A 113134-nucleotide genomic window follows, 5' to 3' on the forward strand; every position below is an offset into this window, starting at 1 on the left:
AGTGACGCCGTTTCGACGCCGCCGCGGGTGGACCGCCACGAGGACGGCACCGACGTGCGGATCGACGGCACGGACGTCGTGCCGGTCGGCGGCCGGATCTGCCGGTCCGGCATCACCACCCACTGGCAGTGCGGCCGCGTCATCGCGCTCGACCAGGCCGTGAACTACGGCGACGGCAACCTCGTGTACGGGCTCACGCACACCGACGCCTGCGCCGAACCCGGCGACTCGGGCGGCTCGTTCGTCAGCCGTCCCGCCGCGGGGTCCGGCACCAAGCTGGTGCAGGCCCAGGGCATGACGTCCGGCGGGTCCGGTGACTGCGAGACCGGCGGCGACACGTTCTTCCAGCCCGTGCGGGAGGTGCTGGACCGCTACGGCCTCACTCTCGAAACCAACTGACACCCGCTGACGGCTCGGCGGTCTCCCGGAGGCCGCCGATGCCGAGCGAGTCGTCGGGTGCCGGGGCTGTTCCGGGTTCCGCTTCCGGTTCTTCCGCTTCGGTTTCCGGCTCGGGCGGGTCCTCCAGGAAGTCCGCCGTCGGCACGTACAGCAACGCGCCGGTGTGCGGGGTCGAGAAGTCGAGGATGCGATCGTGGTTCCCGGGCGGCGACCCGACGAACATGTTCTCCAGCATCCGCTCGATCACCACGGGCGACTTCGCGTAGCCGATGAAGTAGGTGCCGAACTCGCCGTACGCCGGGCGGCCGAACGGCATGTTGTCGCGCAGGATGTCCAGCTCGTTGCCGTCGTCGTCGGTGATCACGTTGAGCGCGATGTGGGAGTCGCTCGGCTTCTCCGCGTCCGAAAGCTCCACATCGGACAGTTTGCGCCGACCGATCACCCGCTCCTGCTCTTCGGTGGACAGCGCGTTCCACGCCGTCATGTCGTGCAGGTATTTCTGGACGACGACGTAGCTGCCGCCGTTGAACCCGCCGTCGTCGTCGACGTACACGGCCGCGCGGGCGGCGCGGCCGGTCGGGTTCTCGGTGCCGTCGACGAAGCCGAGCACGTCACGCGCGTCGAAGTAGCGGAAGCCCTGCACCTCGTCGACGACGGTGACCGCGCCGGCGAGCCGCGCCATGATCAGCGTCTCCAGCTCGAAGCACAGGTCCATCCGGTCCGCGCGGAAGTGGAACAGGAGGTCGGCGTCACTCGTCACGCTTTCGTGGCGCTCGCCCTTGAACACGGGCAGCTCGTGCAGCTCGGCCGGGCGCGGGCCGCCGTAGACCCGGTCCCAGGCGGCGGAGCCGATCCCGGCCAGGCAGGAGAGGCCGCCGGTCAGCGACCGGAACCCGACGGACCGCCGCAACCCTGGCAGGTCGGCCAGCAGGTCCTTGACGACGTCCTCGCCGCCGAAGTCGATCCGCAGCAGCAGGAAGATGGCGGCGCGGGTGAGGGGTCCGGCGATCTCCTCGGCGTCACCCGGCGAGGCCTCTTTCGAAAGCATCCGCGACGATAGCATTCGCCGCCGTCGCTCCCTCCTCCTACATTGGGGGACATGACTTCCACCGCCGACAAGGCCAAGCGCTTGCAGGAGCTGCACGCGGCTCCGGAACTGCTGCTCGTCGTCAACGTCTGGGACGCGATCACGGCGAAGGTCGTCGCCGAGACGCCGGGCACGCAGGCCCTCGCCACCCCGAGCCACGGCATCGCCGCCTCCCGCGGCTACCCGGACGGCGAAAAGATCCCACGCGACGAGATGATCGCCGAAGTCGCCCTGATCGTGCGCACGGCGGGTGACCTGCCCGTCTCCGCCGACCTCGAAGCCGGCTACGGCGACCCGGGCGGCACCATCGCCCGGGCCATCGAGGCCGGCGCCGTCGGGGCGAACCTCGAAGACCAGATGAAGCCGCTCGCCGAGTCCGTCAAGGCGGTCGAGGCGGCCGTCGCCGCGGCGCAGTCGGCCGGTGTCGACTTCGTGCTCAACGCCCGCACCGACGCGTTCCTCAAGATCGGCGATCAGGAGGAGGCGCTGACCGAGGCGATCACCCGCGGCCGCGCCTACCTCGACGCGGGCGCGTCGAACTTCTTCGCCCCCGGCAAGCTCGACGAGACCCAGGTCGGCCGCCTGGTCGAGGCGCTCGGTGAGCGCAAGGTCAACCTGATCGGCATCCCGGGCTCGATCCCCCTGGCCGTCGCGCAGAAGCTCGGCGTCTCCCGGGTCTCGTACGGGCCGTGGAGCCAGAACGTCGCACTGACGGCCCTGGCCAAGCTGGCCGAAGACGTCTACGGCGGCGGTGGCCTGCCCGCCGACACGCGCAAGCTGAACTGACGGCGGATCCCTCGTTGTTTACAGTCACTGAAGTGATACGGTGACTGTAAACAACGAGAGGACGCCGCCGTGAGCGAGTTCGAGATCGTCACCGAGTACCCGCACCCCCGCGACCGCGTGTGGCGGGCGCTGACCGACCCGGCCCTGGTCCCCCGGTGGACGTCCACCGGCCAGGGCGGCCGCCCCGAGGGGTTCGTCCCCGAGGTCGGCACGCGGTTCCGGTTCGTCGGCAAGCCCATGCCCGGCTGGGACGGCGTCGTCCGCTGCGAGGTCCTCGCCGCCGACGCGCCGGCCTTGCTGCGCTTCACCTGGCGCAACAAGGAAACCGACGAGCCGAGCTTCGTCACCTACCGCCTCGAGGACACCGCCGCGGGCACCCGCTTCACCTACTCGCACACCGGTTTCCGCGGCGTCGGCGGGCTCGTCATGTCCCGCCTGCTGCAGCGGGTCCGCCGCCGGATGCTGGCCGAGGGCCTGCCGCCGGTGCTCGACGACCTCGGCGCCGCCGCCTGAAGCTCAGGGCGGCTCAGGCGAGGTCCGGGATCAGCTCGCCGATCAGGCGGATGCTCTTGAGCACCTTGTCGTGCGGGATGCCGCCGATCTGCTGCAGGCACATCAGCCGGTCGATGCCGAGATCGGCGTAGGCCTGCAGCTTCTTGCGGCAGGTGTCCGGGCTGCCGACGATCAGCGAGTCCTGCGCGCTCAGCACCTCGAAGATCTCGTCGTCCGGCACCGATTCCCCTTGCAGGATCCGGGCGATCAGCAGGTTCGCGTCCGTCGGGCCGTTCTGCGCCTCGCCGCGCAGGAACTCACCCGTCAGGCCACCGCCGTCCGGCGCCGCCACCAGCTCCTGCTGGCGGGCGTTGAGGCGGACGAACTCGTTCGCCGCCTCGAAGAACGTCAACGCCGTCACGGTGTACCAGGCCGCGGCCGCGGCGGCGCCGTTGCGCATCGCCTCCTCGTCGGTGTCCGCGCAGTGCACGAACGTGAAGAAGCCGACCTGGTTGTTGACGAACGCGCCGACCGGGTCGGTGCACTGCGCGGCCGCCGCCCGGTACAGGCCGATCAGCCGGCCGGCGCGCTCCAGCGACTCCCACATCGTCGTGCCCAGCACGCCGACGCCGCGGCGCCCGGCCTCCTCGAAGGAGGACGCGCTCGCCGCCGCCTGCCACAGCGGCGGATGGGGCCGCTGCAAGGGTTTCGGCCCGATCGCGACGTCGTCGACGCGGTAGGCGTCGCTCTCGTGGGAGAACCGTTCGGAGGTCCACATCCGCGGCACCATCTCGAAGGCTTCCTGCGTCTGGGCGCGAGCGTCGTCCGGCTCGATGCCGAACAGGCGCCACTCCGGGATCGTCGAGCGGGTCAGGCCGAGCTCGACCCGGCCGCCGCTGAGGTGGTCGAGCGTCGCGGCGCGCTCGGCGACGCGGATCGGGTGGTTGAACCGGCCCGGCGCGAGCACCGCGGAGTGCCCGAGCCGGATCCGGCTGGTGCGCTGGGAAAGCGCCGCCAGCATCAGCTCCGGCGCCGACGACAGGCTGAACTCCCCCGCGCCGTGGTGCTCGACCTGCCACCAGCACCCGTAGCCCAGTTCGTCCGCGAGAACGGCCTGTTCGATCGCCTGGCCGAACCTGAGCTGCTCGTGGCCTTCGGGCCACGGCCGGGGGTTCTGGATCTCGTTGAACAGGTCGATCTGCATCCACGGCCTCCGGCTGCTCGGGTCTGCTCCTCGATGGCACTGAGAAGTCAGTCCCCGAGAGCGACGGCTCCGTTACTCATGTCGCACGTTCGGCGCAGTACTTCCGGCGGGCTACGGGTTCCGCGGCCAGAAGCCGCAGTGGTGGTCGGATCCGCTGTCGACGACGTTCTCACCGGCGGCCGTCAGGCTCAGCACGCTCGTCGAGGTGGCGGTCCCCGGGACGATGTCCGCCGCCCCGGGCGCGGCCGGGGTCCCGGTGCGGGCGAAGCCGCTCCAGTAGCCGACCATCCGCTCCCCGAGCCGGGCCTGGGCGGGATCGGTGAGCAGGTTCTTGCCGCCGAGGTCGAACAGGTACGGCGTGTCGGTGGCGTGCGCCGCGCCCTGGGCCATGCCGGGCACGTTGACCTGGTTGACGTTCGGTGCGTGCGACTCGGCGAACTCGTACGGGAACACCTTTGTCGTGCGCGCCAAGGCCTGGTTGCCGGCCAGTGTGGGACAGCTCCACGCCGCGTCGGTGATCACCGTCGAGAACGCCTCGACCGGCGTCGGGAACCGCTGCAGCGGGTACTCGCGCAGGACGTCCGCGGCGCGGACGCCGAACGCCGCCCGCACGAGCTGCGGGTAGGTCGCCTCGGTGATCGAGGACGGGTCGGCCATCGCCGCGCCGCCCATGAACGAGCGGGCTTCGTCGTGGTTGCCGCCCGAGAGGACCGGGATGCGGGCGATCCGGCCGGCGCGGACCGCGTCCGGCGGGTTCTCCGGCAGCAGGTCGGTGCCGTAGGCGAGGTGGTCGGAGAACGCCGTGCTCACCGGCAGCAGCTTGTCGGCGGGCAGGCGGCGAAGGCACTGCAGCGCACCGGCACCTGTGCAGCCCAGCTGGTTCGCGGTCACGACGCCGTCGGCCTGGTCGGTGGCCAGCGAGGTGTAGGGCGTCTGCGCCGGGACGCCGGGGAACAGGCCGCCGGCGGGCCAGTTCAGGAAGCAGGAGCCGGACGAGATCGCGACGCGCTGGACGAGCCCGGCGGCCTGCGGCGAGGTGAGCAGCGCGCACGCCGACATCCCGCCCGCGGACTCGCCGAAGACGGTCAGGTTGCCCGGGTCGCCGCCGAAGGCCGCGGCGTTGTCCTTCGCCCAGTGGGTGGCGGCGAGCTGGTCGGCGAAGCCGAAGTTCCCCGAGCCGGCCAGGCCGGGCAGCCCGAGGTAGCCGAAGACGCCGAGGCGGTAGTTGACCGTGACCACGACGACGTGCCCGCGCGAGGCCAGCCGCTGGGCGTCGTAGTCGGCGCCGGAGCCGCTGGTGTAACCCCCGCCGTGCCACCACACCATGACCGGCAGCCGCTCGCCGGGCGCTTGGTCGCGCGGGGTCGTCACGTTGAGGAACAGGCAGTCTTCGGACGTCCCGGCGGCCTGCGTCCCCTGGGAGCAGCGGGCGCCGGGGCGGGTCGCGTCGACGACGCCGGCCGGGGCCGGCGCGGGCTGCGGCGCGGTCCAGCGGCGCTCCCCCGTCGGCGCGAGCGCGTAGCGGACGCCGAGGAACTCCCGCGCCGACGCGGTGGCCAGGCCGTGCACCTGACCGCTGGTGGTGCCGACGGTCAGCTGCGGCCCTTCGGGTGGCGGGCTCGAGCACGCGGCCGCGGTCAGGGCCAGCGCCACGGTCAGCGCGTCGGCGATCCGGGCTCGGACGGTCATGGGGTTTCCTTTCGGGTCGCCAGGTCGAACGTGCGGACCAGTTCGTCGCGCACCCGCGCCGCCGTGGCGGGCGTGCGGTCGGCGGTGACGCGGACCAGGGCGGCGTCGAGGGCGGCGCGGATCGTGCCGGCCATGATCGCGACGTCGAAGGCCCGGAACTCGCCGGCCTCGACCCCGGCGCGCAGCAGCGCGCCGACGTCGTCCAGCTCGGTCTGGTGGTGCCGCGTGCCGTCCCGCTCCTGCGCGGTGAAGACGGCGCTGAGCGCGGCCAGGTGCCGGGGATAAGCGGCGTAGAACTCGACGCTGCCGCCGATGAAGGCGAGCAGGCTCGCCCGCGGCGACCCGGCCCGGACGACCCGCGGCCCCAGCTCCGCTCCGGCGAGCGCGTACACCGTCCGGACGACCTCGGCGACCAGGTCGGCGCGGTCCCGGAAGTGGTAGGTGAGCACGCCGCGGCTGACCCCGGCCGCCCGCGCGATCCGCACGGTGGACGCGGCGGCGTACCCGTCGCGGGCGAGCACGTCGACGGCCGCGTCCACCAGCTGCGCCCGGCGCGCGGCGTGGACGGCCGTCTCGCTGCTCCGTTCGGGGGCCACCCTTGGTGATAGCCCGTGGCGGCCGCGGTTAAACAGTCCTGTTCAGAGTGACGACGTTTCGGCGCGGAATCCGTAGACCATCACCCGATCCGGTGAACTATTCCGACACGCACCTCACCTGATTGCGCATTCAGCCCGATCATGTACGGCCTACCGGGCGATGGGGGACAGTCTTTCGGGTACACCACGTCCTGGACTGATCATCCGAACGCCCTCGTCTGCGACACTTTGGAGCTAATGGCGGGAACGCAGCGTAGCGACCCGCCGGAGCGCAGGGGTGGAGGACGGATGACCACGCACCACCGACAGGCGGGCTTGCGTGCATGGACGCACCGCCCGCGCCACGCCCGCCGCTCGACCACCGGGCTGTCCCCGATCCTGGTCCTGGCGGCGACGATCCTGCTCCTCGCCGACACGGCTCTCGGCGTCACGGTGGTGATCCTGGTGTTCGCCACGCTGACCGTGCTGTGGACGGTCCGCCGGCCGCTGCGCAGGGCCGCGCGAGACCTGGACACGATCCTGGCGGAGGAGCTGGGCCCCCGCCACCGCCGCGACGGCCTCCACTTCGCCGACCCGGCCCCCGCACAGAGCTAAGCCACCCGAAACTCGCGCCGGCCGCTCGTCGGCCACTCCGGGCAGGGTGTTGGCCGCTGCGGGCAGTGTTGGCCGGTCGAGGCAGAGTGTTGGCCACTCCGGACGCCATGCTGGCCACTCCTGGCACCGTGTTGACTGCTTCGAGCGCTGAGTCGGCCACTCCAGCCGCGCGTTGGCCGATCCGGCCGCCGAGTTGACCGCTGCGGGCGACGTGTTCGGCCCGTCCGGGCACCGTCTCGGCTGCTCCAGGCAGGGTGTTGGCCGCCGCGGGCAGTGTGTCGGCCGCTTCGGCAGCCGTGTTGGCAGATCCGGCCAGTGTGCTGGCCACTCCGGGCACAGTGTCGGCCGCTCTCGGCAGCGTGTTGGCGGCCGCCGGCCGCCGCGTTTGGCAATCCCGGGCACTGTGCAGCACCGTTGGGCCCGGGATTCGGCCCTCTCGCCGCCGCACGTGGCTGCTCCGGGCGGTGTTTTGGCCGCCACGGCCGCGGTGTTGGCGCACCACCGGCCATGTTGGCCACTCCGAGCGCCGTGCCCCCACTCCAGCAGCCGCGTTGGCTGTGCCCAGGCCCGCGCGTTGGCCGTCGCGGGCGCAGTAACTGGCGCCCCGGGTAGCGTTGTCAGCCACTCCGGCCTCCGTGTTGGCCGCTCCAACCGCCGCACTGACTGGCCGCCGAGGCACGCGCTCCGGCTGTCCTACTCCTGGCGGCCGTTCCAGTGCACCACGTCCGGCCACTCCAGGAACTTCCGCAGGTGCTGCTCCTCCGAACGCCCGTGCAGCGGGAAGCGGAACACCGAACCATCCGGCCAGGTCAGCTCCTGCTTGCGGAAGCCGACCGCCGGAGCCTCGGGTTTCCGGGCCTCCCAGACGATCCGCGGCGCCGGTGCGTCGGCCGGGTCGACGTACGTCGAGCCCGTGTCCACCACGGCTACCGCCGTCGGGGAGAACGCCAGCCATGGGCCGCTCGCCGAGCCCAGGCGGTCGGTCAGGTCCAGCGCCTGGGCGTCCGCCGGGCCCGACACGCGGATCTCCCGCTGGAACGGACGGCCCCCGCCGCCGCCGTTGGCCAGGACGAAGACGGACACGACCGCGCCGCCGATGCCGCGGGCGATGTTCCAGAAGAACCTGCGGATCAGCCGCTTTCCCGCCACCGTCCCGTCGTGGCGGCGGCCGGGGACGTCGAAACCCAGGTCCGTGTCCCCCAGGCGCAGCACGATCACCGGCTCGTGCCACTGGTCCCGGAGGACACCCTCGACGCGTTCCCGGAAGCCCGGACGGACCTGGGCGTCGGCCGACCAGCGTTCCGCGCGGTCCTGGAGTTCGGCCGCCCGGGTTTCTAGATGTCCAGGTCCTTCCGGGTGTCCTCCGGACTCCGGTCCCCGCCGATCTCGCTCTTGTCGAACCACGGTTCGTCCCCCTCGGGCGTGACAGCTTCCTTGCCTTCGGCGAAGGCGCCCTTCGCCGCGCCGATGCCCGCCTTGACGCCCGCGCCGGCTAGTAGCGGTCCGGCGCCCGCCGAGGTGCCGAACATCGTCGTGAGCACCCGGTTGCTCGGCTGGAAGCCCTGGGCGACCGCGCCGAAGCCGAACTTGGTCTGGCCGGGCATCACGCCGACCCGCAGCTTGGTGGTGAACTCGACCAGCTTCGTCGAGTACTTCGCCATGAACTCGATGAAGGTGTCGAGCAGCTTGCCGAACTTGCCCAGGTACCCGGTCACCTTCTTCAGCACGCTGGCGGCCTTGGCGATCGACGCGGTCATCGCGGCGGCCACCGAGCTGCCGAAGCTGATCACCGACGCCGCCAGCGCGGGCAGCCAGAGCGTGATCAGCCAGGACACCAGCTCGGTGATGATCCCCTTGATCACCTCTTCGATGACGACCATGACCATCGACCACATCTGCAGCACCTCGGCCACCGAACCGGCGGCCGAGCCGACGCCGCGGATGCCCGAGGAGAAGTCGCCGAGCGCTTCCTTCGCCGCGTTGCCGGCGTCGTCCACCCACTCGGCCAGCGCGGTGTCGCCGGTCTTCTCGAAGTCCTCGGCGAGTGCGACGAAGCCCTGGGCGATCGTCACGAAGTTCTCCGACGCGTGCCCGATGGCCGGGCCGTCGCCGGTGACCTGGTGCAGCGCGTCCTGCAGCGGCTGGACCAGCTCGAGCAGCATGTTCAGGCCGTGGCTGACGAGCCAGCCGATCGGGTCCATGGCGAAGGTGACCATGTCGCCGGCGGCCGCGCCGACGAACTTCGCGCCGTCACCGACCAGCGCGCCGCCCGCGGAGGCCAGCTCGCCGAAGTTGCCCGCCTGGGCCGCCTGCTGGGCGTGCTCCCCGATGGACTTGCCCGCCTTGTAGGCCGTGCCCGCCACCGGCACGTAACCCGCCGCGCGGTCGAGGTTCGCGCCCGTGCTCTCGTCGTAGGGCTGGACGTCCAGCGCGTCGGCGATGCTCTTGTGCTCGCTCACTTGCCCTCCCCGACCGCGTCGATCTGCGCCTCGTACCGGCCGAACGTGATCACGCCGGCGTCCTCCATGCCCTGGTACATCTCCGCGGCCTTGGTCAGCTTCGTGGTGAAGCCGTCGACGCCGTCCTTCAGGTCGGTCAGCAGCGACCGCAGTTCGCCGAGCCGGTCGGTGTAGCCCTGCTTCGCGAACAGGCCGATGAGCCCCCACGCCTCGTCCGTGACGTCGGCGGCGTCGATCTTGGCGCCGAACTTGTCGGCTTCCTGCTCGTAGAACGGCAGCTGCCGGGCGTACGCGGAGATCGCGCCGATGTTGGTCTGGATTCCTTCTGGCATCGCGGGAGCTCTCTCGGTCGGGGTCAGTCGCGGCGGAGGATCGTGTTCTCTTCGAAGTAGTCGTCGTCCCGCGGGGCGGGCCGGCGTCGCGGTGCGGCTTGGGGCTGCTGCGGCCCCTGGGGCTCCGACGCAGGGGGTTCCGCCGTGGTTCCGAAGGCTTCGGCCTGGGCCTCGCGCACCTGCTCCTGCGTGGTGACGCCGAGCGTGTCGCCGAAGGCGTCGTCCACGATCCCGGCCTGCTGCTGGACGGCCCCGGCCACGGCCTGGCGCAGGGTGGTCATGATGATCGCCGCCAGCCGGCCCGCTTCGAGGTGCGTGGCCCCCGTGGCGAGCCGCAGGTCGGTGACGGTCCCGCCGGCCCCGGCCACGACCGTGACGTTGCCGTCCGGCGAGGTCACGGTGGTCGCCACCTGGGCGATCCGCTCCTGCATGTCGCCGACCCCGGCGAACCGGGTCTCGGCCTGGCGAACCTTCGCCTGGAAGTTCTGGAACTGGGCGATCAGCTCGTCCATGTGCGCGGACATCGTGGCTCCCTTGCGCGGTCTGGTGACATCCGCCCGCATGATGTCAGATCCGCGGGGGGTTTCGGTCCGTTTTCGGAGTTTCGCCCCGGGGTGGGCGACGGCCGTGCCCCCGCACCCGGCCCGATGTGTATCCGCCGCGGCACCGGGTAGCCGTACCGCACCCCAGGAAAGGTGGACGATGAACGACAAGGCGGAACACAAGGCCGAAGAGCTCAAGGGCCAGGCCAAGGAAAAGGTCGGCGACGCCACCGGGAACGAGCAGTGGCAGGCCGAAGGCAAGGCCGAGCAGGGCAAGGGTGCCCTCAAGCAGGCCGCCGACAAGGTCAAGGACGCCGTGAAGGGTCACAAGGACTGATCTCACCGGGCCCCGGCCCGGGACGGCCGCCGCACTCCGGAGTGCGGCGGCCGTTTCACGTCCCGGTTATTCCCGGGCCGCCGGGAAACTTCCTGCTTTCCCACCCCCTGGCCACTCCGGCCCGGCCACCGGGAACCGGCGCACACTGAGGTCACGGGACGAGGGAAGGAAAGCCGGGATGGCAGCAGGGAACGGACCACGGATCGCCGTCGCGCTGGACGGTGCCGGGTGGCACCCCGCCGCGTGGCGGGAGCCGGGGGCGCGGCCGGGTGAGCTGCTCACCGCGGGGTACTGGGCCGACGTGGTCCGCGAGGCCGAGGCGGCCAAGCTGGACTTCGTCACCCTCGAGGACTCGCTGGCCCTGCAGACCGAGCAGTACCTCGACCGGCCGGGCGAACGCACCGACCTCGTCCAGGGCCGCCTCGACGCGGTGCTGATCGCCGCGCGCGTCGCGCCACTGACCTCGCACATCGGGCTCGTGCCGACCGCGATCGTCACCCACACCGAGCCGTTCCACCTGTCGAAGGCGATCGCGACGCTCGACTACGTCAGCGCCGGCCGGGCCGGCGTCCGCGTCCAGGTCGCCGGGCGGCCCGCGGACAACCGGCACTTCGGCCGACGGGAGTTCGGCGAGTTCCGGCTCGAGGACTCCACCACCCCGGACGTCGTGAGCCCGCTGTCGGAGCTGTTCGACGAGGCCGCGGACTACGTCGAGGTGCTGCGCCGGCTGTGGGACAGCTGGGAGGACGACGCCGAGATCCGCGACGTCGCGACCGGCCGGTTCGTCGACCGGGAGAAGCTGCACTACATCGACTTCGAAGGCCGCTGGTTCAAGGTCAAGGGCCCGTCGATCACCCCGCGCCCGCCGCAGGGCCAGCCACCGGTCACCGCGCTGGCGCACGCCGCGGTCCCCTACCGGCTCGCCGCCCGCTCGGCCGACGTCGTCTACGTGACGCCGTTCGACCGCGCGCAGGCCGGCGAGATCGTCACCGCGGTGCGCGACGAGCAGGACCGGGCCGGCCGCACGGCCGAGACGCTGCACGTGTTCGGCGACGTCGTCGTGTTCCTCGACGAGACCGAGCGGGCCGCGGCCGACCGCTTGGCCCGGCTCGACGACCTCTCCGGCGCGAAGTACACCTCGGACGCCCACGTCTTCACCGGCACGCCCGCCGCGCTCGCCGACCTGCTGCTCGACTGGCAGGCGGCCGGGCTCTCCGGTTTCCGGCTGCGGCCGGGCGCGGTGCCGCACGACCTGACCGCGATCACCCGGGGCCTGGTCCCCGAGCTGCGTGCCCGCGGCGCCTTCCGCACCGAGTACGAGGCGGACACCCTGCGCGGCCTGCTCGGCCTCGCCAAGCCCGCCAACCGCTACGCCGCCTGAGGAGGCCCGCGATGACCCAGCCCCGCAAGCAGATCCACCTCGCGGCGCACTTCCCCGGCGTGAACAACACGACCGTGTGGAGCGACCCCGAGGCCGGCAGCCACATCGAGTTCAGCTCGTTCGTCAGGCTCGCGCAGACGGCCGAACGCGCCAAGTTCGACTTCTTCTTCCTCGCCGAGGGCCTGCGCCTGCGCGAGCAGAACGGCGAGATCTACGACCTCGACGTCGTCGGCCGCCCCGACACCTTCACCGTGCTCTCGGCGCTGGCCGCGGTCACCGAACGGCTCGGCCTGGCCGGCACCATCAACTCGACGTTCAACGAGCCGTTCGAGGTGGCCCGCCAGTTCGCCTCGCTCGACCACCTCTCCGCCGGGCGCGCGGCCTGGAACGTCGTCACGTCGTGGGACGCCTTCACCGGCGAGAACTTCCGGCGTGCCGGGTACCTCCCGCAGGACCAGCGCTACGACCGCGCCGAGACGTTCCTGCGCACCGCCTGGGAGCTGTTCGACTCCTGGCGCGGCGACGAGATCGCCGCCGACGCCGGCAGCGGCGTCTTCCTCCGGGATCCCGCCGCGGGCGCCTTTGCCCACCACGACAAGCACTTCGACATCGAAGGCCGGTTCCCGGTACCGCGCAGCCCGCAGGGCCGCCCGGTGATCATCCAGGCCGGCGACTCCGACGAGGGCCGCGAGTTCGCCGCGGCCACCGCGGACGCGATCTTCAGCCGCTACGGCACCCTGGAGGCCGGGCAGGCGTTCTACACCGACGTCAAGGGCCGGCTGGCGAAGTACGGCCGGACGTCCGAGCAGCTGGTGATCCTGCCCGCGGCGACGTTCGTCCTCGGCGACACCGACGCCGACGCCCACGAACGCGCCCACGTCGTCCGGCTGCAGCAGGTCAGCGGGCAGACCGCGATCAAGTTCCTCGAGCAGCTGTGGAACGCCGACCTGTCCGGCTACGACCCGGACGGCCCGCTGCCCGACATCGACCCGGTGCTCGGGGAGCACACGATCGCGCGCGGCCGGGCCAGCGTCCGGATGTACCGCGACCCGCAGGCCACCGCGAAGGAGTGGCGGCAGCTCGCCGAGGCGAAGAACCTGTCCATCCGCGAGCTGATCATCGAGGTCACCGGCCGGCAGACGTTCATCGGCTCCCCCGCGACCGTCGCCGCCACGATCGACGACCTGGTCCAGGCGGACGCCAGCGACGGCTTCATCCTCGTCCCGCACGTCACGCCGGGCGGGCTCGACGAGTTCGCGGACAAGGTCGTGCCGCTGCTGCAGGAACGCGGCTCGTTCCGGACCGAGTACACCGGCACGACCCTGCGCGAGCACCTCGGCCTGGACGCCTGAACACGACGACGGCCCGGGTTTCGCTCCCGGGCCGTCGTCGTCGTTGCCGCCGGATCAGCCGATGTGCGTGCTGATGTCCGCGTAGTCGTTGCCCACCTTGGTGTACACGCCCGGGAAGTCCTTGCGCGCGCAGCCCTGGCCCCACGACACGATGCCGGCGAGCTTGCCCTCGACGTAGGCCGGGCCGCCGGAGTCGCCCTGGCAGGAGTCCTTGCCGCCCTCGGGCACGCCGGCGCAGAACATCGACGCCTTGTCGTAGCTGTTGCCGCCCGTGCTGTAGGCCGTGGCGCAGGAATCGTTGTCCACCACCGGAACCGAGACCTTCAGCAGGGTGTCGGAGACGTCGCCGCCCTCGGACGTCGCGCCCCAGCCGACCACGGTGACGTCGGCGCCCGCCTGGTACGCGGCGTCGTCGGCCGACTGCACCAGCGTCGCCGGCTTGTAGGACAGCTCCTTGTCCAGCGTCAGCACGGAGTTGTCGTGCTGCATGCCGGTCATGTCGAAGCCCGGGTTCTGCCAGACGTCGCTCACGCCGGCCTTCTCGCCGGAGGTGTCACTGAACTTGGTCTGGCCACCGATGATCTCCATCTGCGACGCCTCGACGCCGTCGGTGCAGTGCGCGGCGGTCAGCACCTTGTCCGGCGCGACCAGGGTGCCCGCGCAGTGCTGCGCACCGTTGACGTTGAAGATGACGGTGGCCGGGAACTCGTCGATGGTGGTCGCCGTCCCGCCCACGATCCGCGGGCCGGCACCGGCGGCGCCCGGTGCGGTCACGACGGCGAGCGCCCCGGTCGCGATGAGCGCCACTGCGGCCCGCCGGACCACCGAACGTCCGTCTACCTGCATGAACATCTCCCTTCAGGGGACCTGGAAGGTGGTGATCACGAGCAGACCAGACGGGCTCGGGTCTCGGTTAGCTACGAAAGTAGCATTCTGAAAGTTTGCGAAGATGGTTGGTTTTTGTCCGACACTTCTCCGCTCACACCGCTGATGGACGAGCCTCCCCTTCGCGCGCGAAGGTCGGTTCCGCCGCTTCCAGGCGGGGTACCGCGACGCCCAGCCGCCGCGCTTCCGCCAGGGTGTCGCGGCAGATCTCGCGCGGTTCCTCGGTCCCGGGGTCGGACTGCGCCTCGAAGTTCACGCGCAGCGGCGCGAAGTGCGCGGTCAGCCAGGCGAGCAGGGGGGCCGTCAGCCAGGCGGGCGCCCGTAACCCCACCACCCCGCCCCGGTGGCGTCGCAGGTCGACGCCGCGTGCTTCGAGGAGCGGCAGCAGTTCGCGGCCGGTCAGCAGCGCTTCGCGAAAGGCGCGCGTCGACCCGGCCAGCTCGGCCAGCGAACCCAGTTTCAGGCCTTGCGTGTGCACGCCCGCGTTGAACGCGAAGTGGACCCACAGCCAGCCGCGGAAGTCGGGCTTCTCCCGCGGCCGGAACCCGGCCTCGCGAAACACCCGGCGCACGGCCTGCTCCCGGTCGGTCGGCGGCCGGTCGAGGGTGCCGAAGACGGCCTGCGGCAGCAGCGCCCCGCGGAGCACGCCGTCCGCGCCGAAACCGCCGCCGGCTTGGGGAAAGCCCCACGCGACGCGGTCGAGGGGCAGCGCGCCGATCGCGGCCGTCGGCTCGGCCCAGAGGTTGCCGAAGACCAGCACGGTGGCCGCGCCGACGCGCGGGGCCAGGAACGCCGCGGCCTCCGCGAGGCGGTGGTGCTGCACGCTCAGCACGATCAGGTCGAAGTCGTGGTCCGGCGCCAGCTCTTCGCGGTAGCGCACCGGCCACTTCTCGACGACCCGCTGCCCCCACGGCCGCCGCCGCGTGTCGAGCAGGTCGAGGTCCACCGCTCCCCCGTAGGCCGCCGCGCGGCCCGGCCGGACGTAGAACTCGACCTCGTGCCCGGCCCGTTCGAGGGCCCAGCCGTACACCGTGGCGATCACGCCGCGGCCGAACATCAGGATCCGCAAGGCACACCTCATGGGATAGGATGGAAATGGAGGTCATCTCCACTTCTCAAGCTAGGGAGGCCGGGTCCGGTTGTCAACGCGAGGTTCCGACAAGCCGTTGCGCGCCGACGCCCGGCGCAACCGCGACGCCCTGGTGGCCAAGGCCCGGGAGGTCTTCGACGCCGGGGGCTTCTTCGACCTGCGCTTCGACGACTTCGCGCGCCTGGCCGGCGTGGGCACCGGCACGCTGTACCGCCACTTCCCCACCCGGGAGGCGCTGGCCGAGGCGGTCTACCACGAGGAGGTCGCCGCGTTGTGCGACCGCGCCCGCCGGTTGCGGGCCACCCTGCCCGCGCAGGAGGCGTTGGCGGCCTTCCTGCGCGGCATGGTCGACCACATGGACGCCCACCAGGGCCTCGCCCGGACCCTGGCCACGCTCATGACCACCGGCTCGAGTGCGCTCGCCGACGGCAGCCTGGCGCTGGAGCAGGCCGTCACCGAACTGGTGGCCGCCGCGGTGGAAGGCGGCTCCGTCCGCGACGACGTGGGCGCCGGCACCGTCATGATGGCCCTGCACGGCATCGGCGCGGCCCACGACCGCCCCGACTGGCGGGCCGAGGCCGACGGCGTCATCACCCTGGTGCTGGACGGGCTGACCAGGCCGAAGTAGCCCGTACCGGACTGCTCGTCCTGGAAGTCGGCCCTTGCCGGAATAGCTGTTCCGGTACGCTGACGGAGCCGAGCACGAGGAGCCGCACATGCCAGCACCGTCGACCACCGGCCTCATCGCCCGCGCGGCCGGGGCCGTCCACACCCGGGCGTTCTCGCTGCCGCCGGCGCGCACGGCGTACACGATCACACGCGGGCTGCGGGTGCCTGCCCGTCACGGCGCCGACCTGGTGACCGACCACTACGAGCCGCGGGCCGGGGCGCGCGGCACCGTGCTGATCCGGTCGCCGTACGGCCGCGGGCTGCCGGTCAGCCTGCTGCACGGCCGGATGCTCGCCGCGCGCGGTTTCCACGTCCTCGTGCAGAGCGTCCGCGGCACCGGCGGCTCGTCGGGCGTGCTCCGGCCGATGACGCAGGAGGCCGCCGACGGCCAGGACACCGTCGCCTGGCTGCGCGAGCAGCCGTGGTTCGACGGCCGGCTGGCCACCCTGGGCGGTTCCTACCTCGGCTGGAGCCAGTGGTCCCTGCTGCGCGACCCGCCGCCCGAGCTGAAGGCCGCCGTGGTGGTCGTCGGCCCGCACGACATGGCCCGCGCGATGTACGGCACCGGCGCGTTCGCCCTGGCCGACTTCCTCGGCTGGAGCGCCACCGTGCTCGCCCAGAGCGACGGCGGGCTGCGCCAGGCGATGGCGTCCGGCCGCCGGGCGCGCAAAGCCACGCACGAGACGCCCCTCGGCGCGGCCGCGGAGACCGCGCTCGACGGCGCCGCGCCGTGGTTCGCCGGGTGGCTGTCCCACGCGGATCGGGCCGATCCGTTCTGGAACGCCTACGACGCAAGCGAAAGCCTCGCCGAGGTCGAGGCCCCGGTCCTGCTCGTCGGCGGCTGGCACGACGTCTTCCTCGACCAGACCCTCGAGCAGTACCGGGCGTTGTCCACAAGGGACGTCGACGTCGCGCTCACGATCGGGCCGTGGAAGCACCTGGACACCCTCGCCGCCGCCGCGCGCGTGATCGACCGGGAGACCCTGGCCTGGTTCGAGCAGCACCTCGACGGCGGTCCCGCACGCTCACAGCCGGTCCGCGTGCACGTCACCGGCGCGGGCGAGTGGCGGACGCTGCCGTCGTGGCCGCCCGCGACCACCGACCGCGTGCTGCACCCGCGGGCCGACGGGCGGCTCGGCGACACCGCCGATGTCGATGGCGCGTCCACCGGGTTCCGGTACGACCCGGCCGATCCGACGCCCGCCGTGGGCGGCCGGCACATGTCGGCCGGCGCCGGGGCGCGGGACAACCGCGCGCTCGAGGCCCGGCCGGACGTGCTGACGTTCACCTCCGAACCACTCGGCTCGGCGCTGGAGGTCATCGGGGCGCCGCGGGTGGAACTGGCGCTGGAAACCGACAACCCGCACGCGGACGTGTTCGTCCGGCTCTGCGACGTCGACCCGCGCGGCCGCTCGCGCAACGTCACCGAGGTCTTCCGGCGGCTCGATCCCGGCCGCGCCACGACGGTGTCGCTCGAACTGGGCGCCTGCGCGCACCGGTTCGCCGCCGGGCACCGGCTGCGGCTGCAGGTCAGCGGCGGCGCCCATCCCCGCTACGCGCGCAACCCCGGCACCGGGGAACCGATCGCGACGGCGACGGCGTTCACGGCCACGCGCTACACCGTCCACTGTGCCCGGTCGACGCTCACCATGCCGATCGCGTAAGGGAACTACGTCGCCTCGGGTGGCGCGATCCGCCGGCGCCGCTGCCGTTCCAGTGCCGCGATCTGCCGGTTGGTCAGCCCCGGCTCCGGCAACGGCGTCGGCGCCTCGCGGGCGGGCTGCAGGCTGTCCAGCACGAGCCCGATCACCCGCCGGTACAGCCGCGGGTGGCGCGGGCCGCCGAAGTCGACCGACGTCTGCACGGCCATCGACAGCAGCAGCAGGTCACCCGCGACGAGGTCGTCCCGCACGAGCCCGGCCTCGCGGGCGCGCCGGACGAGCCGCTCGAGGTGCGCCCCGGTCCGGTTGTGGCTGTCCTCGACGAGCTTCGCCAGCCGGTGCGGCGTGCGCGGGCGGGACCAGCCGAGCGTTTCGCTGTAGGACCCGTTCAGGAGCTCGCGGAAGCCGCGGTCGGGTGCCAGCGTCGTGACGCAGGTTTCGAGGAACCCGGCGATCCCGTGCCACGGGTCCGCGTCCGTGCTCGCGTCGAGCGCTTGCTGTTCCGCCGCCTCGAACCGGGGCTCGTAGACCTCGTGGATCAGGTCGTCCTTCGTCGCGAAGGTCCGGTAGACCGTCCCGACACCCACGCCGGCCGCCTTGGCGACGTCGGCGAGCGTGACGGTGAGGCCCCGTTCCGCGAACAGGCCGGCCGCGGTGGCCAGGATCCGCGCGAGGTTCTCCTGCGCGTCCCGCCGGCGCGGCCCGGTGCGGGTCGCCTCTGGTGTTCGAGGGGGCGCCATTTCCCGGATGCTACCGGCCTTCGCGGTGCCGCTCGTCCCGGCGGCTCGTGCTCACGAAAAGTTCAGGATCGATTCAGTAACTTCTGCTAGTCTCCCGATGTTTCGCGGCTCACCGTGGCGCCGCGCCTGCAGCCGTTGCGCCGTAACCGGTGCGCGGCGCGAACTCATCGAGGAGTCACATGACAGCCATCGTCCGGGTCCACGGCCGCCAGGTCCTCGACAGCCGGGGCAACCCGACCGTCGAGGTCGACGTCGAGCTGGCGGACGGTTCGCTCGGCCGGGCCGCCGTGCCGTCGGGCGCCTCCACCGGCACGAAGGAAGCGGTCGAACTGCGCGACGGGGACAAGTCGCGGTTCCACGGCAAGGGCGTGCGCAAGGCCGTCGACGCGGTCAACGGCGAGATCGCCGAGGCGGTCGTCGGGCTCGACGCCGAGGCGCAGACCGAGGTCGACCACGCGCTGATCGCCCTCGACGGCACCCCGAACAAGGCCCGCCTCGGCGCGAACGCCACGCTCGGCGTCTCGCTCGCGGTGGTCAAGGCCGCCGCGGCCGCCAGCGGGCTGCCGCTCTACCGCTACGTCGGCGGCGTGTTCGCGCACCTGCTGCCGATGCCGATGATGAACATCATCAACGGCGGCGCGCACGCGGACAACCCGATCGACTTCCAGGAGTTCATGATCGGCCCGATCGGCGCGGAGACCTTCGCCGACGCCGTCCGGATGGGCTCCGAGGTCTTCCACACGCTGCGCAAGTCGCTGCACGACGCCGGGCACGGCACCAACGTCGGCGACGAAGGCGGCTTCGCGCCGAACCTCAGCTCCGCCGACGAAGCGCTCGAGTTCGTCCTGCGCGCGATCGAGCAGTCCGGCTACAAGCCCGGCGAGGACATCGCGCTGCTGCTCGACCCGGCCGCGTCCGAGTTCTACACCGGCGAGGTCTACGACTACACCGGTGAGGGCCGCAAGCGCAGCGTCGAGGAGCACGTCGCCTACCTCGCCGAGCTGACCGCGAAGTACCCGATCATCTCCATCGAGGACGGCCTGGCGCAGGACGACTTCGAGGGCTGGAAGCAGCTGACCGACCGGATCGGCGACCGCGTGCAGCTCGTCGGCGACGACCTGTTCTGCACCAACGTGAACCTGCTCAAGGACGGCATCGAGCGCGGCATCGGCAACTCGATCCTGATCAAGGTCAACCAGATCGGCACGCTCACCGAGACGCTCGACGCCGTCGAGACCGCGCACAAGGCGGGCTACTCGGCCGTCATGTCGCACCGGTCCGGCGAAACCGAGGACACCACGATCGCCGACCTCGCCGTGGCCACCAACTGCGGCCAGATCAAGACCGGCTCGCTGTCGCGTTCCGACCGCACGGCCAAGTACAACCAGCTCATCCGCATCGAGGAGGAGCTCGGCGCCGAGGCGCGGTACGCCGGCGCGTCCACCATCAGCGGCCGCCGCTGACCCGATCCGGTCCGGAACCGCGCACGCCGTTCCGGACCGGGTCGCCGCCGACGCACATCAGCTGCAGCCGGGCCAGTCCGCGGACGTACCGGCTGGCCCGCTGGTCGCTCGGCATCACCAGCGTCGGGCGGGCGAGCAGCTCGCCGTTGTAGCGGGTCGCCAGCAACGCGGCGCAGGCACCGAACTCCGGGTCCAGCTCCGCCAGCGACAGCGCGACCTGGAACCCGTCCTCGGCCACCGCCAGCACGACGACCGTCAGGCTGGCCATCTTGTGCCGCGTGTCCACCGGCAGCGGGCCTTCGCGCAGGACGTCGTACAGGTGCACGCCGTGCACCTCGTGCCGCTCGTGCCGGCGGCGGGTCACGTACTCGACGTCGAGCCGGATCCGCGACCGCTCCCGCAGCTCGCCGATCCCGATCACCCGCGACGCGCACCCGGTCCCGGTGACCAGGAGCCCGACTGCTGACGGTTCCATCCCTCCACGCTAAGTCACCGTGGCCGCGGCGTACAGCCACGATACGGCCGCAGATACGGAACTTTACGACCCGGGAAGCCGCGTCAGCGGATGCGAGGGCCGGCCGAGGTGGTGAAGCGGAACTCGATCGCGACCGGGACCGCGTCGAGGTCGAGCGCCTGCCGGAGCCGCGGCAGGCCCTCGGTCTCCAGGCGTTCGCGGATCTCCGTGGGGTCGCCGTCCTGCTCCACCGAGACGACCAGCGCCAGCGTCGGGTCCTCCCGGGTCCCGGCCAGCGTGGCCCGGGCCTGGTGCACGCCGGGATACGTCCGGAGCTCCTCGGTGAACGGCGCCACCGCGGCGTCGGCGGCCAGTTCGGTCCGGCCGCGGTCCGGGTCGTCCTCGAAGCGCCACGTCTGCGTCCGCGGGCGGCGCGCCAGCTGGGCGAGCAGCCAGCGCAGCACCAGCAGCCCGAGCACCACGGCCACCGCGGCGGCGACGTAGAGCACCCACGTCGGCGGCGACGCCGTGCCCGGGACCAGCGGCGACCCCGGGTCGACGACGGTCAGCCGGCGGAAGTGCGTCGCGACCGCGAACCCGCCCGCGGCCAGCAGCACCAGCCCGACCAGGCCGAGCAGGACGCGGTTGAGCCGGGCGGGACGGTTCAGGTTCGTCATGACTTCCTCCGGGGAGCGCGGACCCGCACCGAGACGGCCGGCCGGGTGGCCGGGCCGACCTGGTCGAGCCGGTGACCGACCGCCTCGCGGACGGCGTCGGCGAGGCCGTCGGTCCGGGTCCGGGCCGTCTCGACCCGGACCTTCACCCGCCGGGTGCCGAGCTTGACCGCGGCGCCGGACACGCCGTCGACGCCCGCCGCGGCGGCGCGCAGCGTCGAGCGGTAGCCGCCGCGAGCGGCGCCGGCGTCGAACGATCCGCCCAGCGGCAGCACGGTCATGGTCCCCGGCAGGATCGCGCCGAGCACCAAGACGAGCCCGATCAGCGCGACGACGCTGCCGGCCACGGCCGGCAGCACGTCCGTCCACCGCAGGTCGTGCAGCCGGGACGCGACCGAGTCCGGGCTGACCCACGGACGTTCGCCGAGGATCAGCTGGACCGCCACGACGGCGACGAGCACGCACGCGGCCAGCACCACCACCGCGGTCAGGACAGCCGGGACGCTCCGGCGGGGACGGCGTTTCATTCGACCCTCCGTACTTGGCCCGCGGTGGTGTGCAGGGCGGTGACCACGAGGTCGACGCGCGTAACCGTGAGCCCGGTCAGCGCCTCCACCCGCTCCACGAGGTGTTCACGCGCCCGTTCGGTGGTGCGCGCGACCGAGGCGGGGTAGACGATCGAGATCCGGACGTCGAGCGTCACGGTCCCGTCGCCGACGTGGGCGCTCACCTTCGCGGAGTGGTCGAGGTCCTCGCCGCTCAGGCTGACGCCGAGGACCCGGCCGGCCGCGCCGCCGACGTCGTCGACCTCGAGCACGGCACAGGCGGCCAGCCGTTCGACCGCCTGCGCCGAGATGGTCAGCACGCCGCGCTCGGCGACCGGCGCGGTCAGGGTGGTGGTCACGCTCAGCCCCGATCGCGGCCGGAGAGCTGCGACAGGTCGAGCTTGCCGTCGAGGTAGCGCCCGACCAGGAAGCCGATCGCCCCCAGCACGGCGACCGCGGCGAACGCGCCGAAGCCGCCGAACGCGACGGCCAGCCCCAGGACGAGGCCGGTGAGCAGACCCAGCTGCGTGGACTTCACGAGACCCTCTCCTTCTCTTGTGCGGCAACCACTTGTCCGGGGATCTCCGGTACAGGGATGTCCGGTCCGGTGACCTCCGGTGCGGCGCCGGCCGGTTCGGCCAGGTCCGCGATCACGACGTGCACCGGCCGCCCCGCGACGGCGGCGGCGGTGCGCACGGCCGCGGCGACGTCCGCGGCCACCAGCGGGTAGCGCGTGGTGACCGCGATCGTGACGTCTTCGTCGCGGACGCGCACGCCCGCGATCCGCCGGGGCGGGTCGAGCGTGGCGATCTCGCCGAACCGGCCGCCGTGCAGCCCGGTCACGCCGGGCGCGATCCGCACCGCGGCCGCGATCCGGGCGGCGTCGGGTTCGGGATTCACTGCACCCGGCCGGTTTCGGTGGTCTCGCCCTCGTCCTCGGACGGCAGGTGCAGGTCGCCGACGTTGATGTTCACCTCGACCACCTCCAGGCCGGTCATCTGCTCGACGGCGGTGATCACGTTGCGGCGCACCGAACGCGACAGGTCCGCGATGGACACGCCGTATTCGACGACGATCTGCAGGTCGACGGCCGCCTGCTTCTCGCCGACCTCGACCGACACACCCTGCCCGGCCGAGGCGGTCGCGCCCGGGATCCGCTCGCGGATCGCGGAGAAGGCCCGCGCGGCGCCGCCGCCGAGGGCGTGCACGCCGGGGATCTCGCGCGTGGCCAGGCCGGCGATCTTCTGGACGACGACGTCGGCGATCGACGTTGCGCCCTCGGTCGTCACCAGCGCGCCGTCGCCGCCCTTCTTGGCCTGGTCGGACGGTGCCTGCTGGGCGGGCACCTTGGTGGCGGTGGCGTTCGTCATGACGTCTCCTTCGCACATCGGGAATGCGTTGTGTTCTCGCGGAAGCCCCTTGATTGTTCTTCCACACAGGACAGACAACGCGGTGGGAAGATCGTCACGACCCGATCGTGTGACACCCATCTCCCGTGTACGGCTGACCGCCGGCGCTACCCGGCGACCGGAACCCCGGCGCGTTTCGCCGCCGCGCCCAGGGCGGCGATGACCGCCGCGCCGGCCACCGACAGCGCGATTCCCACCAGTACGGCCACATTCCAGCCCGCGACCAGGTCCGTCGCCGGGGTCGCCGACGGGTGAACCGCCAGCACCGTCACCACGGTGACGCCCAGCGCCGCGCCGACGTACCGGCTGGTGTTGTTGATGCCGCTGCCCATCCCGGCCCGGTGCGGCGGCACGCTCGCCACCGCTTCCCGGCCCAGCGACGCGTTCACCACGCCGGTGCCGAGCCCCGCCAGCAGCAGCCCGCCGAGCAGCGGGCCCGCGCCGGAGCCTGGGGTGACGAATGCGAGCGGCACCAAGCCGGCGGCCACCACCAGCAGGCCGGCGCTCAGCCGCGCCCCGCCGGAGAACGCCGCGGGCAGGCGCCGGGTCAGCAGTGCCGAGACCACGCTGGTCGCCGACCAGGTCAGCACCACGAGCGACGCCGTCAGCGGGGTGAACGCCAGGCCGTTCTCCAGCATCGTGCACAGGAAGGCCATCAACGCCGTGACGCCGCCGCCCGCCACGAACGCGCCGGTCGTCGCCGAGAGCAGCGCCGGGCGCCGGAACAACGTGAGGTCGAGCATCCCGCCCTCGGCCCGGCGCTGGTGCGCGAAGAACACGGCGAGCAGGACGACCGCGGCGACGAGGAGCGTCACCTCCAGGGGGCTCGTCCAGCCCTGGCGGCCTTCGGTGAGCGCGGCGAGCAGGGCCGCGAGGCCGCCGCCGAGCAGCAGCGAGCCGGCGACGTCGACCTTGCGCGCCCGGCCCGAGACGGACTCGTCGAGCAGGACCCGGCCCAGCACGGCGACGCCGAGGGACAGCACGGTGGTGACGAGGTAGAGCACGCGCCAGCCGGCGGCGAGGTCGAGGACCGCGCCGGCCACCGGGCCGATCGCGATGCCGGCGCCGAGGCACGCGCCCCACACCCCGGTGGCGCGGGCGCGGCCGGCGGCGTCCGGGAAGGCGTGGCCGAGCACGGCGAGACCGCAGGCGATCAGCGCGGCCGCCCCGAGCCCTTCGACGACCCGGCCGACGATGAAGGTCAACGGGCCGGGCGCGACCGCGCACAGCAGCGACCCGGCGGCCAGCACCGCCCCGCCGGCCGCGAACACGCGCCGCCGGCCGAAGTCGTCGCCGATCGCGCCGGCCGAGAGGAGGGCGACCGCCAGGCCGAGGCTCATCGAGCTGAGGATCCACGACGTCGCGATCGCGCCGGCGCCGAGCCCGCGGGCCACCGACGGGACGATCGAGAGCGGCGCGGTGAACACGAACATGGCGAGCAGGGTGCCGCCGCCGGAGGCGACGAGCACAGCGGCCGGGCGGCGGTCCATGCGGGCTCCAGTTGATTCGGTGACCGAACTCTTCGCCCGGAGGCTAGCACGGTTTGTTCGTTCACCGAACCTTTCTGTGGCACACTGGGGCGCATGGCACTCCCCCGCGAGTACACCGGCCAGGCCTGCTCGATCGTGCGCGCCCTCGAGATCGTCGGCGAGCGCTGGACGCTGCTGATCGTGCGGGACGCGGTGTTCGGCGTCCGGCGGTTCAGCGACTTCCTGGAGCACCTGGGCACCCCCCGCGCGGTGCTGACCGAACGGCTGGAGTTCCTGGTCCGCGAAGAGGTCATGACCCGCGTCCCGGGGCCGGGCAAGCGAAGCGAGTACGAGCTGACCGCGAAGGGCCTCGCGCTGTGGCCGGTCGTCCGCTCGCTGTCGGCCTGGGGCGACGAGTTCTACGCCCCCGAAGGCCGCCGGCGCGTCTTCGTGCACGCCTCCTGCGGCGGCGAGGTGACCCCGGCGGGCGCGTGCGTCACGTGCGGCGCGCAGGTGCCGGTCGCCGAGACGGTGATGACCCCGGGCCCGGGGCTGCCGCCGCCGTCGCCACAGGACAGCCCGATCACGGCGGCCTTGGCCGAGCCGCGGCCGCTACTGCTGCCGGTGCACTGAGGGCACCGCGGTGAAGTGCCGCGCCACGGCGTCGGCGGCGGTCTTCACCGGACCCGGCCGGTCGTAGAAGTCGTACTGGGTGACGCCCTCGAGCCAGCGCTGCTCAACGGGCCCCGGCACCGAGGCGACGAACTCGCGGACACTCTCCGGGCTCGCCGCGGCGTCGCTGTGCACCACGAGCAACGGCACGGTAAGCCGGGACGCCGACGCCTGCGCGTCGTAGTCGAGCCACTGGTCCCACGAGGCGGGGTTGAACGTGTTGTCCCACGCGGGAATCGCGCCGCGCGCGGGGTCGGCGAAGTAGTCGTCCGTGCTCGGCACCGCCGGTTCGAGCCGCTCCTCCCCCGTCCGCTCGTAGTGCTCCCGCGCTTCCCGGCCCGCGTCGCGGAGAGCGGCGACCCCCTGCGGGCCACCGAGGTTGGCCACCACCGTCTCGCGGCTGGGCAGGGCGGGCGCCACGAGGGCGAGTGACGAGAAGAGCGACGTCTTCGCCGCCGCCGAGGCCAGGTACGCGCCGCTCGCGCAGATGCCCAGGCCGGCGACGCGGTCGACGTCGGACCGCGCGGCCAGGTACCCGGCGGCCGCGACCAGGTCGTCGGCCTTGGCCAGGGATCCTCCATGGACCGCGGGCGGCCGCCGCTCGCGCCCCACGAGCGGAAGTCGAACGCCAGCGCGGAAAACCCGCGGGCGGCCAGCTCCCGGGCGTACCGCGCAGGCATCTGTTCCTTGACCGTGCGCCACGCGCCGGCCACGACCACGGCCGTCCGAGGACCGTCCACTTCGGACGCCGGGTGGAAGAGGTCGCCGGCCAGGTCCACTCCGGATGACGCGAACCGGACGTGCTCGACCGTCACTTGACTGTTCATGACTTGAACCGTACCAGCGCTCAACCGTTGAGTTCAAGCGCTGTACCGTGCCAGCGTTGTAGGATCAGCGGATGCGACTCCCCCACCGGTCACCGCTCGAGGCGCTCTACGAGATCGTCACGACGACGACCCGCGGCGCGGAGCCGGCGCTGGACGCACTCGGCCTGACCATGCCGACGGTCTACGTCCTGTGGGCCATCGACCCCGACGAGCCGCCGCCGACCATGAAGGCGATCTCGGAACGGATCGACAGCACCAAGTCCAACCTCACGTTCACCACCGAACGCCTGGTGGAGCTGCGTTATCTCACCAGAACCGAAGACCCGATGAACCGCCGCTTCCGGGTCCTCGCCCTCACCCCCGAGGGCCGCAAGGCGCGGGAGGCCGCGCTCGCGGCGCTGGACGCCGCCTGCCCGCTGCGCAAGCTCGGCCGCAAGCAGCTCGACCAGCTCTTCGTCCTGCTCGACCACACCCTCGACGACTGAGCCGGCCGAGGGTCACAGCTCGATCCGGCGTCGCCGGACGAGGATCAGCACCGTGAGCACCACCAGGGCGAGCACACTCGCGCCGGGACCCACGTACGCGCGACCGGGGACGACCGCGGACGAGATGAGCGAGAAGTCCCAGAGCCCGTGGAGCAGGCCGGGCAGCAGCAACCCGCCGGTGCGCCGCCGGACGAGGTAGAAGAAGTAACCCGCCACGGCGACCACCAGCACCTGGACGAGCGCTTTCGGGCCGGTGGAGAACAGGTTCGCGGCGTGCGCGACGCCGAAGACGACCGACGACCACAGCGCGACCTTGCCCTCGGAGAAGCCGTGGGCGCGGAAGACCGTCACGCCGATCCCGCGGAAGAGCGCCTCTTCGGCGTAGCCGACGAACAACGCGCTCAGCAGGAGCAGCAGCGTGAAGCCGAGGCCGCGGTCGGCGAGCCCGGCATAGTCGGTCGCGAGCAGGATCGCCACGACCATGATCACCGGGACGGCGACCACCCAGCGCTGGACCGGCCGATCGTCGGTCAGCACCGGCCGCCACCACCGCAGCGCCGTGATCGCCACGGCGACCAGCACCAGCCCGATGCCGACCGGGAGCGTGAGGCTGCGCCAGACCTCGTCGAGCGAGGTCGGGCTGGCGTACGCGACGTCGATCCCGATCGTCGCCGCCCAGCCGATCAGCCCGGTCACCACCACGTACCCGACGACCAGGGCGAGGTACGCCCACACCGGCAGCGCGCGGCTCCCGGCCTTGACAGGCTGCGACGACATACGACTCCACTCCGCCGGGAGCCCCGCGGGCTCGGGTCCCGATCATGACCCGGCGGCGCGGGTCTCGCGAACTCTTGACAAGCAACCCCGTCACCCTGTCATGCTTACTCATGCGCGAATGGACGTGGTAACGAGCAGTTTCTCGCACTTTTCGGAGGCTCGAGTGCATCGACGGCTAAGCGGAACCCCTCGACGGCTGCTGTGCGGCGCCGTCGCCCTGGCGCTCACGGGAGCCCTCGCGGCGCCCGCGGCGGCGGACCGGCTCACGGCGGGGACCTTCTCGGTGCCACGCAGCGGCGACGCCCCGGGCTACCAGGTGCGCGTCGACCCCGCCCACCTCGGCGTCAGCGTTTCGCGAGGTGGGGAGACCCTGCTGCGCACCGCGCCGGACGCGTTCACCTTCGGCACCGCGGTGGCGACGCGCGTGCGGTCCGTCTCGAAGCAGGGCGCGACCGTGGTCGTCGAAGCCGACAGCACCGCGGGCAGGACCGTGACCCTGCGGCTGACGCCGCACGCGGACCGGTTCGACCTGAGCTGGTCGGTGGCCGGCGAGCCGGCCGGGGACCGGGCGACGCACTTCGACCTGGCGGCGTCCGGGCACTGGTACGGCGGCGGGGAGACGAGCGAGGGCACGCCCCAGCCGTACCCGCTCTCCGCGGGCGTGGTGAACGAGCCGGAGTTCTCCCCCGCCAGCTACATGATGCAGGAGCCGTACTTCTACACCTCGAAGTCGATCGGGGTGTACGTCCGCACCGCGCAGCCGATGAAGGTCGCGCTGGCGAACGGGCGCGCCGACCTCACGGTGACCGGGTCGGCGGAGTACGCGAGCACGGTGTTCGTCGAGTCGAGCCGCCGCGCGGTCTACGACGACTACGTCGGCGAAGTCGGCAAGCCGGAGAAGAGCGACGCGACCGACGCCGAGTACGCCAGTCCACTGTGGAACTCGTGGGCGCAGTACTACCGGAACATCGACCAGGACAAGGTCGTGGCGTGGGCGCGCGACCTGAAGGCCGCGAACGTCGCCGGCCACACCGTGCAGCTCGACGACAAGTGGGAGTCGAACTACGGCAACCTGACCTTCGACGCGAAGACGTTCCCGGACCCGAAGAAGCTCGTCGACGACATCCACGGCATGGGCCAGGAGTTCGGGCTGTGGACGACGTTCTGGATCAACCTCGACTCGGCGAACTACGGGTACGCCCGCGACCACGGCTACCTGCTGCACGCGAAGGCGAACCCCGCCGAGCCGTGCACCGTGACGTGGTGGAACGGCACGGCGGGGATCATCGACCTCGGCAACCCGCAGGCCCGCGACTGGTACACCGGCAACCTGCGCACGCTGATGGCGGACTACGGCGTCGACGGCTTCAAGTTCGACACCCGCTTCTTCGACGACAGCTGCGCGACGTCGAACGGCCTGACCCCGCAGGACTACCAGAAGCTCGGCGCGGACATGACCGACCATTTCGACCAGCAGGGCGCCGGGATCCGCACGCACTGGGGGAACCAGCGCTACGGCTTCGTCATCCGCGCGGTCGACGCGGACACGACGTGGGACGGCCTGCGCACCTCCCTGCGCCGGGCCTCGGCGATCTCCGCCGACGGCTACCCGTTCGTCGAGACCGACATGATCGGCGGCTCCGAGAGCATGCCGCCGCCGTCGGAGGAAGTCCTGGTGCGCTGGGCGCAGGCGGCGTCGCTGATGCCGCTGATGTACGCCTCGACGTCCCCGGTGACGACCGTCGACACCACCACCGGCAAGCCGGTGACCTACCCCGCCGACACCGCCCGTCTGTACGCCGACGCGGTGCGCACGCACGCGAAGCTGGCCGGTTACCTGCAGACGCAGGTGAAGCAGGCGGTCGCGGACGGCACGCCGATCATGCGGCCGGTCTTCTTCGACTTCCCCGCCGACCACCGCTTCGACACGATCGACGACGAGTGGCTGCTCGGCCCGGCCCTGCTCGCCGCGCCGATGATCACCGCGGGCACGTCGCGCGACGTCGTCCTGCCGGCCGGCCTGTGGTTCGACCCGAACACCCACCGCGTCGAGCTGGGCGGGCGCACCCTGCGCGGCTACCCGGCGCCGCTCGGCACCACCCCGATGTTCGTGCGCCTCGGCGCCGCTGGTTCGGCCGGCCTGATCACCGCGCTGTCCCGCTGAGCTGACCGGCGCTCACGCGGGAGCCGAGCACCCGCGTGAGCGCGTCGGCCAGCGACGTCTCCGACGTCGAATGCCACGCGACCACGACGTCGGGCCGCAGCAGCAACGCACCGTCGGCGGGCAGGCAGACCTCAGCCAGCCAGCCGTCGTGCGGCACCGCGGCCCACCGCAGCCCGAGCCGGTCGGCCTCGGCGATCCAGTGGCCGTTGTCCGGGCCGGTGAGCAGCGTCAGACCCGGCCCGGCGTAGTCCACAGTGGACGTCGTCGCGTCGAGCCACGCGTGCGGGACGCGGGTGCCGGGGCGGCCCGCCGGGGCGTAGTGATCGGCGGGCGCGGGGTCGCGGCCGTCCGGGACGAACGCGCCGTCCGCGTACTGGGTGCCGAACATCGTCGTCATCGGGTCGCCCGGCAGCCCGCCGCCCTTGGTGAAGGCGGACAGCATGTCGCCCACGTGCCCGATCACCGTGCTGGACGCCTCGGCGATCGCGTAGCCCGCCGGACGGCGTTCGGTGTCGTACGTGCCGAGCAGCGCCGGGGCCGCCTTCCCGGCCAGTACGGCCGCGAGCTTCCAAGCGAGGTTGGCCGCGTCGGCGACGGCCGTGTTGGCGCCGGCCGCGGCCATCGGGGGCATCACGTGCGCGGCGTCGCCCGTCAGGAACACCCGGCCCTCGGCGAACCGGTCGGCCACGCGCATCGCCGACTCCCACGGTGACCGGCCGAGCAGCTCGACGTCGAGGTCCGGCACGCCCACCACGATCCGCAGGAGGTCCAGCCAGTCGCCGTCGCCGAGGGTGCCCGCGTCGGGGAAGTCGGCGGTGGAGAACAGCCAGCGGTCGGTGCCGTTGACCGAGAGGAACGCGCCCGAGGCCACCGGGTTCTCGATCTGGCACAGGTTGAACGGCTTGTCCCGCACCAGGTCCGTGAGGTCGGCGCGGAAGTGGAGGTCGAGGTTGTCGGCGAGGTGGCCGTGGCCGCCGCGGGTGATGCCCAGCGCCTCGCGGACGGGGCTGCGGGCGCCGTCGGCGGCGACCAGGTAGTCCGCGGCCAGCTCGTACGGCTCGCCGTCCGCCGGCCGCAGCACCGCCGTCACCCCGCCGTCGTCCTGGGTGAACGACACGAGTTCGGTCCCGAGCCGCACGGACACGCCGCGCTCCTGGGCGGCGCGGCGCAGCAGCGGTTCCAGCACGGACTGGGGACACAGGACGTTCGGCGCCGGACTCAGCTCGGGCATCCGCCCCTGCTGCCCCCGCCGGGCGCGCAGCAGGTCGGTCAGCTCCCGCGGGCGGGCCGCGGCGAGCGTCGGGCCGGTCAGCACCTGGCTGAACGCCGCCAGTGGCGCGCTCGCCTCGTCGACCTCGTCGGCCAAGCCGAGCAGGCGGAACATCTCGGTGCTGCGGGGGTTGAAGCGGCGCGCCTTCGGCTGGGGCGACGAGCCGTCGCGCCGGTCCACGAGCACCGGGAACACCCCTTCGCGACGCAGCAGCAGGGCGGTGGTCAGGCCGGCGATCCCGCCGCCGCTGATCAGGACGGGGACACGTGCGGTCATGGGAGACTCCCTATAAAAGTGACACGGTACAACTCAGTACACCGTGCAACTAGTGATATCGTCAAGCCATGACCACGGAGACCGGGCCGGGCCGGCGCGAGCGCAAGAAGGCGGCCACCCACCGGGCGCTGGCCGACGCGGCCCTGCGCCTGTTCCTCGAGCGCGGGTTCGACGACGTCGGCGTCCGCGAGATCGCCGAGGCCGCCGACGTGTCCACCACGACCCTGCAGAAACACTTCCCCACCAAGGAATCCCTGGTCTTCGACCGCGACGGCGACGTCGAAGAGGGCCTGATCGCCACCGTGCGGGACCGAGCGTCCGGCACCTCGGTACTGGACGCGCTTCGGGACTACACGCTCGCCCGTGTCCGGCTGGGCGCCGCGACCGAAGGCGCGTCGGCGTTCCTGGACCTCGTGCACCGGACGCCCGCACTGAGCCGGTACTGGCACCGGATGTGGATGCGCCACGAAGACGCGCTCAGGCGGGCTCTCGCCACGGAAACCGGGGCCCCCGAGGACGATCCCGGCTGCGCCGCGCTGGCGCACTTCGCCCTGGAGACCTCAGCGCTCGCGATGCGCGCCGCGGATCCGGTCGCGACAGCCGAAGCCGCGTTCGCGATCCTGGAGCACGGCTGGCCGGCCTCCCGCTGAGCCCGGCGCTACTGCAGCGGGCCGAGAACGGACCAGTGCTCGACGAACTGCCCGTCGCGCATCCGCACGAAGTCCATCACGCGGAACTCGACGTCCTGACCCGAAGGCGGTGTGCCCAGCCACTCGCCGACGTGGCGGCCGCGGTAGATCTTGTGGGTGGCGACGACGTCATCAGTGTCCACGCAGTGCACGATCTCGACCTTCAGGCCGGCGAACGCGGTGTGCAGCGCCCGCGTGACCGCGGCGACGCTCCGGCGATCGTCCGGCAGGCCGTTCTTCGCCGACCGGTTCCGGAAGTCGGCGTGGACGAAGTCGTCGATCAGCTCGACCCGGCCGCCCTCGTGCACCTGCTCGACGAACGCGCGCATCCGCGCGATGTTCCCGGAATCCGTACCCACCCGGCCACGGTACTCAGAGGCAGGGCGGCCGGTAGCCGTCGACGCGCAGGCCGCGGAAGGTCAGCACGTTCGGCGTCTTGCCGACGAACACCAGGCCGCGGGCCTCGGTCAGCGCCGAGGCGAACGAGTACGTCGGCGTGCCCAGCTCGGGCAGCGACGTCCAGGCGCGGGGCGCGAAGCTGAAGAACCTCGTCACGACCTTCCCGTGCGTCGAGGGCACGAGCGTCAGCCACTTGTCGCCGCCGCTCCAGTGCGACGCCGGGCGCAGCTGGACGTAGAGGTCGTCGGTCGCGCTGTAGGTCAGCCGGAAGCCCGCCGACCGGGACAGGTCGGCCTGCGCCTCGAACTGGTTGCCGAGCCACAGGACGGCCACGTGCCATTCGGCGTTGAGGAAGCTCACCTTCGCCGCGTACCGGCCGTGGTCGCGCACGAGCAAGCTGCCCGTCGCCGGCACCGTCGTGCCCTCGCCGCTGGCGAGCCACTGCTGGTAGCCGTCGATCGACGGCGTCGCACACTCACACGAGCCGGCGGCTGACGCGCTCGCCGTCCCGAGCAGCGACATCACCAGCACCAGGACAAAAGCTGCAAACGGAACCCGTGCGCGCATTCCCGGGAAGCTAGCAAAGACCGGCGACCGCCCGCGCACGCGTGTTTCGGTGAGCGGGACCGTGTGGCGCGCGTCACGGAATGCCTGTCGATCTTCGGCGCTGAACAGTAGAGAAAGCGTTTCGATCCGAGGGAGTGCCATGTCCGCCACCACCACGCCGCCCGAGGCGTCGACCACGCCGGTCGTGCCCGTGCTCGACGACTTCGACTTCCCGCTCACCGACGGCGCCGCCTGCCGCATCGACGACCCGGACTGCGAAGCCTGCCAGTGAGCCCGAGCGCGGGCCGTCCACTCCGGTGGCCGGCCCGCGCCCCCGGCTCAGCCGCCGATCGGGCGCTCGACGACCACCGTGGCCATCAGCGAGTGGCCGACCCCCAGGCCCTGCTGGGACTGCTGTTCACACGCGAACAGCGCCTGCGCGAGCCGCTTCGCCTGCTCCGGTGAGCGCAGCTCCCCCGCCGCCGCGAGGACGCCGTTCCAGCGCTCGGCGAACGCCGCGAAGAACGCCTCGACCCGCGACGGCACCTCCCCCGCGGGCGGCGTGAACCGCAGCTGCGCCGGAGCGACGTCGGTGGTGCCGCGCGCGAGCTCGTTGAGCAGCGTGCGGTACGGCGGGATCACCTGGTTGAACGCGCGGGTGGCGGTGTGCCGGCCGACGAGCACGGACCGGTCGGTGAAGGTCACCGCGCCCAGCCGGGCACCCGCGCCGATCGCGGCCTGGACGAGGGCATCGTCGAGGGACCCGCGGTCGTAGAAGCTCATCTGGTCGTGGACGGTCTCGTTCGCCCCCTCGAAGAAGCTCATGTTGTACGCCCAGCGCGTCTCCGGCCAGCGCGGCGTCCATTCGACCGAGTAGCGCCCGAGCACGTCGACGATCATCACGGCGCTGTCGCGGGTCTCGACGATCCGCCGCATGAGCCCGGTCAGGACGTCGATCGTGTCGGCGTGCGGCAGGTGCGAATAGGGCACCCCGCAAGACAAGTAGAGGTCGAAGTCGCCGGCGGGGAGCTCGGCGCGCATGTCGGCGACCTCGAACTCGGCGGGCCGCCCGGCGTGCAGCGAGCGCGCCGTCTCGACCATGCCGGGGTCGAGGTCGACGCCGACGTAGGCGAGCCGGCTGTCGTCGGTCACCGGGGCGAGGTCGCCGTGCGGCTCGGTGAGCAGCGCGAGCCCGTCGCCGGTGCCGGCACCGATGTCGACCACCCGCAGCGGCTCGTCCGGCCCGCGCCGGACCAGGTCGACGGCGTCGCGCAGGACCCGGTGCGTGACCACCTCTTCGAGCATGGTCTTCACCGGGTCCCGGCGCTTGGGCGAGGTGTAGTGGGCTTTCGCGTCGCGGTAGGACGTGGCGGCTGTCGTGTTCACGCCTCACCCCGGGTGCGAGCATCGTCGATCAGTACGTATGACGCGTTGCTGGTCGTGATCTCCATATCCCGATTCTGGCAAGAAAAGCCGTTCGGGTGACCGGACGTCTCGGATCGTGCCCACTGCGTTCCGTTCCTTCAGACCGGTGTAGTGGTCAGCATCCAGTGGCTGAACGCGGCGTACCGCGCCGCGAACCCGGCGGGACCGGCGGCTGCTTCGACGGCGGCGGAGAACTCCCGGACCCGCTCGAACCGGGCGATGCGGGCGTGTTCGTACTGCTCGAGGGCCTCGGTCAAGTCCGCTGACGCCAGCGCGGTCCGCAACACGCCGGCGTCCTCGACGCCGAGGGTGCCGCCCGCGGCGATGTGCGGCGAGAGGCCGTGGGCGGCGTCGCCGATGAGCGCCACGCGCGAGCCGGTCCAGCGCGGCAACGGGGGTACGAGCATGATCCGGTTCTCGAGGATCGCGTCCTCGGAGGTGGCCGCGATCATCCGCAGCAGCTCGTCGTGCCAGCCCGCTTCGGCGAGGTTGCGGGCGCGTGCCAGAGCGCGGTCGCGCTTGCTCCCCGACAGCGAACCGGCTTCGAACTGGTTGACCATCCACATGGTCTGTCCGTCGGCGACGCGGGTGTAGCCGCCGCGCGTGCCGTCCGTCCCGATGGTCAGCACGGTGCCCTCGGGGCGCTCGTCCCCGGCCGGCACGATCGCGCGCCACGCGTAGTGCCCGGCGTGCTCCTGGGCGTCGGTGCCCGGCAGCAACCCCGAGCGGACCCGGGAGTACACGCCGTCGGCGCCGATCAGCAGGTCGGCGTGCAGGCTCTCGCCGCCGTCGAGGTGGACGACGACCTCGTCCGCGCGGTCGTCGAACCCGGTCAGCCGGGCGGAGAGCCGGATCCGGTCGCGGCCGATGACGTCGGCGAGCAGTGTGTTCAACGCCGGCCGGGGCACCAGCAGGAAGCGGTGATCGGAGTCGTCGTACCCCTTGGCACGCAACGGCTTCCCGGCCGGGTCGAAGAACCACGCGTTGATCTCCTGCCCGAGCGCGCGGACGTCGACACCGGCGTCTTCGAGCACCCGGATCGCGTTGGCCCACAAGCCGATCCCGGCCCCGGCGGCGCGAATCCCGGGCGCCTGCTCCAGGACGGTGACGTCGTGCCCGATCCGCCGCAGGGCCGCGGCGGTGGTGAGCCCGACGAGGCCGCCGCCGGCGATCACTGTGTGCATGTCCCGCTCCTTCGTTCGCTCCTGCCTCCAGTCAAGAACGACGGCGTCATGATGGCAAATGCATGTTCGCTATCTGTAGCATTACCTGGGTGCATCTTGATCTGAACCTGCTGGTCGCGCTGGACGTCCTGCTCGACGAAGGCAGCGTCGGCGCCGCCGCGGACCGGCTCCACCTCTCCCAGCCGGCCATGAGCCGGACGCTCGGGCGCATCCGGCGCGCGACCGGCGACGAGATCCTCGTCCGCGCCGGCCGGGTGATGCTGCCGACGCCCTACGCCGAGCGGATCCGCGACGAGGTGCACCAGCTGGTCACGCGCGCCCAGACGATCTTCACCGCGGGGACCGACCTCGACCTGGCCACCCTGGACCGCACGTTCACGCTGCAGTGCAACGACGTCGTGGCGGGCACGCTGGTCCCCCGCCTGATCGCCCGCGTCGCGGCGGCCGCCCCGGGCGTCTGCCTGCGGGTGCTCGGCGAGGCGGACACGGACGCCGACGGGCTGCGCCGGGGCACCGTCGACGTCCGGCTGACCGACGAGACGACGCACCCCGCCGACGTGCGCTCGGCGACCGTCCTGACCGACACCCTGGTCACCGCCGGCCGCCACGACCTCGCCGTCGACCCCGCGACGACGGCCGGGTTCACGGCGCTGCCCCACGTCGTCGTCTCCCGCCGCGGCCGCCGGCGGGACCGCATCGACGACGTCCTCGAGGCGCACGGCACCGCCCGGCGCGTCTCTCTCATCGTGCCCACTTTGGCCATGGCCCTGGCCGCCGTCACCACCGCCGAGCTCGTCACCGTCGTCCCCGGGATGGCCGCCGCCCGGCTCGGCCCGGAGCTGCGCGGGTGGCCGCTTCCCGTGCCGACGCCGGAGATCCCCGCGGTGCTGGCCTGGCACGCCCGCCACGACCGCGACAGTGCCCACACGTGGTTGCGCGACACGATCCGGGACGTCCTTTCTGTCGGTGGTCCCCGGTAACGTCTGGTGCGTGAACGCTCGGGAACGCATCCAGGAACTCGCCGATCGGATCGTCGTCATGCGCGACGCCTACTACCGGGGCTCGCCCACGGTGGCGGACGCGGAGTACGACGCCGTCGAGGACGAGCTGCGTGGCCTGATCGAGGCGAACCCGGACCTCGCGCCGGACCCGAACCCGCTGGACCAGGTGGGCGCGCCCGCGGTGCTGCACGCGCCGATCCGGCACTCGCGCCCGATGCTGTCGCTGGAGAAGGCGACCCGGCCCGAGCAGGTCGTGGCGTTCTTCGAGCGCTTCCCCGGCCAGCCGGTGGTTGTCATGCCGAAGCTGGACGGGCTGTCGCTGGCGCTGGTCTACGAGAAGGGCCGGCTGGCCCGGGCGATCACCCGCGGCGACGGGACGACCGGCGACGACGTCACGAAGCTCGTGCGGGCGCTGACCGACGGCATCCCGGACCGCGTCGACGCCCCCGGCCGCGTCGAGGTGCGCGGCGAGGCCGTGATGCTGCGGTCCACCTTCGCCGCCTACAACACCGCGCACCCGGACAAGCCGCTGATCAACCCGCGCAACGCCGCCGCGGGCACGCTGCGGGCCAAGGACCCGGCCACGGTCGCCGGCCGGAACCTGCGGTTCTTCGCCTTCGACCTCTACACCGACCCCGACAGCGCGGAAACCGACCTGGGCAGCGCACTGGCGTCCCTCGGGTTCACCGCCGCGGACATGCGGCGTTGCACGGAGGCCGAGGCCGCGCAGGACGTGATCACCACGATCGAGCAGCAGCGCAACGACCTGGACTACGACCTCGACGGCGCCGTGCTGCGCCTGGCCGACCGGGACGCCTACGCCGCCGCCGGCACCCGGTCGAGCTCGCCCCGTGGCGCGCTGGCGTTCAAGTTCGCCGCGGAAGAGAAGACCACGGTGCTGTCCGATGTGGTCTGGGACGTCGGCAAGACGGGCAAGATCGCCCCGGTCGCCTGGCTGGAGCCGGTGTTCGTGGGCGGCACCACCGTCACCCGCGCGACCCTGGCCAACCAGGAGGTCATCCGCGCCCGCGGCATCAAGATCGGCGACACGGTGCTGGTGCGCCGCGCCGGTGACGTGATCCCGTTCGTCGCCGGGGTGCTCGACGCCTCGAAGCGCACGGGCGCGGAGCAGGAGATCGTGCCGCCGACGGTGTGCCCGTCGTGCGGCCATCCGCTGACCGAGCAGGGCAACAGCCGGGAACTGTTCTGCACCAACGTCTCCTGCCCCGCCCAGACCGTCCGTCGGCTGATCCACTGGGCGTCACGCGCCGCGGCGGACATCGACGCCATCGGCGGCGTGTGGATCGAACGGCTGGCGGAGACGGGGATCCTGGAGCAGCCGTCGGACTTCTACGGGCTGACCAAGGAAACGCTGCTGGAGTACGACCGCATCGGCGAGGTCTCGGCCACCAGGATGATCGAGTCGATCGACACGAGCCGCCAGGTCGGCCTACGGCGAGCGCTGATCGGCCTGGCGATCCCGATGGCGTCGGAAGGCACCGCCGCCCGCCTGTGCCGGGCCGGCTTCGGTTCCCTGGAAGACGTCGTGGACGCGGGCGTAGACGGCCTGGTCGCGGTGGAGGACATCGGCCCGAAGGTGGCGACGTCCCTGATCGAGCACCTCACCCGGCTGCGCCCGGAACTAGAGCGGCTGCGCGAGGCGGGAGTATCACTGGACGTACGCGAGGAGGACCTCCCCCCGGTAGTAGCGGCGGGAGCCCCGTTGGCGGGCAAGACGGTGGTGATCACGGGCGGCATCAACGACCCGCGTTCGGGCGAGAAGGTCCCCCGCCCGACATTCCAGCGCCTGTGCGAAAAAGCGGGCGCCACCACGGCATCCTCAGTCTCGGCGACAACGGACCTGCTCATCACGGGCGCCGACGTCGGGGCGAGCAAGCTAACAAAGGCGGAGAAGCTCGGCGTAGAGGTGAAGGACCAAGGCGAGATCTGGCCCCTACTGATCAACGCCGGCATCGTCTAGTCCCCGGCCCCGGCTCGCCCGATCAAGGTGACGGCCGCTCCCGGCGAGAACTTCGCCGCTCCGGTCGCGCGTTTGCCGCTCCCGGCAGCGTCTCGGCCGCGGGCCATCGGACCGGTATGTCATGAGGGGCACCCTCAGGGACATAAGAGCCATGAGGGTGCCCCTCACGGCTTTGCCCTGGCGACCCGACCGGCTCCGTGCGATGACGCGCTTTGCCACTCCCGACGGCATATTGACCCGCCGGGCAGCACGCTGGCCGCCCCCGGCGGCGCGCCTTACCGCCCCCGGCGGCGCGCCTTACCGCTCCTGACGGCATGTTGGGCGCGCCGGTCAGCACGCTGGCCGCACCAGTCAACGTTATCCGCTCCCAGCGGCGTGCCAGCCGCGGGCCGTCGGACCGGTTGTCGTGAGGGGCACCCTCAGGGACATAAGAGCCATGAGGGTGCCCCTCACGGCTTTGGCCTGGGCAGCCGACCGGCCCCGGGCGGTGGCGCGCCTTGCCGCTCCTGGCGGCATGTTGGCGGCACCGGTCGGGCGAGTCGGCCGTTCCCGGCGGCGAGTCGGCCGCACCGGTCAGCGAGTCGGCCGCCCCCAGCGGCAAATCGGCCACTCCCGCCGGCAAGTCGGCCACTCCCGCCGGCAAGTTGACCACTCCCGCCGGCAAGTCGGCCACTCCCGCCGGCAAGTTGACCACTCCCGGCAGGCGTGTTCGCCGCTCCCCCGCAGGCATGTTCGCCGGGCCGGCCGCGAGGCCGCTGGGGCCGACCTTCCAGCCGTCGAGTTGTGCCGTGGGTTGTCGTGAGTGTTTAGGAGGGTTCTAACCCTCCTAAACACTCACGACAACCCACCCGCAAGCTGACGGTCACTTTTCCAGCAGGGCCTTGAGTTCCTCGTCGATCAGCAGGTCCGGGTCGAACTTCATGCCCGCGAAGTGGCCCGCCAGTTCCAAGGACAGGACGCCGTGCAGGCGCGTCCAGAACGCCAGCGCTCGGTGCAGTGTCGCGGCCCCCGCCGGGTGGTCTGCGGCCCAGTCGCGGTGGGTCTCCAGGTGCTTGTCGAACGGGGTCGACGCGCGGTCCTGTGGGAGCACGCCGGCCGCGTCCAGGAGCACCGTCATGACCTCGAACGAGATCGCCGTGATGTCGTCCGGGGCGTGGTAGCCCGGGACCGGCGTGCCGTAGATGAGGAAGTAGCGCTGCGGGTCGCTCCGCGCCCAGTCCCGTACGACGTGGGCCAGTGCCGCCAGGTCCGCGCCTGCGGAGCGGGCCGCGCGGACCGTGTCGGCGAGGCTTCGGTATGCGTCGCGGATCAGGGCGGTGATCAGCTCGTCGCGGCTCGCGAAGTAGCGGTACAGCGCGGGGCCGCTCATGCCCACCTGCTTGGCGATCGCGTTGAGCGACAGCGCCGGCACGCCCGCCGCGGCGATCTGCTCCCACGCGTGCTGCTTGATCTCCGCGCGCACCTGAGCCCGGTACCGCTCACGGGGGCTCTGACCAGCTGGGTCCGTCATGAGTTAGAGGCTATCACTTTTCCTATTGACACTCACGCCGGCGTAGTTATAGCTTCTAACCAACACGACGACCACTAACAAGGAGTACCCGATGAGCTTCCGTTCCGCGCTGATCGCGATCCCGCTGGCCGCCGCCGGGATGTTCGGTGTCACCGCCGCCACCCCGGCCGAAGCGGCGACGAGCCTGACCTGCCACGGCACCGGCATCGACCCCGCCGCCCAGCTCCACTACCGGACCGAGACGCTGATCAAGGCGCCGCTGAGCACCGTCTGGAAACTGCACACCGCCGTCGAGGGCTGGCCGTCCTGGCAGGACGCCGTCACCAGCGTGAAGCGGCTCGACCCGGGCCCGTTGCGGCCGGGCTCGCGCTTCCGGTGGACCACCCCGGCCCCGCCCACGCCCACCACCCCCGCGACGACCCTCGTCATCACCTCGACCGTCCAGCAGGTCACGCCCGGCCGGTGCATCCGCTGGACCGGGCCGGCGATCGGCGACGGCCTGAGCATCGACCGCGGCGTCCACGTCTGGAACTTCACGCCGGTGCGCGGCGGCGTCCTCGTCCGCACCGAGGAGAGCTGGACCGGCAAGCAGATCGAAGCCGACCCGGCCACGGCCATCCAGTACCTCGCCCCGGGCCTCGACGCCTGGCTGGCCGCGCTCAAGACGACCGCCGAAGCCCGCTGAAACCCCGCAACCGTCAGGAGAAACCGATGACCACCGCCACCGCCCGCAAGACCTCGCTCGCCGTCCTCGTCGCGGCCTGGACCGTCCCGGTCTTCGTCGCCGGGCAGTTCGCCCTGCTCTCCGGGATCCCGATCATCGTCGTGCTGATCAGCACGCTGCGCGAACCCCGCCTGCGCGCCGTCCGCTGGCCGACCGCCGCCCTCACCGCGGTCTACGCCGGGTCGCTCGCGTTCTGGCTGCTCGGCCCGAGCGACGCGCCGAGCCTGTCGAAGTTCCTGAGCCCGGTCGCCACCGGCGTCTTCACCGCGGTCGGCGTCGCGACCGCCGTCGCGCACCACGTCGCCCGGCGGCGCTCGACCACGAAGTAGCTCAGACCTCGCCCGCGAACTCCGGGAGGGCCGCGAGCCCGGCTTCGACGAGTCCCGCCGCGCGCCCGACGTCGGCCGAAACCAGGTCCTCGACCTCCTCCGCCGTGCGGGTGACGTCGAGGTGCTTGGCCATCGACCGGAACTGGATCTGCCAGAGCGCGACGAGCGCGGTGGCCAGCACCCGCGGTTCCGGGTCGTCCGGGGTGGTGCCGGCCCGCTCGGCCAGCGCCTCGGCGGCGACCACGACGAGCTGTTCGGTCATCTCCAGGCGGTGCGCGCGCAGGGCCGGCGTGGTCGCGATCAACAGCCCGAACCGCCGGGACTTCGTGACCGCCTCGGCCGGGTCGTCCTGCTCCGCGAGCCAGGACAGGACGGCGGCGCGCTCCTCCGCGAGGATCCGCAACGTCGCTTCTACCGGGGACACGCCGGGCTCGGCCAGGTCGGACCGCAACGCGGTCAGCGCCGCGTCCGGGTGGTCGAGGATCAGCGACTCCTTGGTCGGGAAGTAGTTGAAGACGGTCTTCTCCGACACCCCGCACGCCTCGGCGATCTCCGCCACGCGCACGGCGTCGAAGCCCCGCTCGACGAACATCTCCGTCGCCGTGTCCGAGAGCTGCTGACGCATCAGCCGCTTCTTGCGCTCGCGCAGTCCCTCGACCTCGGGCTCCCCGTTGCGCCGGGTGCGCGAGGCCGCCCAGTTCACCGTTCGCGGACTCATGGCACCAGCTTAGTGCACCGCCCGGATATTTTCTGCTACAGTAATTTTTCAGTGACCGAAGACTGGTTGCTTCCTCCCGAAATCCCCACGGAGAAACGAGTCTTGTGATGGACCCTGTCCACAACCCGATCAGCCGCGGCGCGCTCCTGCTGCTCCGGGCGAGCGCCGTCGTGGCGGCCGTGCTCGCCTGCCTGCAGCCGGTGCTGGCCGGCGCCTTCCTGCAGGGCCACTATTCGATGCTGTCCGCACACCGCATGTCGGGCATGCTCTTCGCGCTGGCCCTGCTGCCGACGCTGCTGGCGGCGCTGCTCGTGTGGCGCGGGGGCCGCGGGCCGGGCCGCCCCGCCCTGTTCGCCGCGCTGGCGCTGGTGCTCTGCGCCGCGCAGATCGTGCTGGGCTTCACCCGGGACCTGGCCGTCCACGTGCCGCTCGGCGCCGTGCTGCTCTACCTCGTCGTGCGGATCGTCATGCTCTCCTGGGCCAAGCAGCCGGTGGCGCGTTACGCCGGGGTCCCGGCGTGAGCCCCGGGATGAGCCGTCGCCGCTTCCTCGGCGTCGGCACCGTGGCCCTGGCCGGCGCCGGTGCGCTCGCCGTCGCCGGGACGCCGTTCCTGCGCGAGCTGTTCGCCGACGGCCAGCCCGGGCTGCTGCTGTCGAGCCGGGCACCGGTGCCGACGGCGTTCCGCGCCGAACTGCCGATCCCGCCGGTGCTCGCGCCGGTGCGCAGCGACGCGACGACGGACTTCTACGAGATCGTCCAGCGCCCGGCGTCGCTGGGCATCCTGCCCGGGCTGACCACCGAGGCGTGGACCTATCAAGGCAGCTTTCCCGGCCCCACCTTGCGAACGCCCGCCGGGCGCAAGGCCGTCGTGAAGCACACCAACCAGCTGCCGCACCCGACCGTGGTGCACCTGCACGGCGGGCACACGCCGGCCGACAGCGACGGCTACCCCACCGAGCTCGTGCACCCCGTCGGCGGCGAGCAGACGAGCACCACGCCGGGCATGGCCGCGATGTCGGCGATGGCGGGCATGGCGAAGATCGACACCGGCGGCGGGCAGACCAGCCGGACCCACACGTACCCGCTCGACCAGCGCGCCGCGACGCTCTGGTACCACGACCACCGGATGGGCTTCACCGCCGCCAACGTCTGGCAGGGCCTGGCCGGCTTCCACCTCGTGACCGACGACGAAGAGTCGGCTTTGCCGCTGCCACAAGGGAAGCGGGACATCCCGCTGATGATCTGCGACCGGTCGTTCGGCGCGGACGGCAGCTTCACCTACCCCGCGCTCGCCGGCGGCCAGCAGCTGCCCGGCGTCTCACCGGCCTACATGGACGGCGTGCTCGGCGACGTCATCCTCGTCAACGGCGCGCCGTGGCCGGTGCTGCGCGCCGACCGCGCCCGGTACCGCTTCCGGATCCTCAACGGCTCCAACGCCCGCCGGTATTCGCTGGCGCTGGACCCGCAGCCGCCGGGCGGCGGCGCCCTGGTCCAGATCGGCGGCGACGGCGGCCTGCTGGCGAGCCCGCTGACGCACGACAGCATCGACGTCTCCCCCGCCGAACGCTTCGACGTCGTGATCGACTTCGCCCGCTACGCGCCGGGCACCCGCGTCCGGCTCGTCAACAAGCTCGGCTCCGGCGCCACAGCCGAGGTGATGTGCTTCGACGTCGGCACCGACGGCCGGGTGGCCGACGACAGCCACGTCCCGGCGAAGCTGTCGGAAGTCGCCGTCCTGAACCGGACCAGCGCCACGGTGACGCGGGACTTCCTGTTCCAGAAGTCTTCGGGCTCCTGGACGATCAACGGCGCCCCGTACACGCCGGGCCGCGACCTGGCCCGCGCCAAGCTGGGCACGACGGAGATCTGGCGCTTCACGAGCGACGTCCACCACCCGGTGCACCTGCACCTGAACCACTTCCAGGTGCTGAGCCGCAACGGCCACGCGCCGGGCCCGTACGACGCGGGCTGGAAGGACACGGTCGACGTCCGCCCCTCGGAGGCGGTCGAGGTGGCGGTGAAGTTCACCGACTACGCGGGCCGGTACATGCTGCACTGCCACAACCTGGAGCACGAGGACATGGCGATGATGGCGGACTTCTCGACGGAGTAACGCGCACGCGACGACGGCCCACCCGGGGTTTCCGGGTGGGCCGTTCCGTCACCCCGGCCTAGCCGGGGTGTCCGATGTGGATGGTCAGCCGCCGAGGATCGCGAGGATCTGGTTCAGCAAGTTGACCAGCGCCTGCAGGTTGCTCAGGGGGCCCGGGTCGAGCAGGCCCGCGATCGCGCACAGGAGGTTGCCCAGCAGGTTGCCGGGACCGGCGTCGGCCGTGATGTTCAGGTGCACCTGGTTCAGGTGCACGACCAGGCCGAGCAGGTCGAGGTCGAGCGGGCCGAGCACCAGGTCGAGGATCTGGCAGGACGCCGCGGCGACGCCGACCGGAACGGTGACGGCCTGGGAAACGGTGCCGACCTGCTGGCCGGCGGAGTCGACCATGGTCAGGTCGGCGACGCCGTTGGCGAGGGTGTTGGTGCCATCGGTGGTGAAGCCGGTCGGCGTGAAGCTGCCGACCGCCGTGCCGGTGCCGCCCGACGCGTCGGTGAACGTGCCGGTGATCGGCGCGGTCAGCGCCGGAGCGGCCTGGGCCGCCGGGGCCGGAGCCGCGGAAGCCGTGCCCGCACCGGCGAAGAAGCCGACGAGAGCCGTGACCAGCAGGGCGACGACCGCGGAGCGGCCGAGCTTTCCGATTCTCACTGTTGTGCTCCTTTCGAAGTCCGAATTCGACTTGCTAGGAATGCACCGAAAGACCCCATCGAAAACCGGATACGGCCGGAAACCGCAGTGAGCAATCTCAACTGATCGACACGTCCGCGAGCCGTAACCAATCCGGTCGCCGGTCGTCTACACCACTCGAAGTCCGTTCGTGGCGGATAAGTAGAGGCGGGAAGCCTGCGCACCGTCCCTAAAGGACAATGTATCACAATCGCGGATTCCTCGTCACAGAATTGTGTTGGACTGATTGCCCCCGCGGCTGCGTCCGAATGCCGCAGGCCGCCGTCAGTGCCGGGCCAACGCGACGTCGACGAGGCGGTGCGGCCGCAGGTTCACCGGGCCGATCAGGCCGGACGCGAGCACCTCGCCCCGCGCGTTCGCCCCGGTGTTGGTGACCCGCACGCGTACTTTGTTCCGGCCGGCGCGCAGCGCCGCCGTGACGTCCACTCGGTACGGCGCCCACAACCGGGATCCGAGCGGCTTCCCGTTGACCTCGATTTCGGCCACCTCGTGGACTTCGCCGAGGTCAAGCGTCCACTTGCGACCGGACAACGTCGCCGCCGTGACATCGAAGTCCTTTTCGTACCAAGCCGATCCCGAATACGCCGGGTCCACGTCGGTCCAGGAACCCAGAGGACGCGTAATCGCCGAAGCGTCCGGACGATCGAAGCGGAACACCCAGTCCCCGCCGAACGGAATGGCCGTGAGGGGATCGGAAACCGTGGCCGTTCCGGAAAACGTCCGGCCACCCCCATTCACAGTAACGCCGACCGATCCCGGGGCGATCACGCGCAAGGTCGCGGCCCGGCTGTCGGCGCGCACCCGCTCCACCGGCGCCGACGCGCTCACCGCGTGCGCGGGTTCGGCTCCCGCGCGGAACACGACCAGCAGCGTGGCTTTCGGTTCCAGGCGCAGGACGGTCGCCGTGCTCCCGGACGTCGCTCGCCGCCAGACGCCCACAGGTGCTGTGGTGCCGGTGTCGGGGTCCCACACCTCGGGCACGCCGGTCGCCGGGAACGTCGCGGTCAGCTCCACGGCCTCGGCGCGCTCGTTGAGCACGACGAACAGCGGCCGGCCGGCACTTTCCAGGCGCAGCACCCGGACGTCGTCGTGGCGCGGCTCCAGCGTCGCCGCCGCGCCACCCGCGGTGGCCACCGCGGTCGCGGCCGCCACCGGGTCGGCCGCCCGCACCGCCGTGCGCGCGGTGAACAACTCGGTCAGCGCGGCCCGCAGGCCCGCGTCGTTCCCGCCGGCCTCCCGGCTCGGCGGTGCGCCGACGAGAACCACCGTGCCGCCGCCGCGGACGAACCGGATCAGTGTCCGCACCGTCCCGACGGCGAGGATCGGCGTCCGGGGCACCACGACGATCCCGTACGCCTGCTGCCCGACGACCAGCTTCGCGCCGGTCGGCTGGGCGTGCGTCCGCAGCGCCGGGTCGGCGTCGAGCGCGCCTTCGTCGAGGAAGTCGAAGTCGACCTGGACGTCCTCCAGCGCGTGGGCGGTGGTCAGGAACGCCGTGTCGAGGTCGGCCATCGCCGGGGTGTCCTGTGTGGACTCGACGGCGCGTTGCGGCTGGATCAGCGCGGTGCGGGCACGGGCCGGTGCGCGGCACGCTTCCATCAGCCGGCCGATCCAGTCGTTGAGCGGCGCGGACACCGCCCACCACGGGTTGGCCGGCTGGAACGGCGGCGGGTAGACGATCTGGTTCTCGTCGCTGAACCGCGCGTGCAGCAGCGTGTGGTTGACCCCGCGCACGGCGAACGCGCCGACCACCTCGCGGACGAACGACGGCGTGACCGGCCAGCCGGTGCCGCCCATCGCCTCCAGGTAGACGCGCTCCAGCCCGAGCTGGTGCGCGGTGCTGGCCGGCCAGCGCGACAGCGTGCGGTGGTAACCCCGCTGGTAGTGGTCGAAGATCAGGTCGGTGCCCGGCACCTGCGCCCACTGGTTGGTCGTGTTCAGGTTGCCGGAGCTGCGCAGCTGCTCGCCCGGGCCGTACTCGTCCCACAGCGGGTTGGAGATCAGCTTCAGCCCGCGCGCGCCGAGCCACTGGCCTTGGCTCTTGTAGTACGCGGCCGCGAACCGGTTGCTGACCGCGCGCCAGAACACGCCGCGCAGCCGCAGACCGGCGTCGCCGAGACCCGCGTCGTGCACCGCGGTGAGGGCGACGCCCGGCGACGTCCCGAGCGCGTGCAGTTCCGCGTCCAGCGTGGGCGACCAGGGAACCGTGTTGAACGGCCCGTCGGCCGAGGCGAGGTAGGGCTCGTCGTCGGCGAAGCCGCGCAGGACCGCGCCCGGCGCCCACGGGAACCGGCGCACGTACTCCCCCGGCACGGCGTCGAGGAACAGCCGCACGGCTTCGTCGTCGAGCAGGTCGAGGTAGGCGCGGCCGGTGCCGGTGGGCGTGCTCAGGTCGCGGACGGTGAACAGGTCCAGCTGCCAGGTCCCGGCGGGCGGCGTCCACGTGCCGCCCGCGCGGGCCTGCGCGGTCAGGTCCACCAGCGTGGCGGGATCCGTCGAGGACGCCGGCCGGGCCGCCGCGGCGACCAGCGGCACGCCGGTCGCGGGCAGGTCGAAGCCGTCGAGCGCGGCAGCGCTGTCGAACGTCTCGGCGTAGAGGACGCCGCCGGTGGCGTCGCGCACGGTCAGGCTGTCCCACGACGACCGCTGGGACGCCACCGAGCGCACACCCACCCGGCCGGTGGCGTACTTGAGACCGTCCACCGCGGGCTGCGCGACGCCGTCCAGCGTCACGGTCAACGTCGTTCCGCGGACGCGCACGGCCAGCTCGTGGTCCGCGGCCGGGTCGAAGCCCGGGACCGCAGTGCCGCCCCGGAGCTGGGTGAACGCGCCGCCGGTCTGCTGCCAGACGTCGACGGCGCCGTCGGTGCGCAGGTCGGCCAGGACGCCGTTGTCCGCGTCGGTGCTGCGCACCATGAGCCCGGCGGTCGCGCTTTCGACGCGGACCTTCGCCACGACGTCGTAGTCCTGCCACCCGGCCCCCTCGCGCAGCAGGGTGACGCCGTCGCGGGCCGCGGCGTCGACCAGCAACCGCCCGCCCGACACCGAGAGTCCCCGGCTCACCAGCGGCACCGGCACCCCGCCGGGGACGGTCAGGACCTGGCGCCCGACGCCCTTGAGGCGCAGGTCCGGCCGCGGCTGGTAGACGCGGTCGCCGACCTTGCCGCCGTCGACGACGAGCCCGCCCGCGCGGCCGCTCGGGAAGTAGTCGTCGTTGAACAGCCACAGGTGCATGCCGTGCCGCTGCGCCTCGCGCAGGGTGAACTCGATGATCGTGAACCAGTCTTCGGTGAAGAACGCCGGCTTCAGCGCCGCCGTGTCGAACGGGAAGACCAGGACCTCGTGCACGCCCTTGTCGCGCAGGTCCGCCAGCCCGTCGGCCACCAGCGCGGTGGTGACGGTGCCGTTCCAGAACCACAGCACGGTGGGCCGCGAGTCCGGCCGCGGGTCGGCGAACCGGCCCGCCGCGCCGTCGGTTTCCGGTGCGGCGTAGGCGATCGGCCACCCGCCGGCCGTGCCGGCGATGGCCGCGGCCGAGGCGAGCGCGAGCGCGCGCCGCCGGGACAGCCGGAACTCCCCGCCGATCGACGTGGCGTGTACCGGGTCGTTTTCGATCACCGTTGATCCCCCGACCGTGGATTGAAACGATTCAAGACACGGCGGAAGTTACGTGACGCCGGTCATACCCGTCAAGGCATGACCGGCATCCTGTCCGACGGGACAGCCCTATCGGCTCATCGCGTCAGGATCGCCGGGTCGCTGGTGCCGGGGCGGCCGGTCTCGACGTGCCCGGCCAGCCGGCGCAGGAACTTCGGGTCCTGGTCCGACGTCACGGAGACGTCGTACCAGTCGTTGCTCCGCCCGGTGTCCACCCGTTCGACGACCCGCGCGCCCGGCCGCAGCCGCCGGGTCGTCGAGCGCCGCCCGTAGGCGTCCGCGATCGTCAACCGGACGGTGTCGGACCCGGTGTTGGTCAGGGTCAGCTCGACGCAGCCGCCGTCCTGGCGCGCGCTCACCTCGGGCCCGGCCGCGGTGCCCCGGAACTGCCGCAGGAAGCTGTTCGGGCCGTGGGCGGTGAAGTCGTACCCGCCGGCCGCGGGCAGCGCGCCGGACAGCGAGCGGCCCGCGCCCACGGTGTAGGTCCGCGGGTCGGCCGACGGCGACGTCACGACGAACGCCGCGCCCGCCCGGCCGTGGTTGGCGAATGTCAGCGTCAGCTGGTCACCGTGCACCCGGGCGTCGGCCGCCAGGTCGTACGGCAGCGCCCGCGCCGGCCGCAACCCGCGTTCCTGCTTGGGCAGCACGCCCTTCGCGGGCACCGCGGGCACGTAGTCCGGGTGCCGCTCGCGGTCCGGCGGCTGGTAGGCGGCCGTGTCCGGCAGCCGCGGCACGTGGGTGTCGGCGCGCGCGAAGTCGAACGCCGACGTCAGGTCGCCGCAGACCGAGCGCCGCCACGGCGTGATGTTCGGTTCCCGCACCCCGAACCGCCGTTCGATGAACCGGATGATCGACGTGTGGTCGAACGTCTCCGAGCACACCCAGCCGCCCTTGCTCCACGGCGACACGACCATCATCGGCACGCGCTGGCCGAGGCCGTACGGGCCGGCCGGGTTCGAGGCCGCCCCCGCGAAGATCTCACCGGTCGTGTCCACAGTGGACTGCCCGGCCGTCGCGTACGGCGGGAGCACGTGGTCGAAGAAGCCGTCGTTCTCGTCGTAGGTGACCAGCAGCGCGGTCTTGCTCCAGACCTCCGGGTTCGCGGTGAGCGCGTCGAGCACCTGCGCCAGGTACCAGGCGCCGTAGTTGGTCGGCCAGTTCGGGTGCTCGCAGAACGCCTCCGGCGCCGTGATCCACGAGACCTGCGGCAGCGTCCCGGCCTTGACGTCGGCGCGCAGCCGGTCGAAGTAGCCGTCACCGGCCTTCGCGTTCGTGCCGGTGCGGGCCTTGTCGTAGAGCGGGTCGCCGGGCTTGGCGTTGCGGAAGGAGTTGAAGTACAGCAACGAGTTGTCGCCGTAGTTGCCGCGGTAGGCGTCGTCGATCCAGCCCCAGCCGCCGGCGGCGTCGAGGCCGTCGCCGACGTCCTGGTAGATCTTCCACGACACCCCGGCCTTCTCCAGCCGCTCGGGGTAGGTCGTCCAGGAGTAGCCCTTTTCGTCGTTGCCCAGGACCGGCCCGCCGCCGGTGCCGTCGTTGCCGGTGAAGCCGGTCCACATGTAGTAGCGGTTCGGGTCGGTCGAGCCCATGAACGAGCAGTGGTAGGCGTCGCAGATCGTGAACGCGTCGGCCAGCGCGTAGTGGAACGGGATGTCCTCGCGCGTCAGGTACGCCATCGTGGTCGAGCCCTTGGCGGGGACCCACTTGTCGTACTTGCCCCGGTTCCACGCCGTGTGCGTGTCGTTCCAGCTGTGCGGGAGGTCCTGGATGAACTGCAGGCCGAGGTTGTCCGCGTCGGGGTGGAACGGCAGGATGTCGCGACTGCCGTCGGACTGCGCCCAGACGGGTTTGCCGGACTGCAGCGTCGCCGGCCGCGGGTCGCCGAAGCCGCGGACGCCGCGCATGGTGCCGAAGTAGTGGTCGAACGACCGGTTCTCCTGCATCAGGACCACGATGTGCTCGACGTCGCGCAGGGTGCCCGTGCGGTGGTGGGCGGGGATCTCCGCCGCGCGGGCGATGCTGCCCGAAAGGACCGAAAGGGCGGCGGTGCCGCCGGTCAGCTGCAAGAACCGCCTGCGGTTGACGTCCGTCATGAGCACTCCGGAGGTGTGGTGGCCGGGATCCGCGCCAGTATCGCCCGCCCCGCCGGGAAACCACTACCGTCGCGGGGGAACACCGGGTGAAGCCCAGGTCAACGGCTCGTCAGACGAGCGTCTGCGTACCGAGCACGATCGCCAGGTCGAGGCGCTCGGCGTCCTCGGTGCCCGGTTCGGCCGTGTAGACCATGATGCGCAGGTCGTCGGCGGCCACGATGAGCGTGTCGCAGTCGAGGGTGATGCGGCCGACCAGCGGGTGGTCGACGACCTTGTGCCTCGACGTCTCCTGGCTCGGCTCCGGGGCACCGGCGTCCCAGAGCTCGACGAACCGCGGGCTCCGCGACAGCTGGTCGACGAGCCGGGTGACGCTCCGGTCGGCCGGGTAGCGCGCCACGTTCAGCCGCAGGTCGGCGACCAGCTGCGCCACGAAGCCGGCGTGTTCTTCCGGAGTGTGGACGGCGCGGGTGCCGGGGCCGGCGAGGTGGCGCCAGACGGCGTTGCGTTCGATCCCGCGCCAGGCCGTCGTCTCCCCCATGAGCGCGTCGTAGGGCGCGTTGGCGACGACGAGTGTCCAGGTGGCGTCGTAGACGGCGACCGGCGTGTGCGCCAGCCGGTCGAGCAGGCGCTGGACGCTCGGGGTGATCCGCGACGGGACGACGTCGAGCCCGGGCGCGACGTGCCCGGCCAGCCGGAACAGCAGGTCACGCTCGCCGTCGGCCAGCCGCAGGGCGCGCGCCAGCGCCTCCACGACCTGCACCGACGGCGAGGTCGCCCGCCCCTGTTCGAGGCGGGTCAGGTAGTCGGCGGAGATGCCCGCGAGGCCGGCCAGCTCCTCGCGGCGCAGCCCGGTCGCCCGCCGGCGGCGGCCCACCGGCACCCCGGCCGTCTCGGGCGCGACGCGGTCGCGACAGCGGCGCACCATCCGGCCGAACTCCCACGTCTCCACGCCGCCAGTGTGCGCGACCGCGGCGGCCTTGTCCTGGCCCTGGCAGTCCTACGAAAACGGCACGACTGCCTATCTCGCTGCCGGCGTCGCAAGCTCGGTTCATGACCACGACACTGATCACCGGGGCCAACCGGGGCCTCGGCAAGGAAGCCGCCCGCCAGCTCGTCGCCGCCGGGCACACCGTCTACCTCGGCGCCCGTGACGCCGCTCTCGGCCGCGCGGCCGCCGACGAGGTCGGCGCCCGGTTCGTCCGGCTGGACGTCACCGACGACGCGTCCGTCGCCGCGGCCTTCAACCAGCTCGAGGGCGGGCTCGACGTGCTCGTCAACAACGCCGGGATCGCCCTGCTCGCTCTCAACGGCCCGGAGGCGCTGGCGGTGTTCGACACGAACGCGGTCGGGATCGTCCGCGTGACCGAGGCGGCGCTGCCGCTGCTGCGGAAGTCGGCCAACCCGGTCGTCGTCAACATCTCCAGCGCACTGGGCTCGTTCACGGCCAACCACGACCCCGCGCGGCCCGCGTCGCAGGTGTCGGCGATCGTCTACGGCGCGAGCAAGGCGGCGGTCTCGATGCTCACGGTCCAGTACGCGCGAGCGGTGCCGGAGGTCAAGTTCAACGCCGTCGAGCCGGGCTACACGGCGACCAAGCTCGGCGGCATCGAGAACCCCCACGGCCGCCCGGTCGAGGTCAGCGCCCGGACGATCGTCCGGATGGCCGTCATCGGCGAGGACGGCCCGACGGGCACCTTCCAGGAGGACGACGCCGAACTCGGCTGGTGACTCAGGTGATCGCGAGGTGCTGGGTGAGGGTGTTCCCTGCGTAGCCGTTCACCCCGAACCTCCCGGCGGCGTAGGCGGTGTCCGCCGCGTCGATGATCGGGGTGGTGCCGTGGTCGAGCCAGATCTGGATGCGGGTGCCCGCTCGCGCGACCGCCATCGGCGAGGACACCCCACACGCACCCTCCGGAAAGGCGATTCCGAGCTCAGCTCACGTAACCACGAGGTGCTGCGCGAGCGTGTTCCCCGCATCGCCCGTCGACGCCGAACCTCCCGGCGGCGTACGCGGTGTCCGTCGCGTCGATGATCGGGGTGGTGCCGTGGTCGAGCCAAACGCGGATGCAGGCGCCGTTGTCAGCGCGGCCGGCGTCAGCGAAAACGGACCCACGGGCACCTCCAAGAAGACCACGCCGAACTCGGCTGGTGACTCAGGTGATCGCCAGGTGCTGCACGAGCGTGTTGCCCGCGTAGCCGTTCACCCCGAACCGGCCCGACGCGTAGGTGCTGTCCGTGGCGTCGATGATCGGGGTGGTGCCGTGGTCGAGCCAGACCTGGATGCGGGCGCCCGTCGTTCGCACCGTCAGGTGGTACGTGCGGCCTTCGACGATCGGCGTCGCGTACGTCGCGATGTCGCGGCCCGGCCGCCAGAGCTTGACCACTCCGCCGCTGTCGACGTTCGCGGTGTAGCCGGTGCCGTCGGCGGCCGCGCGGAAGGTCAGGCCGGCCGCGGTGCCGTTGGTGACCGAGACGTCGCCGTCGTAGGTGAAGTCCGTTCCGGTGCGGTCGCTCAGGTAGAAGCCGTTGTCGGGCGAGCGGCCGCGCAGGCCGTCCGGGGTGGTCGTCCAGGTGCCGCCCCGGGCGGTCCAGGCGCCGGACGTGAACGCGTCGAGGCCACCGGGGCCGGTGTTCAGGTTCTGCACGGTCGCCGTGCCGTGGTAGGCGTTCGCGCCGAAGCGGCCCGACGCGTAGACGTCGTCGGTGGCGTCGATGACCGGTGTGGTGCCGTGGTCGAGCAGGACCTGGATGCGGGCGCCCGCCGTGCGCACCTCCAGGTGGTGGGTGCTGCCGGCCGCGATGGGCGTCGCGTAGGTCGCGATGTCGCGGCCGGGCCGCCACAGCTTGACCACCCCGCTCGTGTCGATGTTCGCGGTGTAGCCGGCGCCGTCGTCGGTCGCCCGGAACGTCAGTCCGGCGGCCTGCGCGGTGTCGAGCCGGACGTCGCCCTGGTAGACGGCGTCGGCCGCGGTGCTCGCGCTGAGGTAGAAGGCGTCGCCGCCGGCCTGGGCCTGCTTGCCGCCGCTGGTGTCGGTCCACGACCCGCCCGCCGCGTGCCACGGGCCCGCCAGGTTGCTTTCCAGGGTCGACTGCGCGGTGCCCCAGCTCGTGCTCAGCCGGGTGAACTTCGCGCTCTTCAGCCGCACCTGTCCCCCGGTCGCGAACAGCCGGATGCCCTGGCTGACCGCGGCGGAGTCGAAGTTCACGTTGTCGGCGACGGAGAACCGTCCGTCGCCGCCGAAGACCTCGAGCTGGCCGCGGTCCACGAGCAGCCGCATGGTGACCTCGCCGTTGGTGGGCGCCAGCGGCTTCCCGTAGAGCGTGCCCGCCGCGCGGTCGTAGGCCACGGTCCGGTCGGCGCTGCCGTCGGAGCGGCTGTGCAGCGCGAACCCGAACTGCCCGGCGGTCGCGCTCGCGACGTCGAAGGTCGCGGTGATCTCGTAGGTGTCGGCGAGGATCCCGCCGAAGAGGTTGCTCCCGGGGCTCACCGTCCGGTTCTGCCAGCTCTGACTGTCGGCGCGCAGCGAGTCCAGCTCGGCGACCGGCGTCCGCGTGATCTGCGGGCCGTCGGGCGAGCCGACGAGCTTCAGCTCCGCCGGGAAGGTGGCGTCGCCGGTCCAGGTGCTGCCGCGGTTGCCGCCCTGCCACGCCATCTGCACGACGCGGCCGTTCGGGGCGTTGGAGAACGTCTCGGCGGCGTAGAACGTGCCGCCGGCGAACGTGGTGCCCTGGTTCATCTTCTTCGGCTGCGGCCGGTCGGTGCGGAACGTCGTGCCGTCGAACGAGCCGACGACGTACTCGCTCGTCCCCGACGTCAGCACCCACTGCTGCACGCCGTCGAGCGTCATCGGGAACAGGTCCGGGCACTCGAAGAGCCAGTCCGCCGCGTACCGGCTGGCGAACGTCCAGTGCAGGAGGTCGGGCGAGGTGTAGAGGTCGACGCCGTAGCCGCCCCGGTTCGACCAGACGACCATGGCCCACCGGTGGCGGGCGGCGTCCCAGACCACCTTCGGGTCCCGGCTCTCCGCCGGGATCTCGATCTGCTTGCGCCCCTGGTCGTACGGCTGGAAGCTGCGGCCGTTGTCGTTGCTGTAGTAGACGCTGACGCCGTCGGTGTTGGTGAACACGACGATCGGGTCGAGCGCGCCGGTCTTCAGCCCCGAGGTGTTGTCCCGGTCGACGACCCCGCCGCCGGAGAACAGGATGCCGGGGTGCACGCCGGGTTCCAGCGCGATCGGTTTCTGCGTCCAGTGCACCAGGTCCGGGCTGGTGGCGTGGCCCCAGTGCATGGTGTCCCACTCGAGCCCGTGCGGGTTGTGCTGGTAGAAGAAGTGGTAGAGGCCGTTGGCGTAGACCAGCCCGTTGGGGTCGTTCATCCACCCGGCCTGCGAGCTGAAGTGGAACTGCCCCCGGAACGGCTCCTGGTAGGTGGTCGCCGGGTAGGGGAACTCCGGGTAGTCGGCCACGGTGCCCGCGCTCGCGGGAGCCACGGGCACGAAAACCGCCAAGGCGATGAGCAGGACGACGAGCGACACGCGGGCGATGCGAACCACGAGCCTCACCCTTCGGAGACAACGTTGTCAGCATCGACGGTGGCACAGGCGTGACGCCGGCCACAACGGCGGATCGGGGGGTTTCGCGAGACTTGAGCGGACAGAAATCCCGGGGCTACACCTGGTCGGACTGCAACGGGACGTACTCGTCGAGGCGCTCGGCCAGGGTCCGGCGGGTGACGGGGACCGCCGTGACGCGGTCCTTGCCGGCACTGCGGCCCGCGGCGGCGTCGTCGACGAAGCGCGCCACTTCTTCCGGCGGCGGGACGAGCTCGTCACCCGGCCAGCGCGCGAGCACGACCGGGTCTTCGATGGGCGCGGTCTCCACCGCGACCGTCCAGCCGCGGCGTTCGCTCCACACCAGCATCACGTCGTGCCGCGGGCGGCCCGGCCAGGGCCGCGACAGCCCGAGGTAGGCCGTGGCCGTGTCGCTGATCTCCACCGTCGTGCCCTCCGCGGGGACTCCGATCGCGGCGGCGACGGCCTGGACGTACGCACCGAGCCCGCGCTCCAGCGCCCGGATCAGGTCCGGTTCCGAGGACTCCATGGGCGTCACGGTAGCCGCCGGTCTCCGATCGTGCCGATCGGGTTTCCCGGACGCGGCCGCGTGGGACGGCCCGGTACGGGGTACCCGGCCGGCTTCGCGCAGAACGAACGGAGAGCCCCATGACCGAGGTCAGCCGGGTGGTCGACGCACCACCGCAGACCGTTTTCGCCGTACTCGCCGACGGCTGGTCCTACGGCGGGTGGGTGGTGGGCAGCTCCCACATCCGGGCCGTCGACGCGGGCTGGCCCGCCGTCGGCAGCCGGATCCACCACAGCGTCGGTTCCTGGCCGCTGCAGCTGCAGGACGAGACCACGGTCGTCGCGGTGGAGACCGGCGTCTCGCTGTCGCTGGAGGCGAAGGCGTGGCCGACCGGGGCCGCCGCGGTCGGCCTCACGCTCGTCCCGCACGACGGCGGCACGCGGACGCTCGTCCGGATGACCGAGCACGTCGTGCGCGGGCCGGCCAAGGTGCTGCCGGAGGCCGTCCAGGGACTGCTGCTGCGGCCGCGCAACGCCGAGTCGCTGGCGCGGCTGGGCGACCTCGCCGTCGGCCGGCGGGCGCGCGTCCAGCCGTGACCGAGTCCACAGTAGACGGACAAGTGCGATGCATCGAATCTGGATCGGTTTGGGCTCCCGCCGAGCGGGTAGCCGTGGGGTGGCCGTGCACTGCAGGTGCGGTACCCGAAATCACGAGAAGGAGCTGACCGCGGCATGAGCACGATCACCAAGTCCGTCGACGTCGAAGCCGATGTGAGCACCGTCTACAACCAGTGGACGCAGTTCACCGACTTCCCCCGGTTCATGGACGGTGTCGACCGCATCGACCAGGTGGACGACACCCACACCCACTGGACCATCAGCGTCGCCGGCGTCACCAAGCAGTTCGACGCCACGATCACCGAGCAGAACCGCGACGAGCGGGTCGCCTGGAAGTCCGACACCGGCCCGAACCACGCCGGCGTCGTGACCGTGCACCGCCTCGACGACACCCACACCCGGGTCACCGTCCAGATGGACATCGACCCCGAGGGCTTCGTCGAGAACGTCGCCGACAAGACCGGCATCCTCGACCACCGCGTCCAGGGTGACCTCGACCGCTTCAAGAAGTTCATCGAAACCCGCGACGGTCACGAGACCGGCGCCTGGCGCGGCGACGTCGACCGCCCGGGTCAGCACACGAAGTAGGTCCGAAAGCCGCGTAGCAGGACGCGAACCGACCGCGATGGGTCCTGCCGAGGAGCCCATCGCGTCACCGGACGGCCGGCTCCCCACCGTGAGATGTACCCGGGGGCCGGCCGTTCGGGCCCGACGGCTGTAACGCTCATGCAGCGAATCGCGTCTTCTTCAGCAGACGGAGACCACAGGCGCGGTCGTCGTCGACCACCGGTGCCGGTGTCCGAGGCCCGGGACGGCTTCCCCCCGACCGTCCCGGGCCTCGCGGGCACCGGCATCGGCGTGCCGGAAGGCCACCGTCCATTCAGGACACAAGACGCAACGGTCAGACATCCGCGGCGGGCAGGGGGACTTCGACTCGCGGTCGGGCCGATCCGGCGGTTCACCGGAATGCCAGGTTTCGCACCACGTCCGGTGCGGGAATTCCTTGAGTGCGACCCGCTCGGCTTTCTCCCCTCGCGAGCGGGCCGAGGTCCCGGGTTCCGTCGCGTTCACTCCCCCCTCGACGCGGCGGCACCGGGACCGCACACCGGGTCGTGGGTGCGCCGAGCGCACCCACGGCCCGGCGCCGGACCGGCCGAGGGACGAGCCCCCACCAGGCGCGGAACGGTGATACAGGAGGACAAGGCCGCGATGCAGCCGACACGCACCCACGACGACCTGCGAGTGGTCGCGCTGGAGGTCGCCGACGACTTCGGCGAGCTGCCCGCGGTCCGGGCGTGGGCCCACCGCGTGCTGCGGGACCTGCCCGAGCACCAGCGCCTCGACGTCGTCCTGGTGCTCGACGAGCTGACCTCGAACGCCCTCCGGCACGGCGAACCCCCGCGTCAGGTCCGGTTGCTGCGCAAACGCGGCTGGATCTGCCTCGAGGTCGACGACGCCTGCCTGGACCCCGCGTGCCGCCGCACCCCGTCGGACAGCGGCGGCCACGGCCTCGAAGTCGTCGACGCGATCACGGTCTCCTGGGGCCAGCGGCAGCGCAGCACGGGCAAGACCGTGTGGGCCGAGATCGACCTCACCCGCCCCGCCAAGGACGACGACGACTGACCGCCGGCCGGCTGATCAGCGGAGCCCGCGCACGACCGCGGTGAGCAGGCCGGTGAGCTGCGCCCGGAACCTGAGCGCGTCGTGCGCCCACCGCGGCTCCTGCGCGTAGAGCTCGCGCAGGGTCGCGGACGGGCGGGACAGCTGGAACAGGTACGCGCCCATGCTCATCGCGGCGGTCAGCAGCGCCCGGGCGGCGTCGTGGTCGAGGCCGGAACCGGTGTCGACCACGGCCTGGGTCATCGCGTCGTAGTCCTCGGTCGCCGACAGTTTGTAGCTGCGCGCGCGTTCGAGCCGGACGGCGCCTTCCAGGCTGAGCACGACGTGGGTCAGCAGGTCGCAGAAGAGCGGGAGTTCCTCGAGCGAGGCCGCGACGGCGTCGGCGAGCTCGTCCGACGACAGGTCCCGCGCGTCCGCGAGCCGGGCCACCAGGTGCGCCCGCCAGTCGGACCAGCCCCGCTCGGCCAGCTCCAGCAGCAGTTCCTCGCGCGATTCGAAGTAGCGGCGGACGGCCGAGGCGTGCAGCCCGACCCGGGCCGTCACCTCGGCGAGCGTCACTTCGCGCGCTCCGCGCTCGATCGCGAGGTCCCGGGCGGCGTCGAGCAGCGCGGTCCGGCGCAGCTCCTTGTCGAGCGGCGATCGGGCGCGTTGCTTGGGCCGGGTCACCCCATCACGTTAACGCACGTGGCTTGACTTAACTCGCCGGCGCGCCTACGTTCGAGTTAACGCAAGGACGTTGCGTTAACTGACGGAGTGAGGGTTCATGAGTTCAGTGTTCTTCGTGACTGGTTCGTCGCGCGGGCTCGGCCGGCGGATCGTCGAGCAGGCGCTCGCCGACGGGCACCGCGTGGTCGCCACCGCCCGCGACCCGCGCACGCTCGACGACCTCGTCGAGCGCTACGGCGACCGCGTCCACCTCGAACCGCTCGACGTCACCGACCCGGCCGCGGCCGAGGCCGCGGTGGCCGGCGGGGTGGCCGCGTTCGGCCGGCTCGACGTCGTCGTCAACAACGCCGGCCAGGGCGACCGGGTCGCCCTCGAGGACACGTCGCTGGAGGTGTTCCGGCGGCAGCTGGAGACCAACTTCTTCGGCACGGTCCACGCCACCAAGGCGGCGGTGCCGGTCCTGCGCCGGCAGGGCGGCGGCCGGATCATCCAGATCTCGTCGGTCGGCGGGCGCATCGGCAGCCCCGGGATGACGGCCTACCAGTCGGCGAAGTGGGCCGTCGGCGGCTTCAGCGAGGCGCTCGCCGCCGAGGTGGCGCCGCTCGGCATCAAGGTGACGGTTGTGGAGCCGGGCGGGATGCGCACCGACTGGGCGGGGTCGTCGATGACGACGCCACCGATCAGCGAGCCGTACGCGGCGACGGTCGGCGCGTCCGCCGAAGCCATGGCGGGCTTCGAGAACGTCGCGAACGGCGACCCGGAGAAGGTCGCCCGGCTGGTGCTGACCGTGGCCGGGCTGGCCGAGCCGCCGCTGCGCCTGCTGGCCGGCAGCGACGCCTACGAGTTCGGCCGCGAGACGTGGACCCGCCGAACCGAGATCGACGCGGAGTGGGAACAGCTCAGCCGCTCAGCCGACCACGACGAAGCCGGCGACGCCTGGCAGCGGCAGCGGGGTGCAAGCCTTCCCGACGTCCGCGCCTGAGCAGAGCCTGCCGCGTTCCGGGCAGCGCCGCACCGCCACCCATCGACGCGGGCGACCACCAGGCGCTCGCCGTCGTGGGTGCAGCCCAGCGGGCCGCCGACTACGACGTGGCAGCGACGCGAGCTTTCCCGATGTCCGCGCCTGAGCGGAGCCCGTCACGTTCCGGCCGCCGGGGAGGCTACCTCCCGGTAGCATGCGGCTGGTGACGGACAGCCACGACGGACAGCCGGACCGGACGCGGAAAGTCGCGCGGTTCGTCGACCTGCTGCGGGCGGCCGACCGGCGACCGGGCCTGGTGCGGTCCGCCCGCGTCGTGCGGCGGCTGGTGCCCGGCGACCGCGACCTCGGCGACGCGCTGTCGACGACCGCGGGCCACCCGTCCGACCGGGTGGCGCGGCTGCTGGCCGAGGCGAAAGCCGAGCAGCCCAGCGCGATGCGAGAGCTCGGGCTCGCGGCGGTGCAGGTGTGGCAGGCCGTCGCCCAGGGCCGCGAAAGCGACACCGGCGAGACGACGATCGTGTTCACCGACCTGGTCGGCTTCTCCAGCTGGGCCCTCGACGCCGGCGACGCGCGGGCGCTCGAACTCCTGCGCGCGGTGTCGACCGCGAGCGAGGCGACGATCGCCCGCCACCGCGGCCGCGTCGTGAAGGGCCTCGGCGACGGGCTGATGGCCGCCTTCGCCGACCCCGCGGCCGCGGTCGAAGCGGCGTACGAGACGTGCGGCGCGGTCAGTGCGATCGACCTCGACGGCTACCGCCCCCAGCTGCGCGCGGGCCTGCACACCGGCCGCCCGCGCCGGGTCGGCCGCGACTACTTCGGCGTCGACGTCAACATCGCCGCCCGGATCATGGACGCGGCCGGCGGCGGCGAGGTCCTCATCACCGGCGACGTCCTGGCGAACCTCGACCGCGACCGGTTCACCGTCCGCCGTCGCCGCAAGTTCCGCGCGAAGGGTGCGCCCACCGACCTCGAGGTGTTCGCGGTGGTCCCCCGCTACGGCTCCGAAGGCCCGCCCTGGTCGTGAGTGTTTAGGGCGGTTAGAACCGCCCTAAACACTCACGACCAGCTGCGGCAGACCCGGCTACCGCGTCTCGCGGCGGCCTGAGGCGACCACTGCCGGGATCGGCGCGCCGTTGATCACGAACTGCGAACCCGGCTCGACGACGACGTTGCCCGTCGACGAGTTGGTGATCGCCACGTTCGTCAGCGTCGCGCTGCCGCGGGCGCCGCTCATCGCGAGGATGCCCGCGCCGTTGTTCGACTTGTCGATCTTGACGTTCGTGACGGCCGCGGTCACCACGCCGCCGCCCGTCTTGAACTGGATGCCGTCGTAGGTCGAGTCGTGGATCTCGGTGTCCCGCAACGTCACCCCCGGGATGTCCTTGCTCTGCGCGAAGAACGTGATCGCGCCGAACTTCTGCTGCTCGCCCCAGAACACGCCGCCGCAGCGGTAGAGGGCGTTGTTGGCGATCGTCGTCTGCCCGGAGAACGGCAGCGGGTCGTGGTCGGTCGCCAGCATGATGCCCGGGTAGTTCATCGTGTCGTAGACGAGGTTGTTCTCGATCTTGTTGCCGTACCCGCCGTAGATCGCGATCCCGTTGGCACGCCACGGAAGCTGGATCGTGTTGTTGGTGAACACGTTGTCGTGCCCGATGTCCACCGACGGGTCCTTCACGTACTGGCTCGCCCACACCGCGAGCGAGTCGTCACCGGTGGTGCGGAACGACGAGTTGAACACCCGCGAGTTCCGGCTGCCGTTCGTGAGGTTGATGCCGTCGGCGTAGGTGTCGCGGATCCGCATGCCGCTGAACTCGAGGCCGTCGGCCGGCCCCCACAGCGCCGGGATGTTGCCGTAGTCCCGGCCGACCCACACGCCCACGTTCGCGTGCTCGATCCAGACGTTCGCGATCTTCGTGCCGGTGCCGAACCGGCCGTTGAGGCCGACGCCGCCCTCGGCGTTGCCGTCACCGCCGCGGATCCGGCCGGACCCGAAGATGGCGATGTCGGAGAGCTGGACGTTCTTGTCGATGTCGAACCCGAAGTTGCCCTCGTGCGGGTGGTTGATGGTGCCCGCGTCCTGCGGCTGGATCAGCGAGTACAGCTGCGAGCGCCACATGCCGGCGCCCTTGATCGTCACGTTGGAGATGCCGATCTGGTTGTACTGGCCGCCGCCGTTGGGCACGTTCGGGTCGTCGGTCAGGATCTTCTTCTCCTGCCGCCACTGCCCTTCGGGGATCCACACGCACGCGATGACGCCGTTCTGGTCGTCGGTCACCGCGCGCTGGATCGCCGTGGAGTCGTCGACGCCGTCGTTCGGCACCGCGCCGTACTCGGTGATCGAGGTGCACTCGGCCGGCTTCGCCGTCGCGGGGGCGACCTGCTCCAGGTCGACCAGGTCGAGGACGTAGAACGCCGCGTTGTCGCCGCTGTCCCGCTGCAGCTTGAACTTCGTGCCCGGCGGGTACGACTGCGCGAGCAGCGCGTGGGACTCGTCGAACAGGCGCCGCGCGTCTCCCCCGGGCCGGTTGGTGAGGCCCTCGGGATCGTCGGTCGTGCCGTAGAGCCAGCTGTGCGTCGAGGAGAGCGTCAGCTTCTGGGCGAACGCGCCGTTGACGTACAGGCTGAGCGTGTAGTCCTGCCCGCCGCCGGCCGCGGCGTCGGGCACCGAGTTGCGCACGACGATCGAGTTCGACTGGTTCGTCGACGTGACCTCGACGTACTGGCCCTGACTCGCCAGCCGCACGGACTGGCGGCCCGAGGACTCGGTCGCGAAGTTCGTGTGCCCGAACGTGCGCAGCGGGTCGGCCGTCAGCAGTTCTCCTTGGTACTGCGCGGCTTCCGCCTCGTACTCGGTGTAGGGCACCGCCGCGCCGCGGCCCACGACGATCGCTCGCGAGAGCGTGTTGTTGGACTCGCTGGTCTCGGCGACGGTGTTCGTCGCGTCGGCCGTCGCCGTCAGGGTGGCGCCGCCGTTGGTGGCGGTCCACGTGCCCGGCACCGCGACGTTCGCCGTGGCACCGGCCGCGATCGCGGCCGTGGTGGCGTCGAGCGTGGTGCTGCCGACGGTCACCCGGGTGACGGACGCGCCCGCGCTGCTCGTGCCGCGGTTGTGCACCGCGACGGTGAACGACACCGCCGCGCCGACCGCCGGGTTCGGCGGGTTCGACGTGATGCCGGTGACCTCGAGGTCCGGCCCCGGCGCCTGCGCGATGACGAGCCGCGTCGGTGAGGTGTAGGTGTTGTTGGTGTCGTTCTGCTCGACCACGGTGTTGGCCGGGTCGACGGTGGCGGACACGCTGTAGGTGCCCTGCGGCCGGGTGCCCGCGTTGACGGTCACCGTGGTGGACGCGCCCGCGGCGAGCGCGCCGACAGCCGCGTTGCCGACGACGGTGCCGCCGAGGCTGACGTTCACGGTGGTCGCGGCCGCGTTCGCGGTACCCGCGTTCTTCACCGTCGCCGACACGGCGACCTGGCTGGTCTCGGTCGGGTTCGCCGGCGCCCAGGACGTGCCGGTGACGACGAGGTCCGGGTTCGGCGCCGGGGTGCCGAGCACCTGGAACTCGGCGACCTGGCCGCCGGGCGCGCCGGAGTTGGCGGAGAACTGCAGCCGGACGTCCGCGGCCCGCCCGCTGACCGGGATGGTCACCGAGTTCTGGTTGCCGGCCGGGTCGAAGCGGTAGTCGGCGCGGGCCTTCAGCGACGTGAACGCGGTCGCGCCCTGGTCACGGCCGAGGACCTCGAAGTTCTGCGTCCGCGCGCCCCAGGCCGCGTCCGGGTTGAGCTTCACGACGACCGAGTCGAGGTCGGCGTTGGCGCCGAGCTTCACCGTCAGCGTGTTCGGGTAGCCCGCGGCGGACTCCCAGTACGTGGCGGTGTTGCCGTCGTTGGCGTTGGTGGCGACGAAGTCGTTGACCGTCGACGACGCCTCGATCGGCTTGCCGACGGCGAGGTTCTGGCCGGCCTGGGTGCCTTGGCGCACCACGTGGTTGCTGTCGGCGGACTCGTTGCCGGCGGCGTCCTTGGCCCGCACGAAGTACTCGACGCGGGTACCCGCGGGGCGCGTCTCGCCGAACGTGGTGCCGGTGACCGTCGTGACGGGCGCGTTGTCGCGGTAGACGGTGTAGCCGGTGACGCCGACGTTGTCGGTCGAGGCCGACCAGCTCAGCCCGATCTGGCCGGAGCCGGGCTCGGTCAGCGCGAGGTTCGCCGGCGCGGTCGGCGCCTGCGTGTCACCGGTGTCCGCGCCGTAGAGCTCGAACTCCGAGAGCTGCGCGGCGGGCCACTGGGTGTTGGCGGTGATGTTCAGCCGCACGTACCGGGCCGACGCCGTCACCGGGATCGTCACGGTGTTGCCGCCGGGGGTGAACGCGTACCCCTTGGCCGCGACGAGGTCGGTGAACGAGGTGCCGTCGGCGCTGCCGCGCACGGCGAGGGTCTGGGTGCGGGACTCCCAGGCCGCGGGCAGTTTCAGCACAACTCGCGAGAGCGACTTGGCCGACCCGAGGTCGGCTTGGAGCCACTGCGGGAAGGCGTTGTTCGCGGACTCCCAGTAGGTGTCCTGGTTGCCGTCGACGGTGTTGGCGACGGGATAGCCGGGCAGCGCACTGCTGGCCGACACGGTGCGGGTCAGGGGCACGTCCGCAAGCGCGGCCGGCCGGACTTGGGCGGTTTCCGAGGGTGGTGACGGTGGTGGCGCACCGGCCGCGGAGGCGAGCCCGGTGAGGGTGAGCCCCGCGGCGAGGAGACCTGCGACGAGCCGGGACAGGCGCATACGAGTCATGGCGTCTTCTCTTCTTCGAGACAGCAGGAGGGGAGCCAGAGTCGTACGAGCATGCAACAACCGGGAGACAACATGCAAGAACTTGACATCGATGAGTAAATTTACGACTAAGCTGCGTTGCTCCATCAGGAGGACGCCGTTCGGTCGCGCGCGCTTGCCGGTCTACAAAGGACGGCAGGCGGGGCTTGGCCGGTCGGGTTCGGGTCGCCGGGTCTCCGCGTCGCTGGGTCTCCGCGTCACTGGGTCCGAGTCGCCGGATCGCCGTGTCGTCGGGTCTCGGCTGGCCGAGTTCGCCAGGTTCACCGGACGTCGCCTGTCCGACGGCGCCCGCGTCAGCCGCCGGCGAAGTCCTGGGTCAGCCAGACCGAGCCGTGGGAGTCGCGGGTGACGACGATGCCGATGCGGGTGAAGGAGGTGCTCAGGATGTTGCGGCGGTGGCCGTCGTTCGGGGGCTTCTCGTCGATCATGCTCTGGGTCAGGCCGAGGGCCATCCGGGCGATCGGGTCGGTCGCGTCGGCGACGGGGCCGCCGGTGCCGATGTTCTCGCCGGCCGAGCTCCACTGTGCGCCCGCCGCGTGCTCGCGGTCGCCGAGCGGGGCCTCGCCGGGGCACTGGTGCGACAGTCCGCACCCGCCGGCCATCACCCGGTTGTGCGCCGCGGCGCCGGTGACCAGTGCGGGATCCATCCGCAGCGCGGGCAGCCCCGCGGCGGCGCGCTGGTCGTTGATCAGCGCGAGGACCCGTTCCTCGGGCGTCAGGACACGAGGCTTCGCCGAACTCGGCGGCGGAGGCGCGGCGGCCGTCGGCGTCGAACTCGCTTGCGTGGACGCCGGCGCCGAGGTGCTCGCCACCGGCACGGAGCTCGAGGCGGCGGTCGTGCCGGGTTCGGTCACGGGCGCCGGAGCGGGCTCGGATGTGCCCCCGGACAACGCGGCCGGCGGCTGGACCGGCTGGCCGTGCGGGGAGAGAACCACGGCCCCGGCCACGCCGAGAGCACAGACGATGGCCGCACCGGCGGCCGCGAGGAAGGGTTTCGTGGCAAGGAATCGGGCGAGCGCACCCGCCGCCACGGCACTGCCCGCCGTGGCAGCACCGGCACCCGCCGTCGCGCCGACCCCGGCTGCGGCACTCGCAGCACTCCCGGCGCCGGCACCCGCGGCCACGCCGCTTCCGGCGGCGGCGCCACTACCGGCACCGCCGCCGGCCGCACTACCTCCAGCGGCACCTCCGGCGGCGATTGGGCCGTCTACCGCCGGTCCCGACACCACGTCCCACAGGTTCGCCAGTAGTTGTGGCAAGTACCCGGCCGGGAGCACCAGCAGGGCCGCGCCCGTGAGAATCCGGTCCACCGGGACCGCATCGTCCGTCTCGCGGCGGCAACGCGCGCACTCCTCCACGTGGCGCAGGAACCGCTTGCGCCACAGCGGTCCCGGGCGGCCCGACCAGCCCGATGATGCCTGGTCCAGGCGGGCGCACCGCGGCTCGGCCGTCAGGGCGCGCACCAACGGGCGGATCGTCTCCAAGCGGGTCTTCAGCCTGCTCACCCGGACCGTCACCAGGTGGGCGTCCAGGCGCAGGGCCTCCGCCACCTCCGTGCGGGTCAGGTGCCCGGCGCGCTCGAGGGTCCACAGGGCCAGCAGTTCGCGGTCCGCGGGGTCCAGCCAGCGGGCCGCCTCGTCGACCTCTCGGCGCTGCTCCGCTATGTGCAGCCGGGCCAACGCCGTCTCGGCGAACTCGGCGCCGGGATCTGGGCGCTCGTCGTACTCGGCCAGTGGGTCCGGGGCCGCGCTTCGGCGGCGGTGGTGCTCGCGGATCTGGTTGATCGTCACCGCGACCAGCCATGACCGGAACCTGGCGGGCTCGCGCAGGGTCTCGATGCCCCGCAGGACACGCAGCATCGTCTCCTGCACGACGTCGTCGACGTCGGCGTCCGACGAGAGCGCGCGGCCGGCGATGCTGTAGACCAGCGGCAGGTACGCCGCGACCAGCGCGTCGAGCGCCGTGCTGTCCCCGGCTCGCGCGGCGACCACCTGCGACACGTCCACCTGCTCGAGCCGCTTCTGACCGATCACGTCCACACCCTCACTCCGCCGACGAATTCCCGTACGACCAGGAGACCGGGCCCGACCATCCTGGATCACAGAAACTTCGCCCGCGAGTGAGCCGGGTCACATTCGATGCGCATTACAGTCAGGACTGTAATGACTGGAGGGAGACGCGGGTGAACGAGGAAGCCTGGATCGAGCAGGTCTCGGCCTTCTTCGCGCGCCAGGAAGGGCTGCCGCCGATCACCGGGCGCATCCTCGGCTGGCTGATGATCTGCGAGCCCGCCGAACAGTCCGCGGCCGACATCGCCGCCGGGATCAAGGCGAGCCGCGCGTCGATGACGGCGAACATCCGCTCCCTGACCGCCACCGGGCTCGTCCGCCGCTACACCCGCGCCGGTGACCGGACCGCCTACTACCGGCTCGACGACCAGGGCTGGGAAACCGCCGTCCGCCGGCGCATCGAAGGCATGAGCGCCTTCGAGGACGTCCTCCACCAGGGCCTCGACCTCGTCGGCCGCGACGCCGAACGCGCGTCCCGGCTGCGCGCCGCGCAATCCGTCTACCACTGGGTCGGCTCGCTCCTGCGGCCGCCGGAGAACGGAGACCCCGATGACCGAACAGGTCCGCTTGAGCCAGGAGAAGGAAACCCTGCTGATGGCGCTGTACCTGCGCGCCCTCGACAACCGCCGCGAGACGCCAATCCTCGGTGACCCGTTCGCGCAGGACGTCGTCGACCGGATCGACTACGACTTCGGCCGGCTCGGCAACCTCAAGGGCAACGCGCCGCTGATCGCCACCCGGGCCCGCCAGTTCGACGCGTGGACCCGCGACTTCCTCGCCGGCCACCCCGACGGCCTGGTGCTGCACCTGGCGTGCGGCCTGGACAGCCGCCCGCTGCGCATCGACCGCCCGGCGACCGTGCAATGGATCGACGTCGACTACCCCGATGTCATCGAACTCCGGGAACGCCTCTACGGACCGATCGACGGCGTGCGCACGGTCGGCTCGTCGGTCACCGAAGCCGCGTGGTGGGACGAGATCCCGGCCGACCGGCCCGCGCTGGTGCTGGCCGAAGGGCTGCTGATGTACCTCGCCCCGGACGACGTGGACCAGCTGGTCGACCGGGCGCTGCGGCACTTCCCCCGCGGCCGCCTGGTCTTCGACGGCGTCGCGCCGTGGGTCAAGACGATCGCGGGCCTGCAGCCGTCGATGCGACGCGCGGACACCGGCTTCCGCTGGGCGATGCCCGCGCCGGAAGCCTTCGCCACCGAGCACCCACCGCTGCGGCTGCTCGACGAGCGGTCGGCTGTCGACCTGATCGGCGGGCACCAGACCGGCGTCGCGGCCCGGACGGTCACGCGGGCGTTCGCCCACGTGCCGCCGGTCCGCGACGCCATGCGGTTCCTGCGTTACGGCTTCACGCGGTGAACGCCGTCGCGAAGACGTGCAGCTGCTTGTTCGACGGCAGCGTCACGTACGCGACCTGCTTCGACGCCGTCAGCGGCACGGAAGCCGCGTAGAGACTCACCTTCTGGTCGTGCGGGTAGGTGCTGCCCGCGGGGCGGTTCCAGTACGGCGTCGTCGCCACGAGCGCGCAGCCGGCCACGGCCTGGTTGGCGTACCAGTCCGCGACGGTCAGCGTCGAGGTGGACGTCGTGCCGTCGGTGTAGGTCACGGTGACGGGGCCGCTCTGGGTGCCGTTCGTGCCGGTGGTCAGCAGGTTCAGCGCCGTCCCCGAGCCGGTGAGGCTGACGCTCTGGCCCGCCGTCGTGACTGTGTCCCGCTGACCCGCCGGGACGTCCGGCCAGGTGAACGTCGCCGCGCCGCTCGTGACCGAGCCGCCGGGGTGGACGCCCACCGAGTCCAGGGCCTGGGCGGAGAAGCTGAAGCCCGCGCCGTCGAGGTTGCCCGGCGCCGGATCCGCGTCGTCGGTGACGCCGACGTCCGTGTACGCCGCCGCCAGGTTCGGGTACGCGACCTGCGTGGACGCCGTTCCCCGGACGACGCCACCGGAGTACCGGGTGGTGGCGGACAACGAGACCGGGCCGGGCGCCGCCGAAGCGCCGGCCGTCACCGCCCACGTCGTCGGCACCGACTCCCCCGGCCGGACCGTCCGGACGACCGCCGGGGTGCGCGGCGTCGCCTTCCAGCCCGCCGGGACGGCCAGAGTCGTCACGGCGTCGTGCACGGCTTCGGTGGCGCCGTTGGTGAAGGTGGTCGTCACCGCGAGGGACTTGCCGGGCGCCGCGATCGCGGGCGCGGCCACCTTCGTGAACCGCGGCCCGGTGGTGTGGTCGACGCGGAAGCCACCCGACAGCGGGAGGTTCCGGGACGAGTCGCCGACGCGGACGGTGTACCGGCCGACACCGAGTTCCCAGGCGTGTGCGTCGGTGCTCCAGTACGACGCGTCCTGCGCGGTCAGCTCGAACCGCACCCGTTGCGTCTGGCGCGGCTGGAGGTCCACCTTCTGGAAGCCCTTGAGCTGGTTGACCGGCTCCCCGGTGGACGCCGGATCGCTCAGGTACAGCTGGGCGACCTCGGCACCGCGCCGCGCGCCCGTGTTGGTGACGTCGGCGCTGACCGAGAGCCGGCCGTTCTCGCGCAGCGTGTCGCCGTCGACCTTCAGGTTCGAGAACCGGAAGTTCGTGTACGAGAGCCCGAAACCGAAGGGGTACAACGGAGTCAGGTTCTTCCGGTCGTACCAGCGGTAGCCGACGTCGAGGCCCTCGGAGTACTGGACCTTGCCGTCGACACCCGGCCACTGCTCCGGCGTCGACGCGGGCACCTGGCCGAGCGACGTCGGGAACGTCACCGGCAGCTTGCCGGACGGCGCGACGTCGCCGAAGAGCAGCGACGCGATCGCGTGGCCGGCCTCCTGGCCCGGGTACCACGCCTCGAAGACGCCCTTGACCTTCGCCAGCCACGGCATCGTCACGGCGGAGCCGGTGTTGAGCACGACGACGGTGTCCGGGTTGGCCGCCGCGACGGCGTCGATCAGCTTGTTCTGGTCGGCGGGCAGGTCGATGTCGTCGAGGTCGCCGCCTTCGGACTCGTAGTCGTTGGCGTAGACGACCGCGACGTCGGACTTCGCGGCGAGCGCGGCCGCCTGACCGACGAGGTCCTCCCCCGGCGGCAGCCAGCCGAGGCTGACCGAGGCGTCGCCGCCGCCCTGGTAGTAGTCGACCTCGACCTGCACCGGCTGGCCCGCGGTGAGCGGGACCTGCGCGGTCTTGGTCTGCGCGCCGTGGTCACCCCAGTTGTCGATCACCTGCTGCCCGCCGACGAGCAGGCGGCTGCCGTCGTCGCTGGTCAGGCCGAGGGTGTACGTGCCGGTCGCGGGCGCGGTGAGGGTGCCGGTCCACTTGGCCGAGAAGTTCGTCGCGGGCACACCCGGCGCGGGCGCCCCGCTGAAGGTGAACGCCACCTGCGGGTCGGTGCGGGTCACGACCGGCGTCCCGGACGAGTCGGTGTTCGCGTAGTAGTCCCCCTGAAGCCCGCTGCCGGTGCCCGACGGCGGCTTGAGCGCACTGCTCTCGATCGGGGGCAGCGCGCTGCCGGTGCCGAGGTTGCCCTGCGCGTACTCGACGTCGATGCCCGAGCCGGCGCGCGCCTTGATCCCGTCGAACGGCGTGACCGTGCCGGTGCCGGCGATGTGCGCGCTGCCGCCGCCGGAGCTGAGCGTGTTCTTGCCCGCGCCGTCGCCGATCACCGCGACCGAGTGCAGTTTGCGCCCGTCCAGGGGCAGCAAGCCGTCGTTCTTGAGCAGGACCGTGCCGTCTTCGGCGGCCTTCTTGGCCACCGCGAGGTGCGCGGCGGTCGACGCGGCCGCGTCGAGCGTGTCGGGCGACGGGTGGTCGAACAGCCCGAAGCGGAACTCCTCGCGCAGGATGCGGGTGACCATGTCGTCCAGCCGGGACTGCGGCACCTGTCCACTTTGGACGGCCGTCTTCAGCGTGCTGCCGAAGAAGTCCTGGCCGGGCATCTCCATGTCCATCCCGGCGTTCGCCGACGGCGCCGCGCTGTGCGTGGCGCCCCAGTCGGACGTGATGAAGCCGTCGAAGCCGAAGTCCTGCTTCAGGATGTCATTGAGGTAGGGGTTCTCACAGGCGTAGGTGCCGTTGATCGAGGAGTACGAGCACATCGCCGACGACGGCTTGGCCTTGGCCACGACGTTCCCGAACGCGCTGGCGTAGATCTCGTGCACGGTCCGGTCGTCGATCACCGCGTTGTCGGCCGTGGTGTTGCGGTTCTCCTCCTGGTTGTAGACGGCCCAGTGCTTCACCTGCGCCATCACGCCCTGGGACTGGACGCCGTCGATGTCGGCCGCGCCCATCTGCCCGGTCAGGTACGGATCTTCGCTGTAGGACTCGAAAGCGCGGCCCCAGCGCGGGTCGCGCACGATGTTGATGGTCGGGCCGAGGTCGACGTCGACGCCCTTCGTCTTGTCCTCGGCGCCGATCACCGACCCGTAGGTCTTCGCCAACGAGGAGTCGAACGACGCGGCGACGGCGGACGCGGCGGGCAGCTGGGTGGTGTTGCCCAGGTTCACCCCCAGCGGGCCGTCCTCCATCTTCAGCGACGGGATGCACAGCCGGTCGTCGCCCGCGACGCGGCCGGTGTAGCCGCCGGCGGCCGTGCCGTGCACCATCGTGATCTTCTCGTCCAGGGTCATCTGCCCGAGCACCTGCGCCACCCGTTTGTCCACGGGCGCGTGGGACCCCACCCAGGGACAAGCTGCGTTAGGCGAAGCGGGCGCGGCCTCGGCGGCCGCGGGGACGGTCGTGCCGGTGATCAGCACGGCCGCGATCAGGGCTGCTCCACGCCGTATCACGGCGTCACCTCCGCGATCCTCGAGAAACTGCTCTGTGCGGCCGCGACGGCGATCCGCACCTGGGTCGTGGTCACCGGCGCCGGGAACGGAATCCACCGGTAGACGGCAGTGTTGCCGGTGACGTGGACCTGGTCGGCCCACTGCGTGCCGTCCCAGGTCTGCACGGTGAAGTCGGTCGGGACGCCGTCGGGGTTGGACGCGAAGCCGACGCCGGTCAGCGTGGTCGCGGCGGGCGCCGTGACGGTGAGCGTGTCCGGGTACCGGCTGTCGGTGTCGTCGTTCCAGAAGGTCGCGAGGTCGTGGTCGATGGCGTTCGACGCCAGGTAGGTGCGGGTGGCGCCGTTGACGACGTTCGGTGCGTGCTCACTCGACGCCGAAGCCGTCGTGCCACTCGCCCAACTGCCGAACACGGGCACGTTCACGGTCGTCTTCACCGTCTCGCCGCGTGGTGGCTTCACGGTCAGCGTCACCGGGTACAGGCCGCTCTTGGCGCCCGCCGGCACGGTGATCCGCACACTGCCCGGCGTCTCGGACGTGGCCGGGGTCAACGGGATCCCGGCCGGGGTGGCCGTCACGGTCCAGCTCGCGGGCACCTGCGCGCCGAGTACGGCCTGACCGGCCACAGTGGACCGTCCTTCGACGACCACCGGGATGTCACCGCTGCCGCCCGCGGTGATCGCGGCGGGCGTGCCCGCGGTGAGCGCGAGCCGGGTGAACGGCGTGCGCGGCGGCGTCACGGTGAACGTGTAGTCGCCCGAACCGGCGGTCAGGGTGAGCGTCTCGTCGTCGGCCCGGCCGACCGTCAGGCCGGGGTCGGGTTGGGCGGCGTGGCCGTCGGCGAAGATCGTCCGGCCGTTCTCCCGCACCGACGACTGCTTGCCGCCGAGCAGCGGCAGCCGGATCGTCGCCTTCGCGCCGACCGGAATCGTGGCGTGGTAGGTGAGCGTGCTGCCGTCACGCTGCCAAGCGCTGACCACGGTCCCCCGCACGGTCTGCTGCTGCGCCGTCACGTGGGTGAGGTTCCCGGCGACGGCCGGGGCGAGGGTGAACTCGCGCCAACCGGGCGTGCCGGGCTGGATCCCGGCCAGCTGCTGCTGGAACCACTGGCCGATCGCGCCGCCGAGGCCGATGTGGTCCTTCGACGACGTGCCGTCCGGCGCCGAGGAGTTGTCCCACTTCTCCCAGATCGTCCCCGGGCCCTGGTTCATCATGTAGCCGAAGCTCGGGTAGTCGGTGCGCTGCGCGATCGCGAGCGCGACGTCGTTGCGCTGGTACTTGCCCAGCGCCTGGAACACCAGCGTGGTGCCGACGAAGCCGGTCGTGACATGGTTCTGGTGCGCGGCGACGTCGGCGACCAGGCGGTCCACTGTGGACTGCTCGCGGCCGGCCGGGACGAGCCCGAACACCAGCGGCAGCGCGTAGGACAGCTGCGTCCCGGTGCCGAAGACGCCGGTGTCGGCGGAGTAGAAGCGCTTCAGGAAGCCCGTGGCGATCTGCCCGGCGAGGGCGTTGTACTTGGTGGCGTCGGCCCGGTTTCCCAGTGCTGCGGCCATCTTCGCGAGCAGCTGCGCGTCGAGGTAGGAGAAGCCGGTCTGGAAGTAGCCGTGCGGGGTGCTGACCGTCGAGAGCCAGTCGTCACCCCAGGACGTCGGCGGGTTGACGACGACGTGGTCGGCGTCGCTGATGGTGCCGAGGTAGTCGACCCACGCCTTGACGTGGTCGTAGTGCGTGGCGAGCAGCTGCGCGTTGCCGTACTGGGTGTAGGAGTCCCAGATGATCTGCGGGTACGCGGTGCCCCACGCCGGGTCGGTGAGCCAGTCGGTGCGGCCGTTGACCGGCGCGACCGACGGCAGGCTGCCGTCGGCGCCGGCGCTGGTGACCATGTCGCCGAGCCACTTCGTGTAGAACGCCTGCATGTCGAAGTTGGCCATCGCCTCCTGGTCGGAGTCGGCGGCGTCGCCGAGCCAGCCGTGGCGTTCGCGGGTCGGGCAGTCCATCTGGATCGACTCGAGGTTGTTCAGCTGGGTCTGCGTGACGGCGGCCTGGATCTGGTCGAGCCCCGGGTCCGAGGTGTCGAACCGGCCCGTCGCGGCGACATCGGTGTGGATCTCCTGCGCGGTCACGGTGACGGCGGCGTCGTCGGGCACGCCGGTCAGCTCGGCGTAGCGGAAACCCGCGTAGTTGAAGTGCGGCAGGTACGTCTCGGTGCCGGAGCCGCTGAACGTGTAGTGGTCGGTCTGGCGCGCCGGCTCGGAGCCGTTGAAGCTGATGTTCGCGGTCGAGACGCGGCCGGTCGCGTCGAGGATCTCGCCCTTCTTCAGCGACGCCGTCGTCCCGGCGGGCTGCGCGGCCCGCAGCGTCGCCTGGCCGGTGCGGTTCTGGCCGAAGTCGTAGACGCGCACGCCCGGCGCGGGCCGGGTTTCCTTGACCGGGTCGTGGTTCGCGACGATCCGGGTCGGCGGGGTGATGTCGGCCTGCAGCTGGGTGACGCCGCTGCTGACGACGGCGGGATTCGGGCCGTGTACGCCGATCTCGGCCAGCCGGAAGGTGCAGCTGGTGCCGACACAGGCGAGTTTCGTCGCGGTCACCCGGACGTACCGGCCGGTGACGTTCGCGGGCAGGGTGACGGCCGCGGTGCCCGGGTTGGCCTGGTCGGCGTCGGTGCGGTCGGCGACGGTCGTCGCGGTGGCGAACGCGGGGTCGTCGCTGACCTGGACGCGGTAGCGCACCGGGAAGCCGGCGCCGACGACGTCACCCGAGGTGTCGTTGGTCGGGCGCGCCGGGAACAGCGTCACCGAACCGAGCTTCTGGGCCGAGCCGAGGTCGGCCTGGACCCACTTCGTGCTGTCGGCACTGGATTCGATGGCGGAGTGGTAGCCCTCCGACGCGTCGATCGAGCCGTCGATGCCGTCGGTCGCGGCCGCCGGGGACCAGCCGCAGCAGGTCGTCGTGTCCGAGGCCGTCACCGGCTTGCCCTGCGCCAGGCTTTGGCGGTGGGACGCGGGGGCGACGGCGTGCGCCGCGGGCCAAGCGCCGGCGTCGAACGCGGCGGTGTCCCAGCCCGCGATCTCGTTGCGGGCGTCGTAGGTTTCGCCGTAGTAGAAGTCGTCGCCGGTCACCGGGCCGGCGTGGGCCTTCCAGTCGGTGCCGGTGCCGAACCGCGCGGCCGAGCCGTCGGTGTAGGTGACGTCGACCTGCGCGACGAGCGCGGGCCGGCCGGTGTACTGGCCCTTGCCGGCCATGAACGCGAGCGCGTTGTGGCCGGGCTTGAGCAGCTTCGTGACGTCGAGGTCGCGGTAGAGCACGCGGGCGGCGTAGTCGGTGACGGCGGAGTCGAGCACCTGCTGGGGCTGGACGCGGGCGCCGTTGAGGTGTGGTTCGGCCACGCCCTGCGCGCCGAAGTACAGCCGGGCGCGGGCGACGGGCTTGGTGACGTCGAAGCCGCCGCGGACGAGCGCGCCGTCGTCGACCTGCAGCCACCAGGCGGACCAGTCGGCCGGCTGCAGCAGGCCGGTGTCGAAGCGGGCGGGCGCCGACCACGGCGACTGCCGGCCTTCGCTGTTCCAGGTGCGCACCGACCATTCGTAGGTGCGGTCGCTGTCCAACGCCGGCCCGGTATAGGCGACATCGACCGAGTTGCCCGAAACCACCCGGCCGGAGTCCCAGTGGGACCGCGGGCCGTCGACGCGGATCTCGTACGCCGTCTGGGTTTCCGCGCGACCGGCGTCGTTGACCGTCCACGCCAGCGTCGGCCGGGGACTGCCGGCCAGGACGTTCGCCGCCTGGCCGTCGGCCCGCAGCGCGGTCGGTGGCAGCGGGCCGCCGTGCGCCGGTTCCGCGCTCGCGGTCGTGGCGGGCACGACCGCCGCGGCGAGTGCGAGCGCGACGACGACGGCCCGTCTCTTCATCGAGGTTCCCGACCGGCGCATGAACGTCTCCTGACGCCATAAAAACGTTTCAATCAGCCGAGGGACTGTCTACAACCATCCTGGCGGTGACACAAGAAACGGCGTCATTCCTGTCCGGATGATGTCGAAGAAGACACTCGATCAGCTCAGCGCTTCTTGTTCGCGCAGGCGATGCAGATCCGCGTCGCCGGGAGGGCGGCGAGGCGCTCTTCGGCGATCGGGCCGCCGCAGCGTTCGCAGGTCTCGTACGTGCCGGCGCGCACCCGCTCGGCGGCCCGGCCGAGGTCCGCGAGGTCGTCATGGGCCTGCCGCAGCATCGCCTGGACCTGCGCCCGTTCGAACGCGATCGTGGCGCCTTCCGGGTCGTGCTCGTCGTCGTTGCTGGTGAACTCCGACGCCTCGACGATGCCGTCGCGCTGCCGCGCGAGCGAGGCGGCCAGCCGCTCGGTCTCGGCACGGGCCCGCGCGATCAGCTCCGTCGCGACGCGCTCATCCATGACGGGCGACCAGCCGCTCGACGAGTCCCGCCTTGAACCGCTCCCGCCGTTCGACGACCAGCCCGAGCGCCTCGACGTCCTTCAGCGGCCGGCGCCGGAAGTGCTCGCCGGCCAGGGGCACGCTGGCCAGCTCGACCAGCCACTGCATCCCCCGCACCGGCCACACCGAACTCGCGACGTGGTCGACCAGGATCAGCCGGCCTGCGGGCCGCAGGACCCGCGCCATCTCCCCCACCGCGGCCGCGTGGTCCGGGATCGCGCAGAGGCCGAAGGTGCAGACGACGGTGTCGAAGGACGCGTCGGCGAACGGCAGTTCGTGCGCACTGCCCTGCTTCAGCGTGAACGCGCGGCCGAGCTTCTCCGCGCGGGCCCGGGCGAGGTCCAGCATCCCGGCGCTGAGGTCGAGGCCGGTCAGCCGGACGCCGGCGGGGTAGTTCGGCAGGTTGAGGCCGGTCCCGACGGCGACCTCGAGCACGTCACCCGACGCCTGCCCGCACACCCACGCCCGCGAGTCGCCGAAGAGGCGGCGGTCCCAGACGTCCATCTCCGCGTCGTAGGTCGCGGACTTGCGGTCCCAGTACCGCCGCCACCGCTCCGCCTTCGTCATACCCCCAGCGAACCACGAACCCGGCGGTTCAGCCGAATGCCGCTTGGGCGAGGGGTTCCCACTCGCGCCAGGTTTCCAGGCGCTCGCGGTACTCCTCTTCGACCGCGGCGAGGGACTTGCCGAAGAACACCCGCTTCGGCGGCTTCTCGGTGTCGGCCAGTTGCAGCAGCGGCCCGCGGGTCGCCCGGGGATCGCCCAGGTCCCACTCGATCCGGCCCGCCTCGCGGACGGCGTCGTAGTCCGGGTTCGGAGCGCTCGTCCGGACGCTGGCGCCACCGAAGTCCGTCCGGTACGGGCCGGGCTCCAGGCAGATGACGTCGATCCCGAACGCCGCGACCTCCTGCCGCAGGGACTCCGAAAGCCCTTCCACCGCCCACTTCGACGCGTGGTAGGCCCCGATGCCGGGGAACGCGCGGACGCCGCCCTCGCTGGTGACCTGGATGATCCGGCCGCGCCCCTGCCGGCGCATGACCGGCAGCGCCGCCTGCGTCAGCCAGAGCGTGCCGAAGAAGTTCGTGTCGAGCTCCGCGCGGATCTCCGCCTCGGTGAGCTCCTCGACCATGCCGAAGTGCCCGTAGCCGGCGTTGTTCACCAGGACGTCCAGGGTCCCGAACTTCGCCACCGTCGCCTCGACGGCCGCGACCGCCGCCGCGCGGTCGGTGATGTCCAGCTGCAGCGGCAGCACGGCGTCGCCGAAACGCTCGACGAGTGGGCGCAAGCTCTCGACGTCGCGCGCGGTGGCCGCGACCCGATCACCCCGCTCGAGTGCCGCTTCGGCCCATTCTCGGCCGAAGCCCTTCGACGTTCCCGTGATCAACCAGCTTTTCGTCTCAGTTCGCTGCGTCATGACGTAACAGTAGCACGGACTGCATTAATACGCCGAGTGGTAGTGTTCGGGCATGATCGCCGGAGACAGCCGCCGTGAGCGCAAGAAGGCCCTGACCCGCGCCCGCATCCAGGAAGCGGCCTTGGAGCTCTTCGCGAGCCAGGGCTACCGGGACACGACGATCGCGCAGATCGCCGCGAGCGCCGACGTCGCGACCCGCACAGTCACGCTGCACTTCCCCGCCAAGGACGACCTGCTGTTCGCCGACGACCCGTTCGACCCCGAGTCCCTCGGCCGGCACCTGCGCGAGCGGCCGGCCGGCACGCTGGAGGCGCTGCGCGACTGGATGCACGCGACCATGCGCGCCCTCGACGCGAGCGACCTCGAGCAGGAGGCCGACCCCGCGCAGGTGTGGCGCCGCCGAGCTTTGCGAGCCCGACTGCTGATGGAGGACGACGACCTGCGCGGCCGCGCCCGCGCCGGCTACCGCGACCTCGAACTCCTGGTGGCCGCGGGAATCGGCGAGGACATCGGCCGGCCGGCGGACGCGCTGCTCCCCCGCCTCGCCGCCGCCACGGTCGTCACGGGCCTGCGCGAGATCTACGTGACGCGGGAGGGCCAGGCGAAAGCCCAGTCCGCGGCGAGCGAGCTGTCCGGCCTGGTCGACGAGGTGGTCGCCTTCGCCGAAGCCGGCCTCCGCAACGCCACCCGGTGATCAGCCCGCCGAAGTCCGTGAATGCCACATCGAGGGACTAAGTGTCCCTCGATGTGGCATTCACGGACTTGACGGCGGTGGCGTGACCGGCCAGGGGCCCGCGCCGGTCATCAGGCCGATCATGCCCGCGACCAGCCGCATCTGGTCCACCGTCCGGATGTCGGCCTCGACGAGCCTCGGTGAGCACACCAGGATCGCCAGCGCCTGGGCCCGTGACAGGGCGACGTTGAGGCGGTTGCGCGACAGCAGGAAGTCCAGCCCGCGGGGCAGGTCGACCGCCGACGACGACGTCATCGTGGTGATCACCACCGGTGCTTCCTGGCCCTGGAACCGGTCGACCGTGCCGACCCGGACGCCGGGGAACCCGGCTTCCTCCAAGGCCCGCGTCACCGTGCGCGCCTGCAGGTTGTACGGCGCGACGACGACGATGTCCGCGTCACCCAGCGGCCGGGGTGTCCCGTGGTCCGTCCACAAACGACCGTGCAGGCCGGCCACGATCGCCGTGACGGCCGCGGCTTCCTCCACCGAACGGGTCGTGTTGCCGTGGTGGTCGACCTCGGCCAGGTACAGGCCCGCGTCGACGCCCTCGATGGCGCGCTCGGCGGCCGAGGGGTGGGCGTGGAGGCGCCCGGCGTAGGACAGGTTCGACACCGGCTCGCACACGGCCGGGTGCATCCGCCGGGTCTCGTCGAGGAAGTAGCCCAGCGCCGGCGGCATGATGTCGGCCTCGCCGATCAGGTGCCCCAGCGCCGACGCCTCCGCGCCCGCCGGGTGCGTGCCCTGCACGACCTGCGGCAGCTGCTGCGGATCGCCCAGCAGCAGGACGTTCCTGGCGCACATCGACACGGCGAGCGCGTCGGCGAGGGCGAACTGGCCGGCCTCGTCGATGATCAGCAGGTCGAACGGCTCCTCGCGGATCGCGGCGTTGGCGAACGTCCACGCCGTCCCGCCGACCAGGTGCCCGTTGTCGTGCTCCAGGCGCCAGTTCACCAGCGCCGGGTTGCTCTTCGGCTGGTCCCACGGCGCGGCCGGGTCCGGCGTCCGCTTCGCGCGCTTGGCGCACGGCAGCTCGGGCGCGCTCTTCATCGCCGCGCTCAGCACGTTTTCGACGGCCTTGTGGCTGTTGGACGTCACCGCGACGGTCCGCCCGGCACGCACGAGGTGGGCGATCAGCCGCCCGGCGAGGTACGTCTTGCCCGCGCCCGGCGGCCCCTGCACGGCGAGCGCCGAACCGTCCAGCTCGTCGACGGCCTCGATCACCGTGCGGACCAGGTCGTCGCCCGGCTCCGGCAACGCGGCGCCGCCGAGCAGCCGCGGCGGCGTCCGGCGGAGCAGGTCGACGCCGGGATGGCGTGGCAGCACCGGAAGCGCGTCGACGACGAGGCGGGCGAGATCGGCGACGGCCTCGTCCTTCGGCGACGGGCGCACCGGGCTGCCGGGCAGCACGGCGGTCGGCCGGTCGCCGGTGGTGGCGTCGGGCGGGCAGCTCTCTTCGAGGGTCAGCTCCACGGCCGTCGCGGCGACGACCTTGGCGTCGCGGGCGGTGGCGCCGTAGCGCAGCCGGACGTCGTCGCCCGGCGCGAACGGGTGCGGCCGGTCCGGGTCGCAGGTGAGCAGCAGCGTCCGCTTCGCGTTGCGGACGCGCCCGGCCGGCGGGACCCACTCCCCCGCGTCCAGCGCCACCGGCACCGTGCAGGCGGTGTCGACCTCGAGGTCGCCGAGCGGCGCGGCCAGCTGGCGGAAGTACTCCCACCACGCCGGGTTGGTCTCGCGGCGGTGGTAGCCGACCGACGCCGCCAGCAGCGCGCGGGCGCGTTCGTCGGGGGTGAAGGCGCCCGGGTCGTCGGGCAGGCCGTCGAGCAGCGGGTCGACCAGCGCGGCCAGCTGCGCGGCCCGTTCGGCGCGCCGCTCGGCGGCGACGTCCTCCTCGGTCTGCCGGATCAGCGCGTCCTCGGCGGACTCTTCGACCGGCTCCGGCAGGTCGATCCCGGCGTCGGCCCGGATCTGGTGGAGGAACTCGAACAACCGCAGCGTCGAGACGCAGTCGTACTCGGTGGTGTCGGCGATGCCGCGCAGGATCTCCCCGGCGCGTTCCGGTTCCCCGGCCAGCGCCAGGTACTCCTCGTACGCCTCGACGTCCGACACGGCGGTCTTCCCAGTGCCCTCGCGCGCGCCGGGCATGTAGAGCGCTTCGAGGTAGCGGATCGAGTACGACCGCTGGGAGACGCGCAACGCCTTGCGCACCACGGCATGCAGGTCCACGACCGCGCCGCCGCGCAGCAGCTGGTCGACGGCTTCCTCGCGGGTGCCGTGCACCGCCGCGAGCCGCTTGATCGCGGTGACCTCGTAGGGCGCGTAGTGGTAGACGTGCGAGCCGGGGTGCGCGGCGACGCGCGCCTCGGCGAAGTCGACGAACTCCTCGAACGCCCGCTTCTCCTGGGCGCGGCTGTGCGCCCAGAACGGCGTGAACGCCTGGCCAGCTTCCGTGGTGACCGCGCCGAAAAGGTACTCCAGGCCCTCGCCCGAGAGCGCGTGCGGATCGCCCGCGAGGTCGAGGAAGACGTCGCCCGGCGCGGGGGCCGGCAGCTCGGCCAGCACCCCGGGCTCGACGATCTCGTAGGAGACGTCGCCGGTCTTGTCCTGCCGGACCTGCAGCGCGGCCTGGGCGCGCAGGGCCGCGAACGCCGTGACGGACAGGTCGCGCGGCCGGTCGGCCGGCCCGGCCGCGGCCAGCGCGTCGATCGAGCCGAGCCCGGCGGCGACGAGCTTGCGGCGCTGGTCGCCGCGCATCCCGGCGACGAGCGAGAGGTCGCGGTCGGCCTCCCGGGCCGACGTGCAGTGCTGGGCGAACCCGCAGCTCGCGCAGGCCGGGCGGTCGTCGGCCCACAGCTGCGCGGGCAGGCTCGGCGCGCGGCCGCGCAGCCGGGTCCGCAGGCGGCCGACCAGGGGGCGGAAGTCGTCGACGCGCAGGGTGCGGGTGCCGCCGTCGGCCTGGCGCAGGTGCAGGTGGGGCCCGGCAGGCAGGCCGGCCCGGGTCAGCGCGTCGGCGAACGCCGTCAGCTGCACCACCGCGGCGGGCTTCGCCTGGCGGGCCGGCTTCGCGTCGTAGACCTCGTAGCGGCCTTCGCCGTCCTGGACCAGGAAGTCCGCGCGGCCCGAGAAGTCACCGTCGTGCAGGACGGCCCGGTGGATCACCGGGACGCCGTCCCGCAACGCCGCTTCGGTCGCCTTCGCGGCGGCGGCCAGGTCGCGGACGTCGATCTCGGCCACCGCGCGCCCGTCGGCGCGGAACCCGGCGAGCATGGTCTCCGCCGCACCACGGCCCTGTTCGTCGGGTGTCGGACCGGGCCGTGGCGCGCCCGGCAGGCCCGCGGCCAGCGCCTGGTTCAGGACGCTGCGGTGTTCGCATTCGAGCAGGTCGGCGAGATCGGCTGGGGTGTACATCGCCGCGAAGTCTGACACGGCGATACACCCGGTCGGACCAGACCGGCCCCGACACGCCGACCCCGGGGCCGCGCATTCCGGTGACGAATGGCCTCGACGCGGTCGGAAACGTGGCCGCCGGGGTATTCCTGTTCGGCCGAGGTGTCCGCGCCGACCCGCGAGGAGCGTCATGAAACAGCCCCTGCCCCAGCGGATGTACCTGTTGTGCTGGGACGGAGACAAGAACCGGCTCGACCCGGCCAGCGTGCTGGCCCGCGGGCCGCTGCTGCGGGCGGCCGCGGTGGCCGAGCTGACCCTCGGCGGGCTCCTCCAGGACCTCGACGGCAAGGCCGGCCGCACACCGCAGGCCGTGCGCACCCCGGACGACCCTTTTCTCGCCCAGGTCCTCGACGGTGTCCCGCAGGACCGGCCGCGGCGCTGGGCGAGCGTCCTGGACCGCGACTGGCACCAGGCCGAAGCCGCCGTCCGCGACCAGCTCGAAGCGGCCGGCGCCCTCGCGGTCGAGCGCCGCCGGGCGCTGGGCCTGTTCCCGGTCCGCCGCGTCACGGTGACCGATCCCGACCGGGCCCGGACGCTGCGCGAGCGCGTGCGGAACGCGGTGCTGGGTGGGCACGACCCAGCCGGGGTGGCCATCGAGGACACGAGCCTGGCGTTGTTCGCCGCCAACGGCGACGTCCACACCGTCTTCACACCCAAGGAGCGGCGCGCGCACCGGAAGGCGTTCCGGGCGATCGCCGACCACGTCGACACGGTGCTGCCGGGGCTGCGGAAGGGCTTGATCTGGTCGGTGGCGGCCCGCCGCTCGGCGGCGGCCGCCTGAGAGCGTCACCAGACGAGGTCGGGATCCTCCGCGACCGAGCGCAGCGCGGTGATCGTCGCGTGGCCTTCGGCCAGCAGCGCGGCATCGCTGCCCGGCGTCAGATAGTCCTCGGCCAGTTCGGCCGACAGCGCGATCGTGCCGTCGCCGGTGTCCTCGACGTGGACTTGTACGGTGCCGGACTCCGCCAGGCCGGCTCGTCTCGGCGGGCCGGACTCCGCGCGGTCCGGCACGTTGAGGTTCAGCACCGATCCCGGCGGCAGGGCCGCGAGCCGGTCGAACAAGCCCGCCGCGACCGTGACGGCGGTGTCCCAGTGCGGGTCGGTTTCGTCGTCCAGGGCCACGTCGAGCGACACGGCCAGCGCGCGGGCGCCGTGCAATGACGCCGTCAGCGCCGCGCCGACCGTGCCCGAGTGCAGGACCGCGCGGCCGGTGTTCGCGCCGAGGTTGATCCCGGACAGCACGACCTCCGGCGGCTCGCCGAACGCGCCCTGTGCCGCCAGCAGGGCGATGAGCCCCGGGTGCGCGGCGACGGCGTACACCGGAACACCGGCCAGGCCCGGCACCTCCCGGCGCTCGACCGCGACCCGCCGGGTGTCCCCCGCGGCGGCGGTCAGCCCCGCGCCGGTGCCGCTCGCCTCCTCGGCGGGCGCCGCGACGACGACGTCCCAGCCGTGGTCCCGCGCGCCGCGGGCCAGGGCGTGCAGCCCCGGCGACTCGACGCCGTCGTCGTTGGTGACCAAGACCTTCACGTGTCCTCCTGCTCGGGCGCCGGTCATGCGGTCGGGTCGGGGCCGAGGGCGCGGTCCAGCAGCGCGCCCAGCTGGTCGAGCTGGGCGGCCGACAGGTCCCCGAAGGAGGACCCGACGACGCCGTCCGCGAGGTGCTGGCCTTCCGCGCGCAGGCGCTCGCCTTCCTCGGTGAGCCGGTGTCGCACGGCCCGGCCGGGTCCGGGGACGCGCTCGATCAGGCCGCGGTCCGCCATCCGCGTGGCCAGGGAGCCGAAGGACTGGTCGGTCTGGAAGGTCAGCACGGCGAGGTCGTGCAGCGACGCGTCCGGCTCGCGGTGCAGGTGGCGCAAGGTGTCCCACTGCACGAGGGAAAGCCCCAGCGGCGCCAGTGCCCGGCTCAGCGCGCGGTGGTGACGGTATTGCAGGCGCTTCACGGCCAGTGCGACCTCTGCCGGGGGATACGTCATGCCTTCACCCTAACTCATCGGGGACAGCTTGCTTATCTAAGTAAGCTGATCTAAGGTTCCTTAGGTAAGCCCCACCGAGACCGAAGAAGGCACCATGACCACGCTCTCCCCGGCCGGTTCGCTCCGGCCCGTCCGCACCGGGACCCACACGTTCGGCACCGCCGAAGTGACGCTCCAGGACCGCGACCGCACCCGGCCGTTCCTGCTGCTGCACGGCGGTGGCGGCGTCGCGACGATGGCCGGCTTCGCCGACCTGCTCGCCGAGCGCACCCACTCCCGGGTGCTGCTGCCCACCCACCCCGGCTTCGGCGGCACCCCGAAGGCCGACGGCCTGACCACCGTCGCCGAGCTGGCCAAGCTCTACGTCACGATGCTCGAGGAGCTCGACCTCACCGACGTCACCGTGCTCGGCAACTCCTTCGGCGGCTGGCTGGCCGCCGAGATCGCCCTGCTCGAGAGCCCGCGCGTCAGCGGCGCGGTGATCGTCGACGGCGTCGGCGTCGAGGTCGACGGCCACCCGGTGACCGACGTCCGGGGCCTTACCCCGGAAGAGCTGCGGGCCCTGTCGTGGCACGACCCGAGCCGGGCGCCGGTGCCGCCGGCCGGGGCCACCGGCCCGAGCCCGGACGTCGTCGCCCTGCTCGGTTACACCGGCGCGGCGATGGCCGACCCGACGCTGGCCAAGCGGCTCGGCGGCCTCGACATCCCGGTCCACGTGATCTGGGGCGAGAGCGACGGCATCGTCACCCCGGACTACGGCCGCGCCTTCGCCGCCGCGATCCCGATGGCGAAGTTCACCCTGCTCCCCCGCAGCGGCCACCTCCCCCAGCTCGAGACGCCCGAAGAGCTGCTCGGCGCCCTGCTCGACCTCGGCAACTGACCGCAAGGAGAAACCGCATGAGCACCTCGTTGAGCGTGACCCGGATCGGGCACGCCTGCCAGCTGATCGACATCGGCGGGCTCCGCGTCCTCACGGACCCGTGGTTCACCCAAACCGCCACCTACTACCAGGGCGAACCGGTCTTCTCCCGCGTCGAAGACCTCGGCCGGCTCGACGCGGTCGTCGTCACCCACGAGCACTACGACCACTGCGACCTCGACGCGCTCGTCGCCGGCGGCTTCGACCTCGACACCCCGCTGATCGGGCCGGGCACGGTCGCGACCATCGCGCGGGACAAGGGTTTCCGCGACGTCCGCGTCGTCGAGGCGTGGGAAGCCACCACGGTCGGCGAGCTGACCGTGACCGCGACACCGGGCAAGCACGGCGTCCACGAGGTCACCTTCGTGATCCAGGCGGGCGGCCGCACGGTGTTCTTCGGCGGCGACTCGCTGCGCGTCCCCGAGCTCGACACCATCCCGGAGCGCTTCGGGCACGTCGACCTGGCCATCCTGCCGACCAACGGCCTGTGCATCCGGCCGCTGAACCTCCAGCAGGTCGTGATGGACGCCGAAGAGGCCGCCGGGCTGACGGCCGCGCTGAAGCCGACACTGGCCGTGCCGCACCACTACGCGTTCCACAGTGGACAGCTGGGCGACCGGATGATCACCAAGGGCGATCAGGATCCCCGCCACTACGCCGACGCGGTCGCGCGGCTCGCGCCGGAGATCGAGGTCCGGCTGGTCCTGCCCGGCACCCCGGTGCTGGTCCCGTGAGGGAGTTCATGCCCGAGGTCGGCGCGGACCTCCCGTCCGGCGAACGGCCGATGGTCGCCGTCGTCCGGGCGGTGCCCGGCCACGAGGAGCAGCTCGCCGCCGCCATCGCGACGCTCACCACCGCGGTGCGGGGCGAGCCAGGCTGCCGAGAGTTCCGGCCGTTCCGGGACGTCGCGAACCCCGGCGTCTTCTACCTCTACGAAATCTACGACGACACCGAAGCGTTCCGCGTGCACCTGGCCACCGGGCACGTCGCGCACTTCTTCACCGAACTGGCCCAGCACAGCACTTCCGACGCCGGGGCGCTCGTGCAGCTCGTCGAGGTAGCGCCTGCACTACCCGGGGTCCGGTAGGCAGCGCTACTGATCTTCGTGCCGGGTTCGACCAGCATTGGGCCATCGAATCCGGTTCGGCGAAGGAGAGCTGATGCAGACGACGGTGCGCAAGGGCGTAGTGGTGCTGACCGTGGCGGGGGCACTCGGGGCCGCCCTGACGACGGCGGCCGCGGCGGGCCCACCCCCGAAGCCGGCGGTCCAGCCCCCGAATTCGGCAGTCCAGCAGAGCCTGGACTCGCTGGTGAGCCAGGAGAAGTTCCCCGCCGCGCTCGCCTCCGTGACCAAGGACGGCCGGACGACGTCGCTGGTCTCCGGCTCCGCCCGGCTCGGCAGCCAGGTCCCGGTGCCGCGTGACGGCGAGGTCCGGGCGGGCAGCAACACCAAGACGTTCACCGCGACCGTGGTCCTGCAGCTCGTGGCCGAGGGCAAGGTCGAGCTGGACGCGCCCATCGAGAGGTACCTGCCCGGCGTGGTGCACGGCGACGGTATCGACGGCACGAAGATCACCGTCCGGCAGCTGCTGCAGCACACCAGCGGGCTGCCGAACTACACCGAGTACATCGGACTGGAGGACTTCGGGAAGATCCAGCACAAGTTCTTCCAGCCCCACGACCTGCTCGCCGCGGCCCTCGCCCACCCGGCGAAGTTCGCGCCCGGCACGCAGTGGGAGTACAGCAACACCAACTACCTCCTGGCGGGTTTGCTCATCGAGCGCGTGACCGAACGCCCGGTGCAGGAGCAGATCACCGAACGCGTCATCAAGAAGGCGGGGCTGCGCCACACCTACTGGCCGCAGCCCGGGGACCAGACCATCCACGGACCCCACCCGCAGGGTTACGCGACCCGCACCTTCACCGATCCCACGATCGTCGACGCCACCGAGATGGACCCGTCCTGGGGCGGCGCGGCCGGCCAGCTGATCTCGACGCCGAGCGACCTCGCGCAGGTCTCGCGCGCGCTGCTCGACGGCCGGCTGCTCCCGCCCGCGCAGCTGGCCGAGATGCGCAAGACGGTCGACGCGCCGCTGCTGCCCGGGTGGCGCTACGGCCTCGGGCTGTTCCGCGTCCCGCTCAGCTGCGGCGGCGCGTACTGGGGCCACGGCGGTGACATCGAGGGGTACGAAACCCGGGGCGGCACCACGGACGACGGCCGGTCGGTCGGGCTCGCGGTGACGGCGTTGCCGGGCACCTTCGGCGACGCGGACCAGGCGGCGAAGGCCGTCGTGGCCACTGTGGACACCGCGTTCTGCCGGTGATCACCCAGGGCGCCCGGGCCGGGTTTCCGGCCCGGGCGCGACCTTCCGTTCGTCGGCCGTGAGCCTGCGGAGCGTCCACAACCCGTAGAGAGCCAGCAGGGGTTTGCCGAGCAGCCACTCGCCGAGGCGGTAGTCGTCCGCCCGCACGAGCCGCTCGGCGAGATCCGGGCGCTGCCGCCGCAAGTACGCACGGGCCTTGAGCGCATGCGCCGGCTGGGAGACGATCTTGATGCGGTCGACGTCCTCGAGGAGCGGGAGCACGTTCGTGATGTTCTCCCAGGTCGTCGCGCTCCGGTCCTCGAGGAGCACGGTGCCGTCGAACTCGAGCACCGCCTTCGCGTAGTCGGCCATCAACCGGGCCTCCGCGGCTCCGTCGCCGGTGGGACCACCGCTGAAGATCACGCGGGTGTCAGCGGCCGCGGACCGGATTCCGGCGCGCACCCGCCAGCGGTTGACGACGTTCGCCGTCGGCCGCGGGTTCCGGTAGCCCAGTACGACCACAGCTTCGGACGCGCCCGCACCGCGTCCGACGAGCGTGCGAGACCAGCGCCAGTTCAGCCACTCGCCCCAGGCCAGGACCGCGGCTGCGGCCAGCGCCAGTCCGGTCCTTCGTCGCATGCGGCGACTCTACGGCCGCGGGCGCTCCTTGACGCCGTCGGCGAGCAGGCCGACCACCTCGGCGATCCGGGCCGCGCGGACGTCCGGCTTGCCCTTGGTCCCGTCGATCCACCGCAGGTACGCCTTGCGGTAGAACTGCGCCAGCGTGTCGAAGAACGCGGCCGCCGCCGCGTCGGCGGCCAGCGCCGCGGCGAGGTCTTCGGCGAGGTCACCGCGTTGCGGGCCCTCCGGGGCGAGTTCGACGGTCACCTCGTCGCCGATCGCGACGGCGGTGTCGCGCAGCCACAACGGCGTCACGGTCAGTGCCCATCCGCTGTCGCCGGGAGCCAGCCTGCCGCGGACGCGGCGGTCACCGATCGTGCCACCGACCGGGTGGTCGGCCTTCGCGCCCCACGTCTCGTCCGGGTCGAACGGCACCTCGATGACGCCGGCACCCCGGCTGCCTGCGGCGATGACGGCGCGGAACCGCTGAGCACCCATGCCCCGATCGTCGCGTCTTTAGCAGCCGCGCACAACCGCGGCCCCCGGATTCATCACCCCGGCTCAGCCGGTCCGGGCCGTTTTGCGTCCGCGCCCGGCGCGTGAGTGCATGGCAAACGGGGCAGTGGAGCGAAGGAGCTTCGACATGAACGAGCCGGCGGAGCGCGGACGCCCGGCGCCGGAGACGGGCAGCCAGGCCCGGACGCTGTGGGTGTCCCTGCCCGGCGAGGTCGCGCGGCGGTTCCGGCCGCACACGGACAACCTGGGCAAGAAGATCCTCGAAGCGATCCAGCGTGAGGTGCCCGAGTACGCCAAGCCGCTGGAAGGCGGCTTCGGCTCGGTCATCATCAAGGCCATCGAGGAAGCCGTCATCGGCTCGATCGACAGCATCGGCGGCCGGCCGTCCACTCAGGACAAGTGGGGGGCGATGTTCCGCGAGGTGGGCCGCGGCGTCCACAAGGGCGGCGGCAGCCTGGACTCGCTGCAGGCCTCCTACCGCGTCGGCGGCCAGGCCGCGTGGCGCTACATCGCGGCGTGGGGCCAGCGCACCGGCATGCCCACGCCGCTGCTGTGCGTCTGCGCCGAAGCGATCTTCGCCGTGATCGAGGAGATCTCGTCGTACTCGGTCGAGGGGTACACGGTGGCCCAGACGAAGGCCGCGGGCACGCTCGAGCGGCGCCGGCGGCGGCTGCTGGAACTGATCCTGGCGACGCCGCCGTCGTCCCCGCAGAGCATCGCCGCCACCGCGAAGGCGGCCGAGTGGAAGCTCCCGGAGCACGTCAACGCCGTGGCGCTGGAATCCCCCGACGACCAGCACGGTGACCTGCAGGGCCTGCCGCTGCACGCGGACGTCCTGGTCGACCTGGAGAGCACCCAGCCGTGCCTGGTGTCGGCCAACCTGGAGCGCGACCTGCGGCTGCTGCAGCCCGCGTTGAAGGGCTGGCTCCTGGCGGTCGGGCCGCGGGTGCCGCTGGCCGACGCGGCGACGTCGTTGAGCTGGGCGTGCCGGACGCTCCAGCTGATGCGGCAGCGGGTGATCGAGCCGAACCCGGTCGTGCACAGCACGGACCACTTGAGCACGGTCTGGCTGATGCACGACGACTTCCTGCTCACCGAGCTGAGCCGCAAGGTCCTCGGCCCGCTGGTCGGCCTGACCGCGAAGCAGCAGGAGCGCCTCGGCGAGACGCTGATGGCGTGGCTGGAGTCGCGGGGCAGCACGCCGGAGATCGCGGAGGTGCTGAAGATCCACCCGCAGACGGTGCGGTACCGCCTGAACCAGCTGACGGAACTCTTCGGCGACCGCCTGAACGACCCGGCCCAGCGGCTGGACATGCAACTCGCGCTGCACGCCCACCGCCTGCGCGGCACCCGGCCCGTCGACGTCGCCCAGGGGTGAGCAGGCCGTGGCGGCCGGGGTTGGTCACCCGGCCGCCACGGCCCCGTACCTGGGTCAGGCGATCGTCGTCGTGGTGAAGATGGGGCTCGGGTTGGGGAAGCAGGCCGTCGGGGCGGAGATGTCGAAGATCTGGTTGACCACCGACGTGAACGTGAGGCCCGGGTTGCTGTAGCTCGTGCCGGCCAGCTGGGTCTTGATCGTGCCCGACGTGCCGGCCTTCAGGTGGAACGTGATGGTCGGCAGCTCGAACGCCGCGCCGCCGGCGATCGGGCCGGGGAAGCTCAGCGTGGCCACGCCGCCGGAGACCGCGATCGTCGGGGCGCCCGAGCCCAGGCCGGAGCCGCCCGAGAGGGCCGAGCTCACGTACGTCGAGTTCGCCGGGACCGGCAGCTTCAGCGCGAAGTTCTTGACCTGCTTGAGCTTGAAGCCCGCGACCGTGGCCGGCACGGTGTTCGGCGCCGGGTCGACGATGATGTCGAACGCCGCGCCCGGCGCGACCGTGGCCGGGGCCGTGACGTCGGTGCCCTGGACCAGGTTCGCCTGCTGCGGGCCGACGATCGGCGCGTTGGCCTGGCAGTCCAGGTTGACCGGGACGACCGCCGCGGACGCCGGGGCCGCGAGGGCCACCGCGGCCGCGCCGGCCACCGCCAGCACGCCGAGGGGACGGATGCCGTGGGACATGGGAACCACTCCTTTGTGGATGGTGACGGAACCTAACGAACGGTGAAACGGTGGGCCGTACGCGCGATTTCGAGCAGTTCGGCGTACTCGACGAGCCGGGTGCGGTCCGCCGCGGCGAGGCACTGGTAGAGCCGCAGCAGCCGCGCCGGTTCGGACGGGTGGCCGGCCGCCTCCTCCAGGAAGAAACCGACCGGCCGCTGGTAGAGCCCGGCGAGGGCCTTGAGCTCCAGGCTGTCGACCTTGCGCGTGCCCGCTTCGATCCCGGAGACCGCCGACCGCGGCACGCCGAGCCGGTCGGCGACCGCGCGCTGGGTCAGCCCGAGGCGTTCCCGGCACGCCCGCAGCCGCGCGGCCAGGCACTCCTGTTCCTCATCGTTCACGCGCCTCGCCGATCAGCAGTTGGACGGCGCCTGGTCACCGGCGAACCGCTTGACGATCCACTGGTGCGCGTCCCCGTTGCCGGCGAAGATGCCCGACAGGTGGTCGGAGACGTAGGTGTTCCACTGCTCGCGGACCCCGGCGGCGCAGTAGGTCTTGTGCAGCGCGTCGGCCTGCGGCGTGTTCACGATCTCGTCGGTGCTCGCGTGGTACTGGAACACCGGCACGCGCGGCGGGTTCGCGCCGAGCTTGTTCTGCGCCAGCCGCGCCTTCCACTGCGGGGTGTCCAGCGGGTTGGACGTCGTGTAGTCGCTGATCTTCTTGAACGGGTAGTTGGTCAGCAGTTCGACGACGCAGGCGTTCTGCTTGGCGTCGTCGAGCTGCTGACGGCCGGTGGCGTTGAGGTAGGAGTCCAGCTTCAGGTCCGGGTACGCGGCGTCGAGCCCGACCGCGGCGAAGGCGAGGAAGCCGAAGCCGATGTAGCCGTCGAGGCCCTTGGCGACCGCGGTCAGGTCGGCCGGGACCCCGCCCGCCGCGACGCCGACCAGGTTCAGCTCCGGTGCGTAGGTGGGCTGCTTCTCCCCCGCCCACATCGCTCCGCCGCCGCCCTGGGAGTAGCCCTGGAAGATCACCTTGGCGGCCTTCGAGAGCTTGGCCGGGGAGAACCGCTGCGCCGCGCGGACCGAGTCGATCACGGCCGGGCCCATCGATTGGCCGGTGATGTAGGTCGGCACGGTCGTCGGCGAATAGCCCTCGTAGTCGGTGACCGCGACGGCGTACCCGCTGGAGAGCGAGTCGTTGATGGCCGGCTGGTCGTAGAGCGTGCCGCGCTCGATCGCCTTGGACGGCGTGCACTTGAACGCCGGGCCCTGCGTGCCGACGCCGTAGCCGATGATCGGCGCCTTCGCCGGGTCGACGCCCTTCGGGACGAGGATCGTGCCGGTCACGGCGTCCGGCTTGCCCAGCCCGTTGGTCGAGAGGTACATGACCTCCCAGGCGTCGGCGTTGGCGGCGTTCATCAGCGGCACCGACGGCCGCCAGCGGAGGACGTCGCCGGGCTGCCCGGCCGGCAGCGGCGCCGGGGCCTTGTAGAAGGAGTCGTCGAACGGGCCGGGCAGGCCCACGGCCGCCGTGGCCGCGGGTACGGGCGCGGCGGCCGCCGGGGAGCCGACGACGGCCACTCCCGCCGCCAGCGTCGACAAGCTCAGCAGCGCGAGCAGGACTTTGCGTTTCACCGGAACCTCCATCGGGGAAAGGACTTTCACACGGGCAGGCCGAGCGCGTTCGCGAGGATCGGCCACGAGTTGTGCAGGGCGCGCTGCCAGTACGGCCAGCTGTGGGTGCCGGGGCCGTAGTAGTCGACCGTCGCCGGGATCCCCTGCGACTTCAGCTTGTCCGTGAAGCTCTGGGACGTCAGCAGCGCCGACGGCTCCAGCGGGTCGGACTGCCCCGGCGGGTCGAGCGGGCCGGTCTGGCCGTTGCCGCAGGAAAGGTAGAGCGCGGTGCCGCGCAGGGCGTCGGTGTGGTCGTAGGGGTTGTGCGCCGACCAGATCGGCCAGGTCGCCACCTCGTCGCCCCACAGGTCGAAGAAGTTGTAGAACCCCGCGCGCGCCAGGATGCCCTTGATGACGCCGGCGGTGCCCGGGAAGAGCGTGTTGGGCACCCCGCTGTAGGAGGCGGCCGCGCCGAACATCCCCTTGTGCTGGAAGGCGTACGCGAGCGCGCCGTACCCGCCGATCGACACGCCGGCGACCGCGCGGCGGGTGCCGCCGTGGTAGCCGCGCTCGACGATCTGGCGGACCTCGGCGGTGTGGAAGGTGTCCCAGTCGGGGGTGTTCTTCAGGCCGAAGTTCCACCACTTGCTGTACATCCCGGCCGCGCCGTCGGTCGGCATCACCAGGATGGCGTCCTTGGTCGCGGTGAACGCCTTGACGTCGGTGAACTGGTCCCAGGACTTGTAGTCCACCGGCTCGCAGCAGCCGTGCAGCAGGTACAGCGTCGGCCAGGTCCGCGTCGGCTGCGCCTGCCAGCCGGCCGGCACGATCAGCCGGACCATCCCGGTGGTGCCGAGGGCGGGCGAGCTGATCTTGAGGTCGACGGTGCGTGCGTCCAGCCAGGTCTCCTGGGTCACCTTCGCGCCGTCGTCGGCGGTCACCGGGGTCACCGCGGCGACCGGAGCAGCCCCCGTGCCGAGGAGCACCGCCGCGAAGAGCATTGCCAGTCCTGCCCGGCGACGACGCCGGCGCCCGGCCCGCTCGAGGTTCATCTGTTCTCCGTTCTCACAGCGGGATGTTCCCGTGCTTCTTGGCCGGCAGGGTCTGCCGCTTGGTCCGCAGCGTGCGCAGCGCGCGGGCCACCTGGAGGCGGGTCTGCGACGGTGCGACGACCTGGTCGACGTAGCCGCGCTCGGCGGCCAGGTACGGGCTCGCGTGGCGCTCGCGGTACTCCTCGGTGAGCCGGCGCCGGGCGGTGGCCCGCTCCGCCTCGGGCAGCCCGGCGAGCTCACGCCGGTGCAGCACCTGCACCGCGCCTTCCGCGCCCATCACCGCGATCTCGGCCGTCGGCCAGGCCAGGTTGACGTCGGCGCCGAGGTGCTTGGAGCCCATCACCGCGTAGCCGCCGCCGTAGGCCTTGCGCGTCACCACGGTCACCTTCGGCACGGTCGCCTCGGCGTAGGCGTAGATCAGCTTGGCGCCGCGGCGGATGATGCCGCCGCGTTCCTGGTCCACGCCGGGCAGGTAACCGGGGACGTCGGCGAGGGTGAGGATCGGGATGCCGAACGCGTCGCAGAACCGGACGAAGCGCGCGGCCTTCTCGGACGCGTCGATGTCGATCACGCCGGCCTGGTGGCGCGGCTGGTTGGCGACGACGCCGACCGAGCGGCCCTCGATCCGGGCGAACGCGCAGATCATGTTGGGCGCGAAGGCGCTGTGGATCTCGGTGAACTCGCCGTCGTCGACGATCCGCGCGAGCACCTCGGTCATGTCGTAGGCCTGGTTGAGCGAGTCCGGCACCAGCCGGTCGAGCTCCAGGTCCGCCGCCGTGAGCTCGGGGGCGGTGTCGTCGGCGTACTCCGGGGCGAGGTCGAGGTTGTTCGAGGGCAGGTAACCGAGCAGGGTCTGCACCCACTCGATCGCGTCTTCCTCGTCGAGCGCCCGGTGGTGGGCGTTGCCGGCGACCTCGCTGTTGGTGCCCGCGCCGCCGAGCTGCTGCGCCGTCACCCGCTCGCCGGTCACGGCGTGCACGACGTCCGGGCCGGTGACGAACATGTGCGACGTCTCGTCGACCATCACGGTGAAGTCGGTGATCGCGGGCGAGTAGACCGCGCCGCCCGCGCACGGGCCCATGATCATCGAGATCTGCGGGATCACGCCGGACGCGTGGGCGTTGCGACGCCCCAGTTCCGCGTAGTAGGCCAGCGAGACGACGCCTTCCTGGATCCGCGCGCCGCCGGAGTCGTTGATGCCGACGACCGGGCAGCCGAGCGTCATGGCCAGGTCCATCACCTTGAGGACCTTCTCGCCGAAGACCTCCCCCATGCTGCCGCCGAAGACGCTGAAGTCCTGGGAGAACAGGCAGATCTGGCGACCGTCCACAGTGGCGTGACCGGTCACGACGCCGTCGCCGTAGGGGCGGTTGGCGTCCATCCCGAACTCGGTGCAGCGGTGCCGGGCGAACTGGTCGAGCTCGACGAACGAGCACGGGTCGACCAGCAGGTCGATCCGTTCGCGGGCGGTGAGCTTGCCCTTGGCGTGCTGCCGGTCGATCGCGCGCTTCTCGGCGATCCGGACGACCTCGTCCTGGCGGGAGGCCAGGTCGGCGATCCGGAACGACGTCGTCGGCGTGAAGGAGAGGTCTTCGAGTGTCATCGTCATCCCTTTCCTGCGTGCTGACCGGCGAGGCGGGCGGACAGGGCGGCCGCGATCACCGCCACGTGCGGCGGGTCGATCATCGAGAGGTGGTCACCGGGCACCCGGACGATCTCCAGGTCGGCGCAGTGCGCGTCCCAGCCGAGCGGGTCGTCGGTGCGCAGGTACCGCGGGTCGAGCGTGGTCGTGAGCGGGTGCGGGTCCTGGGCCCGCAGCAGCAGCACCTTCCCGGCGTACGGCTCGGGGACGTACCTTTCGGCGACGCGGGCGTCCAAATAGGACGTGTACTGGTGGTGCAGGACGCCCTGGCCCATCCCGGGCACCTGGGCGGCCAGCCGGCTCATCACGAGCCGGATCTGGTCGTGCTCGCCGAGCTGCCGGAGCTCGGCCCGCGGGATCTCCAGGGGCACGCCGTAGGTCAGTTCGATGTGCTCGGCGAACCGGTCGAAGCGTTCGAGGAGCAGGTCCTGCACCGGGGTGTCCGGCGCGGGCAGCGGCAGGATCGTGTCGATCATGAAGACGACGCCGACGCTCTCCCCCGCGTCGGTCAGGCGCTTGGCCGTCTCGTAGGCGAGGCAGCCGCCGAAGGACCAGCCGCCCAGCCGGTAGGGCCCGTGCGGCTGGATCTCGCGGATCAGCTCGACGTAACACGCCGCCTTGCCCTCGACGGTGTCCTCGTCGTCGATCCGCTCCAGCCCGTAGGCCGGTTGTCCTTCGGGCAGCAGGCGGACGAGCTCCTGGTAGACGCTCGTCGGGCCGCCGGCCGGGTGGAACAGGAAGACGGGGTCGGCCGCGACGCCGTCGCGCAGCAGCCGCACCGGGCCGCCGCCGAAGCCCTCGACCTCGGCGCGCAGCAGGTCGGCCAGCGCGGCGATGGTGGGCGTGGCGAACAGCAGGTCCGCTTCGGGCACCTCGTCGAGGTCCTCGGTGAACGCGGCCCGCAGTCGGTCCGCGGCCTCCTGGTCGCCGCCGACGGCGAAGAAGTCGTCGTAGACGCCCGGTTCCGGCCCGCCGAGGACGGCCTGCCAGTGCCGGGCGACCCAGCGTTCGGCGGGGTCGCGCGGCCCGGGCACGGCGTGGCTCGGCTCGGCCGGCGCGCCCGCGCCGAACCCGGCCTGCTCGGCGAGGTGCCCGGCGATCTCGGCGAGGCTCGCGCCGCGCAGCAGCAGGGGTACCGGCAGCGGCAGGCCGAAGTCGCGTTCCACGGCGCCGCGGGCCCGCATCGCCATCAGCGAGTCCAGCCCGAGGCTCGTCAGCGGCGCGTTCCGGTCGACGTCACCGGCGGCGAAGCCCATCAACCCGGCGACGAGGGCCGCGAGGTGGTCGGCCATCGCTTTCCGTGCCCGCGCCGGTTCGTCCGCGCGCAGCGCGGCCATCCCGTCCCATGTGGACGGTTCGGTGCCGCCGGGTGCTTCGGCCGGGACGAACAGTTCGAAGAACGGCCGTTCGGCCAGCCGCGGGAAGAGCGCCAGCACGGTTTCGCTGTCGACGCGAGCGACGCCGGTCGCTTCACGATCGCCGGCGAGCACGGTCTCGAGCGCGTCGAGGGCTTCCGCGGTACCGAGCGGGTCCAGCACCGGGTTCCGGCTGCCGGTGACGGCGCCGGCTTCGCCCCAGGCACCCCAGTTGATCGTCGCGGCGGGCAGTCCACGGCCACGGCGCCAGGCGACGAGCGCGTCGGCCCAGGCGTTCGCGGTGGCGTAGGCGGCCTGGCCCGGAGAGCCGAACAGCGCGGCGGCCGAGGAGTAGACGAGCCACCAGTCGAGGTCGTGGCCCGCGGTCGCTTCGTGGAGCCGCCAGGCGCCGAGGGCTTTGGGCCGCCAGACTGTCTCGACGGCTTCCGGGGTGAGGGCGATCGCGGCACCGTCGGCGAGGGCACCGGCCGCGTGCAGGACGCCGCGCAGGGGCTGGTCCCCGGCGGCCGCGACGAGCCGTTCGGCGGTGCCGGGTTCGGCGACGTCCCCGGTGACGACCCGGACGTCGACGCCGAGGTCCCGCAGGAAGGTGTCGGTCTCGGGAGTGGGGCCGCGACGGCCGGAGAGGATCAGCCGGGTCGCGCCGCGCTCGGCGAGCCACTTCGCGGCGACGAGGCCGAGCCCACCCAAGCCACCGGTGATGAGGTAGGCACCATCGCGAACGACGGGCACGCGGCTGCCATCACGACCGCTTGAGTCTCGCGGCGGGGCGAGTTCCGGGCGCACCAGGCGGCGGGTGTGGCGGATGCCTTCGCGCCAGGCGATCTCGTCGTCCGGGCCGTCCGCGCGGATCTCGTCCTGCAGCTCCGCCACCCACAGGCGCGCGGGGTCGGGCTCGGCGTCGAAGTCCAGTTGGCTCACTCGCAGCTCCGGGTGCTCGAACGCCAGCACCCGCACCAACCCCCGCAGCGCCGCCAGTTCCGGGTGGCCCGTCTCGCCCGGCTCGACCGCCGCCGCGCCTGCGCTGACCAGCCACAACCTCGGCGGGTCCGGGACGGCGGCCAGCTCGACGACCACCCCCGACAGCGTCACTACCAGGTCACCGGAGCGCGCCGGATCCGGGGTGCCCAGCTCGGCCGCGCAGCCGACCATCGCCAGCACGCCGGTCACCTCGCGGGAACGCAGCACCTTCCCGAGGCCTTCGTGGTCGCCCAGCGGCACCGTGCACAAGGAGCCGCCGAGGCTCGCGAGCCACGGTGCGGACTCCTGCGCCGCGTCCAGGAGCACGACCCAGCTGTGCGTGTCGTCCGCGGGCGACGGCGGCAGCTCGGCCTGCTGCCACCCGGCCTCGAAGACCAGGCTCGACAGCGGCACCGGCAGCGCCGAACGCTGGAACCGCCGGCAGTAGACGTCCCGGAACTGGACCAGGACCGCCCCTTCGGCGTCGACGAGCTGGACGCTGCCGAGCAGTCCGTCACCCGACTCGTCGACGGAGTCGAGGACGGCGTCGACCCGGACGCCGTGGCGGGGGTCGCCGGCGAGCGTGACCTCGCCGATCGTCAGGGGCAGGTAGAGGCCAGCGGTCTCGCCCAGGGCCTCGCCGGTCGCGGCGGCCAGTGCGTGCAGGCAGGCGTCGGCGAGCGCCGGGTGCAGCCGGTACGCCGGGTGGTCGCGGGCCTCCGGCGGCAGCGCGATCGACGCCGACGCCCGGCCCGGCGCGGCCACGACCCGGCGCAGGCCGCGGAACGCCGGGCCGTAGTGCTGACCCAGGTCCTCCAGGGCCCGGTAGAGGTCGACGGCGTCGCCTTCCGTGGGGCCGAAGGGCGTCGGCGGCGGCGCATCGGCCAGCACTCGCGCGGTGGCGTGGCGGACCCAGCCGTGCGCGGACTTGGCGTGGACGCTGATCTCCGCGCCCGCCAGGCTCGTCGTCACCTCGGTGTGCTCGGCCAGCGGCAGCACCTGGTGCAGTTCCAGGTCCCCGATCCGGTCACCCGCGCCGAACGCGAGCTCGAGGAACCCGGTCGCCGGGAACAGCGGGACGCCCATCGCGGCGTGGTCGGCGAGCCACGGCAGCCGCGCCGTGCCGACGTCGCCGCGCCACAGGTGCAGGCCGCCGCCGGGCTGTTCGATGTGGACGCCGAGCAGCGGGTGCGCCCCGGTGTCCGGCCGGTGCGCCGGGCGCTGCGGCCAGAACCGCTCGTGCCGCCACACCGGGCCGGGCAGCTCGACCGGCGCCGTGCGCGGGCCGTGGTCCAGGACGCCGGGCCGGCCGAGGACGTGCAGCCGGGCGAGGCTGGTCAGGAACGCGACGCGCTCGTCGCTCTTGCGGCTGCCGGTGGGCAGGCCGATCGCGGTACCGCCGGTGGTCTGCTCGACGGCGGCCAGCGCGACCGGGTGCGGCGAGATCTCGACGAACACGCTGTGGCCTTCGGCGGTCGCGGCCGCCAGGGCCTGGGTGAACCGCACCGGACGGCGCAGGTTCGCCGCCCAGTACTCGACGTCGAACGCCGGTGTCTCACGTGGATCGTCGAGAACGCTGCTGTAGCACGGAATCTCGGCCTGGCCGGGCTTCAGCGACGCCAGCTCGGCGCGGAAGCGGTCGAGCACGGCGTCGACGGCGGCCGAGTGCCCGGCGCCGCGGACCGGGAGACGGCGGGCGAGCCGGCCCAGCTGCTCGACGTGGGCGACAAGGGCGTCGACCTGGTCGGCGTCGCCGCTGATCGTGCACTGGGTCGGCGACGCGTAGACCGCGACGGTGACGTCGGGGAACTCGGCCAGCTCGGCCGGCGACAGCTCGACGACGGCCATCGCGCCGGTGCCCCCGGCGTCGACCTCCGCGAGCAGCCGCGCGCGGGTCGCCATCACGCGCAGCCCGTCGGTGACGTCGAGCGCGCCCGCGACGACGGCCGCGGCGACCTCGCCCATCGAGTGCCCCAGCACGGCGGCGGGGACGACCCCGTGCGCGCGCCACAGTCCGGCCAGCGCCGTCTGGATGCCGAACAACGCCAGCTGCGTCGCGCCGAGGTCGGGCAGTTCCTGTTCTCCCGCAAGGACTTCGCGCAGGGAGAACCCGGCTTCGGCGCGGAACGCCGGATCCAGGGCGTCGATCTCGGCGCGGAACGCGGGTTCGGTGCGCAGCAGCTGCCGGCCCATCTCGGGCCACTGCGAGCCGTAGCCGGAGAACACGAACACGACGTCCGCGCGTCCCCGGGCTTCCCCGGGCGTGACGTTGCGCAGCGCGTCCACGAGAGCGCCACGATCTTCGGCGACGACGGCCGCGCGGACGGGCAGGTGCTCGCGCCGCGTCGCCAGCGTCGAGGCGACGGCGCTCAACGGGACGGCGCGTCCGGCGGGCGAGTCCAGCCAGTCGGCCAGTTCACTCGCGCGGGTGTGCAGGACGTCGGCCGACCGCGCCGAGAGCGCGAAGATCCGCGGGCCGTCGGCACCGGCCCGGACCGGGAAGGACGCGGCGGGCCACTCCTCCAGCACCACGTGGGCGTTGGTCCCGCCGAACCCGAAGGCCGAGACGCCGGCGCGGGCGGTGCCCGGGTAACGCGGCCAGTCCGTGCCGGCCGCGACCACGCGCAGGCCGAGGCCGTCGAAGTCGATGTGCGGGTTGGGCGTGCGGTAGTGCAGGCTCGGCGGCAGCCGGCGGTGCACCAGGGCCAGGACCACCTTGATCAGCCCGGCGATGCCGGCCGCGCCTTCGAGGTGGCCGAGGTTGCTCTTGACCGAGCCGACGAGCAGCGGGCGGCCGGGTTCGCGCCCGGCGCCGAGGATCGCGCCCAGCGCGCCGGCTTCGATCGGGTCGCCGAGCAGCGTGCCGGTACCGTGCGCCTCGACGTAGTCCACAGAGGACGGATCGACACCGGCGACGGCGTAGGCGTCCCGCAGCAGCGCCGCCTGGGCGTCCGGGTTGGGGGCCATCATGCCGTTGGAGCGGCCGTCGGAGTTGACGGCGCTGCCGCGGATCACCGCCAGCACGCGGTCGCCGGCGGTGCGGGCGGCCTTCAGCGGCTTGAGCACGACGACGCCGCACCCTTCGCCGCGGGCGATCCCGTCGGCTCCGGCGTCGAACGGCTTGCAGGCCCCGTCGGGCGCGAGCACTCCGGCGCGGTGGAAGTTCGCGGTGATGCCGGGCGACAGCAGCAGGTTCACGCCCGCGACCAGCGCCGTCTCGCTTTCGCCGCGGCGCAGGCTCTGCACCGCCTGGTGCACGGCGACCAGCGACGACGAGCAGGCCGTGTCGAGGGTGAGGCTCGGGCCGCGCAGGTCGAGCAGGTACGACAGCCGGTTCGCGGCGATGCTCGCCGCGGCGCCGGTGCCGGACCAGGCGTCGATGCCGGGGACGTCGGTCATCGTGAGGTAGCCGTACTCGCTGGCCGACAGCCCGACGAACACGCCGGTCCGGGTGCCGCGCAGCGAGCCGGGCGGGATGCCCGCGTGTTCCAGGGCCGCCCAGGTGACCTCCAGGAGCGTGCGCTGCTGCGGGTCCATCGCCTCGGCTTCCCGGGGCGTGATGCCGAAGAACGCGGCGTCGAACCCGGCGACGTCGCCCAGGAACCCGCCGCGACGCGGCAGCCCGGCGAGCGCGTCGGCCGGGGCGAAGGACTCCCAGCGGCCCGCGGGGACCTCGCCGATCCCGTCGGCGCCCGCGTCGAGGAACCGCCAGAACTGCGCGGGCGACCCGACGCCGCCGGGCAGGCGGCAGCCGACGCCGACGATCGCGATCGGCTCCCCCGCCGCCATCGGCACCGGCGCGGCCCGGACAACGTCCACTGTGGACAACGACGCGACGAGTGCGGTGATGCTCGGGTGCTGCCACACCAGCGTGGCGTCGAGGGGCCGGCCGAGGAGCCGGCCCAGGTCGCCGGTCAGGCTCATCGCGTCCCGTGAGGACAGTCCGGCCTCCTGCAGCGGGCGGTCGACGTCGACCTCGGCGGCCGGGAGCCCGGTGATCGCGGCGACCTGCTCGACGAGCCACGCCCGGATGGCGTCCGGAGTCATCGCGGCCACCGTCCGTCCAGGTAGGACGTCCGGCACAGCGCCCGGCTGATCTTGCCGCTGGAGGTGCGCGGCACCTCGCCGGGCGACAGGACGACGACGTCGTGCAGCCGCAGGCCGTGTTCGGCCGACACCGCCGCGCGCAGTTCGCCGACGGCGACCTCGGCGTCAGTGTTCTTGGCCCGTTCCAGCACGACGACGGCGACTTCGCCCTCTTCGTGCGGGATGGCGAAGGCCGCGGCGGAGTGCAGCCGGACGGCGGCGTGGGCTTCGATCGTCTGCTCGATGTCCTGCGGGTAGTGGTTGCGGCCGTCGACGATCACGAGGTCCTTCAAGCGGCCGGTCATGTACAACTCACCTTCGAACCACACGCCCAGGTCGCCGGTGGCCAGCCAGCCGTCTCCGAACGTCTCCGCGGACGCGCCGGGACGCCGCCAGTAGCCCTGGCCGACGTTCGGCCCGCTCACCCGGATCTCGCCGACTTCGCCGTCCGCGACCGGTTCACCGTTGGTGTCGGCAATCCGGATCCGCTGGTCCACCGGCCGGCCACAGGCGACGAGCGTCGTGCCGGTGGCGGCCGGCACCGCGAACCCTTCGGCCAGGCGGTCGCGGTCGAACGTGACCTGCCGCGACGGCGTGCCCGCGTCGGTCACCGAGACGAGCACCGTCGCCTCGGCCAGCCCGTAGGACGCCCGCTGGACCTCCGGCCGCAGCCCGCAGTCGCCGAACGCGGCCTGGAACTTCGCGATGGTGGCGGGCAGGACGGGCTCGCTGCCGTTGATCAGCGAGACGACCCGGCTCAGCTCGAGGTAGCTCTTCTCGTCTTCGGTCACGCGAGAAGCGCTGTAGGCGTAAGCGAAGTTGGGGGCCGCGCTGATCGCGCCGGGGCTGGCCGAGAGCGCCCGCAGCCAGCGGCCGGGCCGCTCGAGGAAGGCGAGCGGGTCCATCAGCACCGCGGTCAGGCCGCCGAACATCGGCGCGCCGATGCCGAGGATCAGGCCCATGTCGTGGAAGAGCGGCAGCCAGCTGATCGTCGACGTCGTGCCGGACTCGGCGCCGTAGGCGGTGCAGCACTGCCGGGCGTTGGTGAGGACGTTGTGGTGGGTCAGCATGACCCCGGCCGGCGAGCGCGTCGAACCGGACGTGTACTGCAGGTACGCGAGCTCGTCCGGGGCCGGGCGGTGCCACTCGTGCTCGCCGATGACCGGCGGCAGGGTGTCCACGGCCACGACGGCCGCGTCGACGTCGAGGGTCCCGAGGAAGCCGGTGACCTCGCCGGTCAGGTCGGCGGTGGTGAGCACGACCTGCGGCGCGCAGTCGGTGAGCGTCGCGGCGAGGCGGCCCGCGTGCCCGGGCAGGTTCGGCGCGAACAGCGGGACGGCGACCAGCCCGGCCCGGATGGCGCCGAGGAAGGCGACGACGTAGTCGGCGGACTGCGCGGCCAGCACCGCGGCCCGCTCCCCCGGCGCGGCGAGGGTGCCCAGGTGCGCGGCGACGGCGCTGACCCGGTCGTCCAGCTCGCGCCAGGTGAGGCTCACCGCGCGGCCGTCGACGCTCGTGCGGTGGTCCAGGAAGGTCACGGCGACCTCGTCGCCGAGGCTCCGGGCCCACCGGCCGAGCAGGGTGGCGAAAGAATCGCCGTCTAATGCGTCGTGGCCGGGCAGCGCGAAGGCCGTCTGAGAAATGGTTTCCATAGCCCCTCGCCAATAGCGTCGGAGTAATTAAGGGGATGCGCCGAAAAAGCGCCGATCCTCACCTTCGAAGAAACTGTATTTCGGCCGAACTGCGAGTGTCAATCACGGGAAACGCCGTACTCATCGGGAAGCGGAGAACCCACGGGCGCGGTTGTCACCGCGGGAAGGATTTTCCGCGCCCGGAATACCGTCAGGGCCACGACCGCCCCGGCGAGTTCGAGACCGGCCGCGACCAGCAGCCCGGCCGTGTAGCCGCCGGCCAGCGCCGGTCCGGCCGCGACGCCCGCGTCGAGCCGGGCCGCGCGCACGGCCGTCAGCACCGCGCCGACGAGCGCGACCCCGAGGGCGCTGGACAGCTCCCGGGACGCCGTGAGCAGGCCGGACGCGGTCCCGGCGTGCCGTTCGGCCACGACTTCCAGCGCGTGCGAGGTCAACGGCGTGGTCAGGGCCGAGCCGGCACCGATCAGCAGCAGTCCGGGCGCGCGCGGCAGCACTTCGGGGATGTGGTTGACCAGCGCGACGGCGAGCAGCCCGAGGGCGACGACGACGAGCCCGGCAGCGACCGTCCGGTGCGGCCCGAACCGCGTCACGGCCCACGGCACGGCCGGTGTGGCGGCCATGATCGCGACCGCCACCAGGATCAGCGGGAGCCCGGCCTGGACCGGGCTCAGCCCGAGGGATTCCTGGTGCAGCAACGGGGTGAAGAAGAAGACGCCCGAGACACCCAGGCCCCACAGCAGCTGCACGGCGAGCGCGCCGACGAACACGCGCTGCCCGGTCAGGTCCGGCGAGACCAGGCGTTCGCGGGCGCGCCGCTCGCGGACGGCGAACCAGCCGAGGAACCCGAGCCCGCCCGCGGCGAGCACCGACGGGAGCACGTCGCCGGTGCGCGTGTCGTCACCGAACTCGACCAGTGCCACGGTCAGCAGGACGAGCCCGGCCGTCACCAGCGTCATCGACGCGATCGCCGGCCGGCCGCCACCCGGGCCGCGGCGGGCGCCGGCCGTCACCGGCAGCAGGGCCAGCATCACCGCGACGAACGGCAGGTTGACGAAGAAGATCCAGCCCCAGCCGAGGTATTCGCTGAGCAGCCCGCCCAGCGTCGGGCCGAGGGCCAGCGCGATCGCCAGGCTGGCCGTCCAGATCGTGGCGCCGACGGCCCGCCCGCGCGCGTCCAGGTTGGTCCGGAGCAGGCTCAGCAGGCCGGGCACCAGGAACGCGGCCGCCAAGCCCTGCAGCACCCGCGCGCCGACGAGCACCCACGCGGATCCGGCCAGGCCGCCGATCGCCGCGCCGAGCCCGAACGCGAGCAGCCCGGCGGACAGCGTCAGCCGCTGGCCCCAGCGGTCGACGAGCGTGCCCGCGACCAGCAGCAGGCTCGCGAACGGGAGCATGTACCCGATGCTGACCCACTGCAGGGACGAGAGGTCCAGCGCCAGGTCGCGGGCGATGGACGGCACCCCGGCCGCGACGATGTTGTTGTCCAGGGTGGTGACGAACGCGCCGAGCGCCACCACGACCAGCGTCGGCGCCTTCCGGCCGCCCACGACGACCACCTCCAGATCTCTCGGGGAACGTCGGCGGGTCTACCGCGGCTCGTCGTGAGTGGTAATGAGGGTTAGAACCCGCATTACCACTCACGACCAGCCGCGGTAGGGCACCCGCTGGAACCCGGCGAGGTTGCCGGGCGCCGTGCTAGGCGGATTCGCTTGCCGTGTCCTCGTCGAGGAAGTCCTCCTCGAGCTGTTCCGGGCTGTAGTCGAGGTCGATGGACGCGACCGGCGTCCCGCGCGCGGCTTCGATCGCGCGCAGGCGGCGCATCGCGTGGTCGGCGGCGTACTCCATGACGCCGTCCATGCGCAGGTCGAACGGGTCGCCGTCGAGCCGGGCGGTGGTCCACTCGATCTGCGCGATGGCGTGCGGCAGCAGGGCCTGCATCTCGTCCTGCACGATCTGCCAGTTGCGGTCGTCGGCCGCGACGTGGCGGCGGCAGGTGAACGTGCCCCACGCCATGTGCCGGCGTTCGTCGTCACCGATGCGGCGGATCAGCTCCTGCATGCCGGGCAGGATCCCGTGCGTGCGGCAGGCCCGGTTCCAGACGAAGTACCCGGTCAGCGCGAGCACGCCTTCGACGACGTGGTTGTAGACGACGGACGCGCGAATCTGGTTGGCGGGACTGGGATCCTCGCGCAGCCGGCCGAGCGCGGTGGGCAGCGCGTCGTAGAAGATCGCGCGGTAGCCCGGGTTGTCCTCGACGTGCTCGTGCAGGTTGCCGGTGACGCCCACGGCGTCGAGCCAGAGCCGGAACACCTGCGTGTGCTTGGCTTCCTCGAAGCAGAACTGCGTCAGGTACATCTCGTCGGCGAACCGGCCCTCGGCACCCATCGCGGCGAGGAACGGCTGGATGTCGTGGGTGACGGCCTCTTCGCCGCCGGCGAACTGCGCGCACAGCATGGTCGCCGCGAAGCGCTGCTCGTCCGACAGCGCCGCCCAGTCGACGGCGTCCTGGGTGAAGTCCAGGTCGGCGGGGTTCCAGAACTTCGCGTTGCCCTTGGCGAACAGCCGCAACGGCAGGACGTCCCAGTTGAGCCCGCCCGCGCGCAGGGCCGTGAACTCCTCGCGGGTGCCGGGCACGGTTCCGGTCACGGCGTCACTCCAGTCTTCCGCACGGGTACGTCCAGCCACGACGGGTCGGCCGCCGTCGAGACGAAGCCCAGCCGGCCGGCGCCGGTGTTCCAGTCGAGGAACAGCGGGTCCTTCGAGTCGACGACCAGGGCGAGGTGGTGGCCGGCGGCGAGGCTGTAGGCCGTCGGCGAGAAGGCCAGGTCGACCGGCTGTGGCCGCCCTGGCGTCGCGTGTTTCCAGCTGTAGGGCAGGTAGTTGACGAGGCTGCCGGTGCCGAGCGGGTCGACGTCGTAGACGTAGGCGACGACGGTCCCGGCGGCGGCCGGCGGCACGACCGTGAGGTGCGCGCGCAACGAGCCGCGCAGCTGGGTGACGGCCTTGACCGGCGGCTGGCTCCACACAGCGCCGCTGCCCCGGTCGACCTGCCAGAGGAACGCCGTCGGCGGGTTCCCGCTCAGCGCCTCCAGGCTGTAGGTCGCCAGCGGGATGCCGCCGTTGGCCACGGTGTCGCGGTTCGCGGCGATGCTGCCGGTCCAGGCGGCGGGCGTGGCCTGCAGCGTGTCGCGGCCGAGGTAGGACCGCGACGGCGGGGCGAGGACGCTCGGCCAGTCCGCGTGGTACTCCGGGCGCTGCGTCCCGGGGCGAGCCCGGGTGACGACCGGCGGCTCGGTCTCGATCGACGTGTCGGTGCCGGCGACGTACGCGTCGAACCAGCGGTAGACCGACGTCCACGTGTCGCTGGGCAGGCCGAGCAGGCCGCCGGACTCGGACGCGGCGTGGTCGCCCGGCACGAACTCGGCCCGTTTCGGCCCGGTGAGCCGCTGGTACAGGTCGGCCATCTGCCCGGGCTGGAAGACCGTCTCGCTCCAGGTCTGGATGGCCAGCACGGCCGGGTGGTTGGCGTTGATCCGGTCCACGTAGGACGACGGCGAGCGCGGCCGGGACCAGTCGATCACGGCCTGGGAGTCGGCGTCGGAGATCGCCGGCTCCAGGAACTTGGTCAGCATCGTGTCGGTCTCGGGGCTGAGCGTGCCGTTGGCCTTGCCCGACAGGTAGAGCACGAGCCCGGCGAGCCCGTGGCGGGTGTCGTTCTGGGTCAGCGACGCGACCAGGTCGGCCCAGCCGCTCAGCGAGGCGACGGCCTTGATCCGCGCGTCGAACCCGGCGGCGATCAGGCCGATCCCGGCGCCGTAGGACACCCCGCCGACGCCGATCCGGGCCGGGTCGGCGGCTGTGTGGGCGAGCGTCCAGTCGATGACCGTGGAGACGTCGGTGATGTCGTCGGGCCCGGCGACCTCGACCGCGCCCCCGGATTCGCCGAACCCGCGGGCGCCGTAGGAGATCACCACGTAACCGCGGTTGGCCAGGTCACGCGCGGGGATGACGTTCTGCGTGCGGCCGCCGCCCCAGGCGCCGATGAGCACGGCGAGCGGGTGCGGCCCGGGCGACGACGGCTGCATCACCATGGCGCCGAGGGTGATGCCCCCGGCCGCGGGCACGTCGGCGAAACTGGTGGCGAATCCTTCGGTCGTCGCGACGCCCGGAAAAACGGCGGCGGTCACGGCGATGACCATGGCGGCCGCACCGGCGCGAATCATTTCGGCGGTCTCCTTTCACCGGGTTGTTTCCGGAAACTAACAACGCGCCGGAATGGAATCAACGGTCGGTGGGTGTCAAGACTTCGCGGTTGTCATCCGGCACCGGAATTGCAGCGGAACGGTGCTCACGCGGACGCAACCGGCGCGGGAACCACCAGTTCGCGGCCCCGAGCCGGACCATCACCGCGGGGACCAGCAGGCAGCGGATCAGCACGGCGTCCAGCAGCACGGCGGCCGTCAGCCCGACACCCGCCTCGCGCACCACCCGCGCGTCCACGAAGGCGAACGAGACGAACACCAGCGCCATGATCAGCGCGGCGGCGGTGATGGTCCGCCCGGTCGAGACGAGCCCCTCGACGATCGCGGTCCGCGTGTCCGCGCCGCGGCGCCACTCCTCCTGGATCCGCGCGATGAGGAAGACCTCGTAGTCCATCGACAGCCCGAACAGGCCCGCGAAGAGGAACACCGGCAGGTACGGCTCGATGGGCGCGCCGAACACCCAGACCACCACGCCGGTCGTCGCCGCGGCGGTGAGCAGGTTCATCACCGCGGCGGTCAGCGGGATGAGCACGCTGCGGAACACCCAGGCGAGCACCAGCACCGAGATGCCCACGACGCTGAGCAGGAACAGCGGCAGCCGGCCGGTGATCGCGGCGGAGAAGTCGGCCTGGGTGGCCACGACGCCGCCGAGGTGGACGTCCGGGCCGCCGGCCGTGCGGATCCACGCGAGCAGGTCGGTGGTGGCCGGGTCGTCGGGCGCGGTCCGCGGCACCACCGTCAGCACCGCGACCGGTCCGGGCAGGTAGTCGGGCGGGCCGACGTCGGCGCGGGTCAGCAGGGTGTCGCGCAAGGCCGTGACGGCCGCCCTGTCGGCGTCCGTGGTGACGTGGCGGACGACCAGCACGGGTCCGTTGGCGCCGGGCCCGAAGCCGTCCTCCAGGAGTTCCGCGGCGACCTTCGTGACGCTGCCCGGCGGGTCCAGCCCGGCGCCCGGGACGCCGAGCCGCAGGCCCGTCATCGGGAGCGAGAGCACGGCGATGACCAGCACCGCCGCCACCGCGTACGGCGCCGGACGCGACGTCACCGAGCGCGCCGCCCGCGGCCACAGCCCGCCCGCACCGGCCGGGCGGACGCGCATCCGGCGCCCGAGCAGGCGCAGCAACGCGGGGAACAACGTCACCGCGGCGGCCATCGTCAGGAGCACGGAAACCGTGGCGGCGACGGCGATCCCGTCGAGGAAAGCCAGCCCGACGGTGAACATGCCGGACAGGGACACGCACACCGTCACCCCGGCGAAGACCACGCTCCGGCACGACGTCGCCGCGGCAGCCGCGAGGGCCTGTTCGGCGGCCAGGCCGTCCTGGATCCCCTGCCGGTAGCGGGTGAGCACGAACAACGCGTAGTCCACGCCGACGCCGAGCCCGAGCAGCGCGGCGATCTCGGTGCTGATCTTCGGCACGGTCATGACGTGCGACAGCAGCGCGACGACCGCGAGCGCGCAGCCGACCGACGCCGACGCCGTCAGGACCGGGAGCAGCACGCACGTCAGCGAGCCGAAAGCCAGCAGCAGCACCAGTGCGGCCGCGACCAGCCCGATCCCGGCGTTGCCGAGGTCCGGCGCGGCGGCTGTCATCGAGGCCAGTTGCCCGGACGCCCCGGCGGTCACACCGGCGCCGCGCACGACGTCGGCGAAGTCGTCGGCCGTCTCCTGCCCGAGCGTCTCGGCGTCGGCGTCGAACCGGACGTCCAGCACGGCGACGCGGTGGTCGGCCGACACCGGGCCGGGATCGACCGAGACGACGTGCGGCAGGCTCCGCAGCCGGCCCGCGAGCGCGTCGACCCGGGCGCTGTCGGCGGATCGCATCACCACGCGTTCGCGGTCCCCGCCCGCGCCGCGCAGGAGGTCCGCCGCTACGGAGCTGTCCGCCGCGGGCAGGGCGACGGTGTCGCGGTAGGCGACGCCGGTGTGCTGCGCGGCGAACAGCAGCCCGCCGAGGGCGAGCAGCCAGCAGGCGAGCACCCACGGCGCCCGCCGGAAGCACCACGCCACGAGCGCCGTCATCCTGTCCTCCCCGGTCGTGAGCAGCGGAAACAGCTGATCACGCTAACAACCGCGGCGCGGGCGAAGATACGGTCCCGCTTCACAAATCGGCCCGGCAAACCCCGTCCGGGCGTGAGTGTTCGCCACCCCCGTGGCCTTGTCGGACGTTGACAAGTTCTCCGTGCCGGTTGTTCGCGATGCGACAGAACGTCACCCGGACGCAAGATCAACGGTTGCCAAATCGGACCCCGTATGAGTACATGGCGTGCGCGGTTGATGTCGGAGCGTCAGCCGCGACGTGAGTGCACGCGGCAGATCGCGGACTTCACCGGGGAAGTCGCGGCCGTCGTGCGGCAAGGGGTGGCAGTGACGCGGACGACCGGAGACCGGGTGGTCTCGAACGACGTGACACACCTGGTCCCGTCACCTCGGAGCGCGGGCCAGGCCCGCCGGCTCTGGTGCTCGCTCCCGACCGAGATCGCGCGGCGGTTCCGGCCGCACGCCGATCCCGTCGCGCGGCGGATCCTCGAAGAGATCCAGCGGGCCGTGCCCGAGTACGCGAAGCCGCTCGAAGGCGAGTTCGGCAAGGTGATCGTCCAGGCGATCGAGCAGGCCGTCGTCAGCTGCATCGACAGCATCGAGGACCAGGGCGCCGCCCAGGACGACTGGGCGAAGCTGTTCACCGAGGTCGGCAAGCGCGTCCACCACGACGGCGGCAGCCTGAACTCGCTGCAGGCCGCCTACCGCGCGGGCGGGCGGGCCGCCTGGCGCTACATCTCGCAGTTCGGCCAGGTCCACCGGCTCCCCGCGTCGATCCTCTGCGTCGGCGCGGAGGCCATCTTCGCTTACGTGGATGAGATTTCGTCCTATTCGGTCGAGGGGTACACCCTGGCCCAGGCGCGGGCGACCGGGACGCTGGAGCGCCGCCGGAGACGGTTGCTCGACCTGCTCCTGGCCAGCCCGGCCTCGGCACCGGCCACGGTGGCGACGATGGCCAAGGCCGCGAAGTGGGAGATCCCGGAGTGGATCACCGTCATCGCGCTCGAACCGCGGGACGAGCACCAGCTGCCACCGACACCCCAGGTGCCGGACGACGTGCTGCTCGACCTCGAAGGCAGCGAACCCTGCCTGCTGACCCCGAACCCGGACCGCGACCTGCGCGCCCTCGAAGCCCGGCTGCCCGGCTGGCGCGCCGCGGTCGGCCCCCGCGTCCGGCCGCCCGACGCGGCGACGTCGCGGCACTGGGCCCGCAGGACCCTCGAACTCGTCCGGGAGGGGCTCGTCGAAGACCGGGCGGTGACCCACTGCGGGGACCACCTCTCGACGCTTTGGCTGCTGCTGGACCGTTTCCTGCTCGACCGGCTGTCGGACAAGGTGCTCGCCCCGTTCGCGGGCCTCACGGTCAAGCAGCAGCTCCGGCTGGCCGAGACGTTGCTGAGCTGGCTGGAGCACAACGGGAACACCCCGGACATCGCCCAGGCGCTCGGCATCCACCCGCAGACCGTGCGCTACCGCGTCGGCCAGCTGACGGGCCTGTTCGGCGACCGGCTCGCGGACCCGCTGCACCGGCTGGAGCTGCAGATGGCGCTGCGGGCCCACCAGCTCCTCGGCACCCGGCCGCCGGAGGCGTCCGCAGACGACGAGTGACCGGTACGTCGCAAGTGGACGGTGGCGGAGTTCAGCCGCCGACGTGGATGCCGGACCGGCGTGGGGACGCGCTGCCCGGCCCCTCCCATCCCGATCACCCGCGGCCGGCCGGATCAGTGCGGCGGGTACCCCACGGCGCCCGGCGTGGGGCGGCCGCACCAGATCGCCGTCGGCTTGACGATCGCGAGGGTCAGCGTCGCGGCCGCCGGGATCAGGACCATCAGCAGGCCGGCGATCGGGCCGCCGAGGTACATGCTCCCGATGCCGGCGCCGAAGTGCATGAGACCGACCGCGTCCAGCACGAACGACACGACGGTCACCAGGATGGCGAGCCCGCTGCCGATGATCGTGAGCAGCCGGCCGATCGGCTTGCGCGCGAACAGGAGGATGCCGCCGCCGAGCAGTGTCCCCGCGAGCACCACGTCCAGCAGCAGGTAGACGATGATCAACCAGTACCCGAACCCGATGCTCGCCAGCCCGATGACGCTGCCGATCACGCCGACGAGGTACAGCAGCCCACCGAGCACCGCGAGCACGCCCGCGATGATCGCCGTGACGCCGTTCGGCTTCGGGGGCGGCATCCCGTAGGGCGACTGCGGGTACGGCGGCGGGTAGCCCGGCTGACCGGGGTACTGCTGGGCGGGGTAGGGCTGCTGTCCGGGGTAGGGCTGCTGTCCGGGGTAGGGCTGCTGTCCGGGGTAGGGCTGCTGTCCCGGGTACGGCGACTGTCCCGGGTATGGCTGCTGTCCGGGGTAGGGCCCCTGCGGCGGGCCGGGGTGCTGCGGGTAGGTCATGGCGTCCTCGATTTTCGGCTGACCGCCCCCCAACGGTGCGCCACCTCGCTGCGGCGGCTGCGGCCGAGGTCAGCCTCTCACGCGCGCCTTCGCCGCGGCGGCGGAACCGGGAGACTCCGCGGCGCTTCCCGTACGTTCGACACTGGGTGGTTCCCACGACTGAGGACGGCACATGGACCTGGATCTTCGCGGCAGGCGCGCGCTGGTGACCGGCGCGTCGAAGGGCATCGGGGCGGCGATCGCCGAGGCGCTGGCCGGCGAGGGCTGCCACCTGCACCTAGCGGCCCGGAGCGCGGACGCGCTGGAGGCCCGCGCGCACGAGCTGCGCGAGGCGTATGGCGTCGAGGTCACGGTGCACGTCGTGGACCTGCGCGTGGCCGCCGACCTCGAGCGGCTCGCCGCGGCCACGACCGACGCCGGCATCCTGGTGAACAACGCGGGCGACATCCCCGCCGGCTCGCTCGACCAGGTCGGCCCCGAGCAGTGGCGGCACGCCTGGGACCTCAAGGTCTTCGGCTACGTCGACCTCACCCGGCTCGTCTACGCGCGGCTGCGCGAAGCCGGTCACGGCGTGATCGTCAACGTGATCGGCACCGGCGGGGAGCGTCCCACGGCCGGCTACATCGCGGGCGGCGCGGGCAACGCCGCGTTGATGGCCTTCACGCGAGCCCTGGGCGGCGTCGGCCCGCGCGACGGCGTCCGCGTGGTGGGCGTGAACCCGGGCCCGGTCGCCACCGAGCGGATCACGGCGATGCGCGCGGCCAACGCGGACGTCGACGCGAGCTTCGCGGCACTGCCCTCGGGCCGGGTCGCCGAACCGCGGGAGGTCGCGGACCTGGTGACGTTCCTGGCATCGGACCGCGCCGGCTACATCAGCGGCACCATCGTCACCATCGACGGCGGCCGCGCGGCGGCAGGCTGACCACGATCGTCACTCCGGGGCCGGGCCGGTGAGGATCCGGCTGATCACCGGGGCGGCCCAGGCGGTGAGCCGGGCGGGTGACATGGCCGTCCCCGGCGTCTCCAGGACGTAGCGCGTAGTGGCGATCCCCAGCAGGAACGAGCCCAGCAGCGCGGCCCGCTCGCCCGCGTGGTCCGGGGCGGCCTTGGCGAACGCCGGCGCGACCTGTGCGCTGAACAGCTCCCGCAGCTTATCGGCGGCTTCGGGGCTGGTCATCGCCGCGCGCAGCAGCGCGAGGAACGTGCTGTCGTGGTCCCAGACGGCCAGGAACCGGGGCAGGATCTCGGCGCCCAGGTCGGCCGGCGCGATGCCGGCGAGGTCCGGCAGGTCGAGCGTGAAGTCGGCGGCGGCGGTGAACAGGCCCTGCTTGCTGCCGAAGTAGCGGAGCACCATGGCCGGGTCGACGCCGACGTCGGCCGCGACCGTCCGCAGCGTCGTGCGCTCGTAGCCGTCCGCAGCGAACCGTTCCCGCGCGGCCGACAGGATCTCGGCCCGGGTGGCCTGGGCGTTGCGGCTTCGCGGGGGTGCCATGGGACGAGGATAAGTCACCCACCGTTGACTTGCTCGCCCGGACCGGCTTACCCTCGATAAGTCAACGCTCGGTGACTTGAGAGGCAGTGGTGACATGGACCAGGAACGTCCCGTGCTCGTCGTCGGCGCCGGGCCGACCGGGCTGACCGCCGCGATGGAGCTGGCGCGCCTCGGCGTGCGCGTCCGGATCGTCGACCGGGCGCCCGCGCCCTCGACGACGTCGAAAGCCCTGGCCATCCAGGCCCGGACCCTCGAACTGCTGCGGCCCCGCGGCGTCGGTGACGAGATGCTCCGCCGGGGGCAACGGGCTTCGGGGACCGCGATCTACGGGCGCGGCCGGAAGCTGGCGACCGTCGAGCTGGACCGGATTCCCGGGCGCTACAACCACATCCTGCTGCTCCCCCAGGCCGAGACCGAAGAGCTGCTGGCCGAGCGGGTCCGCGCGCACGGTGTGGAGATCGAGCGTGGCGTCGAGCTGCTCTCCTTCGAGCACGACGCCCACGGCGTCCGCGCGGTGCTGAAGGACGGCGACGGCGGCCACGAGACGGTGCACGCCGCGTACCTGATCGGCGCGGACGGCGCGCACAGCGCCGTCCGGCACGCCCTCGACCTGCCGTTCAAGGGCCGCGCGATGGCGCAGCGGTACCTGCTGGCCGACCTGTACCTCGACGGCGACGTCCCGGAGGACCAGCTCTCGATCTTCCTCGCCCGGGACGGTTTCGTCGCGGTCTTCCCGATGGCCGGGCACCGGTTCCGGTTCATCGCCACCGATCCCGGGTCCAGCAACGACACTGCCGACGACGACGTCCCGGAACTGCCCGCGTTGCAGGACATCTGGGACCACGTCGCGCCGCTGCCGGCGCGGCTGCGCGACCCGAACTGGCTCTCCCACTTCCGGATCAACAGCCGGCACGTGCCCGCGTTGCGCGCCGGCCGGGTGTTCCTCGGCGGCGACGCCGCGCACGTGCACAGCCCCGCGGGCGGGCAGGGGATGAACACCGGCATCCAGGACATGATCAACCTGTCGTGGAAGCTGGCCCTGGTGCACCGGGGCCTGGCCGCGCCGGCGCTGCTCGACACCTACCAGACCGACCGCGTCCCGGTGATCGCCAAGCTGGTCCGCGCGACCGAGACGGCGACGAAGGTGTGGAACTCCACCAATCCCCTGGTGCACCGGATGGTCACGACGATGGCCCCGATCACGCTGAGCCGGGATTTCGTGCAGGACAAGGCGACCGCGATCCTCGGGGAAACCACGGCGAGCTACCGCAAGAGCCCGATCGCGGCCGGGGCGGGCCGGCTGGGCCCGCTGCGGGCCGGCGACCGGGTGCCCGACGTCGACGTCGTGGCCGAGGGCGGCGTCCGGCGGCTCTACGACTTGCTCGACCTGACCAAGCTCACCGTGCTCACGACCGGACCGGACGTCGAGCTTCTCCATCCCTGGCAACAGGTTCTCACTCTCCACAAAGGCCGGATCGCGCCAGCGCAGCCCGGCTTGGTCGGCGGCGACGCGCGGGTCGCCGCGGAACTGGCGGCGACCCCCGGCGTCCTGGTGATCCGGCCCGACGGCTACCTCGCCGCCGCCGGTACCGATCCGGCGTCGGTGACTTCGTGGCTGGGCAAGTGGTTCCCCGTGAACGGAGAAGGCCGATGACCGTGCTGCCCGAGCCGGACGCCGATGAGACCGGGCCTTA

The 113134-nt window shown here is 72.4% G+C and carries 102 protein-coding genes (2 of these 102 cut by a window edge); 40 read left to right on the top strand and 62 right to left on the bottom strand.

Going from position 1 to position 113134, the window contains the following annotated elements:
• Window positions 1-399: the final stretch of a S1 family peptidase gene (locus tag OG570_RS38640; RefSeq protein ID WP_326953766.1), read on the top strand. It extends 696 nt beyond the left edge of the window; the window shows 399 of its 1095 coding nt (coding positions 697-1095); the start codon falls outside the window, past its left edge; it ends in the stop codon at window positions 397-399.
• Here the strand turns inward: OG570_RS38640 and OG570_RS38645 are convergent.
• The gene (locus tag OG570_RS38645; protein ID WP_326953767.1) at window positions 380-1447 is read right to left on the bottom strand and encodes a Dyp-type peroxidase; all 1068 of its coding nucleotides are present in this window, start codon (window positions 1445-1447) and stop codon (window positions 380-382) included. The two genes, OG570_RS38640 and OG570_RS38645, sit on opposite strands and share 20 nt — an antisense overlap.
• Before the next feature lie 51 nt (window positions 1448-1498).
• On the opposite strand from OG570_RS38645, the gene OG570_RS38650 reads away from it, so the two are divergent.
• Together OG570_RS38650 and OG570_RS38655 are read left to right on the top strand one after the other, a co-directional pair.
• Entirely contained in the window at window positions 1499-2272 is a 774-nt protein-coding gene (locus tag OG570_RS38650) for an isocitrate lyase/PEP mutase family protein (protein ID WP_326949067.1), read from the top strand.
• 69 nt (window positions 2273-2341) lie between these two features.
• Entirely contained in the window at window positions 2342-2785 is a 444-nt protein-coding gene (locus tag OG570_RS38655) for an SRPBCC family protein (protein ID WP_326949066.1), read from the top strand.
• Window positions 2786-2798: 13 nt separating this feature from the next.
• On the opposite strand, the gene OG570_RS38660 is transcribed toward OG570_RS38655, so the two are convergent.
• The 3 genes from OG570_RS38660 to OG570_RS38670 all read right to left on the bottom strand — a co-directional run bounded on the left by OG570_RS38660 (window position 2799) and on the right by OG570_RS38670 (window position 6253).
• On the bottom strand, window positions 2799-3968 hold the full coding sequence (locus OG570_RS38660) for an LLM class flavin-dependent oxidoreductase (RefSeq protein WP_326949065.1): 1170 nt from the start codon (window positions 3966-3968) through the stop codon (window positions 2799-2801).
• A 111-nt stretch (window positions 3969-4079) separates the two neighbouring features.
• Window positions 4080-5657, bottom strand: a complete 1578-nt coding sequence (locus tag OG570_RS38665) for a carboxylesterase/lipase family protein (RefSeq protein WP_326953768.1) — start codon at window positions 5655-5657, stop codon at window positions 4080-4082.
• On the bottom strand, window positions 5654-6253 hold the full coding sequence (locus tag OG570_RS38670; RefSeq protein WP_326953769.1) for a TetR/AcrR family transcriptional regulator: 600 nt from the start codon (window positions 6251-6253) through the stop codon (window positions 5654-5656). Before OG570_RS38670 ends, OG570_RS38665 begins: the two co-directional genes overlap by 4 nt.
• A gap of 288 nt (window positions 6254-6541) precedes the next feature.
• Between OG570_RS38670 and OG570_RS38675 the strand changes: the two genes are divergently transcribed.
• Window positions 6542-6847 carry a hypothetical protein gene (locus OG570_RS38675; RefSeq protein WP_326953770.1) on the top strand — a complete coding sequence of 102 codons (306 nt, stop codon included), beginning with the start codon at window positions 6542-6544 and terminating at the stop codon, window positions 6845-6847.
• Between the two features lie 693 nt (window positions 6848-7540).
• On the opposite strand, the gene OG570_RS38680 is transcribed toward OG570_RS38675, so the two are convergent.
• From OG570_RS38680 to OG570_RS38695, 4 genes are all read right to left on the bottom strand, one after another.
• On the bottom strand, window positions 7541-8065 hold the full coding sequence (locus OG570_RS38680) for a hypothetical protein (protein WP_326953771.1): 525 nt from the start codon (window positions 8063-8065) through the stop codon (window positions 7541-7543).
• 116 nt (window positions 8066-8181) lie between these two features.
• On the bottom strand, window positions 8182-9306 hold the full coding sequence (locus tag OG570_RS38685) for a hypothetical protein (RefSeq protein ID WP_247051245.1): 1125 nt from the start codon (window positions 9304-9306) through the stop codon (window positions 8182-8184).
• Entirely contained in the window at window positions 9303-9638 is a 336-nt protein-coding gene (locus OG570_RS38690) for a hypothetical protein (protein ID WP_247051244.1), read from the bottom strand. Before OG570_RS38690 ends, OG570_RS38685 begins: the two co-directional genes overlap by 4 nt.
• 23 nt (window positions 9639-9661) lie before the next feature.
• Window positions 9662-10162, bottom strand: a complete 501-nt coding sequence (locus tag OG570_RS38695) for a YbaB/EbfC family nucleoid-associated protein (RefSeq protein WP_326953772.1) — start codon at window positions 10160-10162, stop codon at window positions 9662-9664.
• Between the two features lie 178 nt (window positions 10163-10340).
• Between OG570_RS38695 and OG570_RS38700 the strand changes: the two genes are divergently transcribed.
• The 3 genes from OG570_RS38700 (at window position 10341) to OG570_RS38710 (ending at window position 13250) form a co-directional block, all read left to right on the top strand.
• Window positions 10341-10517, top strand: coding sequence for a CsbD family protein (locus OG570_RS38700; protein WP_326953773.1), 177 nt, complete (start codon window positions 10341-10343; stop codon window positions 10515-10517).
• A gap of 178 nt (window positions 10518-10695) precedes the next feature.
• Window positions 10696-11898 (top strand): LLM class flavin-dependent oxidoreductase, encoded by a 1203-nt coding sequence (locus OG570_RS38705; protein ID WP_326953774.1) that lies wholly within the window; start codon window positions 10696-10698, stop codon window positions 11896-11898.
• 11 nt (window positions 11899-11909) lie between these two features.
• On the top strand, window positions 11910-13250 hold the full coding sequence (locus tag OG570_RS38710; RefSeq protein WP_326949056.1) for an NtaA/DmoA family FMN-dependent monooxygenase: 1341 nt from the start codon (window positions 11910-11912) through the stop codon (window positions 13248-13250).
• A 54-nt stretch (window positions 13251-13304) separates the two neighbouring features.
• Here the strand turns inward: OG570_RS38710 and OG570_RS38715 are convergent, their stop codons facing one another.
• Window positions 13305-14096 (bottom strand): S1 family peptidase, encoded by a 792-nt coding sequence (locus tag OG570_RS38715; RefSeq protein WP_326953775.1) that lies wholly within the window; start codon window positions 14094-14096, stop codon window positions 13305-13307.
• A 133-nt stretch (window positions 14097-14229) separates the two neighbouring features.
• Window positions 14230-15204: a ketopantoate reductase family protein gene (locus tag OG570_RS38720; RefSeq protein WP_326953776.1), complete on the bottom strand. Its 975-nt coding sequence runs from the start codon at window positions 15202-15204 to the stop codon at window positions 14230-14232.
• Between the two features lie 70 nt (window positions 15205-15274).
• Between OG570_RS38720 and OG570_RS38725 the strand changes: the two genes are divergently transcribed.
• A complete protein-coding gene (locus OG570_RS38725) occupies window positions 15275-15853 on the top strand; it encodes a TetR/AcrR family transcriptional regulator (RefSeq protein WP_326953777.1) in 579 nt (192 codons plus the stop codon).
• A gap of 88 nt (window positions 15854-15941) precedes the next feature.
• Window positions 15942-17558, top strand: coding sequence for a CocE/NonD family hydrolase (locus OG570_RS38730; RefSeq protein WP_326953778.1), 1617 nt, complete (start codon window positions 15942-15944; stop codon window positions 17556-17558).
• Window positions 17559-17563: 5 nt separating this feature from the next.
• On the opposite strand, the gene OG570_RS38735 is transcribed toward OG570_RS38730, so the two are convergent.
• A complete protein-coding gene (locus OG570_RS38735) occupies window positions 17564-18295 on the bottom strand; it encodes a TetR/AcrR family transcriptional regulator (RefSeq protein WP_326953779.1) in 732 nt (243 codons plus the stop codon).
• 179 nt (window positions 18296-18474) lie between these two features.
• On the opposite strand from OG570_RS38735, the gene eno reads away from it, so the two are divergent.
• Window positions 18475-19758 carry a phosphopyruvate hydratase gene (gene eno, locus OG570_RS38740; protein ID WP_326949050.1) on the top strand — a complete coding sequence of 428 codons (1284 nt, stop codon included), beginning with the start codon at window positions 18475-18477 and terminating at the stop codon, window positions 19756-19758.
• On the opposite strand, the gene OG570_RS38745 is transcribed toward eno, so the two are convergent.
• The 8 genes from OG570_RS38745 to OG570_RS38780 all read right to left on the bottom strand — a co-directional run bounded on the left by OG570_RS38745 (window position 19742) and on the right by OG570_RS38780 (window position 24330).
• Window positions 19742-20233 (bottom strand): molybdopterin-binding protein, encoded by a 492-nt coding sequence (locus OG570_RS38745; RefSeq protein ID WP_326953780.1) that lies wholly within the window; start codon window positions 20231-20233, stop codon window positions 19742-19744. The two genes, eno and OG570_RS38745, sit on opposite strands and share 17 nt — an antisense overlap.
• Window positions 20234-20316: 83 nt before the next feature.
• On the bottom strand, window positions 20317-20889 hold the full coding sequence (gene amaP, locus OG570_RS38750) for an alkaline shock response membrane anchor protein AmaP (protein WP_326953781.1): 573 nt from the start codon (window positions 20887-20889) through the stop codon (window positions 20317-20319).
• Window positions 20886-21413, bottom strand: a complete 528-nt coding sequence (locus OG570_RS38755; protein ID WP_326953782.1) for a DUF6286 domain-containing protein — start codon at window positions 21411-21413, stop codon at window positions 20886-20888. The genes amaP and OG570_RS38755 overlap by 4 nt, the downstream gene beginning before the upstream one ends.
• The gene (locus OG570_RS38760) at window positions 21410-21790 is read right to left on the bottom strand and encodes an Asp23/Gls24 family envelope stress response protein (protein ID WP_247051230.1); all 381 of its coding nucleotides are present in this window, start codon (window positions 21788-21790) and stop codon (window positions 21410-21412) included. Before OG570_RS38760 ends, OG570_RS38755 begins: the two co-directional genes overlap by 4 nt.
• A gap of 2 nt (window positions 21791-21792) precedes the next feature.
• Window positions 21793-21969, bottom strand: a complete 177-nt coding sequence (locus OG570_RS38765) for a hypothetical protein (RefSeq protein WP_247051229.1) — start codon at window positions 21967-21969, stop codon at window positions 21793-21795.
• Window positions 21966-22331, bottom strand: coding sequence for a hypothetical protein (locus OG570_RS38770; protein ID WP_326953783.1), 366 nt, complete (start codon window positions 22329-22331; stop codon window positions 21966-21968). Before OG570_RS38770 ends, OG570_RS38765 begins: the two co-directional genes overlap by 4 nt.
• Complete coding sequence (locus tag OG570_RS38775) at window positions 22328-22801, bottom strand: Asp23/Gls24 family envelope stress response protein (protein ID WP_247051227.1); 474 nt, start codon at window positions 22799-22801, stop codon at window positions 22328-22330. Before OG570_RS38775 ends, OG570_RS38770 begins: the two co-directional genes overlap by 4 nt.
• A 146-nt stretch (window positions 22802-22947) precedes the next feature.
• The gene (locus OG570_RS38780) at window positions 22948-24330 is read right to left on the bottom strand and encodes an MFS transporter (RefSeq protein WP_326953784.1); all 1383 of its coding nucleotides are present in this window, start codon (window positions 24328-24330) and stop codon (window positions 22948-22950) included.
• A gap of 93 nt (window positions 24331-24423) precedes the next feature.
• Between OG570_RS38780 and OG570_RS38785 the strand changes: the two genes are divergently transcribed.
• On the top strand, window positions 24424-24942 hold the full coding sequence (locus OG570_RS38785; RefSeq protein WP_326953785.1) for a winged helix-turn-helix transcriptional regulator: 519 nt from the start codon (window positions 24424-24426) through the stop codon (window positions 24940-24942).
• Here OG570_RS38785 and OG570_RS38790 read toward each other — a convergent pair.
• On the bottom strand, window positions 24922-25593 hold the full coding sequence (locus tag OG570_RS38790; RefSeq protein ID WP_326953786.1) for a hypothetical protein: 672 nt from the start codon (window positions 25591-25593) through the stop codon (window positions 24922-24924). The genes OG570_RS38785 and OG570_RS38790 overlap by 21 nt on opposite strands.
• Before the next feature lie 286 nt (window positions 25594-25879).
• Between OG570_RS38790 and OG570_RS38795 the strand changes: the two genes are divergently transcribed.
• Entirely contained in the window at window positions 25880-26293 is a 414-nt protein-coding gene (locus tag OG570_RS38795) for a MarR family winged helix-turn-helix transcriptional regulator (RefSeq protein ID WP_326953787.1), read from the top strand.
• A gap of 12 nt (window positions 26294-26305) precedes the next feature.
• Here OG570_RS38795 and OG570_RS38800 read toward each other — a convergent pair whose 3' ends face one another.
• A complete protein-coding gene (locus tag OG570_RS38800) occupies window positions 26306-27070 on the bottom strand; it encodes a CPBP family glutamic-type intramembrane protease (protein WP_326953788.1) in 765 nt (254 codons plus the stop codon).
• Between the two features lie 163 nt (window positions 27071-27233).
• Here OG570_RS38800 and OG570_RS38805 point away from each other — a divergent pair, with 163 nt between their 5' ends.
• Entirely contained in the window at window positions 27234-29234 is a 2001-nt protein-coding gene (locus OG570_RS38805; protein ID WP_326953789.1) for a glycoside hydrolase family 31 protein, read from the top strand.
• Here the strand turns inward: OG570_RS38805 and OG570_RS38810 are convergent.
• Entirely contained in the window at window positions 29215-30780 is a 1566-nt protein-coding gene (locus OG570_RS38810) for an FAD-dependent monooxygenase (protein WP_326953790.1), read from the bottom strand. The genes OG570_RS38805 and OG570_RS38810 overlap by 20 nt on opposite strands.
• Before the next feature lie 68 nt (window positions 30781-30848).
• Between OG570_RS38810 and OG570_RS38815 the strand changes: the two genes are divergently transcribed.
• Window positions 30849-31430 carry a TetR/AcrR family transcriptional regulator gene (locus OG570_RS38815; RefSeq protein WP_326953791.1) on the top strand — a complete coding sequence of 194 codons (582 nt, stop codon included), beginning with the start codon at window positions 30849-30851 and terminating at the stop codon, window positions 31428-31430.
• Between the two features lie 8 nt (window positions 31431-31438).
• Here the strand turns inward: OG570_RS38815 and OG570_RS38820 are convergent, their stop codons facing one another.
• Both OG570_RS38820 and OG570_RS38825 read right to left on the bottom strand, forming a co-directional pair.
• Window positions 31439-31828 carry an ester cyclase gene (locus OG570_RS38820; protein ID WP_326953792.1) on the bottom strand — a complete coding sequence of 130 codons (390 nt, stop codon included), beginning with the start codon at window positions 31826-31828 and terminating at the stop codon, window positions 31439-31441.
• A 13-nt stretch (window positions 31829-31841) separates the two neighbouring features.
• Window positions 31842-32435, bottom strand: a complete 594-nt coding sequence (locus tag OG570_RS38825) for a hypothetical protein (RefSeq protein ID WP_326953793.1) — start codon at window positions 32433-32435, stop codon at window positions 31842-31844.
• A 139-nt stretch (window positions 32436-32574) separates the two neighbouring features.
• Between OG570_RS38825 and OG570_RS38830 the strand changes: the two genes are divergently transcribed.
• Window positions 32575-32706, top strand: coding sequence for a hypothetical protein (locus OG570_RS38830; RefSeq protein ID WP_256474733.1), 132 nt, complete (start codon window positions 32575-32577; stop codon window positions 32704-32706).
• A 47-nt stretch (window positions 32707-32753) separates the two neighbouring features.
• Here OG570_RS38830 and OG570_RS38835 read toward each other — a convergent pair whose 3' ends face one another.
• Window positions 32754-33800 (bottom strand): class I SAM-dependent methyltransferase, encoded by a 1047-nt coding sequence (locus tag OG570_RS38835; protein ID WP_326953794.1) that lies wholly within the window; start codon window positions 33798-33800, stop codon window positions 32754-32756.
• 137 nt (window positions 33801-33937) lie between these two features.
• Window positions 33938-35083: an FAD-dependent oxidoreductase gene (locus OG570_RS38840; protein ID WP_326960284.1), complete on the bottom strand. Its 1146-nt coding sequence runs from the start codon at window positions 35081-35083 to the stop codon at window positions 33938-33940.
• 29 nt (window positions 35084-35112) lie between these two features.
• On the opposite strand from OG570_RS38840, the gene OG570_RS38845 reads away from it, so the two are divergent.
• A complete protein-coding gene (locus OG570_RS38845) occupies window positions 35113-36003 on the top strand; it encodes a LysR family transcriptional regulator (protein ID WP_326953795.1) in 891 nt (296 codons plus the stop codon).
• Window positions 36004-36013: 10 nt separating this feature from the next.
• Entirely contained in the window at window positions 36014-38005 is a 1992-nt protein-coding gene (ligA, locus tag OG570_RS38850) for an NAD-dependent DNA ligase LigA (RefSeq protein ID WP_326949031.1), read from the top strand.
• A 449-nt stretch (window positions 38006-38454) separates the two neighbouring features.
• On the opposite strand, the gene OG570_RS48460 is transcribed toward ligA, so the two are convergent.
• Together OG570_RS48460 and OG570_RS38855 are read right to left on the bottom strand one after the other, a co-directional pair.
• Window positions 38455-38778 (bottom strand): hypothetical protein, encoded by a 324-nt coding sequence (locus OG570_RS48460; protein ID WP_442788347.1) that lies wholly within the window; start codon window positions 38776-38778, stop codon window positions 38455-38457.
• A gap of 89 nt (window positions 38779-38867) precedes the next feature.
• Entirely contained in the window at window positions 38868-39515 is a 648-nt protein-coding gene (locus tag OG570_RS38855; protein ID WP_326953796.1) for a TetR/AcrR family transcriptional regulator, read from the bottom strand.
• Between the two features lie 91 nt (window positions 39516-39606).
• On the opposite strand from OG570_RS38855, the gene OG570_RS38860 reads away from it, so the two are divergent.
• Window positions 39607-40200 (top strand): SRPBCC family protein, encoded by a 594-nt coding sequence (locus OG570_RS38860; RefSeq protein ID WP_326953797.1) that lies wholly within the window; start codon window positions 39607-39609, stop codon window positions 40198-40200.
• 26 nt (window positions 40201-40226) lie between these two features.
• Window positions 40227-40568, top strand: a complete 342-nt coding sequence (locus OG570_RS38865) for a hypothetical protein (RefSeq protein ID WP_326953798.1) — start codon at window positions 40227-40229, stop codon at window positions 40566-40568.
• A gap of 1 nt (window position 40569) precedes the next feature.
• On the opposite strand, the gene OG570_RS38870 is transcribed toward OG570_RS38865, so the two are convergent.
• The gene (locus OG570_RS38870; RefSeq protein ID WP_326953799.1) at window positions 40570-41286 is read right to left on the bottom strand and encodes a TetR family transcriptional regulator; all 717 of its coding nucleotides are present in this window, start codon (window positions 41284-41286) and stop codon (window positions 40570-40572) included.
• Between the two features lie 107 nt (window positions 41287-41393).
• On the opposite strand from OG570_RS38870, the gene OG570_RS38875 reads away from it, so the two are divergent.
• Together OG570_RS38875 and OG570_RS38880 are read left to right on the top strand one after the other, a co-directional pair.
• Window positions 41394-41807 carry a hypothetical protein gene (locus OG570_RS38875; RefSeq protein ID WP_326953800.1) on the top strand — a complete coding sequence of 138 codons (414 nt, stop codon included), beginning with the start codon at window positions 41394-41396 and terminating at the stop codon, window positions 41805-41807.
• Complete coding sequence (locus OG570_RS38880; protein ID WP_326953801.1) at window positions 41804-43399, top strand: multicopper oxidase family protein; 1596 nt, start codon at window positions 41804-41806, stop codon at window positions 43397-43399. The genes OG570_RS38875 and OG570_RS38880 overlap by 4 nt, the downstream gene beginning before the upstream one ends.
• Before the next feature lie 84 nt (window positions 43400-43483).
• Here the strand turns inward: OG570_RS38880 and OG570_RS38885 are convergent, their stop codons facing one another.
• The 4 genes from OG570_RS38885 to OG570_RS38900 all read right to left on the bottom strand — a co-directional run bounded on the left by OG570_RS38885 (window position 43484) and on the right by OG570_RS38900 (window position 50779).
• Complete coding sequence (locus OG570_RS38885) at window positions 43484-44044, bottom strand: hypothetical protein (RefSeq protein WP_326953802.1); 561 nt, start codon at window positions 44042-44044, stop codon at window positions 43484-43486.
• Window positions 44045-44347: 303 nt separating this feature from the next.
• Complete coding sequence (locus OG570_RS38890; protein WP_326953803.1) at window positions 44348-47701, bottom strand: glycosylhydrolase-like jelly roll fold domain-containing protein; 3354 nt, start codon at window positions 47699-47701, stop codon at window positions 44348-44350.
• Between the two features lie 116 nt (window positions 47702-47817).
• Window positions 47818-49830, bottom strand: a complete 2013-nt coding sequence (locus OG570_RS38895) for a phosphocholine-specific phospholipase C (RefSeq protein WP_326953804.1) — start codon at window positions 49828-49830, stop codon at window positions 47818-47820.
• A 109-nt stretch (window positions 49831-49939) separates the two neighbouring features.
• Window positions 49940-50779, bottom strand: coding sequence for a helix-turn-helix transcriptional regulator (locus tag OG570_RS38900; RefSeq protein WP_326949022.1), 840 nt, complete (start codon window positions 50777-50779; stop codon window positions 49940-49942).
• Window positions 50780-50880: 101 nt separating this feature from the next.
• Between OG570_RS38900 and OG570_RS38905 the strand changes: the two genes are divergently transcribed.
• Window positions 50881-51558 (top strand): SDR family NAD(P)-dependent oxidoreductase, encoded by a 678-nt coding sequence (locus OG570_RS38905; RefSeq protein WP_326953805.1) that lies wholly within the window; start codon window positions 50881-50883, stop codon window positions 51556-51558.
• 1 nt (window position 51559) lies between these two features.
• On the opposite strand, the gene OG570_RS38910 is transcribed toward OG570_RS38905, so the two are convergent.
• The 3 genes from OG570_RS38910 to OG570_RS38920 all read right to left on the bottom strand — a co-directional run bounded on the left by OG570_RS38910 (window position 51560) and on the right by OG570_RS38920 (window position 54930).
• Window positions 51560-51715 (bottom strand): hypothetical protein, encoded by a 156-nt coding sequence (locus OG570_RS38910; protein ID WP_326953806.1) that lies wholly within the window; start codon window positions 51713-51715, stop codon window positions 51560-51562.
• A gap of 268 nt (window positions 51716-51983) precedes the next feature.
• Window positions 51984-54383, bottom strand: coding sequence for a glycoside hydrolase family 32 protein (locus OG570_RS38915; protein WP_326953807.1), 2400 nt, complete (start codon window positions 54381-54383; stop codon window positions 51984-51986).
• 115 nt (window positions 54384-54498) lie between these two features.
• On the bottom strand, window positions 54499-54930 hold the full coding sequence (locus tag OG570_RS38920) for a DUF6292 family protein (RefSeq protein ID WP_326949018.1): 432 nt from the start codon (window positions 54928-54930) through the stop codon (window positions 54499-54501).
• A gap of 119 nt (window positions 54931-55049) precedes the next feature.
• On the opposite strand from OG570_RS38920, the gene OG570_RS38925 reads away from it, so the two are divergent.
• The 3 genes from OG570_RS38925 (at window position 55050) to OG570_RS38935 (ending at window position 57149) form a co-directional block, all read left to right on the top strand.
• Entirely contained in the window at window positions 55050-55505 is a 456-nt protein-coding gene (locus OG570_RS38925; protein WP_247051204.1) for an SRPBCC family protein, read from the top strand.
• A gap of 135 nt (window positions 55506-55640) precedes the next feature.
• Window positions 55641-56114, top strand: coding sequence for an SRPBCC family protein (locus tag OG570_RS38930; protein WP_326949017.1), 474 nt, complete (start codon window positions 55641-55643; stop codon window positions 56112-56114).
• A gap of 621 nt (window positions 56115-56735) precedes the next feature.
• Window positions 56736-57149, top strand: a complete 414-nt coding sequence (locus OG570_RS38935) for an ATP-binding protein (RefSeq protein WP_326953808.1) — start codon at window positions 56736-56738, stop codon at window positions 57147-57149.
• A gap of 15 nt (window positions 57150-57164) precedes the next feature.
• Here OG570_RS38935 and OG570_RS38940 read toward each other — a convergent pair whose 3' ends face one another.
• Window positions 57165-57812 (bottom strand): TetR family transcriptional regulator, encoded by a 648-nt coding sequence (locus OG570_RS38940; protein ID WP_326953809.1) that lies wholly within the window; start codon window positions 57810-57812, stop codon window positions 57165-57167.
• A 97-nt stretch (window positions 57813-57909) separates the two neighbouring features.
• Between OG570_RS38940 and OG570_RS38945 the strand changes: the two genes are divergently transcribed.
• A complete protein-coding gene (locus OG570_RS38945) occupies window positions 57910-58794 on the top strand; it encodes an SDR family NAD(P)-dependent oxidoreductase (RefSeq protein ID WP_326953810.1) in 885 nt (294 codons plus the stop codon).
• Window positions 58795-58987: 193 nt separating this feature from the next.
• The gene (locus tag OG570_RS38950) at window positions 58988-59818 is read left to right on the top strand and encodes an adenylate/guanylate cyclase domain-containing protein (protein ID WP_442788220.1); all 831 of its coding nucleotides are present in this window, start codon (window positions 58988-58990) and stop codon (window positions 59816-59818) included.
• Window positions 59819-59875: 57 nt separating this feature from the next.
• Here the strand turns inward: OG570_RS38950 and OG570_RS38955 are convergent, their stop codons facing one another.
• The gene (locus tag OG570_RS38955) at window positions 59876-63565 is read right to left on the bottom strand and encodes a CARDB domain-containing protein (protein WP_442788348.1); all 3690 of its coding nucleotides are present in this window, start codon (window positions 63563-63565) and stop codon (window positions 59876-59878) included.
• A gap of 341 nt (window positions 63566-63906) precedes the next feature.
• Window positions 63907-65646, bottom strand: a complete 1740-nt coding sequence (locus OG570_RS38960; protein WP_326953813.1) for a sigma-70 family RNA polymerase sigma factor — start codon at window positions 65644-65646, stop codon at window positions 63907-63909.
• Between the two features lie 86 nt (window positions 65647-65732).
• Between OG570_RS38960 and OG570_RS38965 the strand changes: the two genes are divergently transcribed.
• Together OG570_RS38965 and OG570_RS38970 are read left to right on the top strand one after the other, a co-directional pair.
• Window positions 65733-66332: a GbsR/MarR family transcriptional regulator gene (locus tag OG570_RS38965; protein WP_326953814.1), complete on the top strand. Its 600-nt coding sequence runs from the start codon at window positions 65733-65735 to the stop codon at window positions 66330-66332.
• Window positions 66232-67050, top strand: a complete 819-nt coding sequence (locus tag OG570_RS38970; RefSeq protein WP_326953815.1) for a class I SAM-dependent methyltransferase — start codon at window positions 66232-66234, stop codon at window positions 67048-67050. The genes OG570_RS38965 and OG570_RS38970 overlap by 101 nt, the downstream gene beginning before the upstream one ends.
• Here the strand turns inward: OG570_RS38970 and OG570_RS38975 are convergent.
• From OG570_RS38975 to OG570_RS38995, 5 genes are all read right to left on the bottom strand, one after another.
• Complete coding sequence (locus OG570_RS38975; RefSeq protein ID WP_326953816.1) at window positions 67040-70453, bottom strand: glycoside hydrolase family 3 C-terminal domain-containing protein; 3414 nt, start codon at window positions 70451-70453, stop codon at window positions 67040-67042. The two genes, OG570_RS38970 and OG570_RS38975, sit on opposite strands and share 11 nt — an antisense overlap.
• Window positions 70450-74361: a family 78 glycoside hydrolase catalytic domain gene (locus OG570_RS38980; RefSeq protein ID WP_326953817.1), complete on the bottom strand. Its 3912-nt coding sequence runs from the start codon at window positions 74359-74361 to the stop codon at window positions 70450-70452. The genes OG570_RS38975 and OG570_RS38980 overlap by 4 nt, the downstream gene beginning before the upstream one ends.
• 146 nt (window positions 74362-74507) lie before the next feature.
• The gene (locus OG570_RS38985) at window positions 74508-74858 is read right to left on the bottom strand and encodes a TraR/DksA C4-type zinc finger protein (protein WP_247051193.1); all 351 of its coding nucleotides are present in this window, start codon (window positions 74856-74858) and stop codon (window positions 74508-74510) included.
• On the bottom strand, window positions 74851-75465 hold the full coding sequence (locus OG570_RS38990; protein WP_326953818.1) for a class I SAM-dependent methyltransferase: 615 nt from the start codon (window positions 75463-75465) through the stop codon (window positions 74851-74853). The genes OG570_RS38985 and OG570_RS38990 overlap by 8 nt, the downstream gene beginning before the upstream one ends.
• 28 nt (window positions 75466-75493) lie before the next feature.
• Entirely contained in the window at window positions 75494-76312 is an 819-nt protein-coding gene (locus tag OG570_RS38995; RefSeq protein WP_326953819.1) for an SDR family NAD(P)-dependent oxidoreductase, read from the bottom strand.
• 52 nt (window positions 76313-76364) lie between these two features.
• On the opposite strand from OG570_RS38995, the gene OG570_RS39000 reads away from it, so the two are divergent.
• A complete protein-coding gene (locus tag OG570_RS39000) occupies window positions 76365-77006 on the top strand; it encodes a TetR/AcrR family transcriptional regulator (protein ID WP_326953820.1) in 642 nt (213 codons plus the stop codon).
• Window positions 77007-77066: 60 nt separating this feature from the next.
• Here OG570_RS39000 and OG570_RS39005 read toward each other — a convergent pair whose 3' ends face one another.
• Window positions 77067-80450 carry a TM0106 family RecB-like putative nuclease gene (locus OG570_RS39005; RefSeq protein ID WP_326953821.1) on the bottom strand — a complete coding sequence of 1128 codons (3384 nt, stop codon included), beginning with the start codon at window positions 80448-80450 and terminating at the stop codon, window positions 77067-77069.
• A 169-nt stretch (window positions 80451-80619) separates the two neighbouring features.
• On the opposite strand from OG570_RS39005, the gene OG570_RS39010 reads away from it, so the two are divergent.
• Window positions 80620-81270: a GOLPH3/VPS74 family protein gene (locus OG570_RS39010; RefSeq protein WP_326953822.1), complete on the top strand. Its 651-nt coding sequence runs from the start codon at window positions 80620-80622 to the stop codon at window positions 81268-81270.
• A gap of 5 nt (window positions 81271-81275) precedes the next feature.
• Here OG570_RS39010 and surE read toward each other — a convergent pair whose 3' ends face one another.
• Both surE and OG570_RS39020 read right to left on the bottom strand, forming a co-directional pair.
• Window positions 81276-82019, bottom strand: a complete 744-nt coding sequence (surE, locus tag OG570_RS39015; protein ID WP_326953823.1) for a 5'/3'-nucleotidase SurE — start codon at window positions 82017-82019, stop codon at window positions 81276-81278.
• A gap of 23 nt (window positions 82020-82042) precedes the next feature.
• A complete protein-coding gene (locus OG570_RS39020; RefSeq protein WP_326953824.1) occupies window positions 82043-82465 on the bottom strand; it encodes a MarR family winged helix-turn-helix transcriptional regulator in 423 nt (140 codons plus the stop codon).
• A 94-nt stretch (window positions 82466-82559) separates the two neighbouring features.
• Here OG570_RS39020 and OG570_RS39025 point away from each other — a divergent pair, with 94 nt between their 5' ends.
• From OG570_RS39025 to OG570_RS39040, 4 genes are all read left to right on the top strand, one after another.
• Window positions 82560-83345, top strand: coding sequence for an alpha/beta fold hydrolase (locus OG570_RS39025; RefSeq protein ID WP_326953825.1), 786 nt, complete (start codon window positions 82560-82562; stop codon window positions 83343-83345).
• A gap of 17 nt (window positions 83346-83362) precedes the next feature.
• Window positions 83363-84118 (top strand): MBL fold metallo-hydrolase, encoded by a 756-nt coding sequence (locus OG570_RS39030; RefSeq protein ID WP_326953826.1) that lies wholly within the window; start codon window positions 83363-83365, stop codon window positions 84116-84118.
• A gap of 8 nt (window positions 84119-84126) precedes the next feature.
• Window positions 84127-84471 carry a putative quinol monooxygenase gene (locus OG570_RS39035; protein WP_326953827.1) on the top strand — a complete coding sequence of 115 codons (345 nt, stop codon included), beginning with the start codon at window positions 84127-84129 and terminating at the stop codon, window positions 84469-84471.
• Window positions 84472-84544: 73 nt separating this feature from the next.
• Window positions 84545-85708, top strand: a complete 1164-nt coding sequence (locus tag OG570_RS39040) for a serine hydrolase domain-containing protein (protein WP_326953828.1) — start codon at window positions 84545-84547, stop codon at window positions 85706-85708.
• Here OG570_RS39040 and OG570_RS39045 read toward each other — a convergent pair whose 3' ends face one another.
• Window positions 85709-86326, bottom strand: coding sequence for a YdcF family protein (locus OG570_RS39045; RefSeq protein ID WP_326953829.1), 618 nt, complete (start codon window positions 86324-86326; stop codon window positions 85709-85711).
• 9 nt (window positions 86327-86335) lie between these two features.
• Entirely contained in the window at window positions 86336-86806 is a 471-nt protein-coding gene (locus tag OG570_RS39050) for a DUF1905 domain-containing protein (protein WP_326953830.1), read from the bottom strand.
• 145 nt (window positions 86807-86951) lie between these two features.
• On the opposite strand from OG570_RS39050, the gene OG570_RS39055 reads away from it, so the two are divergent.
• Window positions 86952-88202 (top strand): helix-turn-helix domain-containing protein, encoded by a 1251-nt coding sequence (locus OG570_RS39055; protein WP_326953831.1) that lies wholly within the window; start codon window positions 86952-86954, stop codon window positions 88200-88202.
• 54 nt (window positions 88203-88256) lie between these two features.
• On the opposite strand, the gene OG570_RS39060 is transcribed toward OG570_RS39055, so the two are convergent.
• From OG570_RS39060 to OG570_RS39110, 11 genes are all read right to left on the bottom strand, one after another.
• Window positions 88257-88883, bottom strand: a complete 627-nt coding sequence (locus OG570_RS39060) for a cyclase (protein WP_326953832.1) — start codon at window positions 88881-88883, stop codon at window positions 88257-88259.
• A 32-nt stretch (window positions 88884-88915) separates the two neighbouring features.
• Complete coding sequence (locus tag OG570_RS39065) at window positions 88916-89263, bottom strand: helix-turn-helix domain-containing protein (protein WP_247051178.1); 348 nt, start codon at window positions 89261-89263, stop codon at window positions 88916-88918.
• A 12-nt stretch (window positions 89264-89275) separates the two neighbouring features.
• Complete coding sequence (locus tag OG570_RS39070; protein WP_326953833.1) at window positions 89276-90508, bottom strand: lipase family protein; 1233 nt, start codon at window positions 90506-90508, stop codon at window positions 89276-89278.
• Window positions 90509-90522: 14 nt separating this feature from the next.
• Window positions 90523-91527 (bottom strand): alpha/beta hydrolase, encoded by a 1005-nt coding sequence (locus OG570_RS39075; protein ID WP_442788221.1) that lies wholly within the window; start codon window positions 91525-91527, stop codon window positions 90523-90525.
• A gap of 13 nt (window positions 91528-91540) precedes the next feature.
• Entirely contained in the window at window positions 91541-93136 is a 1596-nt protein-coding gene (locus tag OG570_RS39080; RefSeq protein ID WP_442788222.1) for an acyl-CoA carboxylase subunit beta, read from the bottom strand.
• Window positions 93133-99552, bottom strand: coding sequence for an SDR family NAD(P)-dependent oxidoreductase (locus OG570_RS39085; RefSeq protein ID WP_326953835.1), 6420 nt, complete (start codon window positions 99550-99552; stop codon window positions 93133-93135). The genes OG570_RS39080 and OG570_RS39085 overlap by 4 nt, the downstream gene beginning before the upstream one ends.
• Window positions 99549-101243 (bottom strand): fatty acyl-AMP ligase, encoded by a 1695-nt coding sequence (locus OG570_RS39090; protein ID WP_326953836.1) that lies wholly within the window; start codon window positions 101241-101243, stop codon window positions 99549-99551. Before OG570_RS39090 ends, OG570_RS39085 begins: the two co-directional genes overlap by 4 nt.
• 98 nt (window positions 101244-101341) lie before the next feature.
• Window positions 101342-102790 (bottom strand): MFS transporter, encoded by a 1449-nt coding sequence (locus tag OG570_RS39095; protein ID WP_326953837.1) that lies wholly within the window; start codon window positions 102788-102790, stop codon window positions 101342-101344.
• 148 nt (window positions 102791-102938) lie between these two features.
• Window positions 102939-103889 (bottom strand): R2-like ligand-binding oxidase, encoded by a 951-nt coding sequence (locus OG570_RS39100; protein WP_326953838.1) that lies wholly within the window; start codon window positions 103887-103889, stop codon window positions 102939-102941.
• On the bottom strand, window positions 103886-105466 hold the full coding sequence (locus OG570_RS39105; RefSeq protein WP_326953839.1) for a CocE/NonD family hydrolase: 1581 nt from the start codon (window positions 105464-105466) through the stop codon (window positions 103886-103888). The genes OG570_RS39100 and OG570_RS39105 overlap by 4 nt, the downstream gene beginning before the upstream one ends.
• Before the next feature lie 58 nt (window positions 105467-105524).
• Window positions 105525-107528, bottom strand: a complete 2004-nt coding sequence (locus OG570_RS39110) for an MMPL family transporter (protein ID WP_326953840.1) — start codon at window positions 107526-107528, stop codon at window positions 105525-105527.
• Between the two features lie 369 nt (window positions 107529-107897).
• Between OG570_RS39110 and OG570_RS39115 the strand changes: the two genes are divergently transcribed.
• Complete coding sequence (locus OG570_RS39115) at window positions 107898-109154, top strand: helix-turn-helix domain-containing protein (protein WP_326960286.1); 1257 nt, start codon at window positions 107898-107900, stop codon at window positions 109152-109154.
• 113 nt (window positions 109155-109267) lie between these two features.
• Here the strand turns inward: OG570_RS39115 and OG570_RS39120 are convergent, their stop codons facing one another.
• On the bottom strand, window positions 109268-109948 hold the full coding sequence (locus OG570_RS39120; RefSeq protein WP_326953841.1) for a hypothetical protein: 681 nt from the start codon (window positions 109946-109948) through the stop codon (window positions 109268-109270).
• 172 nt (window positions 109949-110120) lie between these two features.
• On the opposite strand from OG570_RS39120, the gene OG570_RS39125 reads away from it, so the two are divergent.
• On the top strand, window positions 110121-110870 hold the full coding sequence (locus OG570_RS39125; protein WP_326953842.1) for a short-chain dehydrogenase/reductase: 750 nt from the start codon (window positions 110121-110123) through the stop codon (window positions 110868-110870).
• Between the two features lie 9 nt (window positions 110871-110879).
• Here the strand turns inward: OG570_RS39125 and OG570_RS39130 are convergent, their stop codons facing one another.
• Window positions 110880-111440, bottom strand: a complete 561-nt coding sequence (locus OG570_RS39130) for a TetR/AcrR family transcriptional regulator (RefSeq protein ID WP_326953843.1) — start codon at window positions 111438-111440, stop codon at window positions 110880-110882.
• 94 nt (window positions 111441-111534) lie between these two features.
• On the opposite strand from OG570_RS39130, the gene OG570_RS39135 reads away from it, so the two are divergent.
• Window positions 111535-113094, top strand: coding sequence for an FAD-dependent oxidoreductase (locus OG570_RS39135; protein WP_326953844.1), 1560 nt, complete (start codon window positions 111535-111537; stop codon window positions 113092-113094).
• Window positions 113091-113134 carry the 5' end (the start) of a putative quinol monooxygenase gene (locus OG570_RS39140; protein WP_326953845.1) on the top strand. The gene runs 322 nt beyond the window's last position, so only the first 44 of its 366 coding nucleotides appear in the window; it begins with the start codon at window positions 113091-113093; its stop codon lies beyond the right edge, outside the window. The genes OG570_RS39135 and OG570_RS39140 overlap by 4 nt, the downstream gene beginning before the upstream one ends.

It is taken from the genome of Amycolatopsis sp. NBC_01286, assembly GCF_035982555.1.
Taxonomy (GTDB): Bacteria; Actinomycetota; Actinomycetes; order Mycobacteriales; family Pseudonocardiaceae; genus Amycolatopsis.

Bases quoted from the DNA above. Each gene is read 5' to 3' on its own strand.
- OG570_RS38815 (WP_326953791.1), top strand. From the start codon at position 30,849: ATGACCACGGAGACCGGGCCGGGCCGGCGCGAGCGCAAGAAGGCGGCC.
- OG570_RS38675 (WP_326953770.1), top strand. From the start codon at position 6,542: ATGACCACGCACCACCGACAGGCGGGCTTGCGTGCATGGACGCACCGC.
- OG570_RS38910 (WP_326953806.1), bottom strand. From the start codon at position 51,715: ATGGCGGTCGCGCGAGCGGGCACCCGCATCCAGATCTGGCTCGACCAC.
- OG570_RS38935 (WP_326953808.1), top strand. From the start codon at position 56,736: ATGCAGCCGACACGCACCCACGACGACCTGCGAGTGGTCGCGCTGGAG.
- OG570_RS38930 (WP_326949017.1), top strand. From the start codon at position 55,641: ATGAGCACGATCACCAAGTCCGTCGACGTCGAAGCCGATGTGAGCACC.
- OG570_RS39030 (WP_326953826.1), top strand. From the start codon at position 83,363: ATGAGCACCTCGTTGAGCGTGACCCGGATCGGGCACGCCTGCCAGCTG.
- OG570_RS38920 (WP_326949018.1), bottom strand. From the start codon at position 54,930: ATGGAGTCCTCGGAACCGGACCTGATCCGGGCGCTGGAGCGCGGGCTC.
- OG570_RS38730 (WP_326953778.1), top strand. From the start codon at position 15,942: ATGCCAGCACCGTCGACCACCGGCCTCATCGCCCGCGCGGCCGGGGCC.
- OG570_RS39135 (WP_326953844.1), top strand. From the start codon at position 111,535: ATGGACCAGGAACGTCCCGTGCTCGTCGTCGGCGCCGGGCCGACCGGG.
- OG570_RS39005 (WP_326953821.1), bottom strand. From the start codon at position 80,450: ATGTACACCCCAGCCGATCTCGCCGACCTGCTCGAATGCGAACACCGC.
- OG570_RS38715 (WP_326953775.1), bottom strand. From the start codon at position 14,096: ATGCAGGTAGACGGACGTTCGGTGGTCCGGCGGGCCGCAGTGGCGCTC.
- OG570_RS39130 (WP_326953843.1), bottom strand. From the start codon at position 111,440: ATGGCACCCCCGCGAAGCCGCAACGCCCAGGCCACCCGGGCCGAGATC.
- OG570_RS38800 (WP_326953788.1), bottom strand. From the start codon at position 27,070: ATGTCGTCGCAGCCTGTCAAGGCCGGGAGCCGCGCGCTGCCGGTGTGG.
- OG570_RS38650 (WP_326949067.1), top strand. From the start codon at position 1,499: ATGACTTCCACCGCCGACAAGGCCAAGCGCTTGCAGGAGCTGCACGCG.
- OG570_RS38995 (WP_326953819.1), bottom strand. From the start codon at position 76,312: ATGACGCAGCGAACTGAGACGAAAAGCTGGTTGATCACGGGAACGTCG.
- OG570_RS39085 (WP_326953835.1), bottom strand. From the start codon at position 99,552: ATGACTCCGGACGCCATCCGGGCGTGGCTCGTCGAGCAGGTCGCCGCG.
- OG570_RS38970 (WP_326953815.1), top strand. From the start codon at position 66,232: ATGACCGAACAGGTCCGCTTGAGCCAGGAGAAGGAAACCCTGCTGATG.
- OG570_RS38700 (WP_326953773.1), top strand. From the start codon at position 10,341: ATGAACGACAAGGCGGAACACAAGGCCGAAGAGCTCAAGGGCCAGGCC.
- OG570_RS38870 (WP_326953799.1), bottom strand. From the start codon at position 41,286: ATGAGTCCGCGAACGGTGAACTGGGCGGCCTCGCGCACCCGGCGCAAC.
- OG570_RS39050 (WP_326953830.1), bottom strand. From the start codon at position 86,806: ATGGGTGCTCAGCGGTTCCGCGCCGTCATCGCCGCAGGCAGCCGGGGT.
- OG570_RS39125 (WP_326953842.1), top strand. From the start codon at position 110,121: ATGGACCTGGATCTTCGCGGCAGGCGCGCGCTGGTGACCGGCGCGTCG.
- OG570_RS38980 (WP_326953817.1), bottom strand. From the start codon at position 74,361: ATGAAGAGACGGGCCGTCGTCGTCGCGCTCGCACTCGCCGCGGCGGTC.
- OG570_RS39075 (WP_442788221.1), bottom strand. From the start codon at position 91,527: ATGAACCTCGAGCGGGCCGGGCGCCGGCGTCGTCGCCGGGCAGGACTG.
- OG570_RS39070 (WP_326953833.1), bottom strand. From the start codon at position 90,508: ATGGAGGTTCCGGTGAAACGCAAAGTCCTGCTCGCGCTGCTGAGCTTG.
- OG570_RS38695 (WP_326953772.1), bottom strand. From the start codon at position 10,162: ATGTCCGCGCACATGGACGAGCTGATCGCCCAGTTCCAGAACTTCCAG.
- eno (WP_326949050.1), top strand. From the start codon at position 18,475: ATGACAGCCATCGTCCGGGTCCACGGCCGCCAGGTCCTCGACAGCCGG.
- OG570_RS39090 (WP_326953836.1), bottom strand. From the start codon at position 101,243: ATGGAAACCATTTCTCAGACGGCCTTCGCGCTGCCCGGCCACGACGCA.
- OG570_RS38955 (WP_442788348.1), bottom strand. From the start codon at position 63,565: ATGCGCCTGTCCCGGCTCGTCGCAGGTCTCCTCGCCGCGGGGCTCACC.
- OG570_RS38785 (WP_326953785.1), top strand. From the start codon at position 24,424: ATGGCACTCCCCCGCGAGTACACCGGCCAGGCCTGCTCGATCGTGCGC.
- OG570_RS38875 (WP_326953800.1), top strand. From the start codon at position 41,394: ATGGACCCTGTCCACAACCCGATCAGCCGCGGCGCGCTCCTGCTGCTC.
- OG570_RS39120 (WP_326953841.1), bottom strand. From the start codon at position 109,948: ATGACCTACCCGCAGCACCCCGGCCCGCCGCAGGGGCCCTACCCCGGA.
- OG570_RS39105 (WP_326953839.1), bottom strand. From the start codon at position 105,466: ATGATTCGCGCCGGTGCGGCCGCCATGGTCATCGCCGTGACCGCCGCC.
- OG570_RS38755 (WP_326953782.1), bottom strand. From the start codon at position 21,413: ATGAAACGCCGTCCCCGCCGGAGCGTCCCGGCTGTCCTGACCGCGGTG.
- OG570_RS38690 (WP_247051244.1), bottom strand. From the start codon at position 9,638: ATGCCAGAAGGAATCCAGACCAACATCGGCGCGATCTCCGCGTACGCC.
- OG570_RS38950 (WP_442788220.1), top strand. From the start codon at position 58,988: ATGCGGCTGGTGACGGACAGCCACGACGGACAGCCGGACCGGACGCGG.
- OG570_RS39055 (WP_326953831.1), top strand. From the start codon at position 86,952: ATGAACGAGCCGGCGGAGCGCGGACGCCCGGCGCCGGAGACGGGCAGC.
- OG570_RS38710 (WP_326949056.1), top strand. From the start codon at position 11,910: ATGACCCAGCCCCGCAAGCAGATCCACCTCGCGGCGCACTTCCCCGGC.
- OG570_RS38780 (WP_326953784.1), bottom strand. From the start codon at position 24,330: ATGGACCGCCGCCCGGCCGCTGTGCTCGTCGCCTCCGGCGGCGGCACC.
- OG570_RS39025 (WP_326953825.1), top strand. From the start codon at position 82,560: ATGACCACGCTCTCCCCGGCCGGTTCGCTCCGGCCCGTCCGCACCGGG.
- OG570_RS38860 (WP_326953797.1), top strand. From the start codon at position 39,607: ATGAGCTTCCGTTCCGCGCTGATCGCGATCCCGCTGGCCGCCGCCGGG.
- OG570_RS39010 (WP_326953822.1), top strand. From the start codon at position 80,620: ATGAAACAGCCCCTGCCCCAGCGGATGTACCTGTTGTGCTGGGACGGA.
- OG570_RS38735 (WP_326953779.1), bottom strand. From the start codon at position 18,295: ATGGCGCCCCCTCGAACACCAGAGGCGACCCGCACCGGGCCGCGCCGG.
- OG570_RS39000 (WP_326953820.1), top strand. From the start codon at position 76,365: ATGATCGCCGGAGACAGCCGCCGTGAGCGCAAGAAGGCCCTGACCCGC.
- OG570_RS38985 (WP_247051193.1), bottom strand. From the start codon at position 74,858: ATGGATGAGCGCGTCGCGACGGAGCTGATCGCGCGGGCCCGTGCCGAG.
- OG570_RS38895 (WP_326953804.1), bottom strand. From the start codon at position 49,830: ATGACGGACGTCAACCGCAGGCGGTTCTTGCAGCTGACCGGCGGCACC.
- OG570_RS38825 (WP_326953793.1), bottom strand. From the start codon at position 32,435: ATGCGCGCACGGGTTCCGTTTGCAGCTTTTGTCCTGGTGCTGGTGATG.
- OG570_RS38795 (WP_326953787.1), top strand. From the start codon at position 25,880: ATGCGACTCCCCCACCGGTCACCGCTCGAGGCGCTCTACGAGATCGTC.
- OG570_RS38665 (WP_326953768.1), bottom strand. From the start codon at position 5,657: ATGACCGTCCGAGCCCGGATCGCCGACGCGCTGACCGTGGCGCTGGCC.
- OG570_RS38925 (WP_247051204.1), top strand. From the start codon at position 55,050: ATGACCGAGGTCAGCCGGGTGGTCGACGCACCACCGCAGACCGTTTTC.
- OG570_RS38865 (WP_326953798.1), top strand. From the start codon at position 40,227: ATGACCACCGCCACCGCCCGCAAGACCTCGCTCGCCGTCCTCGTCGCG.
- OG570_RS39045 (WP_326953829.1), bottom strand. From the start codon at position 86,326: ATGCGACGAAGGACCGGACTGGCGCTGGCCGCAGCCGCGGTCCTGGCC.
- OG570_RS38660 (WP_326949065.1), bottom strand. From the start codon at position 3,968: ATGCAGATCGACCTGTTCAACGAGATCCAGAACCCCCGGCCGTGGCCC.
- OG570_RS39110 (WP_326953840.1), bottom strand. From the start codon at position 107,528: ATGACGGCGCTCGTGGCGTGGTGCTTCCGGCGGGCGCCGTGGGTGCTC.
- OG570_RS38990 (WP_326953818.1), bottom strand. From the start codon at position 75,465: ATGACGAAGGCGGAGCGGTGGCGGCGGTACTGGGACCGCAAGTCCGCG.
- OG570_RS38810 (WP_326953790.1), bottom strand. From the start codon at position 30,780: ATGACCGCACGTGTCCCCGTCCTGATCAGCGGCGGCGGGATCGCCGGC.
- OG570_RS38645 (WP_326953767.1), bottom strand. From the start codon at position 1,447: ATGCTTTCGAAAGAGGCCTCGCCGGGTGACGCCGAGGAGATCGCCGGA.
- OG570_RS39035 (WP_326953827.1), top strand. From the start codon at position 84,127: ATGCCCGAGGTCGGCGCGGACCTCCCGTCCGGCGAACGGCCGATGGTC.
- OG570_RS38945 (WP_326953810.1), top strand. From the start codon at position 57,910: ATGAGTTCAGTGTTCTTCGTGACTGGTTCGTCGCGCGGGCTCGGCCGG.
- OG570_RS39060 (WP_326953832.1), bottom strand. From the start codon at position 88,883: ATGTCCCACGGCATCCGTCCCCTCGGCGTGCTGGCGGTGGCCGGCGCG.
- OG570_RS38705 (WP_326953774.1), top strand. From the start codon at position 10,696: ATGGCAGCAGGGAACGGACCACGGATCGCCGTCGCGCTGGACGGTGCC.
- OG570_RS39020 (WP_326953824.1), bottom strand. From the start codon at position 82,465: ATGACGTATCCCCCGGCAGAGGTCGCACTGGCCGTGAAGCGCCTGCAA.
- OG570_RS38745 (WP_326953780.1), bottom strand. From the start codon at position 20,233: ATGGAACCGTCAGCAGTCGGGCTCCTGGTCACCGGGACCGGGTGCGCG.
- OG570_RS38830 (WP_256474733.1), top strand. From the start codon at position 32,575: ATGTCCGCCACCACCACGCCGCCCGAGGCGTCGACCACGCCGGTCGTG.
- OG570_RS39040 (WP_326953828.1), top strand. From the start codon at position 84,545: ATGCAGACGACGGTGCGCAAGGGCGTAGTGGTGCTGACCGTGGCGGGG.
- OG570_RS38775 (WP_247051227.1), bottom strand. From the start codon at position 22,801: ATGACGAACGCCACCGCCACCAAGGTGCCCGCCCAGCAGGCACCGTCC.
- OG570_RS38855 (WP_326953796.1), bottom strand. From the start codon at position 39,515: ATGACGGACCCAGCTGGTCAGAGCCCCCGTGAGCGGTACCGGGCTCAG.
- OG570_RS38905 (WP_326953805.1), top strand. From the start codon at position 50,881: ATGACCACGACACTGATCACCGGGGCCAACCGGGGCCTCGGCAAGGAA.
- amaP (WP_326953781.1), bottom strand. From the start codon at position 20,889: ATGACGAACCTGAACCGTCCCGCCCGGCTCAACCGCGTCCTGCTCGGC.
- OG570_RS39080 (WP_442788222.1), bottom strand. From the start codon at position 93,136: ATGACGATGACACTCGAAGACCTCTCCTTCACGCCGACGACGTCGTTC.